We start from the raw sequence: 101,564 nt of genomic DNA on the forward strand, positions 1-101,564 counted from the left end.
TATTCAAAAGGGTTGTTTCACTAACAACAAATATCTAGTTCAGTTAATTCATGACACTACCCACTGCCGTAAGTAGACGACACCGGTCCTCTGACGATCTCTACATTCTTGGTCATGGTCATGTTCATTTCCATCAAGGCATTGTGGTTAAATACCCCTGTAGGACGAATTGGCAGGCCATCCTCCAAGTAAAGAAACATACTCTTGTATGATATAGGCTGACGGATACTCATGGCATGTTGCTCATTTCCTAAGTCAACCATCAGTACACCTGTTGCTTTGTTTAATACCTGATCAAATGTTGTTGCATGGGTTTCTTCCAATAACTTCATTGGAATAACCGATACGGCTACCGGTGCATCGGAACGCAACTGTGCATCTCTGCTGGCTGAAACAATCACCTGATCCATTACCCTCTGATCCTGTTTCAAGGCGATGGACAATTCCTTGGATGATGCAGCAATCTCCTGCATTTGGTAACCAGCGTAAGCGACCTGTAAAACACTTCCTTCTGCTACTGTTAAGGCAAAATTACCACTGATATCCGTCACAGTACCCACTGTAGTTTCTTTCACACGAACGGTTACGCCAACCAAAACCTCACCACTCTGCTGGTCATATACCAGTCCTTTCACCAATTGTTGTGCATGAATAGACTGTGCAAACAACAGCCCTAATAGAATCGTAAATAGTTGTTTTTTCATTTTTAATTTTGGCAATAGCGTACCATGCTCATTTTTTTATTTTCAAAAATGAGATTGTATTAAAATATTATTAGAAATAAATGTCTTGGTGATTCCAGCATACATGAATAGTACTCAATGTTACGACATTACATAATGTCATAACCCAAGGCGGTACTATGCTAATTGTTATTTATCGTTCCGTTAGTGGAGCAAACGTTAACTAGCCAGCTTGCTGCTAGTTAGCTCTAAGAGCGTTCGTACTGTCCGTATAGGGCTCATTAAGCTATGTATAATAACTCACTGAACTCTTAGAGCAGAGAAAGCTAACCTAATAGCTTACTGCTATTTAGCGCAAAGACATTCGTACTGTCCGTACAGGTCTTATTAAGCTATGTATAACTCCCTGAACTCTTAGGGCAAAAAAAGACTAGCCTCCCTATTCGTCATAGGACACGATCAATCAATGATACTGGAAATAAAAGGGAAGGAAATTATATTCGAGGGGGATTCAATATATCTACAAGGTATTGATCTTCAAGCACCTGCTCTTTCAACCTATAGGTTTGGGCTATCAGGCGAGGTGTGCGACTCATGGGGTCCTCCGTCTCTGGCAGGACGTGAAATATCATATGTAAGGCAGGGATTGTTTCTTTAATACTCTCCTGTTCTTCCGTTTGTTGCGACTTCTGAATTTGCTTGTTGAGATAACACTTACCGGCACAAGCCAATTCTACCTCATAGCGATTGATACACAACACTTCTGAGATATAGTCCTTTCGCAACTGATAATCCACATAAACCAACGGAGAAGCGAAAGCACACAGTAACATGAGCTTTGCCAAAAAGAGGACTCCATATTGACTTAGACGGATTTGCATTAGACGATGATATAATATGAATTTTATGAGGGCGAAATTAGCGTGATAATTATCATTATACAAATATGGCACTCACATTTTTTATGATATTTCAATTTAAAACCATAGAGGTACGTCAATGACGTACCTCTATGGTTTTAAATTGATAACCCCAACCCATATTGCTGATTCGGAATCATCACCCCGTTCTTAATTTCAAACAACCCTTCGTAAGGGTCATTGATGATGTCCAAATGACCATCTAGATCTGCATACTGTATATTCGGACGACTCAAGGCAAAATGTAGCCCTGCCGCTATTCCCAGAGAACACTCATCCAAGCAGCCTACCATCACCTCTAATCCAGAAGACTTACCCACCGAGTTGATATGTTCTGCTTCCAATATTCCTCCCACCTTTTGCAGTTTGATATTGATCATATCCATTGCTTCATTTCTCGTGAGCTTGATCGCATCTTTCAGAGAGGTAATACTCTCATCGGCCATGACGGGAATATCCGAACCATCTGTCACCACTTTCATCGCCCTCAGGCTATTCTTATGTGTAGGTTGTTCCATAATCTCTATGGCACAATTATCCGTTTTTCGGATAAAGGTCAATGCTTCCTCCGGAGTATACCCTTGATTGGCATCAAAACGAAGTAGAAAATCATCTCCGCATTGCTCTCTTAGTAAATGTACTTTTTCAATATCCTCTTCTATATCAATTCCTCCCTTAAGTTTAATGACGGTGAACCCTGAACGCAGATATCGTTTTGCTGTTTCAATGGTTTCTTCTATTGGCTTAATTCCTATGGTAATACTGGTTGGTATACTGTTTTTATATCCTCCCAATAATTTGTACAACGGTAGTTTAGCATACTTCCCCAGCAAATCGTGTAAGGCTAGATCCAGCATTGCCCTTGCAGATGATCCTACCTGAGTGGTTTGCTTCAGTTCGTCCATCCATCGGGTACGCTGCAAAGGATCCTCCCCTAATAACATAGGCTGCATCACATCCTTGACCATGCTGATCACGTCCTCACTGTATTCTCCTGTGACCTCCCAATCGGGGGCGGCTATACCATATCCTACCAGTCCGGTATCCGTGATTACTTTAAGGGTAATATTCTGACAAGAGTCTACGGTCTCATAGGCAATCTGGTAAGGCTCAGAAAGCTTGAGGTTGTGTAGCTCGTATTCGATTGCTTTTATCTTCATTGTTGAGGTTCTACTTCCTTTGTTGAATCTAAGAGCTAGTCCTAGCATCCATACTAGGACTTTAAGCATAACTTGAGCATTACACACGACATGTAATGCTGAAGCTTATATAATGAGAGCGTGGACGCTCCCATTATGTTTTGATCTTTGCGAGGACGCAAAGACCAGTACTTAGAGCTTGTTTGGAATACATCTTCAGCATAGAAAACTAATTTTTATGAACAAGTCCTGAACCCTAGTAAAAGAATTTTATTCTTCACTTTTCATTCTTAATTCTTCATTATTTAATATCTATTCTGATACAACTCACTCAGTGGGGTATTGATAATACTCTCCAGAAACTCTACCATATTTCGGATAGAGATATCCCACATTTTCTGTCCTTTTTCAGCGGTGGCTTTTTGGGCGTTACCCATAACCCCTGAATTAGACAGTCTTTGTGTATGTACGTACCAGCTTACTCCTCTTTGGGAAGTAAAGTTCAGGTATTCGTTTTCCAGATCCAGTGTTTCGTCCACAGCCTTCTCCATATCAACCAGGTGCGGTCTCAATGCGAGTGTGGTACTAGTTTCAATCTCTCCGGCATGGATATCGTTCGGTGTATCAATTAACCCATAAAGATCCACATCACTTGTTTCCCCGGTATCTACACAGACAAAGATCTTCGCATCCCGGTTGATCATCTGTGCCGCATACGTCAAGGTCGGTTTGTTGTCTCCATGCCCATTTAGGATCACTAATTTCTTGATGCCATTTTGTGCCAAGCTCATTCCTATATCGTAAATAAAGGCCGACAAGGTATTATTAGATACACTCAATGTTCCTTTGAAGGCACTGTGATGATAGCTGACTCCATAAGGTACAGGAGGCAGTACAAAAGGCTGAGGGCTTTTGCATTTCTCAGCTACTTCTCTTGCCATATAGTACGCATCATAGTAATCTACGTCTACCGGCAAATGCGGGCCGTGTTGTTCGATGGCACCACATGGCAAAATTGCCGTATCCACTTCTTTTAAGCGGGCTTCGATTTCCGGCCAGCTCATTTCTTCCCAGAGGAAATTATTCTTTTTCATATTTATTTCAACTACATCGTGTGTAATACTACGATCAATTTCAGAGAACCTGAGCGTGGACGCTCGGTGAAAATGCTTGTAGGTCTTATCATTACATGACGTGGCTCAGCCTAAGACCAGTGTTTAGGTCATATTTTTGATACCGTTGTAAGTGCAGGTACTTCTATCCATTGCTTATTTTCTTTTACGGCAATCCCTTCTGCATACGCTGCAAAAAGTGCGATTACCTTATCCCGTACTGCAAGAGGCATCTCCTCTGGACGGCTTCTTTCACTGTCAAAGCGCAACTTCATGATACGAGGATACGCCTTGGCTATTTTTTTCGTGAAGTTATTCTTTTCAATAGCTCCTTTCTCTACCAATAAATGGTACAGGTGTGCCGCATCAGAACCAATCTGTTTCACGCTTTTTTGAGCCAACTGCTGTAATCCGTTTTCAATTTGTGTATCAGTATAGCCACATCTTTTAGGGTCTTCTTCCAAAGCCACCAACATTCCAATAATACGACGACATTTCTCGCATTTTCCACATGGGTACATACGGTGTTCGTGCTCATGGGCTGCATGGCAAGACACCTGATGTTGCTGTAGTTCAGGATAACGCTTCACCAGCACTTTCATGATCAGTAACTCTGACAAGCTTCTCAACATAGAGTACTGATAAATCTCCCAGTTTTTCTCTTTGTAATAGCGTGTCAATGCCTGATCAAAGTATTTACTCTGGTCATAAAGTCCATTGTAATGCTTAATCCCTTGTGTAATCGCCGTATCGGTTGTGTCGTATTCGTTACCGATTAGTACATTTCCAATCCCTCGTTTGCGAACTACTGGCAATACGCCGAATAGAAATACCGCTACAGTCCATAAACGAATAGGGTAGATATCTGCCCTCATATTTTGGAAGTTCTCCTTGATAAAAGGCATCTTTTTCAGCATCCAGTTAAACAGGCGATCTGCATTACACCAAGGTTTTACCGTATTAGGATCTTTCTCCTTTAGGTCACGGTAAGCATTCAATGCCGTAAACCAGTGCCTGCCAGATTCATTCACGAATACCGGATGCGCTACTCCTAGTTCTTTAACAATACCGTAAGTCAATAAGCTATCTTTTCCACCACTACTCAGAATTGCGAAATGTCCATAATCAGGTACAGAAGAGAACACCTCTGCTTTCATATGCTGATAACCTGTATTGACAAACTGTATCGCTGCAGCAGTATACTTAGACTGCTTCTCGACAATAATTTCTTTATAACCCTCCTTGATAAAAGGGTTATCCACCAACAACTTGTTGGTCAAGATTTCCCTGGAGGTATTTTCCATCATGGTGCGGATAAAACGAGTATCCGCTCCCTCATATATCCCATCAAAGACAATCTCCTTACAAAACAATCCGTAGTTGATGGCCACCTGTGCCGCCATCATAGAGGCAAGGTTGACATCCTTATAACTTTTCTTATCGAAAAATACCTGATCATAGCTATAGATCAGCTCGGTAGAAACTTCTGCACCCTCTGGCATTCTCAGGGTATAGGTTGCTTTGACCCGCTTAGGTTCTACCACAAGCTGATGTACAGTCAATCGATCAAAAACTACAAAATCCTTTAAGGTCTTCATCGGTCAATTAGTGTTCTAATAAAGTTGGTCAATCCTTCAGGGCCATGTGCCAAAGCATCAAAGGCTGGTAGTCCTGTTTCTTCTGTGATTCTCTGACAAGCTGGAAGTATCTCTTCAGCAGTCATACCTTCATGGTTCACCGTTACGGCAATGACTTTTTTACCGGAGATCATCTCGATGGCTTGTATCTGCTCTTTCAAAGGGTGCAAAGCATATCCCGGAAATCCATCATACTCCAAACGGGTAGGTGCGTGCTGCAATACCACATAGTCAGGTCTTCCTGCTGCCAAAATCTCAAATCCTCCTGGATACGCTGGGTTCATCAAACTTCCTTGTCCCTCAATGACAATCAGGTCCGGTTGCTCATTCTTCCAAGCTTCATGTACCGCATGTTCGATCTCCCCTGCCACAAAGTCGTTAATACAGCTATCCATCACCATGCTATACTTAGCTCCTTGCATCCAAGCAGTTTGTCCGGTACCTACCATCTCTGCTTTTAGTCCCGCATTACGGAAACCATGTACCAGCAACCAAGCAGTTGTACGTTTTCCTACTGCGGAGTCTGTTCCCAACAAAGCAATTTTCAAGCAATTGACTTCCTCTATTTTCCCTGAGAAAAAGTGTAGCTCGTCACGATCTGGTGTACGGCGAATATCACGTACACGGCAACCGTTCTCCTTTGCCACTTGCATTAACTCTTCGTCCTTGTATAAGAAGTCGTGCAATCCACTGTCGACGTTCATACCATACTCCAAAGCTTGCTTGATGACCAATTTTGCCTCTAACGGTAATCTTCCTCCATCAGGAGCTAATCCTATAACAAAGTTCTGTACAGGTACTTTAACCTGCTCCAAAGCATCTTGTAATGAAGCGTAAACTGGTATTCCATTAGGACGTTGGTCCAATACGGCTCCGGCATCCTGTCCGGCATAGTGTTGATCAATTACCCCCAGTACCTGATAGCGCTCTGTGAAGCGTACCAATCCGTGTGCTGTTTTACCATTTGGGGTGTTGAACGCGTGGTCTGCATAAACCAATGCTGTTCCATCTATATATTTCATTTGTATAGGTCTCTTTAAAATCGTTGAATAAAATGACTATTCGTGGACCCTCGCCTCAGGCAAGGGCTTACGTTATCTGGCCTCTGACGACATTGCGCCACACCACACACTAGTCGTAGCGAATGCAGTGCAAACCCGCTGCAGGTCGTAGCGTGGACGCTACGACCAGTTTCTACCTTTTTACTTTCAGCTTAAGTTGACGGCATTGACCCTACGACCAGTGTCTACCTTTTCTAACCAAAACCGTTAGTTTCGGGCGGTAATGATACTCACATAGCGATCATTGGAAAGCTCCTCTTGCTCATTAAGCTTCAGCAATGCCAGTAAGCCTGCCGTAGACGAAGGCAACACTTTAATTCCATCATTCTTTGATAAAAAACTACTCATCCTGAGCATCTCCTTATCCGAAATATGTGCTGCAAAACCGTCTGTCTGCTGCAAAGCGTGTAGCGCCTCATTTCCGTCGAAGCTATGCCAGTTGATCAAGGGTTCATTCACCTTCGTTTCCTTGATTCTGGCAGGGTTTAGGTCCTTGACTTCCGTATGATTACTTTTAAAAGAAGTCACTATAGGGTTCTTATACGCCGACGATCCTGCTACGAAATGGGGAATACGGGAAGTCTTTCCTCTTTTATAAAGGTTGACAAACCCTCGGTAAACCCCTGCCAGCAAGGTTCCATTCGACACCGGACAAGCCAGGTACTTAGGAGCATCCCTCAACTGATCATAGATCTCAAAAGCAATCTGCGCATAAGCCATAATCTGTATCGGGGTGTTATTCCCTCCAGGGTTAGCATCATAATACTCCTGTGCTATCGCTATCTGGCTCGACTGCTCCACGACTTCTTCATAAGTACCTTCAAGATAGATGACCTCTGCCTGATATTTTTCCATCTCCTTAACCCTCTCCGTATGAAAGGAGGCAGGGATATAGATCTTGCATTTCAGTCCTGACAGATAAGCGGCTAACGAGACCGCTACGCCATAGTTTCCACAAGTAGCGGCTACAATTGTGTCATACCCCCTACGCAAAGCATCATATACCTGTGCAAAAGCGATACGGTCTTTCTGAGTACCTGTCGGATTATCTCCTTCAAACTTGATGTAGAGCTGCCGAAAGTCCTTTTCACGTTCCAAGTTACGGGCACGCATCAAAGAAGTATCCCCCACCTCCAGGTTGATGATGTCTTCCAGCGCTTCCAAACGTTCATTTAACGGAAGCGTTATATCCTTTACAATAAGTTGTTTTTTGTGTACTTCCTTGCTGAGTTTAACTTCTTGCAATTGCACACCCTCCAAATGGTTAAATTGAGCCATTCTTTACTTTTTAGGGAAATGATTAAGGGACTATTCTTTAGCTATCGGTTATCGGTTATCGGTTATCGGTTATCGGTTATCGGTTATCGGTTATCGGTTATCGGTTATCGGTTATCGGTTATCGGTTATCGGTTATCGGTTATCGGTTATCGGTTATCGGTTATCGGTTAAGAAAATTATTTTAACCATAAACAATAGACAACAGCCCATCAATGTTTTTAAACGATAAGCGATAACCGATAACCGATAAACATTCTTTTCAAACGACAAGTAATAACCGGTAAACGACCTCCGTGATCACCGCTTACCTCTGTTCCAATAAGAAATAAGGAAAATGGCTCTATCCTAGGGGTGAGTAGGAAGAGAAATGTGACTATACAGGGTCACTGTATTAGTATAAAAAAGGGAAAAGTTAGAGAAGCTCCACTTCTTCTGTTTCCAAGCGACAATTACGTTTTTTTTCAATGATTGCCTTTAATTAATAACGATCGATAAATAACTGAATACCCTACACTTACAGGGTTTTATCTAAGCTGTTTTTGGTCAACGAGCTTTTACCGTTTTTCCGGGCGAAAGGTAGATTAAAATTGAATAGAAACAATACTTTTAAAAAATATTTTTTTTAAGAATTGGGAGATTTTTTTTCTACCAAAAAAACACACCTGATTGAGGCACTGTCTACCCTTTGTCCCCACCCAAATCTACGGAGTCCGCTTCCCTCTTTTTATCTTTGTGTCACAACGATTTACATCACCTCTGTGGCATTACTCGATTACATTATCACTCTCTAGCGAAACTAAATCAAAACCCGACATCTATGCGGTTATATTTTCTTATTGGCCTTTTCATACCTCTTATCACCCTATGGAGTACTTCTAGTCAGGCACAGCAACTAGACGACTCTTATTTTTATACCCAAAATATTTTTTTGATTAACAGTGCATCACTTCCTGAAAAAGAAGGTATTCAAAGCAATGTTTTCGGACAATATGTACAGATGCAAGATGATGGAATTCCTGCACAGCAGATTGGAGCAGCAGGGCAAATGCGTTTCAAGAACTATGCAGTGGGAGGAAGGGTCTTACATCAGGAAAGGGGATTGTTAAGTCGTTCCAGAATTAATATCGCCTACACACAACACATTCCTTTCAACAAGAATATTTCTCTTCAACTAGGGGTATCCACAGGAATCAAGTTGGACCTATTAGGTGTATCCCTTATTTCTGACCAATATATTGTAGATCTAAATGACCCACTCTTTGACATCAATAATCAAGATAGGGTCCGTTTTACTGCAGAGTTTGGAGCTAGCTTACAGCTCTATGACTGGACCTTTGGCGTCTCTGCTCCAGAACTATACGGGTATGGGTACGAGTACTTCCAATTACTTAACATACATATCAGCAAACGTATTCAATTGGCCGATAAAAGCACTTTAACTCCTCTCCTCATTGTAAATACTCATTCCGATACAGCACCAATTATAGATATCAGTACACGCTGGAACTGGAGAGAACTTTTATGGGTATCTACTGGATATCGTAGCACTCAAAAAATTACATTATCTACTGGTTTTCAGTTAAATAATTTTGGTTTTGGATATGCTTATGCCCACGACCTAGGCGTGCTTAAAAAGTTTGAAAGTCAGCAACATGAGCTTTTACTGACCTTCTCTATTCACTAGCTATTGAGTATGCAAGTTAATCCTTTCGTTCTATACCAATTTGTATCGGGTTTATCGGTTATCGCTTATTGTTTATAATCCATCACCTATAAATCATCAACATAAAATTATACGACGGTCTCTATCATAACGACTATAACAAACAATCATGAAGCCTTATTTCCTCATCATATTATTTTGGATATACTCCTCTATAACCCTACTTGCCCAAACCCCTAATTGGGAGGTAAACAATAGCGAATTTGACCGCAGCATGAGTATTACTGCCATTTTGCAAACCAGTAAGAATAAATACTCCAGCGACCCCAATGACATGATTGCTGCTTTTGTAGATGGAGAATGTCGAGGAGTTACCAATATTTCCTCTACCCCCTACACTGATAAAGGAAATCTTCTGTTTCTTTTGGTGAATGGGCGTTCTTTCCGTGAGCAAGGAGTTACCTTAGCCTACTATGATGCCTCTACTGATCAAGTATCCTATATCAATGCCAATGTAGAATTTGTAGATGGTACCCGTCTGGGAACCGTAGACAATCCAGTTATTTTGTCTGCTGGAGCGGTAAACCAGGCACCTACCGCCTTAACCCTATCCAATACTTCCATTTTAGAAGGGCTTCCTGCCCAGACCCTAATTGGAACCTTTGCTGTAAATGATGATGCTACAGAAGGACATACCTATAGCTTACAAGATTCTTCAGTCTTTAGAATTAGTGGAGATCAATTAATCACTCAAGCCCCCCTATATTATGACACCCAAGAAGTGTATTCCATTACAGTTACCGTCGATGATGGATTTGGAGGCTTTTTTACTCAGGACTTTAATATAACAGTAGAAGAAGACCCTATGCTTCCGGGTAAAGGGACTCCACTCGCCATAGCTGATACCATCGCCACCCATGAAGATACAGCAGTAACATTTTACCCTCTGGACAATGATCAATCAGAAGATGGTGGACTCTGGATTTCAGCCCTTGGTACTCCAGCAATAGGAAACGTAACACTCCAAGGAAGTACCGTACTACATTACACCCCATCCAAGGATCTTTATGGGCAAGACAGTATCTATTATGAAGTCACTGATATCGATGGTACAGTGGGTAGTTCTTGGATCATTATCAATGTAGCGACAGCTAACGATATTCCTGTTGCTGAAAAAGATTACTATACGACCACTGAGGACCAACCCATTTCTTTTGATCCACTAGAAAATGATTATGCAGGAGATGGTGGGTTGGCCTATCAATATATGACTACCCCTATCCTTGGAGAGGCTATATGGAACAACAATCAAATCACTTATACACCTTATCCTGACATTCATGGAGTAGACTCCCTAACCTATACAATTGGAGATGCCGATGGAGACTTGCACACCGCCTCGATTATCATCACCGTTGAAAGTAGTAATGACCTACCTGTCGCCTCTAATGATACGCTATCAGTTCAAGAAGATGAATCACTATCGTTTTATCCTTTAGATAATGATGTCTCTGCAGATGGAGCGCTTCAATTACTCAGCGTTGAACCTAGTTCATTAGGTACTATTTTAATCAATGGAACAGAAGTATCCTTCACTCCTTTCTCCCATGTACATGGAAAAGATACGCTTACCTATCATATACAAGATCCTGATGGAGACCTTACTTCTGCCCAAATTTATTTAACCGTAAGTGCCGTCAATGATGTCGTGCAAGGCTATAATGACAGCTATATCCTATTAAGTAACCTAACCTCAGTACTAACCCCTTTAGTCAATGACAGTATCCCCGATGGAGGAGGTATGCTCAAGGAGGTATCTACAGGTAGCTACGGAACGGCAGTACTATTGGATGCACAACATATACAATATACTCCTTCTCCTGATTTTATAGGAAAAGATACCTTAACCTACTCCCTTTCAGACGTAGATGGAGATCAGGATAATGCCTTTATCTTTATTGAAGTGAAAGTCAATAAAGATGTTCCTTTCTTAAGGGAGGATCAGTTTACCCTTGCAGAGGAGCAAACGATGGATTTGGATGTATTGGATAATGATTATATCAATGACCTTTCTTCTATTGGTATCGGCTTTACTGATCCACTTTATGGGACTTTGACATGGAATGCTATAGCCTATAGCTTTCAGTATACTCCTAACCCTGACTTCTATGGAAATGATCATTTTTCCTATTGGGTGACGGATGCTGCAGGAAATAGCGACAGCAGTAATGTACAGCTTAGCATTACTTCTGTGAATGATGGTGTAACCGCCACCGGAGAATACGTATTGCTTAATGAGGATGAGTCCATTCAAGTTGATCTACTCAGTAATGATTATGCTGGTGATGGAGGGCTACAATTACTCTATCATGGACGTCCATTACACGGAACTACCTTATTGGAAGGAAATATAGTGCATTATACTCCCTTTCCGGATTTTAATGGAAAAGATAGCCTTTCGTACCAATTGGGCGATATAGATGGAGATACCGCTACTGCTTATGTCATTTTTGAAGTGCTTCCAGCAAATGATCCTCTACAAGCCTTCAATGACACCATTGCACTAATAGAAGATCAAGCCGTTACGATAGTCCCTATCCAAAATGATATTCATGTTGATGGACCTATTCGTCTAATCGACTTTACTTTTCCGCAATATGGAAGCTTAATCCAAGTAGATGACTCGACCCTAAGGTATACCCCTTTTCCCCACCTCTATGGAACGGATGGTTTTGATTACACCATTCTGGAAGAAGATGGTAGTACCGCAACAGCTAACGTTATCCTTTTGATTGAAGCAGATGATGACGAAGTGATTGCCCAAAACGATCATTATACACCATTAGAAGATAGTGTGTACCTCTTTTTACCCTTACAAAATGATACCTATGTAGATGGTGGTGGACATATTGCGGCTATTAGTTCCTCTATAAAAGGGAATATCCTATTGGAGGATGATACCCTTATACGTTATTTCCCTAACGATGATTTTGATGGGTATGATACGCTAACCTATACCTTGAGTGATCAGGATGGGAGCACTGCACAAGCCTCTATTTTTCTGGAAGTACCCCAAGCCCCTCTTCCTGAACCTATCACCTCCATTACCTTATTGGATGATTCTATTTCCCTACAAGAAGATGAAGTTGCTGTGATCTTACCTGTCTTGAGCAATGATACCCTCTTAAATGTAGCTGCATATACGGTTAATTACAGCACTCCTGCGCATGGACAGCTGCAGTGGGATACTCAAAAACAATATTTCAAATATAGTCCCGTGTCCAATTATCACGGAAGTGATGCCTTTGCTTATTGGCTAGTTTCCAGCGATGGAGTACGTGATACGGCAGAAGTAACCCTTCACGTTGCTGCCATTAATGATGTTGTCATTGCTAAAGGAGAGCAATTTATTCTTACCGAAGATGATTCCATCTCTTTCGTACCTTTATCCAATGATCTTGCGGCCGATGGCGGTTTAGCACTTACCATGATGCATTCTCCTTTGCATGGTCAACTACAACAAAAAGATGATACTTTACTCACCTATATCCCTAACCCGCACTTTTATGGGTTAGACTCCATGATCTATACGGTGAGTGATCAAGATGGGGATAAAGCACAAGCCACCGCCTTATTCACTGTGACTGCCACCAATGATTTGGTTTATGCACAAGATGACTCGGTAGTGTTGGAAGAAGATAAAAGTGTTTCCATTCACATTCTTAAAAATGATCTTGCTCCTGATGGAGGAATCACGATCGATCAATTCGACCTTCCTTATCATGGAACATTGACACTCAATGGAGACAGCGCAATCCTATATACTCCTTACAAAAATTACTATGGAGAAGACATGTTCTCTTATATTGTAAAAGACAATAATGGTGATAAAGACACGGCTGATGTCTTTATTCAGGTATTACCTATCAATGATCCTATTGTGACAATGGATGATCTCCTTACACTCCATCAAGGAGACTCTGTAGTGATTTTCCCTCTGCTTAATGACAGTATCCCTGATGGAGGAGAAACACTGCTGTCTGTTAGTACAAACAATAGCGAAAACAAAACTGCTTTACTGGATGAATATAGCCTTTACTATAAAGCCAACAGTGCTACAATCACAAAGGATACCCTAACCTATACTGTAAAGGATACTGATGGCAATGAAGCAACGGGAAATATATTTATCACGATTACGCTAGACTCAATAGTAACGCCTCCGGTAGAAGAAGTTGATACACTTCAACTTCACGATGATACTTATACGCTTCAAGAGTATACCTTTTCTACCTTAGACGTTCTCAGCAATGACACAGTATCCTCTAGTTCACCTTGGGATATCTCTTTCACAACTCCTACAAACGGTACTTTACGATGGAGTCCTGACGAAGCTAACTTCCTATATAGAGGAACAGAAGGCTTTTCCGGAACTGACACCTTTCTTTACAGCATTACACTTGCTAATGGAACTAAAGATACGGCGAATGTAAGCATCACAGTGCAAGCGATTAATCACCCTGTTGTTACTTCTGATACCAAGCGATACTTATGGGAAGACCAAGGGGATACCATAAACCTTAATGCTTACCTCTATGCGCCAGATGGCCCTGCCGAAATTCTAATCATTTCAGAGCCTTCCCATGGACAAGCTTACATATTCCAAGACTCTCTATTACGTTATACACCAAACAATAACTATTATGGAAATGACATCTTGCAATATACTGTCAAGGACCCACAAGGAGACTTGGATACTGCTACCATTCAGTATACTATCTATGATACGGATGATCCCGTATATGCCGTTAACGATCAAGATACTTTGAACGAGGATCAATCCATTACTTTATTGCCTACACAAAATGATGTTCATGTTGATGGACCTATTCGTTTGATCGATTTTTCTTTCCCTCAATATGGACGTCTAGTGCAAATGGATGATACAACGCTGCAGTACACCCCTTTTGCTGATATATATGGGACGGACCAATTTAACTATACCATTCTAGAAGAAGATGGAAGTACTGCTAATGCTAGTGTTACACTTGTGATCAAAGCAACAAACGATGAGGTCATCGCCCAAAATGACTACTATACACTAATGGAGGATAGTGCATATACCTTCTTACCGCTAAAAAATGATATCTTCCCAGATGGAGGTGGGCATATTTCAGCCATTAGCTCTTCTGTAAAAGGAAACATACGTATTGAGAGTGATACCCTTGTATATTACCAACCTACATCTTCTTTTGACGGATACGATACATTGACCTATACCTTGAGTGATCAGGATGGAAGTACAGGACAGGCTATTATTTATCTGGAAATCTCTTCGGATTCTATTCCTGATCCTATAACCTCCATTACTTTAGTTGATGATATTATTCCCTTACAAGAAGATGATATTGCCGTTGTATTACCTGTCTTGAGCAATGATACCCTCTTAAATGTAGCTACATATACGGTTGATTATAGCACTCCTGCTCATGGACAGCTACAGTGGGATACTCAAAACCAATACTTCCGATATACTCCGGTCTCCAACTACTATGGAGAGGATTTCTTTACCTATTTCATTACTTCAAATGATGGTGTCCGTGATAGCAGTACCGTAACCCTTCAGATTTCAGCAATGAACGATATGGTCATTGCTAAAGGAGAACAACTTCTTCTTCAAGAAGATGGTGCTATTACTTTCTCTCCATTATCCAATGATTTTGCAGCAGACGGAGGGTTAATAGTAACCGCTTTTAGTAGCCCTATAAATGGCCGTTTAGAACAACTAAACGACTCTTTACTGACCTATGTCCCTAACCCTCATTTCTACGGACAGGATTCTATCACCTATACGGTGAGTGATCAAGATGGAGATGAAGCACAAGCCACCGCCTCATTCACTGTGACTGCCACCAATGATTTGGTTTATGCAGAAGATGACTCGGTAGTGTTGGAGGAAGATAAAAGTGTTTCCATTCACATTCTTAAAAATGATCTTGCTCCTGATGGGGGACTTATGATCGATCAATTCGACCTTCCTTATCATGGTACATTGACGATGAATGGAGACAGTATTATTCAGTATACTCCTTACCGAAATTACTATGGAGAAGATACTTTCTCTTATACCGCAAAAGACCGTAATGGTGACAAAGATACCGCTACCATATTTATTCAAGTACTTCCTGTCAATGATCCTATTGTGACAATGGATGATCTCCTTACACTCCATCAAGGAGACTCTGTAGTGATTTTTCCTCTGCTCAATGACAGTATCCCTGATGGAGGAGAAACACTGCTGTCTGTTAGTACAAACAATAGCGAAAACAAAGCTGCTTTACTGGATGAATATAGCCTTTACTATAAAGCCAACAGTACTACAATCACCAAAGATACCCTAACCTACACTGTAAAGGATACTGATGGCAGTGAAGCAATAGGCAATATATTCATTACTATTACCACCGACTCAATCGTCAATCCTCCGGTAGAAAAAATCGACACCCCTGAGCTCAAGGATGACTCCTTTGTTCTACAGGAACATACCTTAGCGATCTTGGAGGTTATAAATAATGATGCAATACCTTCCAATATGCCATGGAGTATCTCTTTCACATCTCCTACAAATGGCACCCTAAGGTGGAATCCTGATGAGGCTTACTTCCTATATAAAGGAGCAGAAGGTTTTTCCGGCATAGATACGTTCCTTTATACCGTTAGTCTTGCCAATGGAATGAAAGATACAGCAAGTGTTTCCATCACGGTAAAAGCAATCAATTATCCGGTTATTGCATCCGATGCTACACGATATTTATGGGAAGATCAAAGGGATACCCTAAACCTTCTTCCATATATCTATGCCATAGACGGAGTACATGAGATCAGTATCATTTCTGCCCCTAACCATGGACAGGCATATGTATTTCAAGATTCCCTATTGCGTTACACTCCAGACAATCACTATTATGGAGAAGACCTCTTGATCTATTCTGTCATAGATCCCCAGGGAGACATAGACACCGCTACTATACAGTATACCATTTATGGTACGGATGATCCGGTATATGCCATCAACGATAAAGATACCCTCAAGGAAGATCAACCTCATTTGCTCTATCCTTTAGTAAATGATATCGGTGTAGATCATGGCCTGTACCTTCTCCCTAACCCACAAGCCCTTCATGGTCATATAGAAGTACAAAATGACAGCACCTTATATTATCTGCCATCCACCAATTTCAATGGTAGTGATCAAGTTCTATACTATATCGCAGATCAGGATGGAGATCGAGACAGTGCTTATATATGGCTAGAGATTTTACCGGTAAATGATGGTATTATCACTAACCCTGATTCTGCTATTGTAGAATACCTGCAAAGCATTCAACTCACACCATTGGTTAATGACCTTATTCCTGACGGAGGGGGAAGACTTAACAGTGTTGAATCGTTATATGGAGAAGCCACACTATTGGATAACCAAACGCTGTACTATTATGCCAATGGTACATTCACAGGAGAAGATACCCTTACCTATACGGTAGAGGATTATGATGGAAGTACCGCTACAGGAAGTATTTACCTTAAGATTTATCAAGAAGACACTCCTGAAGAGCCTTTGGATACACTGTTTCAGGCCCGTGATGATCATTTCTCCTTACTGGAAGACCAAGGAGAAGTATGGATGGAGATCATCAGTAACGATACGATGAATATCCCATTAAAGCAGATTCGTATAATTACTCCCCCTGCTCACGGTAAAGCAATCATTCTAGAAGATCAACTCCGTTATGCCTCTGATGCGGACTATTACGGAAAAGACAGCTTGGAATATCTATTGATGAGTGATGACAAAAAAGAAAGTAATGCATGGGTTTACATCGATATCGCTTCTGTTAATGATCCATTAGAAGTCGTCGATGACTACCTCACCGTAAAACAAGAAAAAAGTGTCTCTTTTGATCCTCTGAAGAATGACATTATAGAAGATGGTCTTTACGATATATTCATTAGTAGAAACCCAACCAACGGGGTATTCTATTGGAATGACAAGGATGAAATAGAGTATACTCCTCTCACCGGTTTTGCAGGAGAGGATAGTCTGGAATATACCGTAGAGGATATGGATGGTAGTCTTGGAGTAGGAATGGTGTATATTACCGTAGAGGAAAAAGGCAATAAGAAGAATGTAGCTTCCTCTCTGGTCCTTACCCCTGATGACAATAACATCAACGACTTCTTGCTGATTAGCAAAGAAGGTGAGCTCCTAGTCGATGAATATGACCTTTACGTCTACAATGCAAGAGGGCAAGAAGTCTTCTCCGTAAAAAACTACGACGGGAAATGGGATGGAAAGCACAATGGGAAGTACCTATCCAATGGTGTCTACTTTTATATATTGGTAGGGGAAGAAGAAGAGATTAAGGGGTCTTTTTATATTAAGCAGAACCAAGGAAAGAATTAAACATTACCCCCTAGCCAATCACTATTGAAATAAATATAGTGTTTAAGGTTAATTCTGTCGCTGTCTACGAAATTATATACAGTTTATCGGTTACCGCTTATCGTTTATAAACAATAAGCGATAACCGATAAACATATATCATCCGACCGCTTCAATATTAACTACTATAGTAGTAATTGGTTAGGGGATATCATTACCTGATAAATATCTCTAAAACTGCTTTACTAAGGTATCATGACGGTATATCGTCATCCACTTCCCAATGATACTCTCTGGAAATTCATTCAATAATTTTGCTCTCTGGGGAGCATCTTTTAAAATAATTGTTTGTTGCTTGTCTTTAAATCTAATTAATAAAAATGACAATAGCTCTCAAGCTGGTGATCAACTCCTTGACCAGTTATTAAGGCCTTGTAAACAACAAAAAAGGAGAAGAGCGTAATTAAACACTCTTCTCCTTTTTTTCTAAAAGAACACTTTCAGCTCAAATATTTTTAGGAATAAAAAGTAGGCTAAAAACACCATTACAAAAGCCAGGGAATGCCGGAAGTAACGAAATAACACAGCGTTCCCTTTTCCGAAGAGGCTTAGCAAGCCGTTGGGAATGACTAATAGAGTGGCGATCATAAAGTTGATCACTACAAAGATTCCTACAATGGCGATCATCACAAAAAGTGGGTTCCAAGTTAATCCGAACGCTCCATAAATCAATCCCATCACGCCGCTGACTACCAAGAAGTAAAAGGCGTAGCGTAAGGACTTCCCAAATTGTATTATAGCATTAGGCATGATCAAGCTGTTTTTTTTGTTTCTTTTGCATTGCTTTCTTCTTACTTTTTTTCCATCGGCCGTACCACACATAAACCCCTGAAATGAACAATACGGGTATCACCAAGGTAGTGATCAATGCCAGGATACGGGTCACTTGTCCTCCGAAAGTACCGTAATGCAATGGGGTGACCCAGTTGAGGTATACCTTTCCTAAGTGCGGTAAGTCGTGGTGTGTACTCATCAATCGTTCTCCAGTATATTGATCATAATATACCAAGGAGCGATCCCCTGTCTCTGCATATCCCGGTGCAATAATATTCATCTCATAAGTCCCCAAGGAATCATGAGGCAGTGTGATGCCTTTCACCGCTCCTCCCTCAATTTCTCGGTTAGCAATAGCCATAACCTCTTCTACCTTCATGGGAATAGGGTTATTCGCATCATAGGTAGACTGTTGCCCCAAAATACTTTCTATTGATTTTGGGGGCTCAAAGCTCACCAAAAACAACCCGATGATCAAGAAACGATTAAAGGTAATGGCTGCACCTGTCAAAGCAAGAATCGTAATCACAGGACTAAAGTAGAACCCTAGTGTGTTGTGCAGATCATAAACCTGTCGCTTCACACTTGCTCCAGACTTAATCGTCAAACGAGTCTTAAGCATATTCCACTTTTTAGGGATCCAAAGGCGTAGTCCTGTGATCATCAAAATAACCATGACCAAAGAGGCTATCCCCACAATATATTTGCCGATCTCAGGAACCAACAAGGTACGATGCAAGCTACGTATGATTCCCATCGCCGAATCGGCATATACTCTGCTGCCTGTTATTTTTCCGGTAAAGGGGTTCACAATCGCTTGTTTATGAAGCTCTCCTTCTTCAAAAGCGACCATGATGCAATTATTTCTAAATTGATCCTCATAAATCACTTCGATATGCATTTGGGGGTGATCCGCTTTTACGACCTCCAAAGCCTGTGGCAAAGTCAAACGCGTTTGTGCTGTTTGCTCAAAGGTAAAAAGGTCTGGGTTTAGCCAGGCATCCAGCTCCCGTTCATACACCAATATGGTTCCGGTAATACTTACAACGGACAAGATTAGACCAGAGATCAACCCTGCCCACGTATGCCATTGCCCGTACCACTTCTTTTGGTGTCCTGCTATACGTTGTGTTAATGTAGAATCTTTTTTCATTGCTCCCTTTATAATAGGCTACCTCTTGATCAGAATGAATGCTTTCTTCTTACTCGTTCACAGATAGGTTGTACAACCCTGAGATTGGTGCTCCTACGACTTCAAATACTTGCTCAGCAACCCCTGAAGCATTTAACTTATAGGCGGCATTGGTTGTAGGGTTTGAAATCACGAAGTAAGGTTCGTTATCAATAAATGTGACCGTTGTATTATCAAACGGAGAAACTGCCGGAAGTCCTTCAATTTTCTCTACCGACTGTGTTTGCATGTTTACTTTTACCCATGCACCAGTAGGTGAGGTAAATAACAACTGTTGGATGGTTTGAATATCTTGTGTTGTCAAACCTCCAAAGCCTCCTGCATTGGTAATGATTTCTATGATTTGTGGATCAAGCTCTGCGTTAATCAACGCGTAACCAATATCATTTTTATGGTAATAAAAAGCTGAAAGGAATCCGCCCAAGTTAGAAGGATTAAATACCTGTGCTACCGCAAAGTTATAATCAGGATCAAAGTCAGTCTCTCCTGCAGGAATCTTCAAGATACTTCCCGGTACATTCGGCAAACTCAGGTTTCCTGCATGGTAGAAGTATAGATTTCCACTCTCATCCACATAACGCTGTCCAAATCTGTTCATCGTGAATACAGGGTCAGGTCCAAGGTCAAATCCTGCCTGATTGACAAACCCTGCAGAAGTACTTGCGGCAAAGAAAGGAATACCCGGGAAGGATTCTCCTGCCTCTCCTCTAATTGACGAAAAGAACTCATCCTGCCCTCTGAAGATAAAGTTTTGGTAACGCAATGCGACCGTATCTCCCAAAGTACTTCCTGTCATAGGTAGTGTACCCGTTACTTCCATCGTCTCCGGATCAAAAATGCTGACGAAATCAGGGCTGTTTCTATCATGAAACAATCCAAAGTTTTCATCCCTTACTCTCAAAGCAAAGGTATTGTCTCCGATTGTTGATATAAACGCATCTTCTACGAAGTTACCGTCTCCATCCACGCCAACCTTTGCAAAACCTGCCTCTCCATTAGGGCGAGTCATGTAAAGGGCTCCGTTGCTTGACGACAAAGGGAAGAAAGACTGGAATGCCGTTCCTTCGGTTACATCTACAGTACCTGATGGCAGGGAGTCAAAATAATTTACAATAGCGGTTTCTTCTGCCGTAGTCGCAACCAATACAAAGCCACTGGTCTTGCGCTCCTCAGAAGGGTTCATATCATCACCATTGTCATCATTACAGCCCACCATTGCTGTAAGAGCAAGTGCAACAAGTGCTGATCTCCAAATTGTATTATAAAATTTCATCAATGTAAAAGGTATATATTATAAGTTATAACTGATTTTTAATCGTAAGTGTCTACCGGGCTTAGGTACTCTGTAATTATCGTAGAGTGTTCTATCCATGATATTATTCACCTGAATAGAAGTAGTCAATCCTTGGTCTACAAAGCTGTACGATATTCCCGCATCGCACTGATGCTGTGTAGGAATTAAGTTTTCTGGATTGATGTTTTTCCCTTCTAGAATAAGACTAAATTCGTCTACGAAATGATAGTAGCTGTATACAGAAAAACGATGTCCCTTATTCCAAGGCGTTTCCTTTTGATACTTCGCCGACAAGTTGTACATGAAGCTCGGAATATTGGGAATGCGATTTCCAACGCCATTGGTATTGGTCACATTGCTTTCTCCTCCCACCAACACTTCCTGATAGGTTAGGTTGGCTCCTAACTCCAATCCTTCTATTGGGCGGGCCTTTAACCCTAGTTCCATTCCCTTGGAAACGACCGCTGCCTGGTTGATATAGGTACTTGGATCATTCTCATTTCTACCTGCCTCCAATCGGATCAGGTCTTCTTGTAATCTTAGGAAAACATTAAAATCTGCTGATAGCCATCCGTATTTATAATATGTTCCCAAGTTAATATTGTTGCTGATCTCTGGACGAAGCGTATAGTTAGGACCAATCGTAATAAAGTCTCCAAAAACCTCAAAACTGTCGGGAATACGAATGGCTTTCTCAAAACTACCACGAACAAAAAACTTAGGGGAGAACGTGTATTTCAATCCCAAACCATAGCCTAACTCATCATCGGTCACCACGTAATCAGGAATTTTTGATCCACCTCGAACGTCGTATTGTACTGCCTGATTGGTGAAACTATAAAACTTAGCAAATAGGGTTGCGTCCAAAGCATCTCCCAACCACTTGGAGGTGTAAGATACTCCCAGGATATTCTTGGACAACTGAGAAGGAAGCGTGTTAGGATCTATGTTATCTTCTGTAATTTTTCTTGCTAAAGGGTCTTCTCCTACAATGTGTTGGTAGGCATAAAAGTTACTCACATTAAATGTATGTCCCTCCCAAGGGGAATAACTTGCACTCAATCGGTGGGCTGTGGCAGTATTATTCCCTTTTCTACGGGAAGGGTTTGCTAAGATCTCTGACCCTTTATTCAAGGTGAATTCCTCGTTGATGTTCCCGTACCAATCGTATAAGTTATTGGTAGAATCATTGACAAAAGAATACGTCTTAGAAACATTTCCGAAATAGTTTACTTTCAACCTTTCGTCAAAAAAACGCCCTTCGTACAATAGGTTCTGAACGAATGATTCCACCTCATAGGTCGCCTCCCCTGCCGGACGAGTTCTTACACGTACACCGTGTTGTATTTCATCATAACGCTGACTTACAGAAGTCGCTACTTCCAGTACTTCTGCCCATTTTTTCCCTTGTACTCCTGCTTTCAAATTCAGCATCGCAGACTGATGCGCATTATGAAATCGTCTTACCTCAATTTCTTCCACCTTAAGGGTTTCTGGAATCAGGTTATTGACCCTCATTTTATAGTTATTATCGGAATAATTGGCAAAACCACTTACCCCTACATAGAAGCCATTGTCAAAAGACTTAGTTGTATTAAGCGTTCCAATATGTGTATTAAAGGAACCCACTTCATAAGACGCATCCAAAAAAGAGGATTGCCCTCGTTTCGATACGATATTGATTCCTCCTGCTAGTGCATCAGTTCCCACCTCTACCGGCATGACTCCCTTATAGACATCAACACGCTCGATCATATTCACCGGAAGGTTATTCAATTGTATACCTCCCGCCAATAGCTCCAAAGGAATCCCGTCATAATAGATACGAACGGCTCTTCCTGTCAGACCATTCAGCTGAATGGTGGCATTACTGCCCAATCCACCCGCTTGACGTACTTTTACTCCCGAGGTTCTATTCAGTACTCCTACTACGTTGGTTGACTCTGCCTTGACTTTTGCTAAATCGAGGGAAGCGATCTGTATGGGTTGCTGAGAGCGGGCAGTTGCTTCAGAGTCTCCATTGATCACTACCGTACTCAGTTGAGAAATATCTTCATTTAACACAAATGAAATAGCCTTCGTAGTATTTCCCTCTATATAGACCTCCTTCTCAACCGGGGTATACCCTATGAAAGAAACACGTAAAAGGTGTTTTCCTTTTGGAAGTCCTGTCAACGTAAAATTCCCATCAACGTCCGATACAGTCCCCATGTTCAGGGCCGGAACAAGCACGCTAGCTCCCGGTAGAGGCTTTTGCCCTCCGTCTTTTACTATACCCGTAATCTTAGCGGCATAGATGCTACTACTGAGTAATAAAAAAATGGACAATAGGATGTAACGTTTCACGCTTAATATTATTTAGACTTATTACAAATAGATGCGTGAAATTAGTGAGGGTCAAAAAAAGTTCCAATTTTTATTTAGATTATTTTTAAATAAAATTGAAACTAATTAAGAAATCTTCTAATCCTTTTACAGGTCATAATCTCCACACTACGACCTGTTCCTACTTTTTCATTCTATAGTTTTTAAGGTTAATCTTGTCGCTGCCTACGGGATAGTATATAGTTTGCCGGTTATCGGTTATCGGTTATCGGTTATCGCTTATCGTTTAATTAAAATTGAATAAATAACCGACACGCTACTAACCAGCTCAATTCAACGATTCAACGGTTCAACAAACAGTCTAAGACTGTTGCACACCCTCCCTGTAATGCTGCAAAGCTTCTACGTGCGCTGTCTCATCTACCAGATAGTTCATCTTAAACTGTGCTCCTCTTACTCCTTGGGACAATCGCCACTGTCGGTAATGCTCATAACTGTGCTCGGCTACTTGCGTTACTTTAAGTGGAATCAAACGACTTGAATCTCTTTTGGTTTTATACTCTATATTGAGCTCTTTCAGGTAGGTATCATATTGCGCTCCGATATGCTTCAAGTCCTCTGAAGATAATGCTTTATCACCCTCCAGGTATAGCTCATACCCCTCCGTTTGCTTATTCGCCAATACCATATAAAATGGCACCCCCAGACCTTCTTCTTCCTTCAAGCGATCCATGGCCATGATCACTTGCTGCTCAAAAAGTTTCTCGCCAGTAATGGACGTGATTCCTTTTCCTTTCTGTATAAAAACAATTTCTGGAGTTTTCTGATGATACCCTGTGACCGCTATGATATCATTCATGTTATAGCGATACAATCCACTATGGTTTGTAATAAATATATAGTACTGTTTTCCTACCTCAACCTCTGCTAACGTAAGGAATCGCCTATCTACTTGTTCTATCTCTTCCACGGCGACAAACTCGTAGAAATTATCATGGATCGCCAAGACGCCAGAGGAATCATTCAAACGTAATGGAATGGCACTTCTCATCTCGGAGGCCATAAAACCTGGGTCTTTAATATCCACATTGCCATACAGCTTTTTTACTGAATCCAGATAGTTTTTACAGTTCCCTCCCATCCAACAAGTAAGTAATTTCAAATTAGGCCATAGGTGTACAGGTAGTAATTGGGATGAGTTTCCCATAAGTTCCTCAATTTGCTGAGCCTTTTTGGGGTTGGCTTTTAGTGAGCGAAAATAGGCAGGGGCTTCTTCTCCAAAGTCAAAACTTTTCTCATAAGTACCCGTTCGCACATTTTCTAATAGCATGTCTTTCCATTGGTTCATATAACGGGCTAATGCAATCAATGTACTGGGATTGGCTGTAATGATAATGGATACATCCTGCTCCATCGACAAACGCAAAAGAGCATAGTACTTGGCCGTATAATCCTTGATCTCTGCGATGGCAGGAGGTAAGGCATATTTTTTCTTGATAATTGAGTTAGCTCCCTTTTCAATCTGACCAGAAGCCGAACCATAAGAGATCCCTCCTTCTGTATACCCTTCAATGGCAGGGGCTCCTATGCCCATAATTTTCCCATTAAAAGCCGAAGGACAATTTTTCAGAGCCAGATAAGCCGTCAATGTCACTATCTTCGTATGTGTCTCTTTATGGGAACGTTTGGAGATAGGAATAAACTTAGGGGTTCCGGTAGAGCCACTGGTGGTCGCAAAATACATCGGTACTCCTGTAAACAGTTGATCGGCTACTCCTTGGGCACTCTTCTGTACATAAGGTTCGATATCCTGATATTCTACGACGGGCACTTGCTGTTGGTAATCGTGAACATTCTGAATCTCATCGAAGCTATATTGCTTACCATAGTGCGTATTCGCATTGGTCTTCAATATACTCTCCAATAGTTTGTGCTGAACCTGTTGAGGGGTATCGGTATTTCGTAGAAAGCGTTTAAGGGCCAGCTTTCCTTTCAGAGAGAGGCCATAGTGAAATAGTAACTTGGTTAACATAAATAATGCTTATGATAGTTTGTTATATAAAGAGTCCCAGTCCTGGGCACTGTGAATACGAAAGAAATCTACACCCATTGCCCGAGCTGCCTCCCCATCTTTATCCTCTCGATCTCCTACAATGAGCACCTCCTCCTTCTTTACCCCTATATCCTGTATCAATTGCTGAAATGCCCAAGGATCAGGCTTTAGCACTCCTGACTGCTCTGCACTATGCAGTCGCTCAAATAAATCTATCGGGATTTGTAAACGGGATAAGCGTTCCCCAATAAAATGATAATCCGAAAGTACAGCCAAGCGTATTCCTTGCTTTTTCCAATAAGAGAGACATTCCACCATTTTGGGAAATACCCATTGGGGTTTTAAAGCATTGACGAAGGTTGGATAGAATACCTTTTCATACCAGTGGTGTGCTTTTGCTGGGTTAGATTTATCTAATGCTACAGCCAACTGTTGGTAATAAGGGTGCTCCGAAAAATGGGGAAGCGTATTATCAGAAGATGAAAAATGGGAAATGGGTTGGGATTTTATATGCGCCTGCTGTCTTGCTTTCTCTAGCTTCCATAGATAGGATGAAAAAATGAAACGCGTCAACAAGAAAGATTTCTTGACCTTTCGGTTATCATACAAGGTACCATCCAGATCAAAAATGATGGCTTTGTATTCTTTGTTTTTGGGCAGCATAGCGTATTGAGATTAGTAAAAGTCAATAATAACTAGCAAGAATTATACCTGAAAGATGTTCATCATGTTTAATTGAGCTTCGCTCGTTCATGTTGTTTAGTTGAGTTTCTTGTTTATACTGTTTGATATATTATCTGGCCATGGACAGAAGGACTTCAATTTAAGCTAAGTACTACTAGTCCTAGCGTCCTCGCTCACACTTAAACAACCGGAGCGAGGATACTCCCATTATATTTTGGTCTTCGCAAGGACGCAAAGACCAGTATCTAGTCTTAACAATTCAACTAAACAGCATGAACGAGCGAAGCTCAATTAAACAGTATGAACAAATCACTATTCTTTTACGACTTTACGGCACACCCTACGCCCTTCTTCCTTCCAATACAAATGGTATACCCCCACTGGTAATCCTTCAATGTTGATTTTACGATCCTGAGGGAGCATAATTTGAAAGATAAAACTTCCTTTCTCATCAAATACATTAATGAACCCTTGAACTGAATGGGAGAACTGTAAAATAGCTTGTGTTGGGTTAGGATATAACACTATTTTATCCTCTACTTCTTCTTCAAATACAGAAAGAATCTTTCCTTCCAATACCTCTACCGATAGTGCTTGTTCTAACCACCCTCCTTGTGTATCCTCTACATTAACCACCACCTGATAAGTTGCTTGTTCTTGGTAATCAAAAATCTCCGCAGCTTTTAAGGCACTTCCATCAATCTCAAAAAAATCATTGTCCGCTATTCCAATAGGCAAACTATAAATAAAGCCCTCTTCCTGATCATCTGTCGTACTTAGTTCGCCTATGACAGCTCCTAAATCATTTCCCTCATGCAGGGTATGATTGCTCAACTGTATCTCTTCCGGAAAGTGATTAATTCCTTTTTCATTGATAATAACCGGTAAGTCTACACTACCTATACGATTACCATCCAAGAAATTCACTGTCTGTTCTACTGTAATCACCTCATCCTCTGAGGCATCATAAAACTTTAAGGTAAGTCCTGCTTCTTGCTTTTGATTAGCATAGACAAGCAATAAGGCCATGTTCCCTTTACCCTGATAAGTGAGATTTGAAAGAGAGGCTACCCCTCTACATTCCTCTCCCGAAAATACGGCTACCTTATCGTTTTGATCGGTAAAATGCCCCTGATTAAACACCAACGCAGTTAAGGTCATGCTAAACTCAAACTTGGACGCATTTACTTCCCAGTTTTGCTGTGCTGTAACGGTTAATGGCAGTAGGCTTATTAAAAAAAGTAGTAGTCTTCTCATATTTTGATGTTGAATCGTTGAATCGTTGAATTGAGCTTCGCTCGTTGATTCGAGTTGAATTGTTGATCGAATAGAGAGTAGGTCCAAGAGCGCATTGATACTCGTGCCTCGTATCAGTGCTGAACTCTTGGACCAGAAGTCTCTTTTTCTTGTTGAATCGTTGAATCGTTGAATTGAGCTTCGCTCGTTGATTCGAGTTGATATGTTGTATGAGTATCAGTATAGTGCTCAACCAACAATTCAACTCGAATCAACACACCAAAGGTGTAATTCAACGCATCAACGATTCAACAGCTTATTTCAAAATGACTTTCTGTGTCATCTGTACATCTCCTTGGCGCAATGTAATCAAGTACATTCCTGTTGATAAGTGGTTATCACCTTCCCCTTTAGCATTCCAAATGATTCTGGTGGTTTCTCCCATCCAAGCATCATTGGTAAAGGTTTTTACCACTTTACCTAACAAGTCTGTCACGATGATTTCTACTGGCCCGTCAGCGTCCAACTGATACTGAATCGTCACTTCCTCTTCAGCAATCGTAGGGTAAACCGTTAAGCCTGTACTTTCATTAAGTTGCTCGAAGGTTACCTGTAACGGGTTCTGTAATGTACCGACGTGTTGGTTAGCCTTGAAGGTCAGTGATTCCTGTCCTTGTAATACAGCGTCAGAAGTCGCATCATATACCTGGAAGGTTACCTCTTCCGTAAAGTTGCCCGGTAGGGTCAGGAAGAATCTTGGTGTTTCCCAAGCAGCGTTTTCTATTCCTCTGGCTACTGCGATACACTCTTCTCCTACGAATGCACCCACAATCGTTTCTGTATCAACCTCTATTCCTTCTACAGACAATACAGTAGTCATATTATACTCTGTATTCATGGCTTGCAGCTCCCAAGGATGTGCCATAGTCGTCGTTGCTCTTCTCAAGGCATTTTGATCAAACATACCGACTTGTGGGTATTCCAAGGTATCTGCAGAAGTTGTCGTATACAACATAAATCCTTCTCCAACTTCCATGAAGTCCAAACTACCAATCCATCCCAACTGATCTTCATACATGGCAAACCCTGTACGGCTCTTGATCAGGTCTCCGGTATTTGGTGTCAAGCTAGATAGCGCCTCACTCACCAATAATGGTCTTCTGGAAATAAATCCAATGGCATTCCAACCTGTTTTCAACTCGCGTTTGTATTTCGAAGGATCAACGACTGTACCAATATAACTAAACTCACTTTCCTCATTCGTATACACAAAGTAAGTGCGATCCACTTGTATGGTATCGATAATACCTTTTAGGGAATCATCCACAGTGGAGTACTCTGAGAATAAGTTATCCGTGATATCCTTCACCTGTACAATCTTGGATTGCTGACTCTCCGGGAATAGTTTATTGATTCCCATATCATCACCCTTCAGATTAAATGATACCCAGTTCCATCCTTTGTTCAGGCTTACATAATGCTCATAAACATCCCTTGCTACAAATTCTACTGGAGCAGAAACCGTTCCTCTGGTAGCATTTTGCTCAAACGTATGGTTTGTTGGTGATAAGTACGCTCTTATCCTTCCTTCACTAGCATCCCAAAGTTTGAATTCCAGGTCACTTTCTTCCCCTGCATTTCCATACACCGTAAGGAATGCCATATAGCTATCACGAGACGGGATATACTTCAACTTCGTGATTCCTCTCACTTCATCTCCTACAAATGCAGCCAATATATCGTCCTCATCTCTTGAGATCACTTCTCCTACTTTCACCATACCAATATAGTGCATAGAAACTTCGTAATCTTCTTCGTTTACAGTCCAGTCTGGCGTTTCCTCATATACTTTCACATCCAATTGAAGCTTCTCCGCATATCCGATGTTACCGGTCAGCATGATGTCTTCCGTATAGTTTCCTACCGGCAATCCTTCATGTACTTCAAAGGTAATATCAGTGTACGACTGAGGATCCAATACACCAAATGAAGGCGTTGCCGTAATCCAATCAGGGATATTGGAAAGGTCAAAGTTTTCTACCTCACCGCTCTTGTTCAGTACCTGTACATTAAAGCTCAACGCTTCTCCATATTGTTTTTCCTGACTAACAGCTACCTTATTCCAGATCAAGCGGTTCTGATCAATGTATACTGACCATGTTGCCGTTCCATCCATTAAGTTACCAAACATATCCTCTATATGAGATACGCTCAGATCAAGAATCACTCCCTCCACTCGCTTAGGCTCAATATCCAATGTAAAGATAATCTGACGCTCATCTGCTACATAAGTAAATGGCACTTTCTCTACGGCTGGCTCTACCTGTACCAAAGGTCCCTCTTGTGTAAAGTAGTTGCCCAATGGAGAGATGGTCAGCGCATCGGTTCTTAGAGAAGTTTCACTACCTAGCTTGGTGGTCACTTGCGTAATACCATTCACTTCCATATACTGCTCAAACGAGAAGTATACCAATAAGCCTAGCTCATCCCCTGCCAATGCCTGGTTTTTATAACGCTTCACCTGTGCATCCGTACGCTTGGTATTCCAGATTCTGATCTCGTCCATCAATCCATCAAAGGTTTGGTCTAGCTCCAGGATCGTTCCATTCTGATGGTAACGATTACCAAAGTAAATCGTAGATCCTGCAAAACCGGAGAAGCCTTCTTTCTGGTTAGCCTTCAAGATACCATCCATATAGATGTTCATACCGGATAGCTCACTGTAGGCCATTGCAAAATGGTGCCATTTGTTGTCTCCGTAGTTTCCTTCTGCTTCTACAGTTTGTCCATTATTGGCCAACTGCAGTTTACCAGAAGAAAGAAGATTCACTGACCATCCTTCTGTGTTGTATGCCTCAGCGGTTCCTTTACCATTCGAGAATAACGTAGCATCCGCATCCAATGTATTCGACTTGAACCAGAATTCAATCGTATACTCTTGCTCATTGGTAAATCCTATGGTAGAAGCATTAATCGAAAGCGTATCAATAGCAGCTAGATCATAAGCATATCCTTCACGCTCCAGCGCCCAGGCTGCATTCATTTCTGCATTTCTATTTCTTGCTTTATCTACCAACAAGTTCTCTCCCAACTCATCCATTGGCCAGTAGCCTGTCAACCCTGCTTCCTGTCCAGAAAGTGTGGTATTCATATATTCTGTCAGGTTACCTCCGTTACGGGTATGGTTCCATACTCTTAGCTCATGTACTGCTCCAATAAAGCCTGTACTCTGATCATAGCTACGGTACCCCACAACCATAGGTCCTTCCGCAAAGATCTCTTCCGGCAGGTTATAGGTATTGTTATTCCAGATACCATTGACGAACAACTCCACCACTTTGGACTCATCATTGAAGCTTACCGCAAAGTGATTCCAACCTACTTCCATCGCAGCAGGCATTACGGCTACTTTCTCTGCGCCATTGATTCCCATATAAAGTGCATCATTCTCATCAAAACCGATTTCCCAGCTAGCTGCTGACTGCACCCCTTGACTAATAATGACTTGCTTTTGTCCACTGGCTTCTTGTTTTGCCCAGAACTCTACCGTAAAGTTTTGCTTACGTAAATCCGGTCCAAATGGAATATTGACATGTTGTGCCAGTCCATCAAACCCTACACTGACATTATGCTTCAGTTCGCTGTAGTTCAATTGACCTCGGATATCCATCTGAGCAGTTACACCCAACATGGCTTTGTTGATATCTTCGTTGAAAGAGATACTCAACTCTTCACCAGCACCCAGGATACCATCAGAAGGAGAAGGCTGACCAAATACTGCTGGTAGTTCTCTATCAATCGTACCGCTAAATACTTCCGTGTACTCCTTAGACAATTGCCCATCGATATGACAGAACGTTACGGCTCTAACTTCATATTCTCCGTCAGCTACGTTGCTCAGTTCCCAGTTCCACTTCAAGGTAGCGCTCGTGGTTGGTATCCACTGCTTCTCTTCTAATGAATCATAAAGGGTAACACCGCCTTCATTGTATTCATATACAGTAGTACCTGATCCACTAACAGAAGATGCCTGTTGCTTATAGAATGGATCGGTTACTGGCAACCAGTCTGTTGTTCCTACACGACGATACTGCAACAGTATTTTCTCCAAACTATAGTAGTTGATGTCATAACCTGCTACTTCCAACTCCAGCTTATCCCCACCATCTGAGTTTACCACCCAGTTTTGCTCTGGTGCTTCCAGTTCAGGCGTTGTACAGGTCGGCAAGAAGGCTGCAGATAAGTAAACTGTATCGGCTATTTCCTTCAGGTCACGGTTCCCTTGTGTTCCAAACCAATACTGACAAGGAGAGTGTAATACCAGCATAATGCTATCGTACTCCAACGTAGACTGTCCTCTATATAATGTCAATTCCTTATTCAAGGTCGTTCCTGCAGGAATATCAAAATCCCTGTTTGGAGGAATACCATCAATGGTAATCTTGGCACCATTTGGATTACTCCCTTGCAATACTTTCAAGGAGTATTCTCTTGGATCTCCTGATTCACTCAGGTTGGTAAGGTTCAGCGTAAATACGGCTGGTTGATCGTCTGGTACATTGTAGATTTTCTGATGTTTCAGGTTCTGTCCCACGGAAATCTCTGGTACATCTCTCTGCAAAGTTCTACCACTCAATTCTACGGGTGCCGTATAACCATCTTCGGCATATTCTATAGAATAGTAAGAAAGCGTTGCATCCTCATGCGGACAAGAAGTCACCCCACCTTCCAATACGAAGATCGGCGGCTCAAAATCAGAGACCGTACTATCGTTAAATGCTCCGTTCACTACATTATCCTTCTGCTTCACCACCTCGCCCAAGGCAACCATCATACCATACGTAGCGGCATACTCTGCTGGTGTACCAATGATGGCTTTCAAGCCTTTGGTCAACGCCAATGTTTTCACATAGTTGGCTGCGATCAACCCCATTGCTTCCCAGTTGCTTCCGTTATGGTTATAGAGCTCATTGGACTCCTCTATCAGCATATTTTCAAAGGTTGCCTTATTGAAGTTCGGTTTCGTCACCTTGAAGTTCACTTTATCTCCTTGGTTCGGATCATTGTACTCAAATCCCCAAACCACATCGTTGGCACTTAAGGTTCCTACTTTCAGGCTCGTTTCCTTAATGGTGACATACTTACTCTTTTGCGCAAAGCCTAAGCCAATACCAAAGATGGCAAACTTTCCATCGTTACTCCCTGCATAGTAACTTTCATAATCATCAAACCACTCTTTACTGTAGTTCTGGCTTGCCTCAAAACTCTCTCTGTACGACAAGGAAGCGCCTCCACTTAAAGAGTAATCCTGAAGAAGGTCATCATTATTGTCTGAATCAAACTGTTGTTTCGCTAAGTATTTCTTCGCATCGTTATCACGAATCGCACTTACCCACTCTTCAATCTGCAAGTTGATTAGGTAGACGGAATCCATTGGAAACTCATCAGATGGAATAAAGGTATAACTCTCTCCAGAGTGTCCCGTTTCAGGAACTTCTACCGCTGGGAACGCCACTGCATCCTCGCCAAAGATGGCATTATCGTTACTGATTCCATAGAAAGGCTCTTCCTTGGTAAAGTGAGAGGTATAGTTGGCTGGATTATTCTCCAAGTAACTATTTCTAACCGCTACCAAGTCCGGCAACAAGAAATTCACAATGTGGTTCTGCGTGTAAACGAAGAAGGTCTGATCTGCTGGTTGAATTCCCAACACACTCAGGGAATCTACGCCATACGAACCATCTGTATTCTTCTGAATTTCTACACCGATGGTATTTCCTACCTTATAGTTCTGAGCATACCCGATAAACAAATCGGCACTAGCTCCTACTGCATCACTTGCGGCACTCGTCGCAATACGCTGTCTGATCGTTGTCGTCAATTCTTGAACGTTGACTTTGGAGGTTCCTTCATCACGTTCAAAGCCTGTTCCAGACTTCGTTTTCATTTCCAGGCGGAATATTTCCTCTACCGTTCCGGCTCCCAACCCAATGAATATGGATTTCTTCGCATTCAGCTCATCTGCTGCCAGTAACTCAAACTCACTTTGGAAAGAGTCTGTTAGCTTGACAGTAGAATGCTCTGTCAACTTAGACCCTTCTTCCAAGTAAGCATAACTATTAGATCCTGGAGGGTCTCTCAATACCCATTTCACACGGTCTGGACCTGCCGTCACGAAATCTCCATTCACCTGTTTTGTTCCTAGTACATATCCTTGAAGGACGTTGGTTCCTCCATTATCCCACAAGATGGTCTGGGTCGCTGTTTCCAACTCCACAGACATGGATTTCAAGTGAGGAGGGGCTACGTTTGGCTCACTTACCAAGAAACTATACCATCCTGTACTCAACTCATCGCCATCAGTGTAGCTCAGGACTACTTCCTCTACACCGCCACTTCCAATGTTATTCTGTAAACGTACAGTTCCTTCTACCGGGTACTTCGTAGAAAGCGTGCTGTCCCCATCGGCATTAAGATATTCTTCATAAGCCGTGAATAGGTAATGCATAGAGTCCGATTGCTGGAATACCGGATAATCCAAGTTTAGCGTATCTACCGCGATCGTATCTGTTGCGGTGACAATATATGAAGCACCTATGATCGGTAGTGATTCATCCTGATTCAACATTTCCAACACAGGTGTCGAACTGTACATAAAGTTTGCGCTCTCATGATAAGGATACGTATAGCGAACAGAGTCTACCACAATCGTATTCTCATTTACCATATCTTCTATCTCGGCATAACCCGAATCCACCAGTGCATCAAATGCACTTCTTGAGGCATCTCCTACCGGCACTTCTTTGGTGAGATACTTTAGATCTGCTACATTCAGTTTGCCCAAAGAAAGCAAGCGCTTATCATTCTCACTATCAAAAGAGAAGGTACTATTGACTGCTTCAGGTGCACTAGCGATATAGTTAATCGGTAATAACTCTATACGGTACTCTCCACTAACTGTATCTGTGAAAATATTGGTTTCTAAACTACTGTATAGAACATTTTGAGGTGTAAACGTGATATCTGCAATACCAATATTATTATTGGTTCCTCCAAAGATCAGGTCTTTACTTGCCTCTACGACACCCCCCACAACTTTACCAATCACCACTACACGTGTCATGTCCTTAAACTCCAACGTATAAATAGGCTCCTGGAAGTCATGTAAAAACTTCACTCGATCTTCCACCTTATAATAGATAGAATCCTCTCCTAATAAAGTTTGTGTAGTATATACATTTCGGAAGGTGTGTCCATCCTTCTCAATCGTCAACAAATGTTCTCCAATCGGCACTTCTACCTCAAAGGAGCCGTCCTCTTTCGTATAGACCTGTTGTCCCTGATAGATAATTGGTTCTCCATTAATCTTCACCATACCTCCTTCTACCGGGATATTCAGGGACGTATTCTCAGGGTCTGTATCCTCATCATAAGTCACCGTACCTTTTACCACGAAAGAAGAAATATCTTCAAAGTCTACTCCATTCACGGCACGTCCACCATCTCCGATATAGACTACCCTTGAAGAAGGAGAGAACTCGTGTACACCTTTATTCGGGATTGCTTTGAACGATTCTCCTGATCCCATATAACGAATACCATGTACAATGTGGTTACCAAACTCATCCGTATAGCCTACATAACCCAATTGGTCTGTGGTTGGAATAAACGAACCTTTTAACCATTGCACTACCGTACCCGTTCCCTGTACGTGTCTTTCGTTAAAGATATTATCGTCATTCTTGGACTGATCATAAGCCATTACCCCTACACCTTCATCAAAGTTGTAGTATACTGCCAGTTCGTTACCCTGGTTGTTAGTAATACGGCTATAATCCTTCTCTACTTCTTCCGCCGACTTCGCATACTTCCAAAGCCTTAGCTCTTCAACACTTCCGTTATATCCTTTCAGGAAGTATACCGGATCATTTACGTCCATAGAATACAGCATAGATGACAATGCGATCGTAGGATAAGAAGCAATCAGGCTACCATCATAGTATACTCTAACCAAACTAGAATCTCCTATACTCACCAACGTATACTGATGCCATTCATCTTTCACTACGCTAAAATCTGCAACCGCTGTTCCTGTGCCATTATTGACCAATACATCCAACTGATCAGAGTCGTTATACATCTTCATTAATGACTTGGTAGAATCTCCCAATGCCATAATCGCATAATTGTCCTGATTATTGTTTGATTTATCTGGTTTCAGCCACATTTCCACAGTAAAGTCATTGGTCTTCAAGACCTCCATCACCTCTGCATTGGCTGCACTATCTGGCAAGAACAAATCCCCATTTTCCAACTGCAAGGCACTTCCTCTGTCTGAGTTATTCACATGCGTCACCTGTACTCTTACATCTTTTACTTCTTGTCCACCGGAGTACTCAATATGACCAGAAATAATTCCTCTTGGTGCACGGAAACCTACCTGTACATAAGAACTTAGTTCACTCACTACCCCATTACAAGGGATATTTGCCACTACTTTATACTTATATAATCTACCTGCCTGTCCCGTACGATCAATAAACTGATGCGTACTTGCATCTACCGACTCAATCTCAAACCACTCCAAGTCCGCATCATTATCCGAGATATACAATGCTCTTAAGATGCTGAAATCTTCTACGAGTTCATTGTTATCATTCTGCCACTCCAACTCTACGTAATCCTCATAGAAACCTACGGTTGCTTCCAAGTTCTTTTCTTCATTAAAGGTATCAGAGATATCTGCACTGATCAGCGCTTCCTCTGTCGCATACTGCTTTTCCGTACTACAGTCATCCTCTAGAATAAACGTATAGATATACGACTCACAGTTCTGCAAACTTGCATCACCATCCCAGTAAGAAAGCTTTGACGTAGTAATCGTACCATCATTGGCATCCATTCCCCCATTATCTCGATCATAAAGTACCTTAGTGGCTGACTGCTGTCCAGTTGACACTGTCACACGATAAACCGATACTTTCTGAAGGGCATCAAACTCTCCTCCACTGAAGGTAATCTCTGCATTGATAGCTACACTATCCGCATTGTAGTAGGCTGTTTTATTGATCACCGATGGCATATTGGCCATAGACGCTTTTCCTGTAGTTGGAGAAAGATCTATCGCATACACCAAGGACTGATAATCACTTCCTGTCGCATTGATATTGGAATTAATGATATCTACCTGATAGCTGTAAAGTGAATTGGCAGCAGTTTGGGTATCTTCGTAGGTTGTTCCGGATTGGGTCGTTTGTGTTAAGAAGGAATTATCTACCCCATCTTCTTTTCGCTTGATACGGTATTCTACCGTACCGGAAGTTCCTGTTGGTAAGGTGAGTTCATTAAAGCGAACACCCAAGCGGTCACAGCCCCTGAAGTTAATTTCCGCCTCTGAGTCCGTTACTAATAATCCCGCTTTTTTGGTTAACCATCCGTCTTGTCCTTTCACCTTAGCCTGAACTGTCCATAGCTGATCTGTATCCGAATTGGTAAACAAACTGGAAGAAATCGAGGTTACTTTCTGTGCCGCATTAACATCATCTGAATACAAATAAAACTCTAGTATACTCGTTGGCAATCGCACACCATCCAAGGAAAGTGTCCCCGAAGAGTTTCCACTGATCTGTACTTCTGACAGGTACTCGGACTGCTCTACCGTATAGTCTACCGAATTACTGTAATAGCTTCCATTAGGCGTATACGCCCTCAATACAAGGTTTGGTAAGCTCGCCAAAAAGCTATCATCCTTGTCTACATTCTTCACCGTTATATTATAGACCCTGGAGCCATCCTCATTATAGACTGCTTCGTTTTCATCATACTCCATCGTATAGGTCACTCCCGATACGGTTCTTGTCCACGTATGGACTCCTCCGCTAGAGGAAGCAGTCAGAGAACTAAGTTGGTTATCACTTAAAATATTAGTAATAACACTCTGATTATAAATTCTATAATTAAAGAAAGAATGAGGATAAGCATCCGTAGACTTCCATTGGAACTTTACATCAAAGGTATCGTCTGAGTTATCTTCTAAAGAAACTTTAAAATCGGAAGGATCTAAGCTACTTGGCTTGAAGTAGTTATAATTTGATCGAGGCGAAGCACTGTAACTACGCCCTCCCACAGGGTAGATAATCGTATAAATCTGTAAGCTACTCAAGTTCTCAAATGCCTCGGAACTCGTTGATAGGTTACTGAATTTTACACTGTAATTACCTCCCATATTATCCGATGGACGGGAGTAGTCAAATCGTCCAGAAATCTGTCCTGTCTGATGCTTTTTGTAATACCAGTACCCCCAAGTCGTATTATAGATATAACCTTTTTGCTCAAAGACTATGGTTTGCCCATAATCAAATCGGAAACCATAGGTGTAGTAATAAGGTGTGATCGGCGAACTCGAAGACCAACTTAAGGTGACATCAGCTGTTCCATTCCCATTATCCGAAATTTGCATCGTAGGACTGATCGGGTCCTCCATGGTTTTCGGTTCAAAGTAAGTGGCTGATGAAGAATTTCCACCCCTTGAAAAAGAACCCATAGAAGGTCTGGACTTTATATTAACGTTATAAGCGTATTTATATAAATTATCCGAAGAGGTTGCATTGTTAATGGTCAACTTATAATACTTACCAATTGTCCCCTTGTCTGTTGCCACAAAGGATGCTCTGTATGTTTTTCCGCTGTAGCCAAAATTAAAAGATGTTGATCCTGAGTGTCCATATACGGTAGGAAGAGACACGGAGGTAGTCCCTACAAACAATTGGTAATCGACCACCCCAAAATGGTGATCATCTGGTGTCTCCCACTCAAATACCAACTTGCCATTCTCTAATTTATAGGTTGGATTCTTAGGGGCACTCACATCCCCATTATTACTGTTGATATGCGAACGGTAAGGTACTGTCGATACAGCTACATGAAATTTATTTCCATCATTGGCTGCTTCTATATCATAATAAGAAAAGCCAAGGTACTCACCATTGTTCTTTAGCGCATTAAAAAAGTTTTTTGACATCTCTACCTTATAGGCAAAGGTATTATTAGAGCTATCGTAAGGCTTACTAATCTTATAGCTGTAACTCGTACCATCATAGGTTAATGAAAAAGTACCAGAGGCATTATTTTGTGCCAAAAGATTCATCTTCTTCAATACCTTATCCCCCAGCATGAAATAGATATAATGCCTGTTTCCATTCGTTGCCTGAGAGTTCTGCAGCTTGAACCAGTAGTTGTTTCCAGAGGTTCCCATGGTCATTGCTCCCGGTGCCGATAGATTAGTGGTCGTATTGATTCCAAAATATTTGGCTTCATAGTCCAACTGGTCCATGTTATCGTTGGGCTGCCAAGACATGGCATTCGCTACTTGTGTAGCAAAAAGGAACATCAGCAATAATAGCCCGTTCCGTACACGAAGTCGTGTTAGTAGGTTATTGATATCTAATATAGGTATTCGTCTCATTTTCAGTATCGATTTTAGTAAAGGTTCTCATTTACAAAAGTACGATACAGAGAGGATTAGGGATGAAAAAGGGGAGGGACAAAGGGGGGACAGGGGGATTTTTTAGTTAGGAGTGAAGAGTTATTCATTTTTAATGATTAATTTTTAATGATCAATTATTAATTTTCAATAGGGTTTATCACGATTAGTTGTTTATAAGTAGGAAAAAGCACTGAACTGGTCCAAGAGTTCAAATTCCGAACGAGGTACGAGTAAGGAATTGCTCTTGGACCGAGCGGTTTACTACCTCAGTCAAGTTCAATGCGTACTGCGCTCTTAGTGATGTCATCCCTTCGGAATTATACCATAAAACCCTGAAAGGGTGACATCACATAGGGGCGGATTTTAATCCGTCACTATACGAAACATGACGGATAAATATTCAAACTTAATAAGCCCACCGTCTACGAAGAAATAGTGTGAATGTCTTTTTCAAGTTGGCGGCATTGCGCCTGAGACGAGGATCTACATGAGGCTAAGGCCTACATTATCTGTATTCACGAGCATGAATTCCTATATTTCTTACCCAAGAACAGGAGCTTGCTCTACGGTATCCAATTGCTGAATAAAGCTTCTCAGGTTTTCTTCTTCTCCAAGCCTTAGTTTCTTCTTGAGACGATACAAGGATTTTTTCACCCCATCATGAGTGATATTACAAAGGTGTGCAATCTCCTTGTTGTCTAGTCCCATGCAAAGGTAGGCACAAAGTTTCAGGTCATTGTTGGTCACTTTGGCTTCGACCGCCTTTATTTTATCAAAGAACTGTGGATGTACCTCCTCAAAGTGAATCTTATAGTTCTCCCAACTGTCATCCATATCCAAGAAGCTGTTGATCTCTTTCTTTAGTGCCTTTAGCTCCTGTCGAGGGTCTTTACTTTCTGGTCCATCGATAACGTTTTGTAACTTGTCCGTAACCTGAATTAAAGACTGGTTTCGTTGAGAGGCATACATAGTAGCCGTTGCCAACTTTCTATTTTTCAAGTCGATCTCATTCTTCAGCAACTCCTTCATTTGCTTGTATTGCTCATTCAAACGACATACCGTTCGAACCCTGGCTTCTAGTTCTACCAAATCCAAGGGTTTTCGAATATAATCCTCAGCTCCCGCAGCCAATGCAGTGGCCAAGTTATCCGAAGAGACCATTTTCCCTGTCGCAATAATCACAGGAATCTCTTTGGTAGTCTCATTTTTCTTGAGCATCCCTAGCAACTCAATCCCATTGATTTCTGGCATTTCCCAGTCCATAACAATCAGGTCCGGTTGCTGCTCTATAGCCACCTGGTATCCTTGTCGAGGATTCAAGGAGGTCATTACTTTATGCGAACGATCTTGTTTGACGAAAAAATCAGCGATTACTTTAATGTTGTTGATTTCGTCATCTATGATTAATACTTTCTTTCCCATACCTTTTATTAGTTTGGAGTTTGGAGTTTGGAGTTTTTGGCAAAAGTTATAATTCTTCACCTTGTAAGTCAATTACCTATCTGTACACTCAAACTTAAATAAAAAAACTCAGCATGTTTCCTCAGTGCTTCCTTCTCAACTTCTCAACCACTCCACTCAACTGCTCAATAAATCATACTGCTCTTGATTCCCTGTCAAACTAGCCATCTCTACAGCCTCTATCCATTCTTTAATGACTTCTTCTTCTGTCTCTTTTAAAGGGGCGATCACTTCCGTTACTTCTGAGTAATGATATGCCGGAATCGCTCTCAATTGTTCCTTATACGTGTCTAATATCTCCAAAGTACAAGTACCTATCGCCTCAATGACTTCTACCTCTTGACTTCCATCCACTTCTTCTACAGCCACCAAAGGTAACGTTAAAAATACTTCGGTTCCTTTATTTTCTTCGGAGTGAATACCAATTTGTCCACCGTGTGCTTCAATGGTACTTTTACAATAAGACAATCCTAGTCCGGTAGAGGTCGAAACATTTTTAGCAGCGGTTTGTCCATATAAACTGAAGACCAGTTCTTGATCTTCTTTGGGGATTCCTACTCCTTCATCTTTTACGCTCACCTGTACCCAACCTTCTTCCGTGATATGATATTTCAAATAGATACTTCCTCCCAAAGGCGAAAACTTAATCGCATTGGTCAATAAGTTAACAAATACACGCTCTACCATATAACGGTCTACTTTCACGGTAATAGGTGTTGTAGGCAATTGTAGTACGATAGATTTATCTTCTTGCAACATACGTACTTGCTGACGGCTATCCTCCAAAATATCTCCCAGAGATACTTCTTCTAAGGTAGGTTGTACGCTTGCCTCCTCAAACTTACGGACATCCAGAATATTCATCACCAAGTTGAACATCCGTTGTCCTTCCTGCTTAATTCTTCGTCCATCCACAGGGCTATAGTTGACGAGATTGATAATTGTACTGAGTGGATTTTTCAAGTCATGTACAATCATACTTGTCATATTCTCTTTAAAGGTAGATAGCTCCTCCAGTTTGTTATGTTGCTCTTCTATTTTCTTACGGGCCTTCTTATTTTGACGATAGGCATAGAAGCTCACTGCTCCTACGACCAACATCAATATAGAGATGACAAGAAAGGCTTGATTGAGTAATTGTTCTCGTTCTATTTCAGCTTTTGCAATTTCCAGTTGATTGCCTTGCTGCTTAATTTGCTGTTCCTTTTTCTCTGTTTCGTATTGGATTTGCAGCTGACGGATCTGTTTTTCTTTTTCTAAAGAAACTATCTCATCTTTCAACTGTATATACTTCTCATAATACGCCAAGGCTTGTTGATGTTGCTCCAATGCCAGCGTTACTTCATAAAGGCCCTTGTAGTTTTTCATCTCCCACTCTTTCATTCCACCTTTTTGGGCTTTCTGCATAGATTTATCAAAATAGGCTTTGGCTCTATCCCATTGTTGATACTTGAGGTATAGTGTACCCATTTTATTTTGTAACTCCACCAGTTCCCGATGCCCTTCCGTTTGCATAAAAATCTGTTCGGCCTTTTTAAAGAATTGTTCCGATTTCCTTAGTTCTCCCATGACCAGGTAAGTCAATGCCTTTTCCCGGATCGCATCTGCTTCCATGTCTGTAAACCCATTTTCAGTACTAAAGACTAATGCTTTATCGATTTCCATTAAGGATTCATTGTACTGCTTTTTTACCCTGAAAACCTTACTTAAATTTAAATGTGAACGACCTACGCCAAAGTCATCTCCATCTCGTTGTCTCAAAGTCAGGGCTTTCTCAAAATACACTTTAGCCTTTGCATACTCCTTGCGGGAAAAATAGATCTTACCGATATCACTATACGTACCCGCTACACTAATTCTATCCGGTTTTGCCTCTGCCAATCGCAATCCCATCAGTAAGTATTTGGTCGCACTATCCAACTTGCCCAAATGCTGATAAGAATTACTAATACATTTATAAGAAAGCTGTAATCGAACCGTATCATTCATCACTAAGAATGAATCGGCGACTTGCTGAAAATACTTTAAACTCAGCTCATACATTCCCAAGCGATCATAACAGAACGCTACATTTCCTAAGCTGGACACCGCTCCTACACTGTCTCTGATAGCACTATGGATAACATGGCTGGAATCAAAGTACACTGCTGCCTCCTCGTATTCTCCACGATTGTAATGCACCATCCCAATACGCTCGTACGCTACGCCATATCCCTTGGGGTAATCCAGCGACTTACTCAACGCTAAGGAGTTTTTTGCCAACAACATCATGGAATCAAGGTTGATACTCTGATAGGCCTTCACGTAAGCATTGTACTCGTAAGCATAAGTAGTATCTTTTTCCGGCAGACTTTCCAGTATGTTCCAGACGCTATCCGCCACTCTTCGTTGAGCCTGCGTAAACGTGCATGATATACAAGTGAAAAAGCATACCAACAGACAATTCCTGAATACAATAGTCGGTTTGTATGAATTCATATAAAAAGATTAATATTCAATAATCATTTGGAACATGTTTGGAACACACTCCCTTTTAACGAACTGTTTAATTGAAAGTTACACTTCTTTACTTCAATAGCAGCTCATACTGCGCCTGATCTCCCGTTAAACTTGCCAGCTCTACCTCTTCTTTCCATTGCTTTACCATTAGATCATCTTCTTCCTTTAAATCACTCAAAACTACACTAACCTCAGAATAACTATACGCAGGAATTTCTTTTAATTGTTTTTTGTAATGTGTTAGCTGCTCCAATTGATACCCCTTCTTGTTTTCCTGTTTTTTTACTTCCTCTACTACTTCTTCTATATGTACCAGAGGCAAGGTAAGGAATACTTCTGTTCCTCTATTTTCTTCTGACTTCAAGCCTACCCTTCCTCCATGTGCTTCCACAGTACTTTTACAATAAGAAAGCCCTAATCCTGTAGAAGTAGCTACATTACCAGCACCCACCTGTCCATATAAACTAAAAACAGTCTCTTGCTCCTCTTCAGGAATCCCTATTCCCTCGTCCTTTACACTTACCTGTACCCAAGCATCTTTTAATACTTTATAGTTCAAATGAATACTTCCCCCCAAAGGAGAAAACTTAATGGCATTGGTTAATAAGTTGACAAATACACGTTCTATCATGTAACGATCTACCCTTACTGTTACAGGTGTTTGAGGTACATGCAATACAATTGACTTATCCTGTTGCAAGATACTTACCTGTTGACGGCTACTTTCCAGAATCTCATGCAAAAGAACGTCTTCTACTACAGGTTTGATCTCTATCTCTTGAAACTTACGCACATCCAACATATTCATGACCAGGTTAAACATTCGCTGCCCTTCCTGTCTTATTCTCTTCCCATCTACCTGAGGGTAATTTGACAAATTAATCACCGTACTAAGCGGATTTTTCAAATCATGGACAATCATACTCGTCATATTTTCTTTAAAGGTTGATAACTCCTCTAAACGCGTATGCTGCTCTTCAATCTTCTTCCGTGCCTTCTTGTTTTGATGATAAGCCCACCAAATCACTCCCAACACGATAAACATCAATATAGAAATAGCCAAAAAGGTTTGATAGAGCAATTGCTCTCTTTCTATTTCTGCTTGGGCAACTTCTAGTTGATTTTCTTGTTGCTGAATTTGCTGCTCTTTCTCCTCCGTTTCGTATTGGATTTGAAGCTGTCGAATTTGTTTTTCCTTTTCAACGGAAGATATTCTTTCCTTTAGGGCGATATACTGTTGATAGTGTTGAAAGGCCCCTGCTATATCCCCTTGAAGAGAGTCTAGCTTATACCTAGTCCTGTAATTATCTTCCAAGACCTCCAGCATATCACTCTCCGTAGCCAAATCCATAGACTCCTGAATAGCTTGGGTGGCAGAAGCATATGCTTTCATTTGCACATATAGTTCACCTAGTGCTCGTTTTGCTTTCGACAATTGTACCCGTTCGTTTAGTTTCTCAAAAATTGCACAAGCCTTCATCAAGGACGCTTCAGCCTTCAAGAATTGCTCTTGTTTCTTATGCAACTGGGCAATATGGGTGAGTGTAATTCCTTCCCAACGAGGAAACCCACTTTTATGAAAGAAATGTAGAATTTCTTTTTGTAAAGCTAAGGCCTTGGCTAGGTTACCTTCCTTTTCATCTATCCTGCTAATACTGAGTAGGGCTACGTGTTCCTCCTTATCGTCTTTGAGTTCTTTTCTTATTTCTAGTGTCTTTAATAAGTATTCCTTTGCTTTCGAATAATCCTCCTGCCTGCCATAAATCTGACCAATAGATTTATACGCCCAAGCCATTCCATCCCGATCGTTAATCTTCTCGGCTATTTCCAAGGATTTGAAAAAATACTCACTTGCTTTTTCCGACTCCCCCATATTATCATAAGTCGTCCCTATATTATAATAGTTCAGCTCAATCCTAAATGAGTCTTCTCTTGCTTGTAAAGCCGGTAACACCTGAAAATAATATTTCAAGCTTAAGTCGTGCATTCCCTGATTGTCATAACTATTAGCGATATTAGCTAAGCAAGCAGTCATCCCGACTGAATCACTTATATCCTGATGTTTTTCATAAGAATGCTGATAATTAATAATCGCTGAGTCGTACTTTCCTTGGTAATAATAAGCACTTCCAATGCGATCATAGGCTACCGCTTCCCCTTTCTTATAATTAATTTCCTGACTGATCTTCAAGGACTGCTTTGCCAATAGGAGCATCGTATCTGCATTAATCCTGCGATATGCAAAAACATAGGCATTGAAATCATCCGCATAAACAAAGTCCTTTTCAGGATGTGACTGTAGATGTACCCTAATACTATCGGCTACTTTTCGTTGGCCCCAAGTATTCAGAGAACAGAATGCTAGTAAAATAAGAAGTACAGAAGAATAATTTGACAACATTAATGTTGAGTTTAACTAGAAGGTAGAATAAAGTAAGTAGTGCTAATTTGAAAAGGAAAAATACAATAAAAAAGTGTTTATTTTCAATACTTTACATAGAAAACATGAATCATCCCGTATTAACAAATGGCTTAGTCTTCTGAGAATTCATCACTTTACAGCTATCTAACAAGCCCTTTATAAGCTTCTTCATTTTTTCCTTGATGAAAAAACGAAGCAAAAAAATCAAGGCTTTGAAGAATTTGCCTAATTTTTAATCGCAAAAGCTAAAAATTCCAAACTCGCTACGCTCAAACAATGGAATTTTCTTAACGCTTTTACGATTAAAAATTTTAACGGCAATTCTTCAAGGCCGCTTTTAAATATATAAAGGCACTTTTTAAACAAAAAAACATGAATCACCCCTTAAATGTTAATATGGGATGATTCATGTTTCTATTTTATAACATAGTTATGCTTACAAGGAATCTTTCTAATAGATATCCTGCCCAAAGCAATAAACTACATTTTTATCATCTTAGTCTACAGAAAGTACCGCCATGAACGCTTCTTGCGTTACCTCTACGTTACCTAACTGACGCATACGCTTCTTACCTTTCTTCTGCTTCTCCAAAAGCTTACGCTTACGGGAGATATCACCACCATAACACTTGGCAATTACGTTTTTACGTAGGGCCTTGATGGTCTCACGAGCAATTACTTTCGTACCGATTGCTGCCTGAATTGGAATCTCAAATTGCTGACGGTCGATCACCTCTCTTAGTTTTTCACAGATCTTCTTCCCTCTATCATAGGCGTGATCACGGTGAACGATTGCAGAGAAAGCATCCACAGAATCAGCATTCAAAAGGATATCCAACTTCACTAACTTAGATGAACGGAAACCAATCAACTCATAATCAAATGAAGCGTATCCTTTAGAGATGGTTTTCAACTTATCGAAGAAGTCAAAGACTACCTCAGATAGTGGCATTTCAAACACCAACTCTACTCGATCTGTTGTCAAATAGGTCTGGTTCATCATCGTACCACGCTTCTCTATACACAAACCAATTACCGGTCCTACATAATCGGCCTTGGTAATGATATTGGCTTTGATAAATGGCTCTTCAATGCGGTCTAATTTTCCTGGATCAGGCATATCAGAAGGAGCATTGACAATCACCTTTTCTCCGTCATTCATATAAGCATGGTACTGTACAGAAGGTGCTGTAGTAATCACCGTCATATTGAACTCACGCTCCAAACGCTCCTGAATAATCTCCAGGTGAAGCATCCCCAGGAACCCACAACGGAAACCAAAACCAAGAGCGGCTGATGTTTCTGGCTCCCACACCAAAGACGCATCATTCAGCTGTAGCTTCTCCATGGAAGCTCTCAGTTCTTCAAACTCCTGAGTGTCTACGGGATAGATACCCGCAAATACCATTGGTTTTACATCCTCGAAACCAGCGATAGCCGTCTCACAAGGACGTTCCTTATGCGTAATCGTATCCCCTACTTTTACTTCTTTCGCCTCCTTAATACCTGAAATCAGATACCCTACATCTCCTGTTTTGACTTCCTTACGAGGCTCTTGCTTCAATTTCAGTGCACCAATCTCGTCTGCACCATACTCTTTTCCAGTATTCACAAACTTTACGCGATCACCTTTCTTGATGCTACCGTTCATAATTCGGAAGTATACCTCTACTCCACGGAAAGAGTTATACACCGAGTCAAAAATCAATGCTTGCAGCGGGCCATCCGGATCTCCCTTAGGCGCAGGAATACGGTTTACAATCGCTTCCAAAATCTTATCAACACCCGCTCCTGTTTTACCACTGGCTGGGATAATATCTTCATGGTCACAAGAAATCAAGTCCACAATCTCATCGGCTACTACCTCTGGATTAGCGTGTGGCAAGTCAATCTTGTTCATTACTGGGATAATCTCCAGATCATGTTCGATTGCCAGGTATAGGTTGGAGATTGTTTGTGCCTCAATACCTTGAGAAGCATCTACAATCAACAAAGCACCTTCACAAGCGGCAATTGAACGGGATACCTCATACGAGAAATCCACGTGTCCGGGAGTATCGATCAAGTTCAATACGTACTCCTCTCCATTATGTGTATAATTCATCTGGATGGCGTGACTCTTGATCGTGATCCCTCGCTCACGCTCCAGATCCATACTGTCCAACAACTGCTGTTGCATCTCACGGTCAGAAACCGTCTTGGTAAACTCCAGCAATCTATCGGCAAGTGTACTCTTACCGTGGTCAATATGGGCGATTATACAGAAATTCCTTATATTCTTCATGTGGGCAAAATTACAAAAATTACCGTTTCCTCATCATTGTATTTCCGGAAGAGTACAGACACAACTTCCAGAAATACAAAGTTACCAATCATTTGCCGATTTATACTTTTTTTAGGTCTTTTTTAGTGGGTTTACTCCTGAAATTCTTTTGGATACGATCAAAAGAAGGAGAAATACTTACTTCCAATCCCTTTTCTCTAGCCCATTGTACTATTGCTCTACCAATCATCACCCGCTCTCTTAACTGTACCCCACTAAGGTCAATCATCTTTTCCTTATTTTTCTTCAACCCTACCATCACATTATGGAGGTCAATTCGCAATGACTGTAAGTCTTCTACAAGATAGGTCTTCGCATACTGCTGCTCCTTATCGCTCCACATTTTACGGAACTGCTTCAGGGCATCCCTTTTACGTTTTCCAAGAAAATAGCGGATTCCTTTCTCATTCAGTTCGATAAAATAATACTCTGGGAAAATGGGGCTACTAGCCCATAAATTCAGTTTTCCTCCATAAATCAAGATCCCCGCAATAAACAAAGGAGTCAACTCTGCTGCCGTCAGAAACTTTTCCCATTGGGGGGATGCTCCTCGGCTGAAAGAAAGCGTCACATCCAGGATGATCGCTAATACTTCAAAAATCACCAAACCTACACCGAACCAAAGTAACATCTTGCGACGATAATACCCTGCTTCCGCTTTTTTGGTCCATTTCCTACCCGATTCTGATAATTCTAACCTATAGTCCATGAGTAATTTGTTTTAGGTAAGAGTTTGTTTGGAATACGTATTCCAAGCAAGCCCTAAAATGTTAAAGCCAGTAAAGTTTAATACCACAAAGCATCGTCCAAAAAGCTAGAATATAGCATCATTCAATCCGTGTACTTTGGTCGTATGTAATAAAATAGTAGAGCTAATTTTGCTAAGGGTACTAATATATACGAGAAGTCCTATATTATGGTTGTTTTCTCACAAAACATACACTTAATTATCAACTATTTACATTAAATTCATACATAGCTGATATAGTAACAATGCTCCTACCTTATACATACCTCCCATCTTACTTTTGCCCTCCTATAGGTAACAATTATTAAAAATAAATCTCCTTTTTGTGTAACGTATCAACAATGAAGAATTATAAGTGAAGACAGTTGTGAAAACCGATACGTCACATACAGCTTTTAATTTTCAATGATTAATTTTCAATTTTCAATTATTTACTACTCACTGTTCACTGTTTATTGTACACTGCTCTCTGCTCACTGTTAACTGAAAACTATGCATCAAACACAAGAGGATATACGCCAGGAACAAGCCCTTGTCGAGGCTGCCCAGAAAAATCCGGCACAGTTCCGGCCGCTGTATGAGAAGTATTACCGACCTATTTTTCTGTTTATCTACAAAAGAGTGGACACAGAAGAAGAGGCTGCAGAGATCAGTGGACAGGTGTTTATGAAAGCATTGGAGCATTTACCAAGGTACGAATACCGTGGCGTACCCTTCTCCGCATGGCTCTTTCGCATTGCCATGAACCAAGTCAATATCCATTACCGGGAAGTAGGAAAAACAAGAGTGGTTTCTCTAGAACAAGACCGACTACCCCCACTTGTAGAAGAAGAAGCAACCACTTGGGAAAACGACGATATGGAGATCCTTACTAAACTATTAGACCATCTGGAGGAGGAAGAATTGACATTGATCGAACTTCGTTACTTTGAGAAGTTATCAGTAAAAGAGGTATCCACTATCCTGAAGATGACCGAAAGTAATGTCAAGGTAAAAACCCATAGAATTATTGGAAAATTGCGTAAAATCGCTTTATCCCTTAGAAAGTCATGAAAAAGAAATACGATTATCGCTTTAACCGTCCAACCCCTTCTGATAAGGAGATACAGAAGCATATGGACTTCGATGCCTTACTACAACAACATCAAAAAAAACAACCTAAAGAAGTTTCTTTTCGCCCTGCCCTAAAATATGTTTACTGGGCAGCAGCTGCTGTATTACTCCTGTTTAATGGAATTTATCTTTATAAGGAATACCAGGAAGAGCAGATGCGACAGGAACGTTTTGCCATGATTGGATTGGAAGAGCCGTTGGTGACACTGAGTTCGTTGGAGGAGGATACGATTTGAGTATAATAACTATTTGCCCGTAGCCCCTTGCCTCATAGCGAGGGGCTATATGATTTGCGTTCTTAAGTTAACGACATTGTCCCTAAGATCAATTTCTAGCAAACATCATTTCACTTAACTGATCATTAAAGCACCTGTCCCAACCGCTTCCGGTACTTAAAAAAGCCCTCTATTTGTGATTCTGAAAATGGCAATACACTGTACAAACATCCATCTATGATCGTATTGTGATAAGATTGTCTCGGTGAGACTTCCAATAATTGAAAGCTCTTATTTTCTAACCGATAGACTCCTAAATGGGTTTCTTTTTCTTGCAATAGGTAGTATGCTTTTTGGATAGCATCATACTCCAACTCTATAAAGTTGTCTTTGGTAATCGCTTCCGGTAAGGGATAAGTCAAACATTCCCCCCCTTTCAATAGATAAATTCTCCCAGCTACAAAATCAATCAGGAATTCCTGTCCCTCATCCAACAACCCTTTAACAAAAGGGTAATAGGGGATTTCCTTTTGTTGATATTCCACAGTATACTCTTGAATATTTGCAGTATATACCTTATTCTTTCTCCCTGAAATTGTTGTTTTTATCTTTCCATACTTATTCTCTTTATGTACTCGTATATTCTGAAAATAACCCTGTTCGTCAACCGTAAAAATCAGATCTAATTGGTCTGTATATTTATTCTTACGTCCATCCAAAACATTGTAAACAGTAGTATAAAGCATAGAAGGGTGGTATAGAAACTGACCTCCAGCCTTACAAAAATATTCACTAGGCCAACAAGGCACTTGAAGGGTGTCAATGGGAAGGTTACGAGTATCAAGCGTTATGAACGTATCGACCAATTGCTTTTTCAATTCTTTTTTTGTTCTGTTAGAAAAATCAAGAGAAGAAAGAAGTACTCCCGATGTTGTAGGATAAATGTCAATGAGCTTCAAGCGCTCATTACTGTAGATCAAACGGTAATCAGGAATAAACTGATCGACATCGAGCTTATCTTGTGCGAATACTGGTATGTAGCTGAACAGCCAACATAGACCAATGATCAGTATAAAAAGTTTCTGGTTCATTATTCAATGGGGTTTTATAAAATTCATTTCCACCCTCAAATAAATATTAAATTCCATTTTACAAAAGAAAACCTCCAGTTAGTAAACTAGAGGTTTTCTTTTATCAAGAAGCGATCATTTCTCGCTTCTTACTAGCCATTGTCTTCTGCGTGTTTTTAGAGGCTTTCGAAGTACCTCCTTTCCTTTTCCACCAGATCAGAAATCCGGTGACTGGCAAAGAAGTCCCGATAGCGCATAATATAAAGTACAGTATCATAGAAGGCCATCCCATAATCTCTCCTGTATGCAGTGGACGTATAATGGAGGTTACCTTGCGATCCAACGGAAGGTCTTCGTAACGTTGTGTCAACAGGAGTTTCCCCTGCCTATTTACTTCTATATACTCCGGCAGATAAGCGCCCATGGCATTAGCCGTATTATATTTTTGGAAGCGTAAGTTCTTGTTTCTTCTACCGGGAAAAGACATTCGTACCTCGGAGTTATAAGGCAGTTGTGCCTGTAGTAACTCATAGCCTTGCTGTAACGCATAGGTCTTCTGAGGGGCTTTTCTGTTACGGTTTCCGTTACCTCCTCTATTGCCTTTTTTCCCACCCTCTGGGCCATGATTATGGTTATGTTGCTGCGCTTGCTTTTGCGTTATTTCAGCACCAAGGGTTGTTTTGATTCCATTTCGCACTGCTGGAAAAGAAAAATATAGCCCCGTAAAAGCGATAAAGAATAGCCCAAAAGCAGCGTAAAAACCCAGTACATTATGCAAATCATAGTTTAATCGGTAAAACTTAGCGTCCCACTTGACCGTCAAAACCTGCTTGATTTGCTTGATGCGCTTGGGCCACCACAAAACAATTCCCCCCAGCAACATGAATAAAAAGATAACCGTCGATATCCCCACGATTGTTTTTCCTACTCCCCTGACCAGCAGCCAACGGTGCAGTTGCATTGTCGTACTAAAAAAAGTATGCACGGCGGCATTATCTTCTCCTATTAGTTCTCCTGTATAAGGGTTGGCATAAACCGAAATGCGTTCCCCGCTCTTTCTATTGGATGCATAAAGGTGGACTGCTTGATCTTCTTCTGTGGGTACGGTTACACGCCCCAATGGAAGTGTGTGGGCCTTGTAATAGTTGGCTTGTATACTATCCAGAGACACACGTTCTTGTTGTGGAACTACGGTGGCTACCTTCGCATTGAATGCATCCGTGATCGGCTGCTCAAATACCAAAATGCTTCCAGTCAGACAGACCACGAAAAGAACTACTCCTGAGAGTAGTCCTAACCATAGGTGCGTCAATGCAATGATATACTTGAATAGACTTTCGTCTTTTTTTCTTTTTCTTAATAAAGTTGGCATCTCTTAAAAATTATAGGTCAAACGGACATCATAATTGAATGGGCTGATTGGATTGATAAAGGTCGTTCCAAAAAAGTTATACTGCAGTTCGTTGCTCACGTTATTGAACTTGGCATCCAGGTCAAAGTTTTTATACTTATACCCTGCCGTAAGCGTATAGGTGGTGAAAGCCTCATTCACAAAAGTAAAGGCCGAACGCCCTCTTGTTGTCACGACACGATCTCCTGTATAGACCAATCCACCGCCTATTTTTACGTTCTTCAGCCATCCTTCCTGTACCATATAATTGGTGATCAAGCTGGCACTATGCGTAGGGTTATAATCTGTTTGCAGAATGACCGCTTCCTGATCCTCATTTGCTTTCATCGAAAACTCATAGTATGAATAGGTTCCGTAAATGTTTAATCCATCAATTACCTTTCCTTGTAAGCTCAGTTCCATTCCTCGGCGACGTTGCTGCTCAATAGCCACAAAGTATTCTCCATCTGGGTTCACCTCTGAAACAGCTTCCGGAGAAGTCAGAGGATCGCCGTTAACGTCCACCGCCTGCGTGGCTACATTATTATTGAAAATATTATAGACCGTCAGGTTTGCTCCAAAGCGATTCTCAAAGAAGCTTGTTCGAATACCGGCTTCCATTTGGTCAAAGATTTCCTCACCAATGATACTTCCATTACGGTCAACACGGTTCGCTGATATAGAGGTCTCATCAAATGTGTTGCTATAACTACCAAATAAGGTAATGTTATTGGTCAGGTCGTAAAAGAGGCCTAAGCTTGGAGAGAATCCGCTAAAATCAATGGCGTCACTTTTTGCCTCTGTATACTCTTCTGTTCCCAGGTTTTCCTTTAGCATACTATAGGTTGTACCCCAAGAGTAACGTAATCCCAAAGTCAAACGTAATTTCGTATTCAACTCAATCTGATCCTGCAACGTGATTCCGTTGATATTTCTATAGGTAGAATTTTCAGTATTCAATAACGCTGTATAATACGCTTCCTGTGCTGCTGGACTTAGCTTATTGATATTACTTTCAAACACAGGATTTAAAATATTAAGGGTATCAATGGCTGGTCCCGGATCACGGCTTTCTGCTCCATTCCCTATGACAAAGTTATCATTGGCGTAAAAATCAACACTTGCCTGAATATTGTGCTTAAGACTTCCCGTGTGCAAATCTTTCCCAATCAAATCCATACGTACAGAAGCAGAGGTAGCTCCTGTTTCCTGAAATACACTGCTCCGAACGAAGGCATCCGTAATTCTATCTCTATTCGTATCTACATAGGCTCTACGAGTATTGATTCCTCTTGACGTTCTATTCTTGGTATATAAACCAGCCGTCACTCCCAGCTCCAGTTTCGTATTGAAACGACGGGTATAGTTGGCAAAGGCAGTATGGTCATTCAGGTTTTGGAAGTCGTCCGTAAAGCCTATAAAATCTTCTCGGATGGATTGCTGTATAGAAGGTCTAAAGCTATTGGCAATCGTAATGCCCTCTGTTGCCAATAAAGTACTATCTACCCTCAATTGCCCAACATCCTGTGAACGCTCATCTTTTCGGTAGATATAATCCAACTTGATGATATCTTTATCGCTTAGCTTAAAGCCCAAAGAAGGCGCAATAGTAATCGCTCCATAGTCTACACCTTCCCTAAAAGTCTCTCCTCGATTCCAACTTCCATTCAATCGGAAGCCTACCTGATCATCCAGAAAAGTCAACTGCTGGTCAAAGCCCATATAGCTTCTACCAAAACTTCCTGCTGAGGCGAACACAGATCCAGCTTCTTCAAAATTAACCGTCTTGGTCATATAGTTGATGGCTCCACCAATACTGGCATTTCCCAATCCGATTGAAGAAGACCCATTGATAAACTGAATATTTTCAATCGCATTGAAATCAATATTGCCATCTCCTCCTCTACTGTTGGACTCCAGTCTCAACCCATTCACCAATAAGGTGGCTGAAGCTCCCCTTACCTGAATCTTCGGAAACTGGTTTCCACGGGTCGACTCCAAGTTAAAACCCGGTGCATAATTGATGGCTTCGTCCAGGTTTGTCAACTGCTGCTCTGCTAGCAACTTATTGTCAAGTACCGTAATGGACTGCGTTTGGTATTTCAGCTTGACCGGAAGTCTTGAAACGGTAGGAACAATGCGCTCATTCGGATTATTACGTTTAGCCGTCACGATAATATCCTCCAGTACCTTGGCCGAAATATTCAAAGAGAAGTCCAGCGTAGTTACACTTCCTGCTGTTACAGTAATGGACTGACGAAATGCCTTATAACCTACAAATTTAGCGACCAATGTATATTCTCCCGGCGACACATTATAGATGGTATAACGCCCATCAATCTCTGTTACACTGCCATGGGATGTGTTTTCAAGCCCTACATGAACATAATTGATTGGTGTACCTAAAGAATCTGTCACCACCCCTTCGATCTTTCCCTTCTGTGCATTGGCATTGATTGAAAAAAATAGGAATAGTCCTATGACTAAGAGTGTATAAGTTTTCATTGGTTTTTATTTAGACTAATTATTGATAATACAATACTAATGCACATCTTTCGGGATTGCAAATTTTAATTAGATTAATTATAAATAATATCAATGAGAATGAAACTCAAACAGCAGGTAGAAAAAAAAGTACCTTATAACAACCTTTAGCTCTTACATTCAGTACAACGGTATACTATCGTTCATATAATTCTTTTTTAATTCTTACTTTTTATGAGAAAAATACTTTTACTCTGTCTTTTTTTAGGAAACTTTCAAGCTATTCATGCCCAAGATCGCTACAGTCCTATTGGCTACTTCTTCGACTATGAAGGAATTCCTTTTGAAGGATACTTTGACTCGGATAGTTACAAGCCTAAAGAAAAGATTACGATTAACTATCGACTGAACAGTCAATTTTCAGAAGGCACGATTTATAAGAACAATGGTGAGAGAGTTAAAGGCTACCTCAAGCCTGTTTATGGTGGGAAGCGTGTCTTATTTAAGGCTACTGAAGAGGAAAAAAAGGCTACCAAAATATCCGCAGAAGATCTTACGGGGTATAGTATAGGACTAGACTCTTTTGCGGTATTTAGAAACTTCTATGCACATCACGCTTTAGGCAGTAAAGTTGGAGAAGCCAATGCCAGAATCTTTGAAGTCGTCTCTCAAACAGAAAAGTTTAACCTTTTGAAATACATCCATCCAGGCTCACAACAGGACTATGTTTCCTATTATTACCAGGATCGAAAAGGGGGACTTTTTTATCTTTTGCCACGAAAGAAAAAGAAACTCAAAGAGACCTTAAATAGCATTACCTCCAACATAGAAGACTATGTTCCAAGCAAAGCAGAAGAAATCAATATATCCCAGTGGTTTAACCTGCATCGTTATAAGGAGAAGTTTGACAAAGCAGAGTATATCTATTATGATACCTATTGGAATGAGTTAAATACTCCTGAGCATATGGCTTATTATGGTATCATTGAGACTTTCCAAAAAGACGAGTATGTCATTTCGTACTATAACCAACAAGATATAAAACTACACACCTTGCGTTATAGTAGTCTATTTCCTTATCAATTGGAAGGAGAATCCCTTTGGTATTACTCCAATGGAGCTACCCGAAAGAAGGTCACCTATCAACATCATGGAGACTTCTTACATCGACAATATGAAATCTATAACCTTGATGGCACTCTTACTGATAAATATCTATTTCGCCCCAAACCAGGATACAGTGATGAGCATAGCCTGATGTCTTATACCATGGTGGCAGAAAAAGCCCACGTATATGAGATTACAGCCTTTGACAGTCTTAGGGATATTTCTATAAACTATAAACTACAAGGCGATCAACAACTCGCCCACGCATATTATATTGATGAAAAAGGAGAAAAGGTATACATGCATGTCAATGGCAAAAAGCCTCGACTTAAACTTTCTAACTTAAGTAAAGGCCTTAATGGGTATACCGCCGCCAAAACCCCTACAGAAGGAAAGTTTATCTACCCTAAGGCTATCAAAAAAGCCTCTGCTCAGGGGGATATACTTTTCAGAGTCAAGCATGATCGATTTGGGAAGTACCACTTAACGCTTCTCAAGGGAGTAGAGCCTTCCATAGATCAAGAGTTGTTTGCGAGTATATTCTATATGCTATCGGCTTATAACCATAAAGCAATCCGCTATCAAGGAGAGAAAATCAATTATGAGTTTCTGCTTCCTATCCAACTTTCGGTCATAGGACATACCGAAAGAGGAATGAACTCCAATTGGTTCTGGCAGCAGCAATGGATGTTTCATAACAATCCTTATATGAATGGAATGCATAATTGGCCGCAGCAACATATTCAGCAAATGCAGCAACAGCTTTTACAACAGCACAATCGTAACGTTCAACAATTTCGTGCTTTTTAAGCAACAAGGCTTATGACACCTGATGTCATAAGCCTTGCTTTTTTATCAAAAAATATCTGCATGAATCAACTACCAAAATTATAGCCCAGGTCGAAGAAAACACTGATGATGATTATTTATTCAAACTTAATATAGAGCGTCTCTACTATTATTATTAGTTTTTCATTTCCATAATATTTTCACTGATGAGCTTATACAGATCCTGTATTTTTTCGTCACCACTTAGCTCCAGCAAATGCTTGTTCATGGTCTCTACATCACCTCGAACAGCAGGTCCTGTTTGGGCATTTTCGGGGCCTATGGTAAACGCCTTATCGATGGTCTCTCGAATGAGAGGTTCCAGCATTTCGAAATGCATGCCATTCACTTCCATGATTCCTTTGGCCAGACGTAAAAAATGATTGGTGAAATTACAGGATAGTACAGCTGCTACGTGTAGCTTTCTTCGCTCCTCAGAGGAAAGGTGGTATACCTGCTTGGACAAGGCATAGGCGACTTCGGCCACCTGATCCAAGGCCTCCTGCGTACTGGCATCTATACAAATAGGTATTTTCTTGAAATCTACTTTCTTGGACTTGGAGAAGGTTTGTAAGGGATACAAAACACCATAAGCGCCTTCCACTTCTTTTAGCGATTCTGTTCCCATTGCGCCAGAGGTGTGTACGACAATGGTATCTTGACTCGGTAACTGTAGCTGCCTGGCAATCTTCTCAATAGCTGTATCTGAAACTGCGATTATAAAAAGCTGTGCCTCACTCTCTCTAAAATCTAAAGAAGCTATCGGTACTGCATCATACAATTGCTCGCATAATTTCTCCGCATTCTCTACACTTCGGCTATATACTTTCTCAATACTAAATCCTTGCTCCTCCAAGGCGGGGGCCATATGCCAGGCTACATTACCAGCCCCTATTAACACAACCTTTTTCAATGGTTTTTCTATAATGTTTGTGGTCAGCTGATATAGGTAATCTGAGAGCTGATCCTGTAATTTTTCAAAAAAACGAGACATGAGATTTTTTTGCAGTGAACAGTGAACAGTGAACAGTGAACAGTGAACAGTGAACAGTGAACAGTGAAATTTATGCTTTGTGTGCGTAATTGGTAGTGTAGTGGTGTTAATTTTCAATTATTGACTACTCACTATTCATTGTTCACTGCTCATTGTTCACTGTCTAAAGTTTAAATGTTTGTCCTTTTTCTGGCAACTCTACCTTATATCCTTCGGATTGAATCTGCTCACTAAAATCTTTCATGGCCTCTTCTTCTCCGTGAACTAGAAAGACTTTTTTCAGCTTTTCAGCATCTTGTTGGTGTACAAAATTCAAAAGGTCATATACATCCCCGTGTCCACTGAAAGAGTCTGTTTTTTCAATATTGGCTTTCATAGGATATTCCCGGGTTCCAATACGAATACTACCACTATGATTAAGTAAGCGATTCCCCAAGGTTCCTTCTGCGGAAAAGCCTACCATCAATATGGTACAATAGCTATTTTCCATATTCGCCCGGATATGATGCTGTATACGTCCTCCTTCCATCATACCCGAAGAAGAGATGATAATGCAAGGCTCATTGTAGTTAGAAATAGCCTCACTTTCCTTGGTTTGCTCTATGTATTTTAGTGTCTCAAAATTAAATAGACTACCATATTCTTTCTTAAACTCCTTGGCTTCTTCATTTAAAAAGCTGCTCATGCGCTCATATACATGATTACTTTGCTGCGCTAAAGGACTATCGGCAAAAATCTTTACAGGAGGAAGTTTTCCCGCCTCAAAAAGCTTATGCATAATATAAATTACCGCTTGCGTACGTCCGATACTAAAAGCTGGAATAATCAAACGCCCCGGTTTATCGACACAGGCACGTTGAATCACATCCGCTATCTCCTCAGTAGAATCTGCAATAGATTGATGCGTTCGATTCCCATAAGTGGTTTCACAAATAATATAATCCGCTTCCGGCATTGGTTCCGGATCAGGAAGTAATGGATAGTCATTTCTTCCGATGTCCCCTGAGAATAGAAGTTTTTTGGTTTCTCCATTTTCTTCTACCTCTACCAATATACTTGCAGCTCCCAATAGGTGCCCTGTTGGAATAAAGGTCACATGGAGTCCGGGCTTAATATTAAATCGTCTGTGAAACTGTATAGGAACAAACTGCTCCAACGTATGCTGTACATCATTGGCATTGTACAAGTTCTTTGGATCAAAAGGAATGCTTTCCGGGTCAATCCCTTTCGCTAATTTCTTATGGTAAGCTTTTATTTTTCGCTGATTGATGTTAGCAGAGTCCCTGAGCAAAAGTTCCGTCAATTCCATGGTTGGGGAAGTACACAATATCTGTCCTTCATACCCATCTCTATACATATTGGGCAACTTACCGGAATGATCCAGGTGAGCGTGTGTCAGCAGCACTACATTCACCAAAGTAGGATCAAATGGAAAACTTGCTCCCGGGTATAATGGCATGCTCTCCGACATATTAGCCATATCTACGCCGCAATCTATCAGTACCTGATAGTCGTCTTCTAACTTCAGTAAAAACATACTGCCTGTCACCTGTCTGGCGGCTCCCCAAAAAGTCAGTTCCATTGTCTATAATTGTTGTATTGGTTGAATACTTATTCTCTCTAAAGGTAAGAAGGAAAAGATAAAAGGGAAAAGGTAAGAGGGAAAAGGTAAGAGGTAGCGGCTCCTCTGAATACTTCCCTTCAATGACAAACAATCTTATGGATAGAACAAAAAAAGCATTATTTTTAACCTTCAATTATTTAACAACTTCGTACTAAAGGAACTATTGCTTTTTAAGCATAGAGACCACCAATCCATGAATAAACCAATCCAACACTACTACAAAAGCTGCATTGCTTTGGTAGTATACCTATTCATGGGCTCTAATTTTTTATGGGCCCAGCAAAAATATTGGGTGACTTTTGAGGATAAACCTTCTATACAAACGTCTCCCGCTTCTTGGTGTGATACTCCCATCAACCCTTCTTATCTACAACAAATCGAAAGCCTTGGCCCTGAGATTATCTGTCAGTCCAAATGGTTGAATGCTGTTTCTGTCCTATTGGATAGTGCGCAACATGAAACTATAAAAGCCTTGTCTTTTGTCAAAGCAACCGAAGTAATCGACCCTCATCTACAGATCCTATCTCTACCAGAAAGTGATCTATCTGCACAACCGTTGCACTATGGATACGCTTTGGAACAAATCAATGCTTCTGTACTGGCAGAAAAAAAACTAAACGGGAAAGGCGTCACCATAGGAGTGATTGATGCAGGATTCTGGAAAGCTCCCCGTAATCGTTACCTCAAAGAGCTCTTCCAAAAAGGACAAGTTACAGGCTATAAGGATTTTGTTTTTGACGATGATCCCGAAACGTTTTTTGATTATCGAAGAACCTCTTCTGATGCACATGGAACGACAGTCTTAAGAATGATTGCCGGAAAAAAAGCAGGAGACCGACAGTATGGCATGGCAGATCAAGCCACCTTCTTTTTGGCAAGGACTGATCATGGTGACAAAGAATTTCGGGGAGAAGAAGATTATTGGATTGCGGCTATAGAGTGGTTAGATAGCCTAGGAGTAAAGTTAGTGAATACCTCTTTGGGATATAGTATCGGGTATGACAACCCCAAAGAAAACTATAAGATCAGCGATATGGATGGAAAAACCACCATGATTAGTAAAGCTGCCAATATTGCTGCCAAAGAAAGGGGAATGCTTATTATCGTCTCTGCCGGAAATGAAGGAGATAAAGAAAGCTGGAAGATCCTCTCTGCGCCAGCTGATGCTGAACATGTGCTATCCATAGGAGCTACTCAAAGAAATGGATTGAAAGCAGATTACAGTAGTATCGGGCCACAACATTTACCTTACTTAAAGCCCAACCTATCGTGCTACTCCTTGTATGGCACTTCTTTTTCTGCCCCTGTAATCACAGGACTTGCCGCTTGCTTATGGCAATACAAACCAGAAGCGACGGCCTCAGAAATCAAAAAAGCACTTGAGCAATCCGGTCAACTGTACCCCTTTGGCAACAATTTCATAGGGTATGGTGTTCCTATTGCCCAGAACGCTTTGAATATTCTAGATGGACACTCCGGTACGGATCAGGCAATGGTAGTCTCTACTACCAAAAAAAGTTTCATAGTGGAAGAACACCTTCTGAAAGAAACAATTATCCTCTTCCACAAGAAAGATGCGACCAATGTGCTGAAACAAGAAGCCATTTCCACAACACCTCTACGTAAAAGGTTGAAAGTTCGTAAGTACAAAAATGCGCAACGTACCACGATTGTCTCTGGCAAAAGCATTATTGAAGTGATCTGGGAATAGTATTTTAATGAAGAGTGAAGAATGAAGAATTATTAATTAAAAATTCTTCATTCTTCATTATTCACTCTTCATTCCTTTAGGATTTCTATCTTTGCATACAATTTTGATTTCTATATCAATCACATAAATATGATGACAAAATACACCTCCTTAATTGCTTTACTTATAACATTCATGATGGCTTGTACTCCAGAGAATATCACCTCGGAGGAGCGTCAAGGAGACTACTTTGACCTTGTGGGCTTTACCGAAACACAAGTCAAGTTACTAGATGAACAGCAGGTACAGGTTTCTAAAAACATTCATTACGGAGATTCCAGCGATACCATTACGACCCACTCTATCGACTGGGAGGAAGAGTTTAAGCTTTTTAGGGAAGTTAATCTCAATAAGCCTGTCTTAAAAGATGCTTTCACCGTAGACTCCTTAGACCATAAGGGACAAGAAAGCATTACGTACACTGCTAAGGAAAGTGATATGAAGATAAAAAAAGTCGTCATCGTAAAAGAAGATAGTATTCCGGTTTCGATAGAGGTCTTTTTAGAGCGTTCCAACTTTCTTTTTTCCAATACGACACACTTACAAATGCACTTGCAAAAAGGAGTCTGCCAGCATTACCTGATTGAAGGGCAAAAACAAGTCATACTGATGGGAGAAGACACTTATAAAGTAGAGGGACGTGTCCTATAGCTTTTGTTCATAATGTTTAGGTGAGCTTCGCTCGTTCATGATGTTTAGTTCTTATGCTATAGTACTTCAAGTTAATCTTGTCGCTGTCTGCGGAATAATATACAGCTTATTGTTTATCGGTTATCGTTTATAAACAATAAGCGATCACCGATTACATGGCATCTTTAAACATAAAATGCGACAGCTTCAATCTTAACTACTATATTTTATTTTCAACTAAACACTATGAACGAGCGAAGCTCACCTAAACAACATGAACAATATATTAACAATAGTTTCACGGTATTTTACAACAATCCAAGGGCTTTCCGTGTTCTCCTGAACACGTAGAAAGTATGAACGGAAATTTTTAGAGCAGTCATGGATATTATTGAAAAACTAAACTGGAGATACGCAACAAAGAAGTTTGATACGAAAAAGTTGCCTCAAGAAACGGTAGAGCAGATTATTGAAGCAGGAAACCTTACCGCTTCTTCTTATGGGCTACAACCATGGAAGATCGTGGTAGTGGAAAACCCTGAAGTAAGAGAGCAATTAGTAGAATATTCTTGGGGACAGGCACAGGTAAAAGATGCTTCTCATTTATTGGTTATCGCTAGACAAGCAGACATCAATGCTGATGACGTAGAGGCTTTTATCGAGAATATTGTCGCTACCAGAGGAGTTCCAGCAGAGGCCTTATCTGATTATAAAAATATGATGCTTAGTACCATTAGCCGTTTGGACGAGAGTGCCAAGCAAGTGTGGATGGACAAGCAAGCTTACATTGTACTAGGAAACCTACTTACGGTATGTGCTGCCCTGAATGTTGATACTTGTCCTATGGAAGGCTTTGTTCCTGCAGAGTACGACCGCATTCTAGGATTGGTAGATAAAGGACTACAGTCTGTATTGGTACTTCCTATTGGGTATAGAGCAGAAGATGACACTTACCAACACCTTAAGAAGGTTAGAAAACCTTTGGAGGAAGCGGTAGTCACTATTTAATGTTGAATCGCTGAATCGTTGAATTTCATTACTTTGTAATGAGTTGAGTCGAGTTGATGTGTTTATTGAGTCAACCAACATATCAACTCGATTTAACGATTCAACGAGCGAAGCTTAATTCAACGATTCAACAATTAAGGCCTGAGGCCTTATTTTTTTGCCTCTATTTTTTCATAGCTACAACTAGCCGCAATCACTGATAGTACTGGCGCCAAAAATGTCCCTGCGACAGGAATCATAAATAAAAGAATAAACCCTGCTCCATTGCCCAGTACATGTCCTGTGTGCTTCCAGGCATAAGCTTTTCGCTCTTCCATACTCTTCTGTAATGTTTCATTGATCATATCCATACTGGAAGCTCCCAAGAAATAGCTAGATACGATAAACATTAAAGGAGTTGTTACCACCGCAAAAACTGGGATAAAGCTTAAAAAGAATAGTACTGTGACCAGTGCGACCTCTTTCCATAATAAAGACAACCCTATTTTCAGGAAACCTTGTATGGCAACATTCAAACTGAACTTGGTATCCCAAGGAGTACCTGTACGGATTTCTAAAACTCTTTCGATGACTTTCCCTAACAATGGAGCAACGACTACTTGAAAGACTGCCTTGTACATTAAGACAAACAATAAGACCATAGGAATAAGGATCAATAGATAAGTCAACCAATAGACCCATCCTTGCTCCTGAGGAATCCACCCTATGGATAAGAGTAACTCATGAAACTGATCCCCTAGAATCCACCCCGTCATTCCCAACAATACAAAGGTACCGAAAGCCATAAAAGCTGACTGAACTACATATTTCCACAATTTATATTGCTGTATAATCGTCAATGCAGTGACATAAGCGGTGATTCCGAGAAACACCCCTCCGGTCTCCCTAATTATTTTCGAAAAAAAATTCATATAAAAATATGCGTTTTTGACCCCGTAGAGGGATTTATATAAAAAAAAGAAGATTTTTTTTCACTTTAAGGTAGGGGGAACCCCTAGTAGGCTGTATATATATGTGAAAGCAGCAATGAGAAATAGTTTTTGGGTTATTAAAGATTAAAAAGAAGCTCCGGTATCTGGAGCTTTTTTTTTTGCCCAAATTTTTCTTCTGATACAAATCAACCTATCCTTTATGCTCTTGACATTGTAACTTCCATCGGTCAATATCCAAGGCAAGCAGCCTACCATATCCATTTCTATGAGAAGCTACTCCATTATCTAAAATAATAATCGGACTACGTTCATGTATACGATGATGAATTTCATTCAATGGTACCGGAGTATGCCCTACTAATACTTTACGTCTTTTACTTATCCCCCAGTAACGAATATCTCCATGGTTTCTGATCTTAAGCATTGCTCCAAGATCTACTAATGGGTTGCCTTCATCCAGATTAAACCCTGCATGTACCATATAAAAGCCTTCGGTCTCAATATAGTAAGGCATGTCAGTCAACATTTTCCAATATTTCTGTTTTATCATGCCTTCCTTGTTTTCTAACCTCAAATGTCGATAACGTGTTGGAATCTTTCCTTCCGTTTTAAGCAATGCCTGAATCAACTCTTCTTCGTGATTTCCTTTGAGGGCATATACCTGATAGCCTTGTTTACGTAATCGAATGATCGTATCCAAGACCTCTTTACTATCCGGCCCTTTATTGATATAGTCTCCCAAAAGGAAAAGCTGATCTTCCTCTTGCAGTTTAATCTTTTTAAGTAATGTCTTAAATGTAGCCGCATATCCGTGGATATCACCTATAACCCACCGACGGCCTTTATCCGCCTTTATCACATACTGCCCATTCTTATGTGACTGTCTGCTAGTCGTCCAACGATTCCAAACCATAATGGTAAATTATTTAGAAAAAATATCCTTTACCGCATTTATCAGAAACAAGATAAGAGAAGTTCGGATAATGAAAAATGCTTTATCGCAGAAAAAGTCCTCATAGGCTTTCAACACCTGTTAATTAAAGTGATCTACATCAACTATTGATTATTTATTAAAATACTAGGATGATTATCGACACCTAAGTTACATCAATGTTAACTTAATGTTACATAAGTCAATTTTTTTCGTATCTTGGGAACAAAGAAAGACCTAACCTATGAAGTACTATCCGTTACATATTATCACCTTAGTGGGTATTTTACTCTTGGGCTTTTCTGCAGAAGGACAATTTTTCAGCAGACAAGTGACCCATACCCCTTTGGAGTATTATGTACTAAACAATACGGATCAAGCATGGGAAAAGGACCCTCTCTACGCCTTCTTGTCCGTAGAACAAGATATTTCTTCAGAAGATATTGCTGAACTAAAAGAAGAGTTGGCTTTACTGACTGAAACGCTAATCGAAAAAAAAGAAACGCTATCAGAGCAAAAGTTAGTGGCTTACCTTTATAAAACGGTACAGAAACAATACTTGAAGCATTATACCCCTATCAGCACCTTCAGAAAGACATTAACTGAAGGCACCTATGATTGCCTGACAGGTACCATGCTTTATGCTTATTTACTGGAGCAAATTGGATTGGAGTATCAGATTTATGAAACAAATGTCCACGTATATTTGAAAGTCAGTCTTAAACGTGGAAAAGAGATCTTGATTGAGAGTACCGATCCTTATCGAGGATTTGTTAGCAATCAAAAAGATATTACCAGCAGAGAAAATAAATATAGAGCCAAAGCATTAAAAGGCGATACAAACATGACGGTTGGGACTCAGGTATATACCTATCGTCAGGTACTGCATCAACCAGTGAGCCTTATGGAAATCGCTGGTTTGCAGTACTTCAATAGGGCTATTCAGTATTTCAATCAGAAAAACTGGAGAGAAGCTTATATTGCACTACAAAAAACGAAGTGTTTTTATGGTTCTTCTAGAATAGTCGAGTTAGAAGCGCTATTGGAGGATCGATTGAACACCAAACAGATGTACGCTATCCTTAACCAAGAAATACATCTCAAATAATGTTGAATCGTTGAACTGTTGAATTGAGCTTTGCTCGTTGATTCGAGTTGATTTGTTGATTGAATAATTTACTAAGATCAGTAAACACATCAACTCGAATCAACGAGCGAAGCTCAATTCAACTCAATACGAAGTATTGAAATTCAACGATTCAACAGCATGAACAAAAAAGGCAACCGTTTCAGGTTGCCTTTTTTATTGTTAATCTACATTGTCATGTAGAAAGGAATTATCTCCCATTATTTTTTTTTTATCGCTTACATTGAAGCGAGATTGCTCAGACTCTGAAGAGTGTGGAATATCCTTGAGTTTTACACCTCTTCGGATAAATGCAGGAGTTTCCTGCTTTTCCTTTAGTTCTTCATTAGACCACTCACTAACAGAAGAAGCCTTCATATAGCGACTGATCTGATGCCTTCCTTGCAATGTATCATCTTCTGGTTCTTCCATAGAAGGCTCATCCTCTATGATCTCCTGCTCGTCCATCACATCGTAATTGTCATCCAATGTGAAAACACGTTTCTTTGGCTTCTGGGGAGACGGAGCGGCCTGTTGAGGAGCTTTTTCTTCCTCAATTTCTTTTTCTACCGGCGCTTCCTCAGTTTGCACTTTGTTTTCCTCGGAAGCGGCTTCTGTCTTTACTTCAGAAACCCCTTGTTCTCTCGACTCCCCTTCTTTAAAAAAATCCTCGCCTTTTGTGGTATATCCCGGTGCAGGCTTAGTTTCTTTATTTGCTTTTCCTGAATGCAAGTCGATCACCGTACGGGTTTCTTCTTCTCCATCCGTCTCAAATCCCGTTGCAATGACAGTAACGCTAATGGCATCTCCCAAAGAAGGATCAGATGCTACCCCGAAGATCACTTCCGCTTGTCCTCCGGCTTGTTCCTGTATATAATCTGTAATCTGCTCTAGTTCCTCCATACCGAACTCATCATAGTCAGAGACTACAATACTCAGTAGGATATTCTGGGCATTATTAATATTGGTATTATTCAACAACGGAGAGGTAATTGCTCCCTCTGCTGCACGAATCGCACGATCTTCTCCAGACTCTGTGGCAGAACCCATCACAGCTTGCCCTGAATGTCTCATAACGGTATTCACATCCTCAAAGTCCACGTTGATATATCCATCTTCCGTGATGATCTCTGCAATGGATTTGGCACCTTTGGTCAATACATTATCAGCCTGACCGAAAGCTTCTTTCATCGTCGAGCGACCATATACCTCCTTCAAGCGATCATTCAGGATCACCAGTACGGTATCACAGTTTTTCTTAAGCTCTTCGATTCCTTCCAGAGCTCTTCGCTCCTTAGGCTTACCCTCAAACTTAAAAGGCATTGTGACAATACCTACGGTCAGGATATCCAGTTCTTTGGCAATCTCTGCAATCACAGGTGCTGCCCCGGTTCCTGTACCACCTCCCATACCAGCGGTAATGAAAAGCATCTTGGTATTGTTCTGAAGAATATTGGTAATCTCTTCTTTGCTCTCCAGCGCAGCCTGCTTCCCTACTTCAGGTTTTGCTCCAGCACCTAACCCTTCTGTTAGCTCTGTCCCAATCTGTACCTTGTTGGGTACGGGACTTGCTTGAAGTGCCTGTATATCCGTATTGCAGATGAAGAAATCTACATCTGTAATACCCAGTTCATACATATGCTTGACGGCATTACCACCGCCACCGCCTACACCAAATACTTTGATAATGTTGGACGCTCCTGCCGGGATGTCAAACTCGTAGTTCGTATCCATATATTTATTCTTTTGCTTCCTGAGAGGATGCTCTCGTATTCAAAGGTTTACTCCTATTTCCTTCATGGAAAAAATACGCCAGTCTCATTTTCATGGTCTAAAAAATAATTAATAGCCTTTAATGACGTATGCTAGGTTTTAGCAAACAATATAAGAAATTGCTTTCCAAAATTAATAGGTTCTTATTTCAAATACGATGGAAATGTAAAATTTCTTGTATTAAAGAGGAGATTTTTGAGGAGAGTTTCTGTAGGGGCGCGATTAATCGCGCCCCTACAGATATTTTTATTGATAGTAACCACTATCATCATAATCGTCGATCAAAAGATCCTTTGCCTTTCTCAACATGCTTGAGAAAAAGTTACCACCAGCATTAGAAGAAGTATCGGAAACCCTATGCTTATTATCCTGCTTGTTGGTTGCTCCATCCATATGCTCATCATCATAGGATGCAGACGTCTTTTCCAAGGCCTTGAACCCTGCCAGAACCAACCCTACAGCGGTCGCATACATCGGGTTTTTTATTTCATCTCTTTTACTCTTGCCTAGGTGCTCATTGGGATAACCAATACGGGCATCCAACCCTGTACGGTACTCAAACAACTGTTTGATATTTTTCAACAAAGCCCCACCACCTGTCAAGACTACTCCTGCCGTCAATCGATGTTCAAAACCAGAACGTCTTAGTTCAGCCATTGCCAGTTCAATGACCTCGTCCATACGAGCCTCAATGATATAAGCCAGGTTTTTAATAGAGATCTCTTTGGGAGGTCTATTTCGGATACCGGGTATAGAAACCACTTCATTTTCATTGGCTTCCTCGGAAAGGGATCGTCCAAATTTGACCTTCAGCAACTCTGCTTGCTGTGGCATCACTGCACATCCCTGCTTGATGTCTGAAGTAATAATATCCCCTCCAAATGGGATAACGGCTGTATGACGCAATACTCCTTCATAGAAAATAGCGACATCCGTGGTTCCCCCACCAATATCCACAATCATGACTCCAGCCTCTTTTTCCTCCTCGCTCAGTACAGAAATACTAGAGGCCAAAGGTTCCAGAATCAAATCATCTATTTCCAGTTCTGCACGGTCTACACAACGCTTGATATTTCGTATCGCATTGGAGCTTGCTGTAATCACGTTAAACTGTCCATCCAAGCGTACGCCAGCCATCCCTACGGGATCTTTAATACTCTCTTCGTGATCTACCGTATATTGCTGAGGAATCACATGGATAATCTGATGTCCTGGGTCTGTAATCATACGATACATATCGTTTGATAGACGAATGACATCATCCATGGTAATCTCCTCGTCCTTATGGCGCAAGGTGATTCCACCTTTTTGTTGTACACTGCGAATATGCTTGCCTGCGATCCCCACATTGACAATGCCGATTTCGATCTGCGCATCTTTCTCAGCCGCAATTAGCGCTTGCTGAATTGCCGTGGTTGTTCGATTGATATTGCTTACTACCCCATCACGCACTCCCTCAGATACTGCACTGCCCATACCTATGATTTCCAGCTGACCATAGTCGTCCAGTCTTCCGGCAACAGCGCAAACCTTCGTGGTGCCAATATCTAGCCCTACAATAATATCTGACATACTTTTACGATCTGTTAATTGGGTATAAGTGAAAAGTTTTTATGCCTGCCAGGCGTACTATTTTTTCTTAAAAAAGTAATAATTACCCTAGATATGGGTACTTTTTTATTGGAAAAAGTCATTCTCTGGCTTTAGAAATACAATTTAACTGATTATAGGAGTTATTTACAAATGATTTGATCTTTATACTGTAATTTTATCGTTTTGTAATAATTCCACCCTTTCTTGGGAATGATCTGCTCATAGAACACTTTCAACTTATGCAGTTTGGTCTGATAATCCTCCGCTGTTCCAAATTCTATCAGCTCCTTACCTACTTGCGTAAACACCTTCATGTTTAACTGGTTATCCAGCTCCAAATGTGCGATTTGCAAGCGCCAAAACTCATCTTCATAAATCGCTGAGACCAACTCAAATAACTGCTGTCCTGCTGGAGTTTGCATAAAATTTTCCTCAAAAAAGTGTTCCACTCCCCTACCGGTTAATAATAATACTCTAGCCGTATAATTAGAGGAGAGAGGTATAATCTCTTTTTCCTGATTAATATAAGCTGAGCGTCCGTTTTGCGCCACTACACGAGCAATCGGGCGATCCTGGTAAACATCAACCACCAAGTTCCCTTTAAGGTCTTGAGCCACCTCTGCCCGCTTAATAAAATCCACTTCGATCAACTTATCTTCCAAAGCTTTTAAGGATAGTGCATTATCCTTATTTAACTTCAGGCCTGTCTGCTGTATGATCTCTCTTACTTCACTGTCATTAATGAAATGAGACTCATGCTTATTCTCTATATTGATAATCATGCCAACTGCCTGCGCAGTCTCTTTCTTTTCATATAATGCATACCCTCCTATGCCCACCATGATCAACAGCATTAACGACAACGCCGCTCCTTTGATATAAATCTTTTTATTCTCCATATCTAAAAAATGTCTATGCTATAGGCTTTCAGGTTGATACTATCTCTGTTCCAAAAAACGTTTTAATGGAGTCACCAATCGATCGATATTTCCAGCGCCTATTGTTGCGATCACCTCAAGACTTTCTTCCCGCTCCAATACTTGAATTACCGTATCTTCCTGTACCATACATTTCTCTGTGGTAAGCTGATTGTAGATCAACTGGGCTGTTACTCCTTCTATTGGCTCTTCTCTAGCTGGATAGATATCCATTAATAATACCTTATCAGCCAAAGATAAACTTTGGGCAAACCCTTCTGCAAAATCACGGGTACGTGTAAACAGATGCGGCTGGAAAATCACTGTCAGTTTTTTATTAGGATATAGTTCCTTCACCGAAGAAATAAATGCCTTTACCTCTGTTGGGTGATGGGCATAATCATCGATGTATACCGTAGGTTCTTTTACAATATACTCAAAACGTCTTTTCACTCCCTTATAGGTAGCGATTCCTGCCGCTATTTCCTCTGCACTTAAGCCTACACTAGCGGCAACTGCTGCTGCTACTATCGCATTGTTTACGTTATGTTCTCCAGGTACTGACAATTGCACATTAGGAACCTCAAACTGAGGCAATGCAATATCAAACACGACCTTATGCTCCTTTATTTTAATGTTCTTTGCTTGAATCTCCCCCTCTTTCATCCCGTAGCGAAAAGACTTCACGGTATCGGCCTGTTCCAACTCCACTCCTTCGTGAATATAAAGCTCACCTCCTTCTACCATATTATTGATATAGGCATTGAAAGAGTCTTTGACAGCATTTTCATCTCCATAAATATCCAGATGATCGGCTTCTGCCGTAGTGATCACCTCTATCGCTGGATGTAGATGTAAAAAAGAACGGTCAAACTCATCGGCTTCTACCACGACTAACTGTTTCTCTTCTGCCTTGGGTGCCAAAAGAAGGTTGCTCTCATAATTAGTCGCTATTCCACCCAAAAAGGCCGTACAATTGCGTCCGGCATGATACAAGATATGCGCCAACATAGACGATGTTGTCGTTTTACCATGCGTACCCGCCACCCCAACAGTAAAGTGAGCTGCTGAAATCAACCCCAATACCTCTGCACGCTTTAAGATCACAAAGCCTTGCTCTTTTAGGTAGTTATATTCCTGGTGAGATTTAGGTATTGCAGGAGTATACACCACTAGCACCTCTTCTTTGGGTAAAGACAGTACCTCTTGAGGAATCTGATCTACAGTATCCTCATAATGGATAGTGATACCTTCCTGTTCCAACTTATTGGTTAAGGGCGTAGCCGTTTTATCATACCCTGCCACCTCTTTGCCAATAGCCTTGAACCAACGTGCCAAGGCACTCATGCCAATACCCCCAACCCCTAAAAAGTAAGTATATTGGAGTTTGTTAATATCTAATTTCATAACCTTTATTTAGTCGGTAATTGGATGATCACTTCGGCAATTTCCTGAGCTGCTTTTGGTTTCGCTAATTTTAGGATTGCCTGTTGTAACTGTTTTTGTTGTTGCTCATCCTCCAACAACCTCATCAACACTTCTCCTAATTGCTCTCTGGCAGCTGTATCCTTCACCATAACCGCAGCTTCTTCTTTCTCCAAAGCTAAGGCATTTTTCGTTTGATGATCCTCTGCTACATTAGGTGATGGGATTAAAATGCTTGGTTTTCCAGTCAGACATAACTCAGAAATAGACAAAGCCCCTGCTCTGGAAACCACTACATCTGCACAAGCATAGGCATAATCCATTCTACGGATAAAGGGCATTACTTTTAATCCTTCGGGCTCTCGATGTGCAAACTCCTGCTGAAAACGATCACTATAATACTTGCCCGTTTGCCAGATCAGCTGATACCCCTTTTCAAGTAAGGTATCTACATTCTTCGCAATGCTTTCATTTACGGTAAGTGCTCCTAGACTTCCTCCAATCACCAGCACGGTCTTTCGAGATGACGACAAGCCAAAGTGATCAAAAGCCTCCTCTCTAAGCTTCTCCAGCTCTGTAATATCCTTGCGTACAGGGTTACCCGTAAAATGTATACGATCTTCTGGAAAATACTTTTGCATATCAGGATAAGCGACACAAATAGCACTTGCCTTGGAAGCTAATAACTTATTCGTCAAACCCGCATAACCATTCTGTTCTTGAATCAGGGTAGGAATACCCGCTTGATTCGCTGCATACATAATTGGTCCACTGGCATATCCGCCGACACCGACCACTGCATCTGGCTTAAATTGTCGGATAATACTAAAGGCTTTCCAAATACTGGAGATCAGTTTAAAAGGAAACATCAAATTATCCATGGTCAAACGGCGCTGTATGCCACTAATCCATAACCCCTCGATAGGATATCCTGCTTCCGGCACTTTATCCATTTCCATTTTCCCTTCCGCTCCTACAAACAATATTTCTGTTGTGGCGTCTGCTTGCTTCAATGCATCAGCGATAGCAATGGCCGGATAAACATGTCCGCCGGTACCTCCTCCACTTATAATTATTCTTTTTCCCATTTCTTAATTAGTTGTTGAATCGTTGAGGCAGCTTACGCTGCTTGTTGAATCGTTGATTCGAGTTAAACTGTTGAGGGTTTAGTTGAACCGTTGAATTTCACCTTCGGTGAGTTGATTTGTTGATTGAATCAGTAAACAGATCAACTCGATTCAACGAGCGAAGCTCAATTCAACTCATCGAAGATGAAATTCATCGATTCAACTAAACAATATGAACAACTTAGGTCGCTTGTTCTCTTCGGAACTGGTTCTTCCCACTTATAGGGCGATTCACTCCTTTTTTAGAGCCTCTACTGACACTTAGGATAATACCCATGGTCATCCCAGTAAACATCAGGGAAGTTCCTCCCATACTTAACATCGGCAACGGCAAACCCGTCAGCGGTAAAAGCCCAGTGACTACCCCCATATGTACGAATGCTTGTAACACAATACTGAAAATTAGTCCTGCAGCCAGAATTCCTCCAAAGGCCTCCTGACTATAAGCAACAATATGTACTCCCCGATATAAAAGTACAAGATAGAGAACAATCAATACTCCTGCTCCAATTAATCCATACTCCTCAATAACAATCGCAAAAATAAAATCGGAATAGGAATGTGGTAAAAAGTTTCGCTGTGTACTTTGCCCTACTCCCTTACCGGTTACACCTCCTCCGGCAATAGCGATATAGGACTGCTGTGCTTGATAAGGCACTTCTGATGTATCCAAGAATGCTTTTAAACGACTTCCTGCCGTCGCAGCCCGCTGCCCGAAGGTGTAAGCAAAACCACCTGCTAGTACCCCTATAATTACTAGCATCACTAGATATTTCACAGGTACCCTACCCATAAATAAAATCAACATAGCCGTACAGAACAGTAGGGCTGCCGTGGAAATATCACTCAGTCCAATCAATCCACAGATCACCCCTGCCCACAGCAAGAGTGGAATAATTGCCTTCTGAAACTCCTTAATACTCCTTTGTCGCTTCCATAGCATACTCGCCATATTGGTTATCAATGCCACCTTTGCAAGGTCAGAAGGTTGAAATGTAAAATCAATAAATGGAATTGAGATCCAACGTGTAGCAGAATTGAGCTCTGTACCAAATTTCCATGCAAACAGTAACAAAGGAACCGAAAGCAATAAGGCAAAACGGGAGATTTTAGAGTAATACTTATAATCAATCTTGTGACATACATAGGTAGCTGCTATTCCTAGTCCCACCAAGGTCATATGTCTCATCAGATATTTTTCTGTATTCCCTCCGGCATATTTATAGGCCAAAGATCCAGAAGCACTATAAACCACCAGTATACTCAAAAGAGACAAGATGATCGTCACAAACCAGATCACCTTATCCCCCTCGAGCTTTTTCAACAAAGCATTCATTTCTCAATTGGTTTTAGCGTATGTTCTTCACATACTCTCTATAAAAAGTTCTCTATCAATTCGTTTGTTCATGCTGCTTAGTTGAATCGTTGAGGTAGCTTACGCTACTTGTTGAATCGTTGATTCGAGTTGAATTGTTGATTGATATATTTATACTCAACCAACAATTCAACTCGAATCAACGATTCAACGGTTCAACGGTTCAACGGTTCAACATTAAAGGATTGCTTGGACTGCTTCCTTAAACTGCTGTCCCCTATCCTCATAATTTCGGAAAAGATCAAAGCTAGCACAAGCGGGAGAAAGCAATACTACGACTTCTTGGCCTCCTGCTTTTTCTATGGCTAATTGCACTGCGATACGAATATCCTCTGTCTCTGAAATATCTGGAATTATCGATTGAAATGCATTCTTAATTTTTTCATTCTCTTTCCCGAGGCAGATGATAGCCTTAACATGCTGCTTGACGGTCTCCTCCATCTGCCCATAATCATTTCCTTTGTCGACACCACCTGCAATCCAGATGATTGGCTGTTGAAAGCTCTGTAGAGCATATAAAGAAGCTTCTACATTGGTGGCCTTAGAATCGTTAATAAAAAGCACCTTGCTTTTCTTTCCGACTTCTTCCAAGCGATGTTCTGTATTCTTGAAGGAGCGTAGTGCCTCTTTCACTTGTACTACCGATACTTCACCTGTAGTCAATACTGCCCGTATTGCCGCACTCATATTCATACCATTGTGAGGCCCTCTTAAGGGAAGTTCAGTGTATACTTCCTCATCAATATATAAAGCCTCACCATCATAATCCTTTGTAGCAAAAGAAAGAGATGTTGTCGTTAAAGGATTTTTTTTCAATAGCGATAAGGTCAAGGCATCATTCTCATTATATATAAACGTATCCTCTGTCCCCATATTTCGGGTCATGCCATATTTGGAAGCCGCATACAACATCATATCATTCTGATAACGATCCAGATGGTCTGGGGTAATATTAAGAATCAAACCAATATGGGGTTTGAAATCTTGTATATTATCCAATTGAAAACTACTTACCTCTAGCACATACCAATCGTATGCTTTTTCCAGAACACTCTTTGCAAAGCTATCACCAATATTGCCCGCCAATCCTACATTGACACCATTTTCCTTGAGCAAGTGATACGTTAATAGACTTGTCGTGGTCTTTCCATTCGTTCCTGTAATCGCAATGATCTTGGCATCAGTATACCTTGCCGCAAATTCAATCTCGGAGATCACAGGAATCTCCTTTCCATAAATTTCTTGCAATAAAGGTACCGTATCTGGAATACCAGGGCTTTTGATGACCAGCTGGGCATCCAAAATATCTTCTTTTGTATGTTTTCCTTCTTCAAATACAATCCCATTCGTGGTAAGCGTCTGTTTATATGCAGGCGCAATAGTCCCCCGGTCTGACAAAAACACCTGAAATCCTTTGCTTTTTGCCAACAAAGCTGCGCCGGTACCGCTTTCCCCAGCTCCTAGAATAGCCACTTTCTCCATGATGATTGCTTATTGTAGATCTTTATAATTGCACTTTACAAACCAAAAGTAGAAAAAAGGAAGGATATTGTCGGAGGAATTCTGTTGACGTTTTTTAGAAATATTAAATTTTTAAAAAAAGTAGAACAATCTATGGACAGATCAAAGAAATAATATTAAGTAAACAAGTAAATCCTACCCACCTAAATATCTTACTTAAATCAATGATAAATATTTCATAACAACGCAAAAAACAGATTGTAACTTTGAGGTAGTCAAATGGAGCAAAAGAATCTACATTCTTTCAATCCAATTATTCGCTAAATCAAACTTGTTATGAAAAAACTATTGATTTGTCTGATGATTACTTGTTTTGGTGCTACACTTTCATTTGCCCAAGACACTAGAGGTCCTTTGGATCTACCTACAGAAATTCAAAAAGCTGTTGACACGATGTCACAGGAGTTAGATTTGAATGATCAACAAAAAACAGATCTCAATCAAATTTACACTGACTTCTTCAGCGACTTAGAAGAAGAAGCAAGTAATAATGATGGTAATATCGATGATGCGACACTTATCCGTATGAACAACGAGCGTAAAGCTAAAGTAAGAAGTGTCATGACTGACGAGCAGTACGGAAAGTTCACTAAAATGAAGGAAGAGAAAATCGAGCAACTGCAAGATCAATACCTGAAGGATATGGAAAACCAAGAAGGTATGGAGCAAGAAAATCCAACAGAGCAGGAGCAAGATATGATGGAAGAAGAGGAAATGGACGATCAAGAATAATTCTTGTTTCACTTCCGATAGGCTAGTGATCTAAAATAGTTTATCCGTTTTTGTCTGTACTAAAAATGCCCCATTTAGCGGGGCATTTTTAGTTTGTTCAGACTTTTTTGAAGTAATCAAAATGGGCACTTTTACTGGTGACCACAAGGTACTCTACTATGGTAATTTGGCCATATAAACCTGTAATTCCTCGGTCCAGCGAGGACCTAGGTAGAATCTTCCTTCTTGTGCCTTTTCGAGCAACTGGGAAGATTTATCACTTTCTTCCAGATCCTGATAAATAACCCCTAACCGATAAAGCGCCAAAGGAGATAACCCTGTAGGGTCTTGCATTACCTCATCCGCCAATCTCAACGCTTCATAGTCATTACCGGAACGATGATGACACCAAGCCAATAATTCTTTTGTCGATGAAATAGGTCTCCACGCCTGATCTGCTTCAGCCATAGCCAATACCATAGGGAAATATTCGGGATGATCGACTCCTAACTCTACCACCTTCGTTAGGTAAATATCCCTTAGCACTCCGGTACTCGTTACTTCCATAAATCGGCGAAGTAACTCTTGATAAAGCTCTGTTTTTTCCTGATAGGCTGCAATATCTGCCAGCATCCATAAAATATCGGGAGAGGTCTCCCTGTTTTGCTGTAAGAATCGTAATAGTCCTTTTGCAGTTTCTATATTCTTATCATAAGCATAAGCTACCCAAGCCAAGCCCTTTAGTGCAGTGTAGTTAATCGGATCGATTTTTAGAATGCTTTCATAGGCCTTCACAGCTTTTTCTCCCATCCCCATTCGAATATATAGTTCAGCTAGCTCTACCCACGTTGACACAGCCAGTTCTGGGTGCAACTTTTGGGCTTTCTGTCCTATTTGCTCCAGAAGAGCCATCGCTTCTTGTTCCTCCCCTTTCATCTGCTTCACTCTCGCTAGCCTCAACACTGTTCCTATACTTTGATATTTTACATTGGGTAATTGTTGCTCTGCTACGGCTAGCCCCTTCAACTGCAAGAGCGCATCAAAAGATAATAATTGACTTTGGACACTGTTGGGTAAATAGTTTAGTGATTCCTCAGCATACCTCTTCGCCATTTCGAATTTATGCATACGCAACGCATTCCTACTAATCGCCTGACAAAGCTCCCCTTTAATGGTAACTGGTGCTTCTTGATGCGCTTTCAATAATAACTCTTCTGCATTAAGCAAATAATCCGGATTACCCGTGTATTCATACTTTCGTTGATAACAAATGGACAGTTTCTTTAAAAAAAGATACCCTTGATTTGTGCGTTCCAACTTTTCCTCCCAAAAGGTAATATCCCGATCAATGGCCTGAACGGCTTCCCTTATCGCCAGTGCTGCATCAGAAGTACTGTATGGCAATACCAAAGTACTATTGACCAGCATATTGTCAGATGGCTTTTGGCTACAGGCAACGCACATCCATAACATTATAATTCCATAAGATACTCGAATGTAATTTTTCATAGATAGTTGGGTTATTGAATTTTGTTAATGAGGTGCTGGGAAATAGGGAAACTCCTGAAGAAAAGAAGCGTCATTCTTATCGACCTTATCACTCATTAAACCTCGGTATTTGATATTTACTTTACTGGGATCTTCTCCTCCAAGCATCAACTGTAACAGCACATCCACCACATCGTCTGTTGGCTTCCTACCGTTGAGTTGCGCATAATCCGTTTCCTGCCACTTATTTACTTTCATACGGCCACGACCAAGGTTCCTTGCCAAAGTGCCATTACCCATTCCCAATGCATTGACATAAGTGGCTGATTCTACTCCTGCATAATTTTGCCATAACTTAATCACCTCGCTGGTCTTTTGAACGTCTCCCATATGCCCTTCTGACTTATTCAATAAAGTAGTTAGATCTCCGATCAAAGGGTGGGCCGCACGGTGTACTGTGACATAAACGGGTTGAGTAGCTTCTTCTTTGTATTGTAAATGATAAGAGGAGTCTCCTTCAAAAATAGTAACAGAAACCTCATAATCTCCTGCCTGCTCTATCACAAATACAGCAGTCACCGAATCAGGGGTAGATAAGCGCACTGCAGTACGGTCAGGATTTCTCACCTTCCAGAAATACTTAACATCTTCTTTGCTTTCTGGAAGAGTTACGGTAAATGAGGCTGTCATTCCGACCTCCAAAGGACCTTCTTGCTGTATTCTTGCTTTTTGTGTGAGTTTTTCATTCCCTGGCATCTCGGTTTCGTTCTGCATAGCACAAGATAATAGCACGCTTCCCATAAATACTTTTAGCACATTCAAAAAGATGCTATTCAATCGGATTTGTCTGTTGTATTCCTGCATATTATCGTCTGACTTTTACCTCCACCCATGTATAAAAAGTGTTTACGTCCGTATTTCCCAGACTATTTTTAGGTAATTCAAGGACAATGGAACGTGTATTTGTTCCTGCAAAAGTATCCCCTGCAGCTTCCCGAAATTGCTTAATGACTTTTTGCCCTCCTTCTTTCGCTTGCTGGAATATCTCTAGCATCTGATAATAATCCATAAAGGAGGTATTATCCCTTAAACCTACAAAAGCCTTTAAGCCTAACTTCTTATTATAACCGATAACGGGATCTTCTCCCCATGGTGTTATCTTGAAAGCCGTTCGCTCTGCCTGAGCTATAAGGATTTCTTGATCTCCATCAACTTGTTGAGGTCCATACACAATCGCCTCTCCATCCCGAAAAATCACTTGTATTAATAACTCCTCTTTGCCATCCCTATCGGTATCGATATTAAATTCATACATAAAAGCCTCTTGAAAACCACTATTCTTTGTCTCTTCAGGGCCTAACATCCCCCCCACATTACAAGCAAACACCATATTGCTTGACGTAGAAGGGCTTTCAAACACATAGAAATCTGTCACTTTTGACAAGGGATGATTCTCTACCGATATGCTAGGAGTATAAGTTGACAAGCGGTGAGAGGTTGTCAAAAACAGTAAGCTAATAAGGCTTAGGTTTTTCAACAGTTGCGTTAGTATGGGTTGTTTCATAAGTCTATATCATGGCCAAAAATGCCATTTTATCAAAAGTAAATGCTAATCAGTACTTATGTTATGTATTATACGAAGAACCTACTAAAGACGATTGGTGTTCTGTTTAAAGATGTAATATATAATATTATTTAACCTAAATGTTCCATTCCCTTATTGCTCATCGCATCATTACCCTATCGAACGCTCAGGTTATTTATGACGTACATAGACGCTCTGAACATGACACTACCACCGATAAAATTCCACTTATTTCTCCTGCTTCTTTTTACTACCTATATAGTAAGAGGGCAACATTGGCCTCAAGAAATCACATTAAGTAATAAAGCCATCATCACCATCTATCAGCCTCAACCCGAAAAATTACAGGGAAACACCCTCTCTTCCAGAGCAGCTGTCGCTTACAAAGAGAACCAACAGGCTGAGCCCAACTTTGGCGCCATGTGGATTGATGCTCAACTGCTGACCAACAAAGATACCCGGATGGCAACAATGGAATCGATCACAATTAAACAAGCAAAGTTTCCCGGTATCAAGGATGAAGCAAAAGCCAATGAACTCATTCAACTCCTTGAAAAGGAAATCCCACAATGGGAACTAGAAATACATCTGGATGAAATCGTGTCGACCTTAGAGGATAAGGAAAAGTATGAAACAGATCAGCTAAATACAGCTCCTCCAGAAGTTATTTACCGAGAAACACCTAGTATACTGGTCACTCTTGACGGAGATCCTATTATAGAAAAAGATGAAGACCTGAACCTCAACAGAGTGGTCAATACCCCTTTCTTTATCATACAGAACCCCGATGACCAATATTATTATATCTATGGAGGTGGCTATTGGTATCAAGGAAAATCGGTAAAGGGAAAATGGAAAGCCGTAAGCAAACTCTCTCCTACACTACAGGCATTAGATAAGGAAATAAAAAAACAGGAAGCCGAACAAGAAGAAGAGGTTCCCCCTAAGGCAGATACGCCTCCTGAGATTATTATTGTGACCCAACCTACAGAATTAATTCAATCTGATGGAAAGGCACAATTTGCCTCAGTAGAAGGCTCAGGATTATTATATATGTCAAATACAAACAATGACATATTCATGGATATCAACACCCAAGAATACTTTGTTATTCTGTCCGGAAGGTGGTATAGAAGCAAAACATTAAATGGACAATGGACGTATGTCCCTGCCGATCAATTACCGGAAGCCTTCGCTAATATTCCGGAAGGCTCCGAAAAAGACAACGTGCTCGCCAACGTTGCTGGAACCGATGCTGCCAACGAAGCCCTATTGGATGCTCAAATCCCTCAAACCGCTAAGGTAGAACGATCATCGACAGAATGTAATGTCACCTATGATGGTTCTCCAAAGTTCGAGCGCATTGAAGGTACCAATATGCAAGTAGCTGTCAATACTTCCAGTACTGTATTACAGGCCAATGGTCAATACTATTGTGTAGAAAATGGTGTATGGTTTGTCAGCCCTCAACCCACTGGACCTTGGGAAGTTTCTACGGAACGTCCTTCTGAGGTAGAGAGAATCCCTGCCGACAATCCCGCCTACAATGTAAAGTATGTGTACATCTATGATGTTACTCCTACGTATGTATATACTGGCTATACCCCCGGATATTTGGGGACTTATGTATTTGGTCCAACAGTCGTTTATGGTACGGGATTTTACTACCACCCGTGGCACAGACGCTACTATTACCCTCGTCCATGTACTTGGGGATTTGGTATGCATTATAACCCCTGGTATGGATGGAGTATGAGCTTTCACTATAGTAGAGGGTGGTTTAATTACAGCTATTACGGAGGACATGCACATCACCATCGTCCAGGGGGCTGGTGGGGTCCACCCGTATACCGCCCTCCCTATCGTCCTCCTTATCACGGACGTTATTATGGAAGGTACGGTAGATCTTACAATAGAAATGTACAGGTGAATGTAAATCGAAATTATTATATCAATAATAACCATTCCAACAACCTCTACAGCTATAGAAAAGACGTAAGAACCCGTGATGTACGCAGAGGAAGTACTCGTACAATTAGCAGGCCAGCTACTACCCCTTCCAGAACTCGTAATAGGACCGTTCGTCCCGCTACCAGCACCCGTAACAGAACTACTCGTCCTACTACAGCCCCTCAAAATAGAAGTAGAAATAATGTATACACGGATAAAAGCGGGAAAGTCTATCGAAGAGATCAAAAAGGAAACTGGCAAAGTCGACAATCAGGACAGTGGAAGTCGTCCAGTTCACAAACTCCAAAGGTGGAAAGGGGAGCTTATCAGAGAAGCAGAAGTCAAACGAGGGTACAAAATTATAATCGTACGCGTACAAGCACTCCCTCAAGGACTAGGACGAGATCTAGCCAGCCGGTGAGAAGAAGATAAAAGTAGTGAGCAGTGAGCAGTGAGCAGTGAGCAGTGAGCAGTGAGCAGTGAGCAGTGAGCAGTGAGCAGAATTATCCCTCCCTACTTTACATACCAAATTTTACTATTAATTTTTCACTGTTCACTGTTCACTGTTCACTGTTCAATGTTTTTATCTGATTTTCAGGGTAGCAATGGTCACTGTAGCCAGAATCAACCCTACAATCCAAAAACGATTGACAATCTTTGGTTCTGGGATACCTCCTAGTTGATAGTGATGGTGGATTGGTGACATACGGAAAATTCGTTTTCCTTCTCCAAATTTCTTTCGAGTATACTTGAAATATCCAACCTGCATGATTACGGAAAGATTCTCAATCAAGAATACTCCACAAAGAATTGGTAACATCAACTCTTTTCTCAAGATAATTGCCAATACTGCAATTACTCCTCCCAAAGACAAACTACCGGTATCGCCCATAAAGACCTGTGCCGGGAAAGAGTTATACCATAAGAACCCAATACATGCACCTAAGAATGCGGCACAAAAGATAGCCACTTCTCCAGTATTAGGGATGTACATGATATTGAGATAATCTGCAAAAATCATGTTACCGGATACATAGGCGAAAATTGCCAAAGCAAAGCCAATGATTCCTGAAGAACCTGCAGCAAGACCATCCAAACCATCTGTGATGTTGGCGCCATTGGAAACAGCTGTCACAATGATAATGACAAGAATAACGTAGAAAATATTAGTCAGCATATCTACTCCTCCAGGGATCAGACTATGATAATCCAGTTCATATCCTTTCAAGAAGGGAAAGGTTGTCACCAATGCTTTAATATCCTGATAGTCTTTTCCGGCCTGTAGTTGTGTGATTGACATAGAGATATCTACATGATCAAAAAATTCTCTTACGACAATATCATCATGCATAATCATCGTTACCCCTACAATCAATCCTAGCCCTACCTGTCCTACAATTTTCAGTTTACCAGGAAGGCCTTCTTTATTTCTTTTGATTTTCTTTAGGTAATCATCTACAAAACCAATGATCCCTGTCCAAATCAAGGATACCAGTAATAACTGTATATAAATATTGGTCAGGTCTGCCAATAATAAAACAGGAACGGCAATCGCTCCAATGATAATCAAGCCACCCATCGTAGGGGTTCCTTGCTTCTGCATCTGTCCTTCCAGACCTAAGTCACGGACAATCTCTCCCATCTGCATTTTTTGTAGCATCTGTATAATACGCTTGCCAAAGATGGTCGCAAACAATACGGAAGTCACTGCTGCCACCATTGCCCTAAACGTTATATACTTAAAAAGTCCAGCTCCTGGTAAATCACTATGAGACTGTAGATATTCAAATAAATGATATAACATGTTTTTTTTAAGGTAAAAGGTTTTTTAAGGTAATAGGTAAAAAGTAAAAGGTAATAGGTAAAAACGCTATGATTACCTTTTACCTATTACTCTTTATCTTTTACTTTTTATTTTTTTAACGCCAGTTTAAGAATTTCTCTATCATCAAAAGGATAGCGTTCCCCTTTGATTTCCTGATATGTTTCATGTCCCTTTCCAGCCACAAGAATCACATCATTGGGTTGTGCCATCTGGCAAGCAATCTTAATGGCCTCTTTTCTATCCACCACTTTACTCACCTTACGCTCCGTTACTGGTGTAATCCCCTCCATCATATCGTTCAGAATTTCTTCCGGATCTTCAAAGCGAGGATTGTCGGATGTAAGCACTACTAAATCACTGTAGGTAGTGGCTGTCTTGGCCATCACCGGACGCTTAGTTTTATCTCGGTTTCCTCCACAACCTACTACGGTGATGATACGCTCTCCCTCTATTCTTAGCTGTTGAATTGTCTTTAGAACATTTTCTAACGCATCAGGAGTATGAGCATAATCTACAATTGCCCGTACATTCTCTGGAGAGATAATCTGCTCAAAACGTCCGTCTGCTGAACGGATCTCAGACAATACAGTGAGTACCTCATCAGAAGGTTCTCCCAACAATACGGCAGCACCATATACGCCCAATAGATTATAGGCATTGAAATCACCTATCAACTGGAACCATACCTCCTTTTGATCGATCTCCATCAATAGTCCTTCAAAGGTATTGTCTACTAGTTTTCCTTTGAAATCTGCCATGGATTTCAGAGCAAATGTATGATGCTTGGCCTTACAATTCTGTAGCATTATTGCCCCCCTTCGGTCATCGGCATTCACCAAGGCATGCGCTGAAGCTGGTAGTTGATCAAAAAGCTTCTTTTTAGCTTTGATATACTCAGGAAAGGTTCCGTGATAATCTAAATGATCATGAGAGATATTGGAGAATATCGCCACATCAAAGGATAGTCCTGCAATACGTTCCTGCACAATGGCATGAGAGCTTGCTTCCATGAAGCAGTGCGTACAATTAGCCTTCACCATTTCAGCCATCAATGCATTGATCGTCACAGCATCCGGAGTCGTCAACTTAGTAGGAATGATCGTCTCATTGATCTTATTCTCAATAGTAGATAACACTCCCGCATTATACCCCATTTTCCTAAATAGTTGGTGCAACAACATAACGGTAGTCGTCTTTCCGTTTGTGCCTGTAATGCCCACCAATTTCAGTTTACGGGAAGGGTGATCATAAAAGGCACTCGCCAAATGCCCTGCCGCTTTTCCTGTATGCTCGATTTGAATATACGTGACTCCTTCTATCAAGTCTTCCGGTAAATCTTCACATACTACAGCTACAGCACCTTGTGTGATAGCTTTTGGTATAAACTGATGGCCATCTGCCTCACTACCTTTAACCGCTATAAATAATCCTTTTTCCTCAACCTTACGGGAATCTAACTGAAGGTGATCAATTTCTACTGACAGGTCACCCTGAATCAATTGATAAGTGATCCCTTCTAATATATCTTCTATTCTTTTCGTCATATACTCCTTGATGTAAACTTAATAAATTCACAGGGCGATGCCCTGTGCTATATGGGCGACGCCCTGTACTATGGCGCTATTTTAGGTGACACCCTATGTATTTGAGCAGTACCTGTTGCTGACCACAAAAATAACGCCTTATTAATACACTATGCTGAACAATAGGTAAAGCTTTCTTTACCATCAACTATAGGGTAAAAGATAATTGTTTTCTGTGCAAAAGAAAGGCTCATACATTCATTTCTTTTATTCCTTTCAAGGAGATAAAGTCAAATAGATATGACTGCCCCTTACTGCTCGACTGCCCGGTGCAATAGACTGTTTACGTACACGTCCTCTTCCTCTAAAATGTACCTTCAGTTGCTGATTTTCCAATAAATACATCGCATCTTTTAGGGTCATTCCTCTCACATCTGCCACCACATTCGGGCCATGTAAATTTTTGCCCCAAAATACGGTATCTCCTTTGACACTGGTACGGGTCCACTCCTCTTCCAAAAGTGCTTCTTGATTCAGGTCAAATTCATCAGCCAGATAGGACAAATCCTTATAATTACCTGCTTGTATATAAGGCAAAGACTCATACCCTTCGGAAACATTCTCCAACGTATAACTCATGGTTCTGGAGTACAGCATATCCGATATTGTTTTGAATACAGGGGCAGCTACTTGACCACCATGTTGGTCTTTTCCATTTGGGTTGTCTATTGCTATAAATAAGGTATATTTTGGATCATCTGCAGGGAAATAGCCACAAAAAGACGCATAGTGATTATTGGTATATCGTCCATTATGTAGTTTCTTGGTCGTTCCCGTTTTTCCTGCAATTGAATACTGTGTGGTATAGATTCCTTTAGCTGTTCCTCTCTCCACTACGCCCACCAGCATATTCTGTAGAATCTCCAACGTTTTATTGGAGCATACCTTATCTACCAAGATCTGAGGCTCAAACACCTCTTTGACCTGATTGCCATCCAATACTTTCTTGACTAGCATAGGCTGGATCATCTTTCCATTATTCGCTACACTATTAAAAAAGGTCGTCAGCTGCAGAGGGGTTAGCTGTAACTCATAGCCAATAGACATCCAAGGCAAGGAGCACCCACTCCACAAAGGATCCCCTGGGCGGTTAATATTAGGTCGACCAACTCCATCCAACTGAAATGCTATAGGTTTAGTCAAATGGAATTTTTCCAGGTACTCCAAAAAGCTTTCAGGATCTTGCTGGAAATGTCGGGCCATTAGCTTAGAAACACCAATGTTAGAAGATTTCTCGAACACCTGCTGGACGGATAATTTTCCAAATCCCCAACGGGCCGCATCCGTCATCACACAATTATCATAAAACTCGTAACGACCATCTCCTGTACTAATCGTATCGTGAATACTAATATCAGAACCAACCTCTTCGAGCAGTGCCATCATAGAAGCCAGCTTAAAGGTAGATCCCGGTTCTACGGGTGTCTGAACGGCATAGTTCAGCGTTTCCACATAGTCTCCCTTTCCATTTTGAGTTAAGTTGACCAATGCCTTGACCTCTCCCGTTTCTACCTCCATTAAGATGGCTACGCCATAGTTGGCCAGATGCTTTAACAAGGCTTGTCGGAGTGTTTCACTAATAAACTCCTGAAATTCCACATTGAGTGTCGTCTCAATACTATAACCATTTTCGGTATTGACAAAGTCTTCGTCGTATAACGGCTTCCATCTTCCACCAGAAATCCTTTGATACAAGGCCTGACCATTTCTTCCCGCCAGATGGTCATTAAATGATATTTCTAAACCCCTACCGACAACTTTATTATCCTGATCTTCCCGAACAAAGCCTATGGTTCTTCTTGCCATCTCATTGAATGGTCGGAAACGCTTTTCTGTCTTTTCAAAGATCACTCCTCCCCTTTGTCTCCCTTCTCGAAAAATCGGCCATGTTCCTAATTTTTTCTTATCCCTAAAGTGAATCAGCTTACTGCTTAACACCTTGTATTGTCTCCCTTTTTGACGAGCAGCAACAATCTCAGCCTTATATGCCTCTGCTGTTTTCTCTTGAAAAAAGCCTGAAAGCAATACACTCAAGGAGTCTATTCCTTGATGAAAAACACTATCTGCAGGAATTGTTGGATCTATTGCTAGTTTATAAAATGGAATAGATGTCGACAGCAAACTCCCATTGTCTGACAGTATGTTTCCACGTGTCGCTTTTACGGTACGAAACTGTAGACCACCCTGCTCAGCAATCTTCATCCAATGATCTCCTTCGATCCATTGGACATAACCTATTTTTCCAATAATTGCCAGTGCAATCAGGACACAGCCTGCAAAAACAAGCCTCACACGCAATAATATTGATGATCGAATTCCAGCCATAGTAATTTCCTTTTTAGAGGAAACAAAAAATTGTTTGTTGTTTTTAAAGGTCTTTCATTCTGGATTATAGGAAAGACTAATTCATAGGTATTTAAAAAATACTACTCTTTAGAGCCCTTTAGATTAACGGATATCTAGTGGACCAAACGCTAAGTTTTCTAATAGAAATAAAAGTGCTACTTCCATTTGGATATAAGGAATAGAGACTTCTAAAGAATAATTATTAATCCTTCTTCCTTAAACCATTTGAAAGGGCACTTAGCTATAAGTTTACTTAGCAATCCACCCCCTAGTAGTCATATTAATCTTCTATGATAATAGGAAGCTCCTTAAAGTCTTTTAGGCCAAGTGGTCTTACGCGTTTTTCAATTTCAGCCCTTCTGCTCTGCAACATAAAGTCATATTTGAGTGTTTGATACTCCACTCTCAATACCTCTACATTCCTATGCAGCTTATTTATTTCCGTATTTAGTTTCTCAGCCCTAAATGTATTACCGATATATAAAATGCCCAAAACGGTGATAAACAAAAAGTAGGGCAAATAATCAACGGTATTGGTATTTTCTGCCGCAATGGAAATATGAAGCTTTGACTGCAGCCATCCATTGAACTTATAAGATACCGGTTTCCGAGGTGGTTTCTTGTATGTATTTGTCTTCATCGTTCTTTTTAATTGGTCATCATCGGTTATTGCTTATCGGTTATTGCTTATCGATTGTAAGCGCTACGCGATAACTCACATTTGGCGTGGGCTTCATAAACTGACATTGCACGTAGAAAGAGTGGTGCAAACCCGGTGCAGGTCGTAGGCTGGAGCCTACGACCAGTGTCTACCATTCCGTTAAGTTGACGGCATTGACCCTACGGCCAGTGTCTACCTTTATATTTTCGGCTATACCTATACTAGATACTGGTCGTAGCGTCCTCGCTGCGACCTGCAGCGGGTTTGCACTACTCTTTATATATGTACTGCTTCCTTCACTTGACAGCATTGGACTCTAGCCTACACCAGTGCCTAGGGGGTACCTCTAGAGTTTTCAGCTATACTTCTACCGACGGGTACCCACTAGGGGTACCCCTAGAGTTTTTCGGCAATTCGAAGCTTAGCACTTCTTGCTCTTCGGTTTCGTCCGATTTCTTCCTCTGAAGCTACAATTGGCTTGCCACTTATAGGCTTCAACGGACGAATAATATTCCCATAAAAATCTTTTTCCATTTCTCCCTCAAAATTGCCTGTCTTCATAAAGTTTTTTACCAATCGGTCTTCCAAAGAGTGATAAGACATTATCACCAATCGTCCACCCGGGCTTAAAACTTCTGCCGACTGCTGTAGCATTTCTTCCAATGCTTTCAACTCGTCATTCACTACAATTCTAATGGCCTGAAAAATCTGGGCAAAGTATTTATTCTCTTTTCCTCTTGGAGCACAGGTTGACAATACTTTCATGAGCTGTCCGGTAGTATCGATGGACTGATTGTGTCTCTCTCTTACGATAGTAGCTGCTACTTTACCAGCATTCTTTACCTCCCCATACAAACGCATAATACGTCTGAGCTCTTGCTCCTCATACTCATTGACTACTTCTCTGGCAGATAGTTCTGCTTGTTGGTTCATTCGCATATCCAACTCAAAGTCGCCTCTTGTTGAAAACCCTCGCTCAAATTTATCAATCTGGTGAGAGGAAATCCCCAAGTCTCCCAAGATACCATCTACTTTTCGGAAACCCTTTAAGCGAAGGTATTTTTTAAGATAACGGAAATTTGAGTCCACAAATATAAAATTATCTCCTTCTAATGCTTTTGTATTCTCAAAAGCGTCCTCATCCTGATCAAAGGAGATGAGTTTTCCGGTAGTCAGTTGTTCCAAAATCGCCTTAGAGTGTCCTCCCCCTCCAAAGGTAACATCCACATAGGTTTGGTCAGGTTGTATATTGAGTCCATCCAGGCACTCTTGAAGCATTACGGGAACGTGATACATATAGTTGTTAATTTATTCATTTAAATACTTTAAGAACCTTCTGACTCCCCTTCAGGGTTCCTCTTCTTGTCTTTAACGCATTTACTAATAATGATCCCAAGATTTGATGATGGAGATCAATTTTTAAATGAGTGAAGGTTCTCTTCTTTGCAAAGGTAAACGGAATGTAGGAAACGGAATAAATTCCTTGTAAAAAAAGGCACTTTTTGCAAACAAATTCCTTAAACAAAGGCATTTACAAGCAAGAGAGGGTGTCAAAAATACGTTTAACAATTAAACCAGCCTCTCCAAGTATATTCGTTAAAACGATTACAAAGTTATTTAGAATATTTCAAAATAATATACTAAATGACACTTACTATTGTATTGTGGTCATTCCGAATATAATTTTAGGGCACATTGGAGAAAACTATTATAATTTCATTCATTTTTTATCACATTTAAAACGAAAGCAATCTGTATGAGTTGGCTAACGAAGACGTTAAACAGTTCAGTCGGCAAAAAGCTGATGATGGCCATTTCCGGGCTCTTGCTAATTTTATTCTTAGTGGGACACCTGGCAGGTAACTTATTACTGTTGAGAGGCGACGAAGGTAAAGCATTTAACGAATATGCTGAATTCATGTCGACAAACCCTGGCGTACAATTTACGGCTTGGGCATTTAAAGTATTTTTTGCGGTACACATTATTTGGGCAATTATCCTAATTCTTAAAAATAGAGCTGCAAGAGGTGGACAAGGATATGCTAAAGTTAATACAAGTGGCAGCAGTGCTTCCCGTTACATGGGGGTATTGGGCTCACTGATTTTTGTATTCTTGGTTATTCACCTGGGACAGTTTTGGGCACAAGTACATTACGGAGGCTTGACAGACTTGTATGCTGAGGTAGTTCGTACTTACCAAAACCCAATCTGGGTAGCTATTTATGTGTTCTCTATGGTTGTATTGGCATACCACTTATGGCACGGTTTCCAGAGTGCATTCCAAACTTTGGGCGTGAACAACAAAAAGTATACACCAATAGTTAAGGCAGCAGGATATGGGTACGCTGTTGTAATCCCATTCATGTTTGCGATTATTCCGGTGATTATGTTTATCAGCAAATAATCGGTCTTTTCCTTTAACCTGAAAAAAACGAAAGAGATGACACTAAACTCTAAGATTCCTTCAGGCCCATTGGCCGAGAAGTGGGACAAACATAAGTTTGAGTCCAAGCTGGTAAACCCAGCCAATAAAAGAAAATTTGATATTATCATCGTAGGTACTGGTTTGGCAGGTGCTTCTGCAGCCGCTTCTCTTGGAGAACTAGGCTATAACGTGAAGGCTTTCTGTTTCCAGGATTCTCCTCGTCGTGCGCACTCTATTGCAGCACAGGGTGGTATCAACGCAGCAAAGAACTATCAAAATGACGGTGACTCTGTATTCCGTCTATTCTACGATACGATTAAAGGGGGTGATTACAGAGCGCGTGAGGCAAACGTATACCGTTTGGCACAGGTTTCTGTAAACATCATTGACCAATGTGCGGCACAAGGAGTTCCTTTCGCACGTGAGTATGGTGGTACATTGGCTAACCGTTCATTCGGTGGTGCTCAGGTATCCCGTACATTCTATGCCAGAGGTCAAACAGGACAGCAGCTACTATTGGGTGCTTACTCAGCACTTTCAAGACAGGTGGCTACGGGTAAGGTAAAATTGTACTCACGTACAGAGATGTTGGACGTTGTAAAAATCGACGGACACGCAAAAGGTATCATCGCCCGTGACTTGGTAACTGGTGAGATCCAATCACATGCTGGACACGCTGTATTGTTGGCAACAGGTGGTTACGGTAACGTATTCTTCCTTTCTACCAACGCTATGGGATCTAACGGTTCTGCAGCATGGAGAGCACACAGAAAAGGGGCTTACTTTGCAAACCCTTGTTACGTACAGATTCACCCTACTTGTATCCCTGTATCAGGTGACCACCAGTCTAAGCTAACGCTAATGTCTGAGTCACTTCGTAACGACGGACGTGTATGGGTACCAAAAGATGCTGCTAAAGCAAAAGGTCTTTCTGCAAAAGAAGCTGCTAAACTTCCTGAATCAGAAAGAGATTATTACCTGGAGCGTAGATATCCATCATTCGGTAACCTGGTTCCTCGTGACGTAGCAGCTCGTAACGCTAAATATGTATGTGACGAAGGAAGAGGTGTAGGTAACACTGGTCTTGCAGTATTCCTTGATTTTGCTGATGCAATCAAGAGGGATGGAGAAGATGTAATCTCTCAAAAATATGGTAACCTGTTTGACATGTACATGCAGATTACTGATGACAACCCTTATGAAGTACCAATGATGATCTATCCTGCGGTACACTATACTATGGGTGGTCTTTGGGTAGACTACAACCTGGAAACAACTATACCTGGACTATTTGCATTAGGAGAAGCTAACTTCTCTGATCACGGTGCTAACCGTTTGGGAGCATCAGCTCTAATGCAAGGTCTAGCTGACGGCTATTTTGTAATTCCTTATACTATCGGTAACTATATTGCTTCCCTTCCATTAGGCAAAAAAGTTGAGGCTACTCATCCTGCTTTTGCTGAAGCGGAAAAAGAAGTAAAAGATCGAATTGAAAAACTTTTAAGCATCAAGGGTACAAAGACTCCAGACGACTTCCACAAAGAGCTTGGTAAAGTAATGTGGGATTATTGTGGTATGTCTCGTACGGCTGAAGGACTAAAAGAGGGGAAAGAAAAGGTGAGAGAAATCCGTGCACGTTTCTGGAAAGACGTTAAGGTAATCGGTACAAACGAAGAGTTTAACCTAACATTGGAGAAAGCACTTCGTATTGCAGACTTCCTAGAGCTAGGAGAGTTGATGATCGACGATGCCTTGGACAGAAACGAGTCATGTGGTGGTCACTTCCGTGAAGAATACCAAACGGAAGAAGGTGAGGCACTTCGTAATGACGAGGAGTACGCTTATGCAGCAGCTTGGGAGTACAAGGGAGAAGAACAACCTTGGGAGCTTCATAAAGAAGAGCTGATATTCGAGAATGTTAAATTGACACAAAGAAGTTACAAATAATAAGGAGGTTACTATGTCTGAAAGATTAATGAACCTTACCCTAAAGATCTGGAGACAGACTAGCGGTAATGCTAAGGGTAAATTCGAGACCTATAAAGTAGAAGGTATCTCTGAGCATATGTCCTTTTTGGAAATGCTAGACGTACTAAATGAGCAATTGTTAAGAGACGGTACTGATCCAGTACACTTCGACCATGACTGCCGTGAGGGTATCTGTGGTATGTGTTCTCTTTACATCAACGGTAAGCCACACGGACCGAAAGACGCTATTACTACTTGTCAGTTGCACATGCGTTCGTTCAAGGATGGTGATATCATCGTGATCGAGCCTTGGAGAGCATCTGCTTTCCCTGTGATCAAGGACTTGGCGGTAGACCGTACTTCTTTTGACCGTATCATGCAAGCAGGTGGTTACGTTTCTGTAAACACTGGTGGTGTACCTGATGCAAACGAGATTCCAATTCCAAAACCAATCGCTGACGAAGCTATGGATGCTGCTCAGTGTATCGGTTGTGGTGCATGTGTAGCAGCTTGTAAAAACGCTTCTGCAATGCTATTCACTTCTGCAAAAGTATCTCAGTTGGCATTGTTGCCACAAGGTCATGCAGAGCGTAAGCGCCGTGCACTAGCGATGATCGAGCAACACGATGCAGAAGGTTTTGGTGCTTGTACCAACACTGGTGCTTGTGAGGCAGAGTGTCCTAAGGAGATCTCTATCACGCATATCGCAAGATTGAACAGAGAGTATAGAGCAGCCGCTTTCTCAGGATCGGAAGCGTAAGCTTTTACGCTAAAGCATATAAAAGCGCTCTAACCCCACTGTTGGGATAGAGCGCTTTTTTAGTTATGAGTTATGAGTTATGAGTTATGAATTTATTGATTCTCTTTGGACGATTTACATATTGACATCAATATCTTCTTTACCTCTTCAGCTACAGCTAAATGATATTGAGCTTGATCAGCTGTTAATAGATTCAGATCATTCAACAACCTAAACCAGTAATGTGCTTCTCTGGCTTCCTTATAGGCAATATACATCTTAGCAATAAAATCTTTCCTTGTTTGAGCTCCTGTCGCTTCTTCCACATTCGCACCAATTGACGTAGCACTACGAATTAATTGCTTAGTCAAAATATACTCCTTTCGCTCTCTCATTATTTCATGACATAATTTCACAGTACTTAGAGCAAATGCGTAACTTTTTTGTACAATAACTCCCATAATTCCTTTACTTATTCGTGACTATAAATACTTTATCACCTCAATAATAAAAGTAGAGAAGACAATATATTCCCCCTCGAGCTAACATAAGTTAATAGTTATTACTTGGAAGAAGAGTAAGGAAGCGACACAATAATTTTTAACTCATAACTCAAATTACTCATCTCCCTTAAAAATCACCACCTCCCCTACATTATCTGCCTGATACGTCTCCACTGTCAGTTCTCCGTCAACGATATTCTGTAGGGTAGGGTCATGCTGTACGTCAATTCCAATCAGGAAATCTTGGATCAATACATTAGAGATACTTCCTCTTGTACCTTCTCTTAGTTTGATTCCTGCCTTACCATCTGCGGAACGTCCTACGAGTGTGATATTTGTTAAGGTAGGATTAGAATAAGGTGTCGCTACGTTATTATTCACATTATTATCTCCTTCTATTCCTCGGTCTCCAGCATCGGAAGATTGAATACCAATCCAGTTACTTCCACCTCCGACCCATCCGAATGTCCAATCGAAAGAATCGTCTTCAGAACCTGTAGACACTAGAAAATTAGCTTCCACCGTACCGCCAAACCACTCAAAACCATCATCATTCCCTTGATGTGATTGCAGGTATTCCAACGTAGTACCACTTCCTACTCCATTAAACGTAATTCCGTTGTGCTCTTTGTCTGCTGTAATCACATTTCCGGTAAACTCCACGCGTAGGTAACGTAATGTTCCTGAGTTATCATCTGCAGTATTTCCACCATATCTTGAGCCTGAGATTTCGGCTTCGGCTTCTCCATTATTATCTCCTACATTAATTGGGGCCTCTCCATTGATAATCAAACCACCCCAGGCACCACGTTCTTTATTGGTAGAGGTCATCACAATCACTTTATCCACGGTTCCTTCCGCATTAATCGTTGCTCCCTTTTCAATCAGGATATAGCCTACAGCTTGTGCTGCCAGATCGGGATCATCACTCTCCGGATCTCTTTCATCCACAATCATTGCTCCGGCGCCAATAGTCAAAGAACCAGGAGCATCAAAGTGAACCCCTCCCTGAAGAATCCATATTTCGTCCTCTGCAATGACCACTGCTGAGTCAATACGCCCCGTCAATACTCTGCCGGCCTCCTTGGCTTCATCAATCAAAGCAACATCTACTTCCATTCCAGGATAATCTTCTGCTACCGCCCAACCTGCAGCCCAATCGGCTGTCAAATCCCCTGCACCTGTTGCTGTATCCGTTCCGTCAACCGCTTCCCAGGCTGCTTCTGCATCTTCTACTAAAGTAGGATCACCATTTCCATTATCATCATCATCTTCATCGTCATCACTACATGATGTAGCTGTTGCTATTACACCAAGAATCATCATCAGGTAAAATAGCTTTTGAATCGTTTTCATAGGTTTAAGAAATTAGGGTATTAATTAAATAGGTAAGTAATCGATGTGGATATAAATACACCCCTGCGAAACTGATCTACCGTTCGCTCAGTACCATTAGAAAACTCTTGTTCTCTAGTGATTCTGGGGTTTAATATATTTGCTGCAGAAAGAGATAACGTTAATTTTTCTTTCCAGGAATGCCTTGTAATAAGATTGAGCGTACCATAAGAACGTTCATAAATATCTCCTGCTCCTTGAACACCTGCCGCATAAACCCTATCCGAAAAGATATTGAATGTAGCTGTAAACTCACTCTGCCAATTTTTCTTCCAAAGATCTGGACGGTAACTCAAAAAAGTATTCAATAACACCGGAGATGCTCCTTGAAGTGGTCTACTATCATTGGTAAACAGCGTATTGGTTCCTTCAAGATCAATCTGTGTATACATCAAGGATAGATTCATCCCCCAATAAAATGGTTCCCAAAAAGGTGCATTAAAAAAAGCAGATAGGTTTCTATTCAGTTCAGCTTCCAGCCCTACCACATAAGCACTCCCTACATTTTCAAAAGAATAAAGTTGAGAAGAGGAAGCCCTTGCAATACGCTCTATTGGGTCATTCAGGTATTTGGCAAATAAAGCTAAGGAATATAAGGATGCCTGACTATCTGGATATTGCTCCCACAAAAGATCAATATTATATACATGACTATTGATCAGTTCTGGATTACCAATTCGTGCCGCTCCTCCTGCCGCCTCCTGCCGTTCAAATGGTGCTAATTCGGACATCCCCGGTCTTGTTAATGTTCTACTCAAAGACAAGCGCCAATTGGTCGTTTCGTTTTGTTCATATTTTAGATTAACGGTTGGTAACCACTCCAGGGTATCATACACTGCTATTCGAAAAGGGTCATTTCCCCCATCTTCCCGTAAACGATACTCAACTTCTTGCTGGCTATTTTCTACCCGAAGTCCTGCTGAAAAAAGCCAATTCTCCTTCCATAGGAAACGATAATTCACATAAGGTGCCTGCACCCCCAAAGAAGCTTTGAAAAAATTGTCTGCCAATGTTCCAGACTGATAGACAATCACTCCTTGTTCCAACAAGTTCTGAAGGTCTGCGTCAGGTTGTTGTGTATTGACACCACTGGCAATTCCATTTTGCCGTTTGATATTATATCGCTCGTAATCAAAATCGCGTTCACGCATTAGTTGTTGATAACCCACTGATAAATGATGTCGAAAACGATCTTTCTCTTCCTGATAATCTCCAAATACATAAGTAGCTTCCAATTTCCCAGAATAGGTATCCTCTACCATGTCACTCCAAAAGCGATGATTATCCGCCACTGACTCATCCGTATACAATCTGCCTGAGGATAAATCTATCGCTGAAACATCCGTTGTCCCCATATCAAAAATGAGTTGTTTACGGTCTGGTTCTACGCTGTTGGAACGAGCTATACTTCCTCCCCAATCTAAGGTCAATTGCCCTGAGGAAAAACTATTCCCTCCACTTAGCTGATGTACCCAAAGTTGATTTTGAAGATAGGTGTTTCGAAAAGAAAAAAGGGCATTATTCGACTCAGCATTAAACCCTGTCCATTCCGTATATTGGTTTTCAGACTCATTCGCAAAGACCAAATTGTATTGAAGGTAATGTTGGGGATTAATCTTATAATAGAAATTACCTACGGCAGAAGTTCGGGTATGATATGTCCACTCTTCTAGATCATAATCCACCATTCTACTTCCTTGTGCCCTGAGGTTTCTATAGATCCCATCTTTGTAGAGATAGTCATTTTTATGGGTTAAAGATATTAGGAATCCCAAAGCACCTGATGCACCAACATCCCAGTAACTTCCTCCTATTAAGTCCAAATTAAAATCAGGTGGAGTTGTTTTTTGTTGCTTATCCCATGAGGTCGAAAAAGGCCTATTAGCTTCAGAAATTTGACCGGACTGTAGAACGGTCTCTAAGTTTCGACGATCCCCTGTAAATCCCAGAAATTCTAATTCTCCATCTGGGTAATGAAAAAAGTCCGTAAAGGTGACAATTGTATTAATACCACCTCCTAATCCAATTTTCAAAAAAGATGTAGAAGGATAATCCTTGGTAATAATATCTGCTGTTGCTCCAGCAAAATCACCATATAAAGAAGGTGCAAAGGTTTTTCTGATCTGTAGGTTCTTAACAATTCCTGAAGGAAAAATAGAAAGGTCAGCCATTTTCAAGTCAGGGTTTGTAGAGGGCAATACCAATCCATTTAAAATGGCATTATTATACCGGTCTCCCAATCCACGAATAAAAATTCCTTGCTCCCCAACCTTACTAATCCCTGTCACCTGTGAAAGAGCTCCCTCCACTGTGGATAAGCCTTTGACTGACATTTCCTCAGCCCCAATACTTTGCAGCATGACATCTGCTGACTGCCGTTCAACCAACAGTACTTGTTGACTTTCCTTATTTGCTTTGCCGAAAACCTTCACTTCTTCCAGTTGTTCTGCATCAGGCTTAAGTTGAATTAACAAGGATTGATCATTCGTTATAGAGATCTGCTTCTTTTGAGTTTCATATCCTACAAAAGATACCATCAAAGTATAAGTCCCTTGGGGTATCTTTATAGAAAACTCTCCCTCTATACCTGTAGCATCTCCTATGGAAAGTTCCTCAACCAAAACATTGGCTCCGATAATACTTTCCTGAGTTTCTGCATCCTTTACAAAGCCAGATAGCTGGTATTCCTGAGCCTGTAAAGGTAACCCTATAAGTAGTTGAAATAACAACATACTTACGTACTTCAGTCTTTTGTCACACATGTTTCAACACTGTCAACATAGGTTTGATTTTCAATCACTTACTGAAGTTAATAGCATATCATATTGGATAATACCTCCTTATATTAACTTTATATTAACTTGTATTATAAATAATAAGCCTGTATGAAACATCAGCTTCATACAGGCTTACAGTTTTGTCATTGTTGAAAATAATAGAAAGAAGGAGACCCCACAGACTCTCCTTTCCTTGTTTTAATTTTCGATAATCAATTTTACAGTTAATGAACCATTATTAGATAACACTCGCAGTACATAGATACCACTAGGTAATCCTGTTAGGTTCAACCTATTCTCCTTACCATTCACTTTTTCGGTATGTGCCAATCTACCATTAGCATCATACACTTGAAGTTCGGCATTAGAGAAACGCTGTGGCACTTCGACCATAAAGTCCCCGTTGGATGGATTAGGGTACACTTTGAACTCATCGTCCCAATTTGTCACCTCTTTCTCCACTCCCACCTGAAACTCATAGATACTACGACATCCCATCATATTCAATATGGTTAACTGATAAGTTCCTTCTTCCAAATCCTGAAGACTTCTAGAGGAGGATGTAAATCCATTTGGCCCTGTCCAATCGTATTGTATTGCTTCTAGATCTTTACGGCCTGCTATTTGAATTTCACCATCACTTGCTCCTATAGTCGAAACATCTTTTACCAGGAACTGTGCATAAGCAAAGTATTCACAAGTAGCATTTTTCACCATATAACTAAAGGTCGTAATACATCCATTTCGATCGGCCACTTGCAATTCATATACTCCCGGATTAAGGCCTTCCAATTCTGTTGTATTGTATGCCTCAAAACCATTTGGACCCAACCATCGATATTGGTATGGCGCTGTACCACCCTGTACTGTCACATATAGATGACCATCCTGAGAATGTTCACTGGTAGCATGTCGGATATCTGCAATATTCACATAAATGCTGGCCGTACCACAAGTATTTTCCATTTGCTCACCATCAATACGAACAAAGTAAGTGAAGTATCCCGAACAGCCATTACGATCTACGACCCTCAACGTATACTGACCTGCTGACAGTTTTTGAACATCTTTATCATTGGAATAGAATCCATTAGCTCCCATCCATTCATACTGATAAGGTTCTTGGCCTCCCATTAAGTTCACCTGAACAAAACCATCCTGAGCACCTCGGTAGCTTTCACCACCTTGTTTTACTCTAGCGGTTATTCTTACATCCTCACAACTGCCTCCTGAAGCATCATCTCTTTCTACACGGATATAATAAGTGAAGTAAGCCTCACAACCATTGGCATCGACCACCTTCAAGGTATAGCGTCCCATTGTCAGACCTTCTATGTCCTCTGTTGTTGCCGTAAATCCATTTGGTCCTGTCCACAAATAAGTGTATGGCGCATTCCCTCCCTCAATCGTTACGTCTATCGCTCCATCATAAGCATTACGATAACTTTCTTCCTTAAACTTAGGATTGGCGACCATACGTACCTCAGGACATGGAATGAAGCGAGGTTCTGAAATTGTCGTAGTGACTGTCGCTGTACAACCGTTGCTATCTGTAACCATTACTGTATATACTCCTGCCGGTAAGCCATCAATATCTGGAGTATTACCTACTATCTGACCTTCTGAATTGGTCCATTCGTAAAGGTAACCATTCACTGGAGTTGCCGCTACTTTTGCATTCTGTGTTGCCATTGTTACAAATGGTGTTCCTCCCTGTGCTATTGAATTGACACTGCCATCTGAAGCTCCAGGAGAAGTCGCATCCGTACTGCCTGCAACAACAGTTACTTCTGTTTCAGGTTCTGTGATACTTGATTCACATACCTGCTCACACTTGTTGGCATCCGTAATCGTTACTGTATAACTTCCGGCTGGAAGGTTTTCAAACATCATCTGACCCGCAGTCATTGAGGTGGTGTCAATCAAAACACTTGCGTCTTCATTCTCTACATGAATCTGATACTCCATAACTCCTCCAGAATAAGCAACCGATATAGAACCGGTACTGTCTCCTTTACAAAGTATAGGGGTTACATTACATTCAACAGACAACGCTGTTGGATCGGTCAATACAAACATCGTATCAGCAGTACATCCATTCGCATCGGTGACCGTCACACTATACATACCTGCCGTTAGGTTGCTTAGATCCTCAACTGTTGCACCCGTGTTCCATAGATAACTGTATGGACCAACTCCTCCACTTACGCCCAAGTCAATACTGCCTGTCGAATCTCCTGAACACAGGTTGTTCTCTCTACTGCCACTTAGCGACAATGCTGTTGGATCGGTCAATACAAACATCGTATCGGCAGTACATCCATTTGCATCGGTGACCGTTACGCTATACATACCTGCCGTTAGGTTGCTTAGATCCTCAACTGTTGCACCCGTGTTCCATAGATAACTATATGGACCAACGCCGCCACTTACGCCCAAGTCAATACTGCCTGTCGAATCTCCTGAACACAGGTTGTTCTCTCTACTGCCACTTAGCGACAACGCCGTTGGATCGGTCAATACAAACATCGTATCGGCAGTACATCCATTCGCATCGGTGACCGTCACACTATACATACCTGCAGTTAGGTTGCTTAGATCCTCAACTGTTGAGCCGATATTCCAGAGATAACTATATGGACCGACGCCGCCACTTACACCCAAATCAATACTGCCGGTGGAGTCACCTGAACACAAGTTGTTCTCTCGACTACCACTTAGCGACAACGCTGTTGGATCGATCAACACAAACATCGTATCAGCCGTACATCCATTTGCATCGGTTACTGTTACGCTATACATGCCTGCCGTTAGGTTGCTTAGATCCTCAACTGTTGCACCCGTGTTCCATAGATAACTATATGGACCAACACCGCCACTTACACCCAAGTCAATGCTACCTGTCGAATCACCTGAACACAGATTGTTCTCTCGGCTACCACTTAGCGACAACGCTGTTGGATCGATCAACACAAACATCGTATCAGCAGTACATCCATTTGCATCGGTTACTGTTACGCTATACATGCCTGCAGTTAGGTTGCTTAGATTCTCTGATGTTGCACCCGTGTTCCATAGATAACTATATGGACCAACACCGCCACTTACACCCAAGTCAATACTACCGGTCGAATCACCTGAACACAGATTGTTCTCTCGGCTACCACTTAGCGACAACGCTGTTGGGTCGGTCAATACAAACATTGTATCGGCAGTACATCCATTCGCATCGGTGACCGTTACACTATACATACCTGCAGTTAGGTTGCTTAGATCCTCTGACGTTGAGCCAGTATTCCAGAGATAACTGTATGGACCAACTCCTCCACTTACACCCAAGTCAATGCTACCTGTCGAATCACCTGAACACAAGTTGTTCTCTCGGCTACCACTTAACGACAACGCTGTTGGATCGGTCAACACAAACATCGTATCAGCAGTACATCCATTCGCATCGGTGACCGTTACGCTATACATACCTGCGGTTAGGTTGCTTAGATCCTCTGATGTTGCACCCGTGTTCCAGAGATAACTGTATGGACCGACGCCGCCACTTACACCCAAGTCAATGCTACCTATCGAATCTCCTGAACACAGGTTGTTCTCTCGACTGCCACTTAGCGACAACGCCGTTGGATCTGTCAATACAAACATTGTATCGGCAGTACATCCATTCGCATCGGTGACCGTTACGCTATACATACCTGCGGTTAGGTTGCTTAGATCCTCTGATGTTGCACCCGTGTTCCAGAGATAACTGTATGGACCGACGCCGCCACTTACACCCAAGTCAATGCTACCTGTCGAATCTCCTGAACACAGGTTGTTCTCTAGGCTACCACTTAGCGATAACGCTGTTGGATCGATCAACACAAACATCGTATCAGCCGTACACCCATTTGCATCGGTTACTGTTACGCTATACATGCCTGCAGTCAGGTTGCTTAGATCCTCTGACGTTGAGCCAGTATTCCAGAGATAACTGTATGGACCGACGCCGCCACTTACACCCAAGTCAATGCTACCTGTCGAATCTCCTGAACACAGGTTATTCTCTCGACTGCCACTTAGCGACAACGCTGTTGGATCGATCAACACAAACATCGTATCAGCCGTACACCCATTTGCATCGGTGACCGTCACACTATACATGCCTGCCGTTAGGTTGCTTAGATCCTCAACT

At 41.0% G+C, this 101,564-nt stretch carries 60 protein-coding genes; 14 read left to right on the forward strand and 46 right to left on the reverse strand.

All coding sequences use genetic code 11. The features are described from left to right. Positions 1-56: 56 nt before the first annotated feature. The 7 genes from ABD985_RS01775 to ABD985_RS01805 all read right to left on the reverse strand — a co-directional run bounded on the left by ABD985_RS01775 (position 57) and on the right by ABD985_RS01805 (position 7,830). Positions 57-704: a carboxypeptidase-like regulatory domain-containing protein gene (locus tag ABD985_RS01775; protein ID WP_345368701.1), complete on the reverse strand. Its 648-nt coding sequence runs from the start codon at positions 702-704 to the stop codon at positions 57-59. A 473-nt stretch (positions 705-1,177) separates the two neighbouring features. Next, the gene (locus tag ABD985_RS01780) at positions 1,178-1,564 is read right to left on the reverse strand and encodes a hypothetical protein (RefSeq protein WP_345368702.1); all 387 of its coding nucleotides are present in this window, start codon (positions 1,562-1,564) and stop codon (positions 1,178-1,180) included. A gap of 137 nt (positions 1,565-1,701) precedes the next feature. Then, entirely contained in the window at positions 1,702-2,763 is a 1,062-nt protein-coding gene (locus ABD985_RS01785; RefSeq protein WP_345368703.1) for a mandelate racemase/muconate lactonizing enzyme family protein, read from the reverse strand. Between the two features lie 284 nt (positions 2,764-3,047). After that, positions 3,048-3,836, reverse strand: a complete 789-nt coding sequence (locus tag ABD985_RS01790; RefSeq protein ID WP_345368704.1) for a creatininase family protein — start codon at positions 3,834-3,836, stop codon at positions 3,048-3,050. A 128-nt stretch (positions 3,837-3,964) separates the two neighbouring features. After that, positions 3,965-5,452, reverse strand: coding sequence for a hypothetical protein (locus ABD985_RS01795; protein ID WP_345368705.1), 1,488 nt, complete (start codon positions 5,450-5,452; stop codon positions 3,965-3,967). Continuing rightward, positions 5,449-6,513: an N-acetyltransferase DgcN family protein gene (locus tag ABD985_RS01800; RefSeq protein WP_345368706.1), complete on the reverse strand. Its 1,065-nt coding sequence runs from the start codon at positions 6,511-6,513 to the stop codon at positions 5,449-5,451. The genes ABD985_RS01795 and ABD985_RS01800 overlap by 4 nt, the downstream gene beginning before the upstream one ends. A gap of 246 nt (positions 6,514-6,759) precedes the next feature. After that, on the reverse strand, positions 6,760-7,830 hold the full coding sequence (locus tag ABD985_RS01805) for a pyridoxal-phosphate dependent enzyme (protein WP_345368707.1): 1,071 nt from the start codon (positions 7,828-7,830) through the stop codon (positions 6,760-6,762). Between the two features lie 817 nt (positions 7,831-8,647). Between ABD985_RS01805 and ABD985_RS01810 the strand changes: the two genes are divergently transcribed. Together ABD985_RS01810 and ABD985_RS01815 are read left to right on the forward strand one after the other, a co-directional pair. Then, a complete protein-coding gene (locus ABD985_RS01810; protein WP_345368708.1) occupies positions 8,648-9,514 on the forward strand; it encodes a type IX secretion system membrane protein PorP/SprF in 867 nt (288 codons plus the stop codon). A 148-nt stretch (positions 9,515-9,662) separates the two neighbouring features. Continuing rightward, on the forward strand, positions 9,663-17,957 hold the full coding sequence (locus tag ABD985_RS01815) for an Ig-like domain-containing protein (RefSeq protein ID WP_345368709.1): 8,295 nt from the start codon (positions 9,663-9,665) through the stop codon (positions 17,955-17,957). 465 nt (positions 17,958-18,422) lie between these two features. Here the strand turns inward: ABD985_RS01815 and ABD985_RS01820 are convergent, their stop codons facing one another. The 13 genes from ABD985_RS01820 to ABD985_RS01880 all read right to left on the reverse strand — a co-directional run bounded on the left by ABD985_RS01820 (position 18,423) and on the right by ABD985_RS01880 (position 48,453). Next, the gene (locus ABD985_RS01820; RefSeq protein WP_345368710.1) at positions 18,423-18,746 is read right to left on the reverse strand and encodes a hypothetical protein; all 324 of its coding nucleotides are present in this window, start codon (positions 18,744-18,746) and stop codon (positions 18,423-18,425) included. Beyond that, positions 18,739-19,923 carry a PepSY-associated TM helix domain-containing protein gene (locus ABD985_RS01825; RefSeq protein ID WP_345368711.1) on the reverse strand — a complete coding sequence of 395 codons (1,185 nt, stop codon included), beginning with the start codon at positions 19,921-19,923 and terminating at the stop codon, positions 18,739-18,741. Before ABD985_RS01825 ends, ABD985_RS01820 begins: the two co-directional genes overlap by 8 nt. Before the next feature lie 49 nt (positions 19,924-19,972). After that, a complete protein-coding gene (locus tag ABD985_RS01830) occupies positions 19,973-21,235 on the reverse strand; it encodes a hypothetical protein (protein ID WP_345368712.1) in 1,263 nt (420 codons plus the stop codon). An 18-nt stretch (positions 21,236-21,253) separates the two neighbouring features. Next, positions 21,254-23,602: a TonB-dependent receptor gene (locus ABD985_RS01835; protein WP_345368713.1), complete on the reverse strand. Its 2,349-nt coding sequence runs from the start codon at positions 23,600-23,602 to the stop codon at positions 21,254-21,256. 340 nt (positions 23,603-23,942) lie between these two features. Next, entirely contained in the window at positions 23,943-25,613 is a 1,671-nt protein-coding gene (locus ABD985_RS01840) for a GH3 auxin-responsive promoter family protein (RefSeq protein WP_345368715.1), read from the reverse strand. A 9-nt stretch (positions 25,614-25,622) separates the two neighbouring features. Continuing rightward, the gene (locus ABD985_RS01845) at positions 25,623-26,297 is read right to left on the reverse strand and encodes an HAD family hydrolase (protein WP_345368717.1); all 675 of its coding nucleotides are present in this window, start codon (positions 26,295-26,297) and stop codon (positions 25,623-25,625) included. 333 nt (positions 26,298-26,630) lie between these two features. Then, entirely contained in the window at positions 26,631-27,575 is a 945-nt protein-coding gene (locus tag ABD985_RS01850) for a T9SS type A sorting domain-containing protein (RefSeq protein ID WP_345368719.1), read from the reverse strand. A gap of 295 nt (positions 27,576-27,870) precedes the next feature. Further along, positions 27,871-39,018 (reverse strand): LamG-like jellyroll fold domain-containing protein, encoded by an 11,148-nt coding sequence (locus ABD985_RS01855; protein ID WP_345368720.1) that lies wholly within the window; start codon positions 39,016-39,018, stop codon positions 27,871-27,873. 561 nt (positions 39,019-39,579) lie between these two features. Next, a complete protein-coding gene (locus tag ABD985_RS01860) occupies positions 39,580-40,461 on the reverse strand; it encodes a response regulator (protein ID WP_345368721.1) in 882 nt (293 codons plus the stop codon). 156 nt (positions 40,462-40,617) lie between these two features. Further along, positions 40,618-42,978 carry a tetratricopeptide repeat protein gene (locus tag ABD985_RS01865; RefSeq protein WP_345368722.1) on the reverse strand — a complete coding sequence of 787 codons (2,361 nt, stop codon included), beginning with the start codon at positions 42,976-42,978 and terminating at the stop codon, positions 40,618-40,620. Positions 42,979-43,066: 88 nt separating this feature from the next. Continuing rightward, positions 43,067-45,400, reverse strand: a complete 2,334-nt coding sequence (locus ABD985_RS01870) for a tetratricopeptide repeat-containing sensor histidine kinase (protein ID WP_345368724.1) — start codon at positions 45,398-45,400, stop codon at positions 43,067-43,069. Between the two features lie 517 nt (positions 45,401-45,917). Beyond that, positions 45,918-47,705 (reverse strand): translation elongation factor 4, encoded by a 1,788-nt coding sequence (lepA, locus tag ABD985_RS01875; RefSeq protein WP_345368725.1) that lies wholly within the window; start codon positions 47,703-47,705, stop codon positions 45,918-45,920. A gap of 100 nt (positions 47,706-47,805) precedes the next feature. Continuing rightward, positions 47,806-48,453: a hypothetical protein gene (locus ABD985_RS01880; RefSeq protein WP_345368726.1), complete on the reverse strand. Its 648-nt coding sequence runs from the start codon at positions 48,451-48,453 to the stop codon at positions 47,806-47,808. 531 nt (positions 48,454-48,984) lie between these two features. Here ABD985_RS01880 and ABD985_RS01885 point away from each other — a divergent pair. Continuing rightward, positions 48,985-49,545 (forward strand): RNA polymerase sigma factor, encoded by a 561-nt coding sequence (locus ABD985_RS01885; protein WP_345368727.1) that lies wholly within the window; start codon positions 48,985-48,987, stop codon positions 49,543-49,545. Further along, positions 49,542-49,841, forward strand: a complete 300-nt coding sequence (locus ABD985_RS01890) for a hypothetical protein (RefSeq protein WP_345368728.1) — start codon at positions 49,542-49,544, stop codon at positions 49,839-49,841. The genes ABD985_RS01885 and ABD985_RS01890 overlap by 4 nt, the downstream gene beginning before the upstream one ends. A gap of 125 nt (positions 49,842-49,966) precedes the next feature. Here ABD985_RS01890 and ABD985_RS01895 read toward each other — a convergent pair whose 3' ends face one another. The 3 genes from ABD985_RS01895 to ABD985_RS01905 all read right to left on the reverse strand — a co-directional run bounded on the left by ABD985_RS01895 (position 49,967) and on the right by ABD985_RS01905 (position 54,785). Continuing rightward, a complete protein-coding gene (locus ABD985_RS01895; protein ID WP_345368730.1) occupies positions 49,967-50,911 on the reverse strand; it encodes a hypothetical protein in 945 nt (314 codons plus the stop codon). A 103-nt stretch (positions 50,912-51,014) separates the two neighbouring features. Beyond that, positions 51,015-52,262: a PepSY-associated TM helix domain-containing protein gene (locus ABD985_RS01900; protein WP_345368731.1), complete on the reverse strand. Its 1,248-nt coding sequence runs from the start codon at positions 52,260-52,262 to the stop codon at positions 51,015-51,017. Between the two features lie 3 nt (positions 52,263-52,265). Then, positions 52,266-54,785 carry a TonB-dependent receptor domain-containing protein gene (locus ABD985_RS01905; protein ID WP_345368732.1) on the reverse strand — a complete coding sequence of 840 codons (2,520 nt, stop codon included), beginning with the start codon at positions 54,783-54,785 and terminating at the stop codon, positions 52,266-52,268. Between the two features lie 213 nt (positions 54,786-54,998). On the opposite strand from ABD985_RS01905, the gene ABD985_RS01910 reads away from it, so the two are divergent. Next, positions 54,999-56,681, forward strand: a complete 1,683-nt coding sequence (locus tag ABD985_RS01910) for a hypothetical protein (RefSeq protein WP_345368734.1) — start codon at positions 54,999-55,001, stop codon at positions 56,679-56,681. Positions 56,682-56,835: 154 nt separating this feature from the next. On the opposite strand, the gene ABD985_RS01915 is transcribed toward ABD985_RS01910, so the two are convergent. Further along, positions 56,836-57,693, reverse strand: coding sequence for a Rossmann-like and DUF2520 domain-containing protein (locus ABD985_RS01915; protein ID WP_345368736.1), 858 nt, complete (start codon positions 57,691-57,693; stop codon positions 56,836-56,838). Between the two features lie 163 nt (positions 57,694-57,856). Next, positions 57,857-59,275 (reverse strand): MBL fold metallo-hydrolase RNA specificity domain-containing protein, encoded by a 1,419-nt coding sequence (locus ABD985_RS01920; RefSeq protein WP_345368737.1) that lies wholly within the window; start codon positions 59,273-59,275, stop codon positions 57,857-57,859. A gap of 235 nt (positions 59,276-59,510) precedes the next feature. On the opposite strand from ABD985_RS01920, the gene ABD985_RS01925 reads away from it, so the two are divergent. The 3 genes from ABD985_RS01925 (at position 59,511) to ABD985_RS01935 (ending at position 62,705) form a co-directional block, all read left to right on the forward strand. After that, on the forward strand, positions 59,511-61,028 hold the full coding sequence (locus tag ABD985_RS01925; protein WP_345368739.1) for a S8 family serine peptidase: 1,518 nt from the start codon (positions 59,511-59,513) through the stop codon (positions 61,026-61,028). Positions 61,029-61,157: 129 nt separating this feature from the next. Continuing rightward, on the forward strand, positions 61,158-61,718 hold the full coding sequence (locus tag ABD985_RS01930) for a hypothetical protein (RefSeq protein ID WP_345368740.1): 561 nt from the start codon (positions 61,158-61,160) through the stop codon (positions 61,716-61,718). 360 nt (positions 61,719-62,078) lie between these two features. Beyond that, positions 62,079-62,705 (forward strand): NAD(P)H-dependent oxidoreductase, encoded by a 627-nt coding sequence (locus ABD985_RS01935; RefSeq protein WP_345368741.1) that lies wholly within the window; start codon positions 62,079-62,081, stop codon positions 62,703-62,705. Positions 62,706-62,854: 149 nt separating this feature from the next. Here ABD985_RS01935 and ABD985_RS01940 read toward each other — a convergent pair whose 3' ends face one another. Both ABD985_RS01940 and ABD985_RS01945 read right to left on the reverse strand, forming a co-directional pair. Beyond that, the gene (locus tag ABD985_RS01940; protein WP_345368743.1) at positions 62,855-63,616 is read right to left on the reverse strand and encodes an EI24 domain-containing protein; all 762 of its coding nucleotides are present in this window, start codon (positions 63,614-63,616) and stop codon (positions 62,855-62,857) included. Positions 63,617-63,827: 211 nt separating this feature from the next. Continuing rightward, on the reverse strand, positions 63,828-64,550 hold the full coding sequence (locus ABD985_RS01945) for a metallophosphoesterase family protein (protein ID WP_345368744.1): 723 nt from the start codon (positions 64,548-64,550) through the stop codon (positions 63,828-63,830). A gap of 262 nt (positions 64,551-64,812) precedes the next feature. Between ABD985_RS01945 and ABD985_RS01950 the strand changes: the two genes are divergently transcribed. Beyond that, on the forward strand, positions 64,813-65,676 hold the full coding sequence (locus tag ABD985_RS01950; protein ID WP_345368745.1) for a hypothetical protein: 864 nt from the start codon (positions 64,813-64,815) through the stop codon (positions 65,674-65,676). A 201-nt stretch (positions 65,677-65,877) separates the two neighbouring features. Here ABD985_RS01950 and ftsZ read toward each other — a convergent pair whose 3' ends face one another. The 7 genes from ftsZ to murD form a co-directional block, all read right to left on the reverse strand. After that, positions 65,878-67,428: a cell division protein FtsZ gene (ftsZ, locus tag ABD985_RS01955; protein ID WP_345368746.1), complete on the reverse strand. Its 1,551-nt coding sequence runs from the start codon at positions 67,426-67,428 to the stop codon at positions 65,878-65,880. A 285-nt stretch (positions 67,429-67,713) separates the two neighbouring features. After that, positions 67,714-69,039 carry a cell division protein FtsA gene (ftsA, locus tag ABD985_RS01960; protein ID WP_345368748.1) on the reverse strand — a complete coding sequence of 442 codons (1,326 nt, stop codon included), beginning with the start codon at positions 69,037-69,039 and terminating at the stop codon, positions 67,714-67,716. A 161-nt stretch (positions 69,040-69,200) separates the two neighbouring features. Beyond that, positions 69,201-69,959: a cell division protein FtsQ/DivIB gene (locus tag ABD985_RS01965; protein WP_345368750.1), complete on the reverse strand. Its 759-nt coding sequence runs from the start codon at positions 69,957-69,959 to the stop codon at positions 69,201-69,203. A gap of 39 nt (positions 69,960-69,998) precedes the next feature. Continuing rightward, positions 69,999-71,384 (reverse strand): UDP-N-acetylmuramate--L-alanine ligase, encoded by a 1,386-nt coding sequence (gene murC, locus ABD985_RS01970; protein ID WP_345368752.1) that lies wholly within the window; start codon positions 71,382-71,384, stop codon positions 69,999-70,001. 5 nt (positions 71,385-71,389) lie between these two features. Continuing rightward, positions 71,390-72,490 carry an undecaprenyldiphospho-muramoylpentapeptide beta-N-acetylglucosaminyltransferase gene (gene murG, locus ABD985_RS01975; RefSeq protein ID WP_345368753.1) on the reverse strand — a complete coding sequence of 367 codons (1,101 nt, stop codon included), beginning with the start codon at positions 72,488-72,490 and terminating at the stop codon, positions 71,390-71,392. Between the two features lie 220 nt (positions 72,491-72,710). Beyond that, positions 72,711-73,865, reverse strand: coding sequence for an FtsW/RodA/SpoVE family cell cycle protein (locus ABD985_RS01980; RefSeq protein ID WP_345368754.1), 1,155 nt, complete (start codon positions 73,863-73,865; stop codon positions 72,711-72,713). Between the two features lie 216 nt (positions 73,866-74,081). Continuing rightward, complete coding sequence (gene murD, locus ABD985_RS01985) at positions 74,082-75,386, reverse strand: UDP-N-acetylmuramoyl-L-alanine--D-glutamate ligase (protein WP_345368755.1); 1,305 nt, start codon at positions 75,384-75,386, stop codon at positions 74,082-74,084. Positions 75,387-75,701: 315 nt separating this feature from the next. Between murD and ABD985_RS01990 the strand changes: the two genes are divergently transcribed. Further along, a complete protein-coding gene (locus tag ABD985_RS01990; RefSeq protein ID WP_345368757.1) occupies positions 75,702-76,157 on the forward strand; it encodes a hypothetical protein in 456 nt (151 codons plus the stop codon). 156 nt (positions 76,158-76,313) lie between these two features. Here the strand turns inward: ABD985_RS01990 and ABD985_RS01995 are convergent, their stop codons facing one another. From ABD985_RS01995 to ABD985_RS02005, 3 genes are read right to left on the reverse strand one after another with little or no spacing between them, the layout of a single operon-like run. Continuing rightward, positions 76,314-77,645, reverse strand: a complete 1,332-nt coding sequence (locus ABD985_RS01995; protein ID WP_345368758.1) for a tetratricopeptide repeat protein — start codon at positions 77,643-77,645, stop codon at positions 76,314-76,316. 24 nt (positions 77,646-77,669) lie between these two features. Further along, on the reverse strand, positions 77,670-78,488 hold the full coding sequence (locus tag ABD985_RS02000) for a DUF4331 family protein (RefSeq protein WP_345368759.1): 819 nt from the start codon (positions 78,486-78,488) through the stop codon (positions 77,670-77,672). Between the two features lies 1 nt (position 78,489). Continuing rightward, a complete protein-coding gene (locus ABD985_RS02005) occupies positions 78,490-79,188 on the reverse strand; it encodes a DUF4331 family protein (protein ID WP_345368760.1) in 699 nt (232 codons plus the stop codon). A gap of 222 nt (positions 79,189-79,410) precedes the next feature. Between ABD985_RS02005 and ABD985_RS02010 the strand changes: the two genes are divergently transcribed. Beyond that, the gene (locus tag ABD985_RS02010) at positions 79,411-81,591 is read left to right on the forward strand and encodes a hypothetical protein (protein WP_345368762.1); all 2,181 of its coding nucleotides are present in this window, start codon (positions 79,411-79,413) and stop codon (positions 81,589-81,591) included. A gap of 151 nt (positions 81,592-81,742) precedes the next feature. On the opposite strand, the gene mraY is transcribed toward ABD985_RS02010, so the two are convergent. The 5 genes from mraY to rsmH all read right to left on the reverse strand — a co-directional run bounded on the left by mraY (position 81,743) and on the right by rsmH (position 88,870). After that, positions 81,743-82,963, reverse strand: coding sequence for a phospho-N-acetylmuramoyl-pentapeptide-transferase (mraY, locus tag ABD985_RS02015; RefSeq protein WP_345368763.1), 1,221 nt, complete (start codon positions 82,961-82,963; stop codon positions 81,743-81,745). Positions 82,964-83,070: 107 nt separating this feature from the next. Continuing rightward, positions 83,071-84,528, reverse strand: coding sequence for a UDP-N-acetylmuramoyl-L-alanyl-D-glutamate--2,6-diaminopimelate ligase (locus ABD985_RS02020; protein WP_345368764.1), 1,458 nt, complete (start codon positions 84,526-84,528; stop codon positions 83,071-83,073). Between the two features lie 255 nt (positions 84,529-84,783). After that, positions 84,784-86,892 (reverse strand): penicillin-binding protein, encoded by a 2,109-nt coding sequence (locus ABD985_RS02025; protein ID WP_345368765.1) that lies wholly within the window; start codon positions 86,890-86,892, stop codon positions 84,784-84,786. A 301-nt stretch (positions 86,893-87,193) separates the two neighbouring features. Next, positions 87,194-87,553, reverse strand: coding sequence for an FtsL-like putative cell division protein (locus ABD985_RS02030; protein WP_345368766.1), 360 nt, complete (start codon positions 87,551-87,553; stop codon positions 87,194-87,196). A gap of 417 nt (positions 87,554-87,970) precedes the next feature. Continuing rightward, entirely contained in the window at positions 87,971-88,870 is a 900-nt protein-coding gene (rsmH, locus tag ABD985_RS02035; RefSeq protein ID WP_345368768.1) for a 16S rRNA (cytosine(1402)-N(4))-methyltransferase RsmH, read from the reverse strand. Positions 88,871-89,330: 460 nt separating this feature from the next. Between rsmH and ABD985_RS02040 the strand changes: the two genes are divergently transcribed. From ABD985_RS02040 to ABD985_RS02050, 3 genes are read left to right on the forward strand one after another with little or no spacing between them, the layout of a single operon-like run. Then, the gene (locus tag ABD985_RS02040; protein WP_345368770.1) at positions 89,331-89,978 is read left to right on the forward strand and encodes a succinate dehydrogenase cytochrome b subunit; all 648 of its coding nucleotides are present in this window, start codon (positions 89,331-89,333) and stop codon (positions 89,976-89,978) included. Between the two features lie 36 nt (positions 89,979-90,014). Then, complete coding sequence (locus ABD985_RS02045; RefSeq protein ID WP_345368771.1) at positions 90,015-91,946, forward strand: fumarate reductase/succinate dehydrogenase flavoprotein subunit; 1,932 nt, start codon at positions 90,015-90,017, stop codon at positions 91,944-91,946. A gap of 28 nt (positions 91,947-91,974) precedes the next feature. Further along, positions 91,975-92,727 carry a succinate dehydrogenase/fumarate reductase iron-sulfur subunit gene (locus tag ABD985_RS02050; protein ID WP_345368779.1) on the forward strand — a complete coding sequence of 251 codons (753 nt, stop codon included), beginning with the start codon at positions 91,975-91,977 and terminating at the stop codon, positions 92,725-92,727. A 92-nt stretch (positions 92,728-92,819) separates the two neighbouring features. On the opposite strand, the gene ABD985_RS02055 is transcribed toward ABD985_RS02050, so the two are convergent. The 4 genes from ABD985_RS02055 to ABD985_RS02070 all read right to left on the reverse strand — a co-directional run. Continuing rightward, on the reverse strand, positions 92,820-93,167 hold the full coding sequence (locus tag ABD985_RS02055; RefSeq protein WP_345368772.1) for a four helix bundle protein: 348 nt from the start codon (positions 93,165-93,167) through the stop codon (positions 92,820-92,822). A 156-nt stretch (positions 93,168-93,323) separates the two neighbouring features. Then, on the reverse strand, positions 93,324-94,565 hold the full coding sequence (locus tag ABD985_RS02060; RefSeq protein ID WP_345368774.1) for a hypothetical protein: 1,242 nt from the start codon (positions 94,563-94,565) through the stop codon (positions 93,324-93,326). 20 nt (positions 94,566-94,585) lie between these two features. Next, the gene (locus tag ABD985_RS02065) at positions 94,586-97,366 is read right to left on the reverse strand and encodes a TonB-dependent receptor (protein ID WP_345368776.1); all 2,781 of its coding nucleotides are present in this window, start codon (positions 97,364-97,366) and stop codon (positions 94,586-94,588) included. A gap of 213 nt (positions 97,367-97,579) precedes the next feature. Further along, a partial coding sequence (locus ABD985_RS02070) for a T9SS type A sorting domain-containing protein (RefSeq protein WP_345368778.1) occupies positions 97,580-101,564 on the reverse strand: 3,985 nt, incomplete at its 5' end.

This window comes from Algivirga pacifica (assembly GCF_039543525.1).
Taxonomy (GTDB): domain Bacteria; phylum Bacteroidota; class Bacteroidia; order Cytophagales; family Flammeovirgaceae; genus Algivirga; species Algivirga pacifica.

Bases quoted from the DNA above. Each gene is read 5' to 3' on its own strand.
- ABD985_RS01775 (WP_345368701.1), bottom strand. From the start codon at position 704: ATGAAAAAACAACTATTTACGATTCTATTAGGGCTGTTGTTTGCACAG.
- ABD985_RS01780 (WP_345368702.1), bottom strand. From the start codon at position 1,564: ATGCAAATCCGTCTAAGTCAATATGGAGTCCTCTTTTTGGCAAAGCTC.
- ABD985_RS01785 (WP_345368703.1), bottom strand. From the start codon at position 2,763: ATGAAGATAAAAGCAATCGAATACGAGCTACACAACCTCAAGCTTTCT.
- ABD985_RS01790 (WP_345368704.1), bottom strand. From the start codon at position 3,836: ATGAAAAAGAATAATTTCCTCTGGGAAGAAATGAGCTGGCCGGAAATC.
- ABD985_RS01795 (WP_345368705.1), bottom strand. From the start codon at position 5,452: ATGAAGACCTTAAAGGATTTTGTAGTTTTTGATCGATTGACTGTACAT.
- ABD985_RS01800 (WP_345368706.1), bottom strand. From the start codon at position 6,513: ATGAAATATATAGATGGAACAGCATTGGTTTATGCAGACCACGCGTTC.
- ABD985_RS01805 (WP_345368707.1), bottom strand. From the start codon at position 7,830: ATGGCTCAATTTAACCATTTGGAGGGTGTGCAATTGCAAGAAGTTAAA.
- ABD985_RS01810 (WP_345368708.1), top strand. From the start codon at position 8,648: ATGCGGTTATATTTTCTTATTGGCCTTTTCATACCTCTTATCACCCTA.
- ABD985_RS01815 (WP_345368709.1), top strand. From the start codon at position 9,663: ATGAAGCCTTATTTCCTCATCATATTATTTTGGATATACTCCTCTATA.
- ABD985_RS01820 (WP_345368710.1), bottom strand. From the start codon at position 18,746: ATGCCTAATGCTATAATACAATTTGGGAAGTCCTTACGCTACGCCTTT.
- ABD985_RS01825 (WP_345368711.1), bottom strand. From the start codon at position 19,923: ATGAAAAAAGATTCTACATTAACACAACGTATAGCAGGACACCAAAAG.
- ABD985_RS01830 (WP_345368712.1), bottom strand. From the start codon at position 21,235: ATGAAATTTTATAATACAATTTGGAGATCAGCACTTGTTGCACTTGCT.
- ABD985_RS01840 (WP_345368715.1), bottom strand. From the start codon at position 25,613: ATGTTAACCAAGTTACTATTTCACTATGGCCTCTCTCTGAAAGGAAAG.
- ABD985_RS01845 (WP_345368717.1), bottom strand. From the start codon at position 26,297: ATGCTGCCCAAAAACAAAGAATACAAAGCCATCATTTTTGATCTGGAT.
- ABD985_RS01850 (WP_345368719.1), bottom strand. From the start codon at position 27,575: ATGAGAAGACTACTACTTTTTTTAATAAGCCTACTGCCATTAACCGTT.
- ABD985_RS01855 (WP_345368720.1), bottom strand. From the start codon at position 39,018: ATGAGACGAATACCTATATTAGATATCAATAACCTACTAACACGACTT.
- ABD985_RS01860 (WP_345368721.1), bottom strand. From the start codon at position 40,461: ATGGGAAAGAAAGTATTAATCATAGATGACGAAATCAACAACATTAAA.
- ABD985_RS01865 (WP_345368722.1), bottom strand. From the start codon at position 42,978: ATGAATTCATACAAACCGACTATTGTATTCAGGAATTGTCTGTTGGTA.
- ABD985_RS01870 (WP_345368724.1), bottom strand. From the start codon at position 45,400: ATGTTGTCAAATTATTCTTCTGTACTTCTTATTTTACTAGCATTCTGT.
- lepA (WP_345368725.1), bottom strand. From the start codon at position 47,705: ATGAAGAATATAAGGAATTTCTGTATAATCGCCCATATTGACCACGGT.
- ABD985_RS01880 (WP_345368726.1), bottom strand. From the start codon at position 48,453: ATGGACTATAGGTTAGAATTATCAGAATCGGGTAGGAAATGGACCAAA.
- ABD985_RS01885 (WP_345368727.1), top strand. From the start codon at position 48,985: ATGCATCAAACACAAGAGGATATACGCCAGGAACAAGCCCTTGTCGAG.
- ABD985_RS01890 (WP_345368728.1), top strand. From the start codon at position 49,542: ATGAAAAAGAAATACGATTATCGCTTTAACCGTCCAACCCCTTCTGAT.
- ABD985_RS01895 (WP_345368730.1), bottom strand. From the start codon at position 50,911: ATGAACCAGAAACTTTTTATACTGATCATTGGTCTATGTTGGCTGTTC.
- ABD985_RS01900 (WP_345368731.1), bottom strand. From the start codon at position 52,262: ATGCCAACTTTATTAAGAAAAAGAAAAAAAGACGAAAGTCTATTCAAG.
- ABD985_RS01905 (WP_345368732.1), bottom strand. From the start codon at position 54,785: ATGAAAACTTATACACTCTTAGTCATAGGACTATTCCTATTTTTTTCA.
- ABD985_RS01910 (WP_345368734.1), top strand. From the start codon at position 54,999: ATGAGAAAAATACTTTTACTCTGTCTTTTTTTAGGAAACTTTCAAGCT.
- ABD985_RS01915 (WP_345368736.1), bottom strand. From the start codon at position 57,693: ATGTCTCGTTTTTTTGAAAAATTACAGGATCAGCTCTCAGATTACCTA.
- ABD985_RS01920 (WP_345368737.1), bottom strand. From the start codon at position 59,275: ATGGAACTGACTTTTTGGGGAGCCGCCAGACAGGTGACAGGCAGTATG.
- ABD985_RS01925 (WP_345368739.1), top strand. From the start codon at position 59,511: ATGAATAAACCAATCCAACACTACTACAAAAGCTGCATTGCTTTGGTA.
- ABD985_RS01930 (WP_345368740.1), top strand. From the start codon at position 61,158: ATGATGACAAAATACACCTCCTTAATTGCTTTACTTATAACATTCATG.
- ABD985_RS01935 (WP_345368741.1), top strand. From the start codon at position 62,079: ATGGATATTATTGAAAAACTAAACTGGAGATACGCAACAAAGAAGTTT.
- ABD985_RS01940 (WP_345368743.1), bottom strand. From the start codon at position 63,616: ATGAATTTTTTTTCGAAAATAATTAGGGAGACCGGAGGGGTGTTTCTC.
- ABD985_RS01945 (WP_345368744.1), bottom strand. From the start codon at position 64,550: ATGGTTTGGAATCGTTGGACGACTAGCAGACAGTCACATAAGAATGGG.
- ABD985_RS01950 (WP_345368745.1), top strand. From the start codon at position 64,813: ATGAAGTACTATCCGTTACATATTATCACCTTAGTGGGTATTTTACTC.
- ftsZ (WP_345368746.1), bottom strand. From the start codon at position 67,428: ATGGATACGAACTACGAGTTTGACATCCCGGCAGGAGCGTCCAACATT.
- ftsA (WP_345368748.1), bottom strand. From the start codon at position 69,039: ATGTCAGATATTATTGTAGGGCTAGATATTGGCACCACGAAGGTTTGC.
- ABD985_RS01965 (WP_345368750.1), bottom strand. From the start codon at position 69,959: ATGGAGAATAAAAAGATTTATATCAAAGGAGCGGCGTTGTCGTTAATG.
- murC (WP_345368752.1), bottom strand. From the start codon at position 71,384: ATGAAATTAGATATTAACAAACTCCAATATACTTACTTTTTAGGGGTT.
- murG (WP_345368753.1), bottom strand. From the start codon at position 72,490: ATGGGAAAAAGAATAATTATAAGTGGAGGAGGTACCGGCGGACATGTT.
- ABD985_RS01980 (WP_345368754.1), bottom strand. From the start codon at position 73,865: ATGAATGCTTTGTTGAAAAAGCTCGAGGGGGATAAGGTGATCTGGTTT.
- murD (WP_345368755.1), bottom strand. From the start codon at position 75,386: ATGGAGAAAGTGGCTATTCTAGGAGCTGGGGAAAGCGGTACCGGCGCA.
- ABD985_RS01990 (WP_345368757.1), top strand. From the start codon at position 75,702: ATGAAAAAACTATTGATTTGTCTGATGATTACTTGTTTTGGTGCTACA.
- ABD985_RS01995 (WP_345368758.1), bottom strand. From the start codon at position 77,645: ATGAAAAATTACATTCGAGTATCTTATGGAATTATAATGTTATGGATG.
- ABD985_RS02000 (WP_345368759.1), bottom strand. From the start codon at position 78,488: ATGCAGGAATACAACAGACAAATCCGATTGAATAGCATCTTTTTGAAT.
- ABD985_RS02005 (WP_345368760.1), bottom strand. From the start codon at position 79,188: ATGAAACAACCCATACTAACGCAACTGTTGAAAAACCTAAGCCTTATT.
- ABD985_RS02010 (WP_345368762.1), top strand. From the start codon at position 79,411: ATGACACTACCACCGATAAAATTCCACTTATTTCTCCTGCTTCTTTTT.
- mraY (WP_345368763.1), bottom strand. From the start codon at position 82,963: ATGTTATATCATTTATTTGAATATCTACAGTCTCATAGTGATTTACCA.
- ABD985_RS02020 (WP_345368764.1), bottom strand. From the start codon at position 84,528: ATGACGAAAAGAATAGAAGATATATTAGAAGGGATCACTTATCAATTG.
- ABD985_RS02025 (WP_345368765.1), bottom strand. From the start codon at position 86,892: ATGGCTGGAATTCGATCATCAATATTATTGCGTGTGAGGCTTGTTTTT.
- ABD985_RS02030 (WP_345368766.1), bottom strand. From the start codon at position 87,553: ATGAAGACAAATACATACAAGAAACCACCTCGGAAACCGGTATCTTAT.
- rsmH (WP_345368768.1), bottom strand. From the start codon at position 88,870: ATGTATCACGTTCCCGTAATGCTTCAAGAGTGCCTGGATGGACTCAAT.
- ABD985_RS02040 (WP_345368770.1), top strand. From the start codon at position 89,331: ATGAGTTGGCTAACGAAGACGTTAAACAGTTCAGTCGGCAAAAAGCTG.
- ABD985_RS02045 (WP_345368771.1), top strand. From the start codon at position 90,015: ATGACACTAAACTCTAAGATTCCTTCAGGCCCATTGGCCGAGAAGTGG.
- ABD985_RS02050 (WP_345368779.1), top strand. From the start codon at position 91,975: ATGAACCTTACCCTAAAGATCTGGAGACAGACTAGCGGTAATGCTAAG.
- ABD985_RS02055 (WP_345368772.1), bottom strand. From the start codon at position 93,167: ATGGGAGTTATTGTACAAAAAAGTTACGCATTTGCTCTAAGTACTGTG.
- ABD985_RS02060 (WP_345368774.1), bottom strand. From the start codon at position 94,565: ATGAAAACGATTCAAAAGCTATTTTACCTGATGATGATTCTTGGTGTA.
- ABD985_RS02065 (WP_345368776.1), bottom strand. From the start codon at position 97,366: ATGTGTGACAAAAGACTGAAGTACGTAAGTATGTTGTTATTTCAACTA.